The sequence below is a fragment of the Thermogemmatispora carboxidivorans genome (assembly GCF_000702505.1).
In the GTDB taxonomy this organism is placed as follows: domain Bacteria; phylum Chloroflexota; class Ktedonobacteria; order Ktedonobacterales; family Ktedonobacteraceae; genus Thermogemmatispora; species Thermogemmatispora carboxidivorans.
Map to the genome: position 1 here is coordinate 4782784 of NZ_JNIM01000001.1, position 115343 is coordinate 4898126.

General features: G+C 60.2%; 84 protein-coding genes (1 of these 84 running past the window's edge). 45 read left to right on the top strand and 39 right to left on the bottom strand.

The window, feature by feature from the left end:
- Window positions 1-77 precede the first annotated feature (77 nt).
- Entirely contained in the window at window positions 78-1349 is a 1272-nt protein-coding gene (locus tag N688_RS18925; RefSeq protein ID WP_052890736.1) for a zinc ribbon domain-containing protein, read from the bottom strand.
- A 543-nt stretch (window positions 1350-1892) separates the two neighbouring features.
- Here N688_RS18925 and N688_RS18930 point away from each other — a divergent pair.
- Both N688_RS18930 and ftsH (N688_RS18935) read left to right on the top strand, forming a co-directional pair.
- The gene (locus tag N688_RS18930; protein WP_052890737.1) at window positions 1893-2882 is read left to right on the top strand and encodes an N-acetylmuramoyl-L-alanine amidase; all 990 of its coding nucleotides are present in this window, start codon (window positions 1893-1895) and stop codon (window positions 2880-2882) included.
- 387 nt (window positions 2883-3269) lie between these two features.
- Window positions 3270-5270 carry an ATP-dependent zinc metalloprotease FtsH gene (ftsH, locus tag N688_RS18935; RefSeq protein WP_052890738.1) on the top strand — a complete coding sequence of 667 codons (2001 nt, stop codon included), beginning with the start codon at window positions 3270-3272 and terminating at the stop codon, window positions 5268-5270.
- 132 nt (window positions 5271-5402) lie between these two features.
- On the opposite strand, the gene N688_RS18940 is transcribed toward ftsH (N688_RS18935), so the two are convergent.
- The 3 genes from N688_RS18940 to N688_RS18950 form a co-directional block, all read right to left on the bottom strand.
- The gene (locus N688_RS18940) at window positions 5403-8033 is read right to left on the bottom strand and encodes an ATP-binding response regulator (RefSeq protein ID WP_052890739.1); all 2631 of its coding nucleotides are present in this window, start codon (window positions 8031-8033) and stop codon (window positions 5403-5405) included.
- Window positions 8026-8583 carry a chemotaxis protein CheW gene (locus N688_RS18945; protein WP_156025519.1) on the bottom strand — a complete coding sequence of 186 codons (558 nt, stop codon included), beginning with the start codon at window positions 8581-8583 and terminating at the stop codon, window positions 8026-8028. Before N688_RS18945 ends, N688_RS18940 begins: the two co-directional genes overlap by 8 nt.
- A gap of 174 nt (window positions 8584-8757) precedes the next feature.
- Window positions 8758-9153 carry a response regulator gene (locus N688_RS18950; protein WP_052890741.1) on the bottom strand — a complete coding sequence of 132 codons (396 nt, stop codon included), beginning with the start codon at window positions 9151-9153 and terminating at the stop codon, window positions 8758-8760.
- Window positions 9154-9629: 476 nt separating this feature from the next.
- Here N688_RS18950 and N688_RS18955 point away from each other — a divergent pair, with 476 nt between their 5' ends.
- The 4 genes from N688_RS18955 (at window position 9630) to N688_RS18970 (ending at window position 12450) form a co-directional block, all read left to right on the top strand.
- Window positions 9630-10421 carry an SDR family oxidoreductase gene (locus N688_RS18955; RefSeq protein ID WP_052890742.1) on the top strand — a complete coding sequence of 264 codons (792 nt, stop codon included), beginning with the start codon at window positions 9630-9632 and terminating at the stop codon, window positions 10419-10421.
- Window positions 10422-10571: 150 nt separating this feature from the next.
- Window positions 10572-11129: an EXPERA domain-containing protein gene (locus tag N688_RS18960; protein WP_052890743.1), complete on the top strand. Its 558-nt coding sequence runs from the start codon at window positions 10572-10574 to the stop codon at window positions 11127-11129.
- A complete protein-coding gene (locus tag N688_RS18965) occupies window positions 11126-12025 on the top strand; it encodes a DUF1295 domain-containing protein (RefSeq protein WP_081839016.1) in 900 nt (299 codons plus the stop codon). The genes N688_RS18960 and N688_RS18965 overlap by 4 nt, the downstream gene beginning before the upstream one ends.
- Window positions 12026-12147: 122 nt before the next feature.
- Window positions 12148-12450 carry a DUF1330 domain-containing protein gene (locus N688_RS18970; protein ID WP_052890744.1) on the top strand — a complete coding sequence of 101 codons (303 nt, stop codon included), beginning with the start codon at window positions 12148-12150 and terminating at the stop codon, window positions 12448-12450.
- 109 nt (window positions 12451-12559) lie between these two features.
- Here N688_RS18970 and N688_RS18975 read toward each other — a convergent pair whose 3' ends face one another.
- The 6 genes from N688_RS18975 to N688_RS22485 form a co-directional block, all read right to left on the bottom strand.
- Window positions 12560-13750: a permease gene (locus N688_RS18975; protein WP_052890745.1), complete on the bottom strand. Its 1191-nt coding sequence runs from the start codon at window positions 13748-13750 to the stop codon at window positions 12560-12562.
- 185 nt (window positions 13751-13935) lie between these two features.
- Window positions 13936-14787 carry an energy-coupling factor ABC transporter ATP-binding protein gene (locus N688_RS18980; RefSeq protein WP_052890746.1) on the bottom strand — a complete coding sequence of 284 codons (852 nt, stop codon included), beginning with the start codon at window positions 14785-14787 and terminating at the stop codon, window positions 13936-13938.
- A complete protein-coding gene (gene cbiQ / locus N688_RS18985; RefSeq protein ID WP_052890747.1) occupies window positions 14784-15725 on the bottom strand; it encodes a cobalt ECF transporter T component CbiQ in 942 nt (313 codons plus the stop codon). The genes N688_RS18980 and cbiQ overlap by 4 nt, the downstream gene beginning before the upstream one ends.
- A complete protein-coding gene (gene cbiM / locus N688_RS22480; protein WP_081839017.1) occupies window positions 15722-17035 on the bottom strand; it encodes a cobalt transporter CbiM in 1314 nt (437 codons plus the stop codon). Before cbiM ends, cbiQ begins: the two co-directional genes overlap by 4 nt.
- Window positions 17036-17543: 508 nt before the next feature.
- The gene (locus tag N688_RS18995) at window positions 17544-19709 is read right to left on the bottom strand and encodes a cellulose binding domain-containing protein (RefSeq protein WP_052890748.1); all 2166 of its coding nucleotides are present in this window, start codon (window positions 19707-19709) and stop codon (window positions 17544-17546) included.
- Between the two features lie 323 nt (window positions 19710-20032).
- On the bottom strand, window positions 20033-21631 hold the full coding sequence (locus tag N688_RS22485; protein ID WP_081839018.1) for a cellulase family glycosylhydrolase: 1599 nt from the start codon (window positions 21629-21631) through the stop codon (window positions 20033-20035).
- A 748-nt stretch (window positions 21632-22379) separates the two neighbouring features.
- Here N688_RS22485 and N688_RS19010 point away from each other — a divergent pair.
- The 8 genes from N688_RS19010 (at window position 22380) to N688_RS19045 (ending at window position 34628) form a co-directional block, all read left to right on the top strand.
- Window positions 22380-24107 (top strand): ABC transporter substrate-binding protein, encoded by a 1728-nt coding sequence (locus tag N688_RS19010; RefSeq protein WP_081839019.1) that lies wholly within the window; start codon window positions 22380-22382, stop codon window positions 24105-24107.
- A 523-nt stretch (window positions 24108-24630) separates the two neighbouring features.
- The gene (locus N688_RS19015; RefSeq protein WP_052890751.1) at window positions 24631-25770 is read left to right on the top strand and encodes a LacI family DNA-binding transcriptional regulator; all 1140 of its coding nucleotides are present in this window, start codon (window positions 24631-24633) and stop codon (window positions 25768-25770) included.
- Window positions 25771-26090: 320 nt separating this feature from the next.
- Window positions 26091-27818, top strand: a complete 1728-nt coding sequence (locus N688_RS19020) for an ABC transporter substrate-binding protein (protein WP_052890752.1) — start codon at window positions 26091-26093, stop codon at window positions 27816-27818.
- A 221-nt stretch (window positions 27819-28039) separates the two neighbouring features.
- Window positions 28040-29038, top strand: coding sequence for an ABC transporter permease (locus N688_RS19025; protein WP_052890753.1), 999 nt, complete (start codon window positions 28040-28042; stop codon window positions 29036-29038).
- A 2-nt stretch (window positions 29039-29040) separates the two neighbouring features.
- Window positions 29041-30030, top strand: coding sequence for an ABC transporter permease (locus tag N688_RS19030; RefSeq protein WP_052890754.1), 990 nt, complete (start codon window positions 29041-29043; stop codon window positions 30028-30030).
- 195 nt (window positions 30031-30225) lie between these two features.
- A complete protein-coding gene (locus tag N688_RS19035; protein ID WP_081839020.1) occupies window positions 30226-31650 on the top strand; it encodes a GH1 family beta-glucosidase in 1425 nt (474 codons plus the stop codon).
- A gap of 412 nt (window positions 31651-32062) precedes the next feature.
- Window positions 32063-33505: an APC family permease gene (locus N688_RS19040; protein WP_052890755.1), complete on the top strand. Its 1443-nt coding sequence runs from the start codon at window positions 32063-32065 to the stop codon at window positions 33503-33505.
- Window positions 33506-33665: 160 nt separating this feature from the next.
- Window positions 33666-34628 (top strand): acetamidase/formamidase family protein, encoded by a 963-nt coding sequence (locus N688_RS19045; RefSeq protein WP_052890756.1) that lies wholly within the window; start codon window positions 33666-33668, stop codon window positions 34626-34628.
- A 183-nt stretch (window positions 34629-34811) separates the two neighbouring features.
- Here the strand turns inward: N688_RS19045 and N688_RS19050 are convergent, their stop codons facing one another.
- Both N688_RS19050 and N688_RS19055 read right to left on the bottom strand, forming a co-directional pair.
- Window positions 34812-38300, bottom strand: coding sequence for a DUF4012 domain-containing protein (locus tag N688_RS19050; RefSeq protein ID WP_052890757.1), 3489 nt, complete (start codon window positions 38298-38300; stop codon window positions 34812-34814).
- Window positions 38301-38734: 434 nt separating this feature from the next.
- Complete coding sequence (locus tag N688_RS19055; protein ID WP_052890758.1) at window positions 38735-41440, bottom strand: M1 family metallopeptidase; 2706 nt, start codon at window positions 41438-41440, stop codon at window positions 38735-38737.
- Window positions 41441-41868: 428 nt separating this feature from the next.
- On the opposite strand from N688_RS19055, the gene N688_RS19060 reads away from it, so the two are divergent.
- Window positions 41869-43569 (top strand): ABC1 kinase family protein, encoded by a 1701-nt coding sequence (locus N688_RS19060; protein WP_052890759.1) that lies wholly within the window; start codon window positions 41869-41871, stop codon window positions 43567-43569.
- A 104-nt stretch (window positions 43570-43673) separates the two neighbouring features.
- Here the strand turns inward: N688_RS19060 and N688_RS19065 are convergent, their stop codons facing one another.
- The gene (locus N688_RS19065) at window positions 43674-44501 is read right to left on the bottom strand and encodes an MBL fold metallo-hydrolase (protein WP_052890760.1); all 828 of its coding nucleotides are present in this window, start codon (window positions 44499-44501) and stop codon (window positions 43674-43676) included.
- Between the two features lie 58 nt (window positions 44502-44559).
- Complete coding sequence (locus tag N688_RS19070) at window positions 44560-45381, bottom strand: NUDIX hydrolase (protein WP_052890761.1); 822 nt, start codon at window positions 45379-45381, stop codon at window positions 44560-44562.
- A gap of 232 nt (window positions 45382-45613) precedes the next feature.
- Here N688_RS19070 and aroE point away from each other — a divergent pair, with 232 nt between their 5' ends.
- Window positions 45614-46537 (top strand): shikimate dehydrogenase, encoded by a 924-nt coding sequence (aroE, locus tag N688_RS19075; protein WP_052890762.1) that lies wholly within the window; start codon window positions 45614-45616, stop codon window positions 46535-46537.
- A 225-nt stretch (window positions 46538-46762) separates the two neighbouring features.
- Window positions 46763-47719, top strand: coding sequence for a fumarylacetoacetate hydrolase family protein (locus tag N688_RS19080; protein WP_052890763.1), 957 nt, complete (start codon window positions 46763-46765; stop codon window positions 47717-47719).
- A gap of 332 nt (window positions 47720-48051) precedes the next feature.
- Here N688_RS19080 and N688_RS19085 read toward each other — a convergent pair whose 3' ends face one another.
- From N688_RS19085 to minC, 5 genes are all read right to left on the bottom strand, one after another.
- A complete protein-coding gene (locus tag N688_RS19085; RefSeq protein WP_052890764.1) occupies window positions 48052-49200 on the bottom strand; it encodes a VOC family protein in 1149 nt (382 codons plus the stop codon).
- Window positions 49197-50168, bottom strand: coding sequence for a hypothetical protein (locus N688_RS19090; RefSeq protein WP_052890765.1), 972 nt, complete (start codon window positions 50166-50168; stop codon window positions 49197-49199). The genes N688_RS19085 and N688_RS19090 overlap by 4 nt, the downstream gene beginning before the upstream one ends.
- 1373 nt (window positions 50169-51541) lie before the next feature.
- Window positions 51542-51892 carry a cell division topological specificity factor MinE gene (gene minE, locus N688_RS19095; RefSeq protein ID WP_052890766.1) on the bottom strand — a complete coding sequence of 117 codons (351 nt, stop codon included), beginning with the start codon at window positions 51890-51892 and terminating at the stop codon, window positions 51542-51544.
- 18 nt (window positions 51893-51910) lie between these two features.
- The gene (gene minD, locus N688_RS19100) at window positions 51911-52747 is read right to left on the bottom strand and encodes a septum site-determining protein MinD (protein ID WP_052890767.1); all 837 of its coding nucleotides are present in this window, start codon (window positions 52745-52747) and stop codon (window positions 51911-51913) included.
- A 388-nt stretch (window positions 52748-53135) separates the two neighbouring features.
- Entirely contained in the window at window positions 53136-54026 is an 891-nt protein-coding gene (gene minC / locus N688_RS22490; protein ID WP_162179590.1) for a septum site-determining protein MinC, read from the bottom strand.
- 672 nt (window positions 54027-54698) lie between these two features.
- On the opposite strand from minC, the gene N688_RS19110 reads away from it, so the two are divergent.
- The 3 genes from N688_RS19110 (at window position 54699) to N688_RS19120 (ending at window position 58919) form a co-directional block, all read left to right on the top strand.
- Entirely contained in the window at window positions 54699-56180 is a 1482-nt protein-coding gene (locus N688_RS19110; protein WP_052890768.1) for an APC family permease, read from the top strand.
- Window positions 56181-56447: 267 nt separating this feature from the next.
- The gene (locus N688_RS19115; protein WP_052890769.1) at window positions 56448-57872 is read left to right on the top strand and encodes an APC family permease; all 1425 of its coding nucleotides are present in this window, start codon (window positions 56448-56450) and stop codon (window positions 57870-57872) included.
- Between the two features lie 204 nt (window positions 57873-58076).
- Window positions 58077-58919, top strand: coding sequence for an aldose epimerase family protein (locus N688_RS19120; protein ID WP_052890770.1), 843 nt, complete (start codon window positions 58077-58079; stop codon window positions 58917-58919).
- Between the two features lie 91 nt (window positions 58920-59010).
- Here N688_RS19120 and N688_RS19125 read toward each other — a convergent pair whose 3' ends face one another.
- Together N688_RS19125 and sigZ are read right to left on the bottom strand one after the other, a co-directional pair.
- On the bottom strand, window positions 59011-59811 hold the full coding sequence (locus N688_RS19125) for a methyltransferase domain-containing protein (protein WP_052890771.1): 801 nt from the start codon (window positions 59809-59811) through the stop codon (window positions 59011-59013).
- A 143-nt stretch (window positions 59812-59954) separates the two neighbouring features.
- Complete coding sequence (gene sigZ / locus N688_RS19130; protein ID WP_052890772.1) at window positions 59955-60605, bottom strand: RNA polymerase sigma factor SigZ; 651 nt, start codon at window positions 60603-60605, stop codon at window positions 59955-59957.
- Window positions 60606-61000: 395 nt separating this feature from the next.
- On the opposite strand from sigZ, the gene ftsH (N688_RS19135) reads away from it, so the two are divergent.
- A complete protein-coding gene (gene ftsH, locus N688_RS19135; protein WP_081839025.1) occupies window positions 61001-63151 on the top strand; it encodes an ATP-dependent zinc metalloprotease FtsH in 2151 nt (716 codons plus the stop codon).
- Window positions 63152-63373: 222 nt separating this feature from the next.
- Here the strand turns inward: ftsH (N688_RS19135) and N688_RS19140 are convergent, their stop codons facing one another.
- Together N688_RS19140 and N688_RS19145 are read right to left on the bottom strand one after the other, a co-directional pair.
- Window positions 63374-63859, bottom strand: coding sequence for a PaaI family thioesterase (locus N688_RS19140; RefSeq protein WP_052890773.1), 486 nt, complete (start codon window positions 63857-63859; stop codon window positions 63374-63376).
- Window positions 63860-64537: 678 nt separating this feature from the next.
- Window positions 64538-65323 (bottom strand): MBL fold metallo-hydrolase, encoded by a 786-nt coding sequence (locus tag N688_RS19145; protein ID WP_052890774.1) that lies wholly within the window; start codon window positions 65321-65323, stop codon window positions 64538-64540.
- Window positions 65324-65532: 209 nt separating this feature from the next.
- Here N688_RS19145 and N688_RS19150 point away from each other — a divergent pair, with 209 nt between their 5' ends.
- Window positions 65533-66168, top strand: coding sequence for a CGNR zinc finger domain-containing protein (locus N688_RS19150; protein ID WP_052890775.1), 636 nt, complete (start codon window positions 65533-65535; stop codon window positions 66166-66168).
- Window positions 66169-66379: 211 nt separating this feature from the next.
- On the opposite strand, the gene N688_RS19155 is transcribed toward N688_RS19150, so the two are convergent.
- On the bottom strand, window positions 66380-67180 hold the full coding sequence (locus tag N688_RS19155) for a phosphatase PAP2 family protein (protein ID WP_052890776.1): 801 nt from the start codon (window positions 67178-67180) through the stop codon (window positions 66380-66382).
- Window positions 67181-67330: 150 nt separating this feature from the next.
- Between N688_RS19155 and N688_RS19160 the strand changes: the two genes are divergently transcribed.
- Complete coding sequence (locus N688_RS19160; protein ID WP_052890777.1) at window positions 67331-68218, top strand: GNAT family N-acetyltransferase; 888 nt, start codon at window positions 67331-67333, stop codon at window positions 68216-68218.
- Between the two features lie 335 nt (window positions 68219-68553).
- Here N688_RS19160 and N688_RS19170 read toward each other — a convergent pair whose 3' ends face one another.
- Window positions 68554-69819 carry a 3-oxoacyl-ACP synthase III family protein gene (locus tag N688_RS19170; protein WP_052890779.1) on the bottom strand — a complete coding sequence of 422 codons (1266 nt, stop codon included), beginning with the start codon at window positions 69817-69819 and terminating at the stop codon, window positions 68554-68556.
- A gap of 186 nt (window positions 69820-70005) precedes the next feature.
- Between N688_RS19170 and N688_RS19175 the strand changes: the two genes are divergently transcribed.
- Window positions 70006-70758, top strand: a complete 753-nt coding sequence (locus tag N688_RS19175) for an MBL fold metallo-hydrolase (RefSeq protein ID WP_052890780.1) — start codon at window positions 70006-70008, stop codon at window positions 70756-70758.
- Window positions 70759-70781: 23 nt separating this feature from the next.
- On the opposite strand, the gene N688_RS19180 is transcribed toward N688_RS19175, so the two are convergent.
- The 4 genes from N688_RS19180 to N688_RS19195 form a co-directional block, all read right to left on the bottom strand.
- Window positions 70782-72143 carry an FHA domain-containing protein gene (locus tag N688_RS19180; RefSeq protein ID WP_052890781.1) on the bottom strand — a complete coding sequence of 454 codons (1362 nt, stop codon included), beginning with the start codon at window positions 72141-72143 and terminating at the stop codon, window positions 70782-70784.
- Between the two features lie 104 nt (window positions 72144-72247).
- Window positions 72248-73339 (bottom strand): hypothetical protein, encoded by a 1092-nt coding sequence (locus N688_RS19185; RefSeq protein ID WP_052890782.1) that lies wholly within the window; start codon window positions 73337-73339, stop codon window positions 72248-72250.
- A 176-nt stretch (window positions 73340-73515) separates the two neighbouring features.
- The gene (locus N688_RS19190; RefSeq protein ID WP_081839026.1) at window positions 73516-74064 is read right to left on the bottom strand and encodes an HdeD family acid-resistance protein; all 549 of its coding nucleotides are present in this window, start codon (window positions 74062-74064) and stop codon (window positions 73516-73518) included.
- Window positions 74065-74366: 302 nt separating this feature from the next.
- Window positions 74367-74963, bottom strand: a complete 597-nt coding sequence (locus N688_RS19195) for an RNA 2'-phosphotransferase (RefSeq protein WP_052890783.1) — start codon at window positions 74961-74963, stop codon at window positions 74367-74369.
- A 324-nt stretch (window positions 74964-75287) separates the two neighbouring features.
- On the opposite strand from N688_RS19195, the gene N688_RS19200 reads away from it, so the two are divergent.
- The 3 genes from N688_RS19200 to N688_RS19210 all read left to right on the top strand — a co-directional run bounded on the left by N688_RS19200 (window position 75288) and on the right by N688_RS19210 (window position 79356).
- Window positions 75288-77465 carry a polysaccharide lyase family protein gene (locus N688_RS19200; RefSeq protein WP_081839027.1) on the top strand — a complete coding sequence of 726 codons (2178 nt, stop codon included), beginning with the start codon at window positions 75288-75290 and terminating at the stop codon, window positions 77463-77465.
- A 296-nt stretch (window positions 77466-77761) separates the two neighbouring features.
- Window positions 77762-77956, top strand: a complete 195-nt coding sequence (locus N688_RS19205) for a hypothetical protein (RefSeq protein ID WP_052890785.1) — start codon at window positions 77762-77764, stop codon at window positions 77954-77956.
- A 335-nt stretch (window positions 77957-78291) separates the two neighbouring features.
- Window positions 78292-79356, top strand: a complete 1065-nt coding sequence (locus tag N688_RS19210; protein ID WP_052890786.1) for an LLM class flavin-dependent oxidoreductase — start codon at window positions 78292-78294, stop codon at window positions 79354-79356.
- 169 nt (window positions 79357-79525) lie between these two features.
- On the opposite strand, the gene N688_RS19215 is transcribed toward N688_RS19210, so the two are convergent.
- The 3 genes from N688_RS19215 to N688_RS19225 form a co-directional block, all read right to left on the bottom strand.
- On the bottom strand, window positions 79526-80755 hold the full coding sequence (locus tag N688_RS19215) for a M48 family metallopeptidase (protein ID WP_052890787.1): 1230 nt from the start codon (window positions 80753-80755) through the stop codon (window positions 79526-79528).
- Window positions 80756-81047: 292 nt separating this feature from the next.
- Window positions 81048-82514 (bottom strand): FHA domain-containing protein, encoded by a 1467-nt coding sequence (locus tag N688_RS19220; RefSeq protein WP_052890788.1) that lies wholly within the window; start codon window positions 82512-82514, stop codon window positions 81048-81050.
- Between the two features lie 265 nt (window positions 82515-82779).
- Entirely contained in the window at window positions 82780-83289 is a 510-nt protein-coding gene (locus N688_RS19225; protein ID WP_052890789.1) for a hypothetical protein, read from the bottom strand.
- A 382-nt stretch (window positions 83290-83671) separates the two neighbouring features.
- Here N688_RS19225 and N688_RS19230 point away from each other — a divergent pair, with 382 nt between their 5' ends.
- Complete coding sequence (locus N688_RS19230; RefSeq protein WP_052890790.1) at window positions 83672-84304, top strand: PadR family transcriptional regulator; 633 nt, start codon at window positions 83672-83674, stop codon at window positions 84302-84304.
- Window positions 84305-84766: 462 nt separating this feature from the next.
- A complete protein-coding gene (locus tag N688_RS19235) occupies window positions 84767-86257 on the top strand; it encodes an APC family permease (protein WP_052890791.1) in 1491 nt (496 codons plus the stop codon).
- A gap of 198 nt (window positions 86258-86455) precedes the next feature.
- Here N688_RS19235 and N688_RS19240 read toward each other — a convergent pair whose 3' ends face one another.
- From N688_RS19240 to N688_RS24075, 3 genes are all read right to left on the bottom strand, one after another.
- A complete protein-coding gene (locus tag N688_RS19240; RefSeq protein ID WP_052890792.1) occupies window positions 86456-87244 on the bottom strand; it encodes an enoyl-CoA hydratase-related protein in 789 nt (262 codons plus the stop codon).
- Window positions 87245-87374: 130 nt separating this feature from the next.
- Entirely contained in the window at window positions 87375-88196 is an 822-nt protein-coding gene (locus tag N688_RS19245; RefSeq protein WP_052890793.1) for an MBL fold metallo-hydrolase, read from the bottom strand.
- Window positions 88197-88720: 524 nt separating this feature from the next.
- Window positions 88721-89047 (bottom strand): helix-turn-helix domain-containing protein, encoded by a 327-nt coding sequence (locus N688_RS24075; RefSeq protein WP_420341024.1) that lies wholly within the window; start codon window positions 89045-89047, stop codon window positions 88721-88723.
- Window positions 89048-89205: 158 nt separating this feature from the next.
- On the opposite strand from N688_RS24075, the gene N688_RS19255 reads away from it, so the two are divergent.
- Together N688_RS19255 and N688_RS19260 are read left to right on the top strand one after the other, a co-directional pair.
- Window positions 89206-90213 (top strand): GAF domain-containing protein, encoded by a 1008-nt coding sequence (locus N688_RS19255; RefSeq protein WP_052890795.1) that lies wholly within the window; start codon window positions 89206-89208, stop codon window positions 90211-90213.
- 59 nt (window positions 90214-90272) lie between these two features.
- Entirely contained in the window at window positions 90273-91154 is an 882-nt protein-coding gene (locus tag N688_RS19260; RefSeq protein WP_052890796.1) for a class I SAM-dependent methyltransferase, read from the top strand.
- Here N688_RS19260 and N688_RS19265 read toward each other — a convergent pair.
- The gene (locus N688_RS19265; protein ID WP_052890797.1) at window positions 91151-91795 is read right to left on the bottom strand and encodes an RNA polymerase sigma factor; all 645 of its coding nucleotides are present in this window, start codon (window positions 91793-91795) and stop codon (window positions 91151-91153) included. The genes N688_RS19260 and N688_RS19265 overlap by 4 nt on opposite strands.
- Window positions 91796-92233: 438 nt before the next feature.
- Between N688_RS19265 and N688_RS19270 the strand changes: the two genes are divergently transcribed.
- Window positions 92234-95725, top strand: coding sequence for a WD40 domain-containing protein (locus N688_RS19270; RefSeq protein ID WP_052890798.1), 3492 nt, complete (start codon window positions 92234-92236; stop codon window positions 95723-95725).
- Between the two features lie 24 nt (window positions 95726-95749).
- Here N688_RS19270 and N688_RS19275 read toward each other — a convergent pair whose 3' ends face one another.
- Window positions 95750-97378 (bottom strand): class I adenylate-forming enzyme family protein, encoded by a 1629-nt coding sequence (locus N688_RS19275; protein ID WP_052890799.1) that lies wholly within the window; start codon window positions 97376-97378, stop codon window positions 95750-95752.
- A gap of 461 nt (window positions 97379-97839) precedes the next feature.
- Between N688_RS19275 and N688_RS19280 the strand changes: the two genes are divergently transcribed.
- The 12 genes from N688_RS19280 to N688_RS19340 all read left to right on the top strand — a co-directional run bounded on the left by N688_RS19280 (window position 97840) and on the right by N688_RS19340 (window position 111541).
- On the top strand, window positions 97840-98508 hold the full coding sequence (locus tag N688_RS19280) for an Rv0361 family membrane protein (RefSeq protein ID WP_052890800.1): 669 nt from the start codon (window positions 97840-97842) through the stop codon (window positions 98506-98508).
- Between the two features lie 96 nt (window positions 98509-98604).
- Window positions 98605-100650 carry a TIR domain-containing protein gene (locus tag N688_RS19285; protein ID WP_052890801.1) on the top strand — a complete coding sequence of 682 codons (2046 nt, stop codon included), beginning with the start codon at window positions 98605-98607 and terminating at the stop codon, window positions 100648-100650.
- Between the two features lie 624 nt (window positions 100651-101274).
- Window positions 101275-102222 carry a class I SAM-dependent methyltransferase gene (locus N688_RS19295; protein WP_052890803.1) on the top strand — a complete coding sequence of 316 codons (948 nt, stop codon included), beginning with the start codon at window positions 101275-101277 and terminating at the stop codon, window positions 102220-102222.
- A gap of 68 nt (window positions 102223-102290) precedes the next feature.
- On the top strand, window positions 102291-103220 hold the full coding sequence (locus N688_RS19300) for a class I SAM-dependent methyltransferase (RefSeq protein WP_052890804.1): 930 nt from the start codon (window positions 102291-102293) through the stop codon (window positions 103218-103220).
- Window positions 103221-103297: 77 nt separating this feature from the next.
- Complete coding sequence (locus tag N688_RS19305) at window positions 103298-104230, top strand: class I SAM-dependent methyltransferase (protein ID WP_052890805.1); 933 nt, start codon at window positions 103298-103300, stop codon at window positions 104228-104230.
- A gap of 63 nt (window positions 104231-104293) precedes the next feature.
- Window positions 104294-105223 carry a class I SAM-dependent methyltransferase gene (locus N688_RS19310; RefSeq protein ID WP_052890806.1) on the top strand — a complete coding sequence of 310 codons (930 nt, stop codon included), beginning with the start codon at window positions 104294-104296 and terminating at the stop codon, window positions 105221-105223.
- Between the two features lie 47 nt (window positions 105224-105270).
- A complete protein-coding gene (locus N688_RS19315) occupies window positions 105271-106197 on the top strand; it encodes a class I SAM-dependent methyltransferase (RefSeq protein WP_052890807.1) in 927 nt (308 codons plus the stop codon).
- 77 nt (window positions 106198-106274) lie between these two features.
- On the top strand, window positions 106275-107207 hold the full coding sequence (locus N688_RS19320; protein ID WP_052890808.1) for a class I SAM-dependent methyltransferase: 933 nt from the start codon (window positions 106275-106277) through the stop codon (window positions 107205-107207).
- Between the two features lie 64 nt (window positions 107208-107271).
- Window positions 107272-108207: a class I SAM-dependent methyltransferase gene (locus tag N688_RS19325; RefSeq protein WP_052890809.1), complete on the top strand. Its 936-nt coding sequence runs from the start codon at window positions 107272-107274 to the stop codon at window positions 108205-108207.
- A gap of 73 nt (window positions 108208-108280) precedes the next feature.
- Window positions 108281-109219, top strand: coding sequence for a class I SAM-dependent methyltransferase (locus tag N688_RS19330; protein ID WP_052890810.1), 939 nt, complete (start codon window positions 108281-108283; stop codon window positions 109217-109219).
- Between the two features lie 350 nt (window positions 109220-109569).
- Window positions 109570-110517, top strand: coding sequence for a class I SAM-dependent methyltransferase (locus N688_RS19335; RefSeq protein WP_052890811.1), 948 nt, complete (start codon window positions 109570-109572; stop codon window positions 110515-110517).
- Between the two features lie 121 nt (window positions 110518-110638).
- Window positions 110639-111541: a class I SAM-dependent methyltransferase gene (locus tag N688_RS19340; protein WP_052890812.1), complete on the top strand. Its 903-nt coding sequence runs from the start codon at window positions 110639-110641 to the stop codon at window positions 111539-111541.
- A 310-nt stretch (window positions 111542-111851) separates the two neighbouring features.
- Here the strand turns inward: N688_RS19340 and N688_RS23845 are convergent, their stop codons facing one another.
- Complete coding sequence (locus N688_RS23845) at window positions 111852-111986, bottom strand: hypothetical protein (protein WP_272945047.1); 135 nt, start codon at window positions 111984-111986, stop codon at window positions 111852-111854.
- Between the two features lie 1499 nt (window positions 111987-113485).
- Here N688_RS23845 and N688_RS23850 point away from each other — a divergent pair.
- Window positions 113486-113614, top strand: a complete 129-nt coding sequence (locus tag N688_RS23850; RefSeq protein ID WP_272945048.1) for a hypothetical protein — start codon at window positions 113486-113488, stop codon at window positions 113612-113614.
- 52 nt (window positions 113615-113666) lie between these two features.
- On the opposite strand, the gene N688_RS19345 is transcribed toward N688_RS23850, so the two are convergent.
- Window positions 113667-115343 carry the 3' portion of a tetratricopeptide repeat protein gene (locus tag N688_RS19345; RefSeq protein ID WP_052890813.1) on the bottom strand. The gene runs 1044 nt beyond the window's last position, so the window shows 1677 of its 2721 coding nt (coding positions 1045-2721); its start codon lies off the right edge, out of view; its stop codon occupies window positions 113667-113669.

Here is a 115343-nt window from a genome sequence, read left to right on the forward strand (position 1 = left end):
ACGCAGACTCCCCCATCTTTTGAATGGGGGAGTAGCAAGAAGCAGGGCAGGGTTCACCAGAGACCAGGGCCATAGCGCTACGCGAGGAGCTGGCCCTCCCAGGTCCCCGTTGATGCCTGCACTTGCGAGGAATTCCCATTATCACAGCTATAGGAGTAGGCGGGCCCGCTCAAAGTCCCCTTCACATGCGTGGCATCGACAAAGCTCCCCTCGGCCTGGACCGTATGCGGAGCAGTGGTACAGGTCACATTGCCCTGGGATGTCTGAAAGACCACTTGATCCTGGTTATAGATCTCCTTGTAGATGATTTTGCCACCGCGATACGTTCCCTGGCAGGTCGCCACGAGCGTCTCCTGGTAGCGGATACCACTGGAGGTCACCCCATTCAGCGTATGCGGCTGCCCATCGTCCTTCATTCCATTGGCATAGGTCGCGCAGACCGTGCCTCCGGCAGGGTCGGGATGACCCGTGACTGTGAACGTACCGCTCTGAGTCGCCGAGCCGTTGGAAGCCGTAAAGGCGATCTTGAAGCTGGCATCGTCGGGCGGGGCCCCATTGGGACCAGGCGTATGGGCCTGCCCCTGCGGCACAATCACCACCGTCACCCCCTCCTGCACGCGGTTGCTGCTGGCATCCGCCGCCGTGAGCGTATGCTGACCAAGCTTCCAGCCGCTCGTCACACTCAGCTTCACATTCAAAGCCCCGTTGCTATCGGTTTTAGCGTTCACTCCTGGAAGGGGCTGACCATCCAGATAAAAGGTCACCTGCGAATCAGAGGCAAACTGCTGACCACTCACCTGCAAGCTCGTCCCCGTAGCCCCCGCTGGCAGACTGCCCACGTGATAGGCACTGCTGACCCTGAGCTGCGGTTGCCCCTGCCCCACATGCAGGAGGTTGAGAGCAACCAGGACACCACCTACCACCAGTACCACCACCAACACCACTCCAATGAGCATCAGTGACGGTCGGCGCAGCGGACGCTGGTTCCGGCCTGCAGGAGGGATAGGATAGAGAGGCGGATATTCGAACGAAGAAGGTGGCGGAGGTGGTGGCGTGAAAAGGTCCTTCCCCGCAGGCTCCGTCTCCGGTCCTACCCCATAGGGGGGAGTTCCATACTTGGTCATCGCATAAGGATCAGACCCCACCGCTGGCACTGTTCCCTGGTATGGCCCAACGGGTTCCGGCCCGGCCTGGCGCGTCGGGTCGAGGGCTGGCCCAGGTGCATGAGCACCAGCGTCAGCCCGCTCTGTCGGCTCATGAGGCGTGGCTCCATAGACTGGTAAGCCACAGCGCCCGCAGTAATAAGCATCGGCAGGCAGAGTGGCGCCACAATGAGGACACCGTTGCATGCTGACACAGCCTCCTGGTCGGTTCACTAGTCATCGCTCAGTCTGCAAGAAAACGCGACACACAACAAGGTAATACTTCACACCGGGCCCCTATCCCGAAAGCCAGTTGCGTTGTTGGTCACTCACCTGACTGACAAGGCAAGCTGCTCATCTGTTAAACGTAGCCAGGAAGCGATTCTCTCACCCTACAAGACGAGCCTCTGAACGCACGCAGCTCCGCCTGCGTCGCCACCGCCCGCCTTCTTTGACAGTAAGCCACTTTTGACCTGATCAAAAACATTTGTTATGCCGAGTATACTTACTAGATAGAAGCGATAGCAGATTATAATGGCCATGTTGCGCAGTGAAACAGGACGCTTTCCTCAGCAGAAGCTTCTTTATCAAGAGAGGTAAAGCAGGGAAGAGATTACGGATGCTCACAGATCTATTCAGTGGCGACAAGACCTGTGCTATCGCTCTGAACTGGAAAGGAGCAGGTATGACCTCAGTGAACTCGCCTGCGAGAGCGCACCAGCAGCGGTCGAAGGAGGAGGTACCACAGCGATGACCGACTACGCGGAAGCCATCCCGATGTACGTGGATCGCTCGCGGGTCTTCATCGACGCCAACAACCCGAAATGGATCGTGGTCCATAAGACCGCGGGCTTTCACACGGCGCAGGAGGTAGCCAACTACTTTGCTACCAATGCGGAAATGACCAGCACCCATTACGTGGTAGGACAGGATGGGACGGTGGTGCAGTGCGTGCGTGAGCAGGATGGAGCCGGGGGAAACTGCTGTCTGGAAGCAGGCCACGCCGCCTTTTTGCCCGAGGGCATCAATCTGAACCTGGTGACCATCAGCATCGAGCATGTCGACCCGGCCCTCGATAACTCAACGCCGCTCACCGATGCCCAGAAACGTGCCTCGTTCCGCCTGATCGCGGACATCTGTGAGCGTCACGGCATTCCTCGCCGGCATGGCGATGCCAACGGTGGCATCGTCGGTCATTTTGAGCTGGACCCCATTTCGCGCGCGCGCTGCCCCGGCAACTATCCCTGGACTGAGTTGTGGGCGTTTCTTGAGCAAGGAGGGTTTATGCTGGATATCACGGCCACTCGCGGCTACTTCACGGATCTCGGTAACAACGTCTGGCGCTGCACGAAAACGGGATATGTCGTCGGTCATGGCATCCTGGACTTCTACCGCCGCTACGGCGGGGATGCCCTCTTTGGCCTGACCTACCTCGGTCTCCCCCTCTCCAATGAAACGGCGGTCGCTGGCTATAAGGGTGTGGTCTTGCAGCGCTTCGAGCGCGGCGTGGTCTGCTGGGACCCCGGCCACCAGGTCGATAACCCTCCCGGCTCTGGCCCCGCCTACCTGATGCACCTCGATCGCGGTCCCGGCCAGGACCCGCGCATCTCCGCGCTCCAACAGCAAGTAGCCACCCTTCAGCAGCAGGTCAATACCCTGAAACAGGAGGTCGATACGCTCAAGCAGGAACTGGATGCGCAGGAGCTAGGCACCGGTTCGCCCGCTCAACCAGCGAGCTAGCGCATCAGCCGGCGATTCGCTAACAAGCTCATCCTGACACTATCGGCGCGGACCTTGCTCGCTCCCTCGCTCGGGACAGGGCCCGCGCCTCCGCTGATCACCCGCTCCCCAGCCTACCCTACCTTCCCCCGGCCTGTCCTGCACCTATCCTCCGGCCCTGGCCCGGCCAGGCGGCTATCAAACTAGAAGGGTCAGGCTGGCACTCCTTCCCCCCAATGAGATATCATAGTATAGTAATTACTCCAACCCAATCGCTTCGCTCATCCGTATTACCGTATAAAATACAGAGGCAGCGACCGCGCCTGATCGCCCGGCTGCTTCTGGCCAACGAGCCAGCCAGTCAGCCGATGCGGCGATCCTGTCGAGCAGAAAGCAGGTCTGAACAAGATGGAAGCTCAGGCTTTACATACCTACGAGCGCGGCCCCGATGGTCCTTCTCAGAGTGGGCCCCCGCGCTTGAATACTCCTCCCAGTCCCAACGGCAACAGCAACAACAATAATAATAACCGCAACAATGAAAGCCTTTCTTCGTTGCTGCTGCGTTCTCTGGTGATTGTGGGGATCTTGCTGCTGGGCTGGTGGGCCCTTCAATCCTTCCTACAGGGCGGCACGAGCAGCAGCAATCAAAACGCTATTGAGATCCCATACAGCTCTTTCTACGCAGAAGTAGAGAAAGGTAACGTCAAGACGGCGGTCTTTCAGGGGCAGGATGTGACCGGCGAGTTCGTTGACCCGGTCGCTGACCCCAACAACCCCGGCAAGACGTCAAAATACTATCACTTCACGCAGCTCGCCAGCGGAGACCCCAAGCTGATTCAGCTGCTGCTGCAGCATAACGTCTCGGTCTCCGCCAAGCCGACCAGCGATGGCAGCCTATGGCTAAACATCCTCTTTAATGCCCTGCCCTGGGTCTTCCTGGGAGTGCTCTTCCTGTTCATCATCAGGCGCGCTACGCAGGGTCAGCAGAATATCTTTAGCTTCGGCAAGAGCCGCGCGCGCCTGATCATGGAGGATCGGCCCAGCACGACCTTCGCCGATGTGGCCGGGGTTGATGAGGCCAAAAATGACCTGGTCGAGATCGTCGAGTTTCTGAAGACGCCCCAGAAGTTCCAGCGTCTAGGCGGCAAGATCCCCCGCGGCGTCTTGCTGGTTGGTCCCCCAGGCACAGGGAAGACCCTATTGGCGCGGGCCGTGGCCGGCGAGGCCGGCGTCCCCTTCTTCTCGATGTCCGGCTCCGAGTTCGTTGAGGTCCTGGTGGGTGTGGGCGCCAGCCGCGTGCGCGACCTCTTCGACCAGGCCAAGAAGGCCGCCCCCAGCATCATCTTTATCGATGAGATTGATGCCGTCGGACGCCAGCGCGGCGCCAGCATCAATAGCAACGATGAGCGCGAGCAGACGCTGAATCAGCTGCTGGTGGAGATGGATGGCTTCGACGTGCGCCAGGCCGTGGTAGTGCTGGCGGCGACTAACCGTCCCGAGGGCCTCGACAAGGCCCTGTTGCGCCCCGGTCGCTTCGATCGCCGCGTGACCGTGGACCGTCCCGACTGGAAGGGGCGCCTGGCAATCCTGCAGATCCACACGCGCAAGGTCCCTCTGGCCCCAGATGTGGACCTGGAGGCGATCGCCCGAGCCACGCCGGGCATGGTCGGCGCTGACCTGGCTAACCTGGTCAATGAGGCAGCCCTCCTGGCCGCACGCCGCAATCTGGATGTCGTCAATCAGAACTGCTTCCTGGAGGCCCTGGATAAGATTGTCCTGGGCGCCGAGCGCCCGCTCGTGCTCAGCGAGGAAGATCTGAAGGTGGTGGCCTACCACGAAGGCGGCCACGCCCTGACCGCGCTTCTGACCGAGCACGTTGACCCTGTCGGGAAGGTCACCATCGTGCCACGTGGCCAGGCGCTGGGCGTGACGCGCTATCTGCCGCTCGATGACCGCCACAACTACAGTCGCGAGTACCTGGAGGCCCGCCTGGTGACCGCCCTCGGTGGACGCGCCGCTGAAGAGGTGGCCATTGGCCGCATTACAACCGGCGCGGAGAACGATCTCCAGCAAGTGACGCAGATCGCCCGCCGCATGGTCACTAACTGGGGCATGAGCGAGCGAATCGGCCCGCTTTTCTTCCAGGAGCGCGAAGACCCGCTGGAGCGCGCTGCCTTTGGACGCCGCGACTACAGCGAGAAGACGGCTTCTATGATCGATAAAGAGGTCGATCGCATTGTCAAGGCAGCCTACAACCGCGCCCTGAGTCTGCTGCGCGAGCATCGCGTAACGCTTGATCGCATCGCCCAGGCTCTGCGCCTCTACGAGACGCTCGATACTCAGCAGCTGCAGCAGATCATGATCGAGACTGGCGCCATCAGGGCTGCTGCCTCCTACTATCGCAACTAGGGGAGAACAGATCAGCAGCCATCGGCCAAAGAGGCTCTCCTTCCCTGTTTCGGGCGGGGAAGGAGAGCCTCCTCGTTTCGGCTAGCGACCGTACCGTACGCACAGCTCCGCTCGTGGTCGCTGGCCCGCCACCTATTGAGCTGGTGCCTTCTCGCTCAGCACAGTCCCAATGGTGTCCAACAGCTGTTCGGGAGGCGAAGGCTTGGTCAAATAGGCCTGAGCCCCCAGATCCTGGGCCGAGCGACGATGCTTCTCCGAAGAACGCGCCGTGAGCATGATGATCTTGAGCGAGGCAAAACGTGAACTGGCCCGGATCATGCTGAGCAGCTCATAGCCATTCAAATGGGGCATCTCTATGTCGAGCAGCAAGACGTCCGGCGGCTGTTCCAGCAATAGCTCCCAGGCCTCCATGCCGTCGCGCGCCTGCACCACGCGATAGCCAGCTCGCTGTAGTGTCTGCTGCAACGACTGGCGAATGTACACCGAATCGTCAGCGATCATGACCGTCCGCCCGGCGCTGGCGACTGTCTGCTCGGAGCTGCCGGCCAGCGGTCCGCGCTGGGGGCTGGTCCTCTTCATCTCCGGGGCTACCGCAAGAGGCGCGAGGCGCATCAGGTCCACGACGAGCAAGACATTGCCCTGGCCGTCAATGGCCGCCCCCATGATCCCAGGACGTCGCAGATAAGGGGCCAAAGGCCGGACTACCAGCTCAACGCCCCCCAGAACTTCGTCCACCGCGACTACCTCACAGGGCAGGCCCTCTTGCAACAAGAGCAGCGGACGCGCCTCCTCTGGCGAAGCAGACTCACTCGTACCATCGTCCACCTCTGGCAACCCCAGCAACCGAGAGAGCGGCACGGCAGAGAGCGGGGACTGGGCAGAAGCAGCCTGGCCCTCTCCCTCCAGGGCAGAGCGCTCTACGATAATGCGGCGCACCTGGGAGAAGGGTACGACCAGGCGTTGGCCAGCGGTGCGCACCAGCAGGCCATGCATGGCCCCATGCAAGCGTGGCAGCGTCAGATAGAAAGTCACCCCGCCCAGGGCATTGCGCTGAGCGGTCACCGTCCCCTGCAGCTGCTGAATGGGTCCCTGGACCAACTCCAGCGCTCCCGCCCGCACCGGTGTCGAGAAGCCCAGTTCCAGCGAGACCTCATTGCCAACCGCATGGGCATAGAACCAGACTCGCCTCTCCTGCTCTTCCTCCCCACCATCTTCAGCATAGGTGCTGCTCCAATTGATGATCATGGCATAGCGCACGAGCTGCAGCAAGGGACGGGCCAGGGCCTCCAGAATGTCCTGATCCACCTCGGTCGTCTCGCCGCGAGCTTCAAAGCGGACACGTTGACGCTGAGCGTCGGCACTCATCCGAATGGCCCGCCGGATGCGCGGTAGCAGCACGGCCAGGGGCGCCGAGCGCAACAAGAGCGTCTCGCCACGCACCCGATTGGCAAGGTCCATGTGACGACGCAGGACGCGATCAAGACGAGCAAAGGCAGCGCGAACCTGGGCCGAGGCCGTGCTGACATCGGCGATCGCTTCAGCAAAGGCGCGCAAGAGGACGTCGCTCTCGGTATAGCGATCAACTTCCATCTCGTCCCAAGAGGTCGTCTCGCGCGCTTTGAGCGCCAGAACGCTCAAACGTTGGCGCTGCTGAGCATGCATCGGGGTATGGCGTCCAGACTGCTCCGCCTCCTCCAGGATGCGCGCCACCAGCGATGACATCGGTTGCTGCGGAAGCGAACGGAGCGGCAAGGGAGGAATGCGGCCAGTCTCGCTGAGCGAGAGAGGATTAAGGGAGAGCAGCGTCTCCAGATACTGCAGGCGTCCCTGAGCGGCGTAAAGTTCCTGTAAGGCTGCCTCTAGCTCACGCCGGGCGCTCTCCAGAGGTTCTCGTTGTTCGGCCAGATGCTCGCTATTGAGCACGAGCCGCTTGAGACGCTCAGCATCCACCAGCACCGAGGGAAGCGGCGAGCTGGATTCGCGCGGAGGGCGGGTACGGAGATGGAAACGAGCAATCTCCTCACGCAACGGAGAGCGGGGCGCCAGCTCTTCTTCTTCGAGCAAGGCCGCCTCATCGGCTGCTGTGAGGGCAATCAGGCTTTCCGAGGGCGCGCGGCGCACATTGCCGAACTCATTGAGGGCCTCATAATCGGCCTCCAGCTCGGTGAGAGGGGTGCTACTCTCCTGTCCTGTCTCGACGATGCTTTGCAGCGTGGCCTCCAGCGCCCGCATGGCCTGCACCAGGGCCATCAGGCCAATCATCATCGGGACCGAGCCATCGCGCAACGAGCCGACAAGCATCTCGATATAGTAGGCGATCGTCGACATCGACGGGCAGCCGACGGCGCCCGCGGTCCCTTTCAGCTTATGAGCGCTACGGCGCAGGGCCTCCAGGTAGCCATCGTCAAGCTGGTCCTCTTGCTCCAGCTGGGTCAGAGCCTGGCGCATCGAGGCAATATCCTCGTCGGCCTCCCCAACAAAAAGGACCAGCATATCGTCGAGGCCCTCATCAGCCGCGGACGAGCCAGCCCCTGCCTCTCCTCCTCCCAGACCCGCGGTCGCTGCTTCGTCAGAGAGGTCTCTCCCCTCGCCAGCCACAGCAGCCGCAGCCGGCGACTCGGCGAGACCTTCGGGCGGCTCCAGATCTTCCATCTGGCGAAAAGCCTCGATGATCGCCAGATCTTCAGGCGTCAGTTGAGAGGCCTCCTCCGGCTCAGGCGCTTCCGCCAGCTCCTCCGGCAGCGCGTCCTCTGGCTCAGCCATAGGTCACCGCCCTCTCTATCTCGTGTAGCACCTCAGCCAGCAAAGCCGGCACATCCAGCACCGGATCAGTACCGCGCAGGCCACGCAGCAGTTCGCGACGCACAGGAAGGGCCTCACACTCCTCCAGAGGCGTATATTCCAGGGAGAGGATCGAGCCAATGGCGGGAACCAGCAGGCCGACTGGCTGGTCAGGATGATCAGCAACCAGCAACATGCTGTCGCCCGCGGAGACCGTGGGAGAATCGCAGAGGAAGCCAGGCAGATCAACGGCGGCAATCACCTCGCCACGCCAGGCCACCAGGCCAGGCAGCCAGGCAGGGGAAGCGGGCAAAACAGCAAAACGATGGGGAGGAGGCACCACTTCACAGAGTGCCTTGAGCGAAACAAAACAGCAGCCCTGTCCCAGCGACAGGCTGCATTCCAGATACTCCTCGGGATGAGCTGCAGCTGGAACCATGCGAGCCAGCTCACGCGCATAGTTCCAGAACTCCTCATCGCTCAAAGCCTCCAGCGACCTGGAGAGAAACCCTCCCGCACGTGGTACAACCATCTTCTCTTCCGCTCGCGCCGCCGCAGGCAGCACTGCCCTCGTTCGTTTTCCTCGTTCGTGAGTGATGAGCGAGTCGCTTCTTGCGTCACTGGCCAAGGCGGTTGATTGATCACGTGAGGTCCAACGAACCAAACAAGGAATCAATCAAACGCCCGGCAGATGAAGCCAGGCCAGCTAACTGTAGGTCGGGGTCGGGCTACCCAGATGGGCCTGCACGACCGAAATGACATCCTGTGTTCGGAATGGCTTGGTGAGGTAATCCTTGGCTCCCGCCAGACGCCCCTTAAGACGATCAATCACCCCATCGCGACCCGAGAGCATTACAATGACTGTATGACCAAATTGGGGCTTCGTTCGCAAAATGCGAGCAATCTCGTAGCCATCCATCTTGGGCAGACCGATGTCGAGGATCACCAGGTCAGGAACACGGTGTTTATGCTTCGTGAGAGCCTCCAGCGCCTGAATCCCATCAGGATAGCTGACGTAATCGAAGCCCTCACGTCTCAGGCTGGTCTCGATGATCTTGCGCACGGTCAGCGAATCATCTATCACCATGACGAGTTTGCTCATAGTGTCTCCCTCTCTCTGCTTCCACACTACTACCATCCTTCAATCCGCCAACATACAACTGTCTGTATGTATCGGATGACCCCCTGCGCTCCCTTCATCCTGAAGGCCGCGCTGGTAGAGCTGTCGCTTCGACTCACCCGTGCTGCTCTCAGGACCGTTTCCTGATAAAATGTCGAAACACCCAGCCTACTCAGGTGACATAGTGGGGCTGTAGCAATAGTACCATAGGCGCCCGCAAAGTGCAATACAAGGGCATAAAAAACTGATTAAGATTTTTATCACGGTCAAATATGACCCACCGCCCGCGCTCTGGAGCCTCACCAGCGCCCTATGTGGTAATCTAGTAGCAGCAGGCAAGCCGCTTGCGCTGCGCACGGAAGAAGAGGCAGGAGGCCCTTTCCTTCTCGTGCAGCGCAAGAGCAAACCGGCAGACGATCAATCACGCTCAGCCGAGAGCGAAGCAGAGGAGGCTTTTAATGGCTGATGCCCCTTTTCGCGAGCAGGCGGTACTGATCACGGGTGCTTCGCGCGGCATCGGTGAGCAGCTGGCTTATCAGCTGGCAGAGCAGGGCGCCTGGCTGGCTCTGGCCGCCCGCAGCAGCGAGGCACTGGAGACCGTGGCCGCCACCTGTCGGACCCGCGGCGTCCGTGCGCTGGCCGTCCCTACCGACTTGCGCGATGAGGCCCAGTGTCGACACCTGGTCGAACGCACGATCAGAGAATATGGTCGCCTCGATATGCTGATCAATAACGCCGGCATGGGCTTCCCCCACCGCTTCGAGACCCTCAGCGATCTCTCAACCCTACGCTCCGAGATTGAGCTGAACTATTTGGGTACGGTCTACTGCACCTACTACGCCTTGCCATATTTGAAGCGCAGTCGCGGGCGCATCGTGGGCGTCAACAGCTTCGGCGGCCTGCTCGGCCTACCGGGTACTGCTGGCTACAATGCTTCGAAGCACGCCATGCGCGGCTTCTTGAATACCTTGCGCACGGAGCTGCATGGCAGCGGGGTCAGCGTCTCGATTACCTACCTGAGCGCCGTGCGAACAGCACGCTTGCAGGAGGTGATGGGCGAGCAGGCCAGGAAGGTGCCTGCCCTCGACCCAGACCGCTGCGCCCGCCTGATCTTGCGTCAGGCCGCTCGCCGGCGCCGCGAGCAGGTGCTGACGCTCTCGGGCAAGACCCTGGTTTGGCTGAATCGCTGGGCGCCGGCCCTGGTCGAACGCTTGCTGGCATCGACTGCGCTGATTTCTTACCGCGAGTGAGCTGAGTGGGCTGCCGCGGCTGCAGCTGGTTACGGCCTGCGTCTGTCCAGGCCAGGCCCGCCTTGACCAGCAGCACCCCAGCGCTCGCTGGCCCTGGTCTGGCTCACCGGGCCGGGCCGGGCCGGGATCTCCTCGAAGGAGGATGATGCAGTGACGATACTGGAGCCTGTTCCTCTCTCTCAGCGTCGCCTTGATTGGCTGCTGATCGCTTTCTTTGTGATCAACCTGCTCTTCGTATCTTATTTGATCGATATTGAACAGATCATTATCCCCAATCCCTGGCACTTCAGCTATCCGCTCTGGCCGCCGCGCCCAGTGGTCGACCTGATCCACTGGTGGGGTCAGCACTTTGATCCGCTGTTGATGGCCCGCCCGGTCTTCTTTAAAGTGACCATCTGGCTCGACGACCTGCTCTACGGTCCTTTCTACCTGGTGGCCACCTATGCCTATGCCAGGGGTCGCGAGTGGATTCGCCTGCCGAGCATTATCTACGCCGTGGCCATGATCGAGGGCGTGGTAATCATCCTGAGCGAGGAGGCTTTCGGCGTCTATCGCTCACCTCATCTGGGCCTGGTGATCGCCGCCAATGCCTCGTGGATCATCTTTCCGCTCGTGATTCTCTTCCGCATGGGATTGCGCGAGCATCCCTTCAGCCGTCCGGCGAGGCTGAGCAGACCGGCCCTGGCGGGGGAAGGAGCCAGAGGATGAAGCGCGCCTTTGCGATAGCGATCCTGGCCTATGTGCTGGCACTGGGAGGGGCCTGGGCCACGCTCCGCCTCCTTCAGAGCTGGCCACCGCTGGCCGCGCTGGCGGTCGCCGATGGCGTGGCGACCGTCGTGATCTTCGCCTTCAGTGTGCTGACAAACAATTCGAGCCTCTATGATCCCTATTGGAGCGTGGCCCCGGTCCCGATCGCCCTTTTCTGGCTATTCCGGCCCGGCTCGGATGGTCTGGCCAACCCACGGCATGGCCTGATCTTCGGCTTGCTCTGCCTCTGGGCGCTGCGCCTGACGGTGAACTGGGCCAGGCGCTGGCGCGGGTTGGAACATGAAGACTGGCGCTACCAGGATATCCGTAAGAGTACAGGGCCCTGGTACTGGCCGGTCAGTCTGCTCGGTATTCACCTGATGCCGACAGTGCTGGTCTTTTTGGGCTGTCTGAGCCTGTGGCCTAACCTGAGCGATCGCGGGACCCCTCTCGCTCTGGCCGATGGGCTGGCAGCCCTGGTGACGCTGGCCGCCGTGGCTATCGAGGCTGTGGCCGATCAGCAAATGGAGCACTTCCGTGCCCGGCCCGCCAGCGAGCGTGGCCCTTTTCCGTCGGGCCTCTGGTCCTGGTCGCGCCATCCCAACTATCTCGGCGAAGTGTTGTTCTGGTGGGGCCTCTATCTTTTTGTGCCAGCGGCCCACCCGGCTTTTTGGTGGACAATCGTCGGACCAGTGGCGATACTGGCACTCTTCCTGGGGATCAGTATCCCCATGATGGAGCGCCACCTGCTGGCAAAGTATCCTGCCAGCTATGCCCAGTACCAGCAGCACGTCGCGCCGTTCTTTCCCTGGCCTTCTCGCTCTCGCTCAGCGCGACGCGTAGAACTGGATCACTGAGCCGGGCGATGTGCTATAGTGTTGTTGTCCTGTTACAGCAGCTCTGGTGCAGAGGAAGCAAAAGCCAGCAGGCCAGGCGATAATGACAGGATGGACACAACCGCAAGAACAGGAGGAGAACGATGGCAGTCTATATCATCGCCAGCATCGATATCACCGATCCCGAAGACTATCAGGAGTACGCCCGCCAGGCCGGCGCTACTGTGGCTCAATATGGGGGCAGATATCTGGCTCGTGGCAGTCAGATCGAGGCGATCGAGGGCGATTGGAAGCCTGGCCGCCTGGCTCTGCTGGAATTCCCAACGGCTGAACAGGCCTGGGCCTGGTACAATTCACCCGAGTACAGCGCAATCCGCGGCATCCGGCAGCGCGCTTCTCACTCGCGTGTGATCCTCGTCCACGGCCTCCCCGAGCAGCCAGCCTGAGCATAACAGGCTCTCCACCTCCACGAGAGCGGTTCAGGACCGCTCTCGTGTTAGCGTCAGCCTCATGAGCTGGAGGCGCGCTGACATACCAGTCAGCCACCCTGCCCGCTCATGAGGCGTCCCGCTGCACATGAGATCCGTGCCCATGTCCGTGAGAGGCTTCGGCTGACTCAGAAGGAGGCCGATTCATCATGGCTAGCATGGCCGGGCCACCGGTGCGCAGAAAGCGGATAACGAGCACAGCGGCAAGCAAGAGGGCCAGCAAATTGAGCACCGTAGTGTAGTTCCACTGCAGTCCCTCACTGACAGCGGTCACCGTACGCTGCGTTGGAATGAGACCCAGGAGGCTAAAGAGCAGCTCCACCAGGTAGCCAGCGAGGGCCATTGTGACATAGAAGGTCAGCAGCAGATAGCTGGCCACGTGCCAGCCGTAATACTTGCGGTAGATGTCGAGAATAGGCAGGACGATCAGATCAGCAAAGATGAAGCTGACCAGGCCACCGAAGCTGATGCCACCGCGCCAGAGCACCGCCGCAAGGGGCACATTGCCTACAGAGCAGACAAAGCTGATAATGGCCACCAGTGGGCCAATCAGCGGCCCCTCGATGGCTGCCAGCGTCGGGTTACCGCTCAGGAAGAAGGTGCGCCAGAAGCTGTCAGGTACCCAGGCCGCTAAAGCCCCGGCAATGAGCAGTCCCAGCAGCACATCGGTCCAGATCGCCGCCCAGTCCATCACGAAATAATGGCTGATGGCCGTGAAGGCTCGCCCGCTCCAGAGACGGCGCCAGAATGGGCCGCTGGCCTCGACACTCATGTCCATCGCCGCATGGCCCTCCATGCGCCCGCTGAGGCCGCGCTCCGCCTGCTCTCTGGCTCGGGCTACCAGCCGGCGACTGAGCGTGAGGCGGAAGATGAGCGCCAGCAGCATGACCATGATGAGGCCACCGAGATACTGCGCCAGCATGAAGGGCCAGCCCAGCAAGACCAGCAAGATCAGGCCCAGCTCAATGACCAGATTGGTCGAGGCCAGCTCAAAGACCATCGCCGCGGTAAAACTGGCCCCCTTGCGAAAGAGCGAGCGCGCCAGGGCAACCGCTGCATAGGAGCAGGAGCTGGAGGCGATGCCGAAAAGAGTGGCTAGCGCCAGATGTCGGGGAGACTCGCCTCCCAGGAGACGAGCCAGCGTTTTTCGGGCAACCACCGCCTGCACCAGTGCTGAGAGGGCAAAGCCTAAGACGAGCGGCCAGAGAATTTCCCAGAACATGCTGAAGGCGCTCAGCAGCGCCTGCACGATAAACATGGGCCTTTCCTTCCCTCCTTATCGCCCCCTGGTCACCTCAGAGCAAGCTGGCAAGCCTAGGCTTCCCAGAGAAAGATAGGCCACCCAGATCATCCCTGTCAAGCTCATGAGCGGGTCAGGCGTAGTCAGGAGCGGGGACCGGCCCTCGCCTCCTGACCAGGGCTGCTGCCACGCCTGGCAGCAGGCTAGAGGGAAGAGGCCGCGGTATCGCTCGGCCTCTGCGGCTCCGCTTCGGCTTCCAGGGTCAGAGACCAGCTGCGATGCAGTTGGGGATGGATCAGATTGGCGCGCACCAGCAGCGCCCGATCGCGCAAGATCTCCCCCGGCTGACCATCGGCCAGAATGCGCCGCTCCTCGCCCAGCACAATCACTCGCTGCGCAATCAAGGGCACAATCTCTAGCTCGTGCGTCGCTGTAACGATAGTTCTCCCCTGCTCGCCCAGGCGACGGATCAAATTGACCAGCACCCACTTGGTACGCGGATCAAGCGAGGCCGTCGGCTCGTCCAGGAGGATGACCTCCGGCTGCAGCGAGAGAACCGAGGCAATGGCCGCTCGCTTCTTCTCGCCGCCCGATAGCTCAAAGGGGGCCCGGTCGGCCAGCTGACCGATCTCCATCAGCTCCAGCGCCTCCTGACAGCGCCGCTTGACCTCTTCGCGTGGCAGGCCAAGCTGCAGCGGCCCGAAGGCCACGTCATCAAAGACCGTGGCGCTGAAGAGCTGCACATCGGGATCTTGAAAGACTAGCCCAACCTGGCGATGAAAGGTAAAGGTCTCCTGCCCCGCCGCCACTGCCTTGATGTCGCGGCCCAAGGCTCGCATGCTTCCCTCCTCTGGCGCCAGCAGGCCATCGAGAAGCTTCAGCAGGGTCGATTTGCCACTCCCATTGGCTCCCAAGAGCGCAATCTGCTCACCGTGGCTAATCTCCAAATCGATGCCGTCAAGGGCCAGATGTCGACCGTGATAGCGATAGCGCACCCCACGCAGCCGATAGATGACGGTGCCCGGTTGGAGTGTCGAAGCCTGGGTCTCACTCATAGCAGCACCCTCCCTAAGAAAAAGAGACCAATCGCCAGCAGCGCCGCGCCCAGCAGCGCCAAGACATCCCCACTCCGCAGGCGATAATCGCTATAGGTGCGAATCGTCCCCGTGAAGCCGCGCGCACACATGGCAGCATAGACCTCATTGCTCATCTGGAAGGAGCGATTCATCAAGGTCACCAGGGCGGTCACAATCCAGGCCCGCTGCTCCCCGCCGCTGGTGAAGCCCACCGTACGGCTCTTGCGGGCCTCGAAGAAGCCGTTGACCGTATGCAAAAAGAGGAAAATATAGCGGTAGGTCATCGAGAGCAGTAGAATAAAGATCTGGGGTACATGTAAGATCTGCAGGCTTTTGAGCAGATCAGCCCAGCGCGTCGTCAGAATCAAGAGAACGGCCAGCGAGACGGCGTCACCCACGCGCATGACGAAGACGGCAGCCCCCAGCAGACTGGCCGGGGTTGGACCCAGGTGCAACGGTCCCAGGTCCAGCTCAAAGAGGCGCGGCCCACCGCTGGTGAAGAAGATCGAAGGCAAGATGACAACGCCTGCGAAAAAGGGTATGCCCAGCCAGACCCGACGCACAAAGAAATCAAAGGGCAAGAGACTGGCTCGCGCCACCAGCAAGAGCAGACCATACAGTAGCAGCAGTACCAGGAGCGAATGAGAGAGACTGGCGGCCAGCACCGTCACCATGAACATCCCTATCTTGATGCGCGGATCAAGGCCCTGCAGCCAGCCTGGACGGCGCGCGTGCTCCTCTGTAAAGACCGCACGCTCAATGGCCTCCGTCACCCCAGCCAGCGTCTGCTCCACCCAGCCAAGCTGGCGCCGCAGCTGACGCCGCTCCCGACGAGAGAAAGTCAAAGGCTCGACCTCTTGCCCGCGGGAGACCTGACCCCCAACCTGACCACCGTCAGCCTCTGCTTCCAGGCTCATAGCGCCCCCTCACGCGGCTGCGCCGGCTTCCCACTGACTTCAGCCTCCCCCCCACCACGACCAGTCAGGCGGCGTATCAGTAGCATCAAGCCCGAGACCACCAGTACCAGCAGGAGAATCCCGATGATACCGCTGATCTCGTAGCCTAACGCCGCATGCCATAGAGGGGCATTCGGCGCCGTAAAGAAGTCAGCGTTGATAGTGTAGCCACTCAAGGGCGCGTTCCAGAGACCATTGAGATCGCGTAGTCCCTGGGGAATGTAGCCGAAAGCCTGCTGCACATCCTCGGGGCTGCCCTCCCCAAAGGCGAAACCGGGCGCAATCAGACCCAACGGCGCGAAAATGGCCAAGGCCATAAAGAAGGTTCCCACTCGTTTCAGACGGGCTGGCAACAGCAACCAGGTCAAAGGCAAGAGCACCACCGCGATGCCCAGCACAATCAGCAGCATGATGCCCACATCGGGCCAGCTCACCTGCGACCAATCTGCCCCAAAGAGATGGTCAAGACGTCCCCCACCGGTAATCAGGCCCGCAATAAAGAGCAGGACGAGTGCCAGGGGAACCGCCAGCGCGAAGATGCGCCAGAGTGGCAGCGCCTGCGCCTCGCCGGTGGGAACATCGCCGCCGCTCACTACCTCGCGCAGCGCTGTGAGCAAGGCAGGATGCTGCTTCTGAATGTAGGCAAAGCCAAGGGCCGTAATCAGCGCCTCGACCAGCGAGGCCCCAAAGGCGTGCGAGAGCAGCATTGCGGGAATGGCCACACCCAGCGGATAGGGACTATAGAGCGGGTGCCCATTCTGCTGAAAGAGCACAGGCTGCAATCCCAGCTCGATGCCAACAGCCAGAGCCGCCGCCGTAATCCCGACGTAGGAGCCGATGGCCGCCGCCCAAATACGCCGCGTTGACAGCACCGGCGAGCGACCCGCAATCACGCGATAGGTATAGTAACCAACAAAGGGCAGGATGACGCCCATATTCAAACAATTGGCGAAAATAGCGAGAATGCCCCCATCGCCGAAGAAAAGCGCCTGGATAATCAGGGCCACACTCACACAGAGCATGGCCGCCCAGGGGCCGAGCACAATAGCGATCAAGGTGCCCCCAACCCCGTGGGCCGTCGTCCCCCCGGGCACCGGCACATTAAACATCATGATGGTGAAGGAGAGGGCCGAAAAGATGGCCATCAGCGGCACGGTCCGCCGATTGAGCACATCACGCACCTTATGGGTGGCTACCGCCCAGGCAGGGATCGTCACCACACCAGAGCCGAGGGAAAAGACAGGCGAGAGATAACCGTCGGGTATGTGCATGGCAGGAACCTCCGTAACCCGCTCAGAAAAGAGACCACCGCCCAACTGCAGAGGAAGAGCGCAAAACGCACAGAATGCCGCCCGCCAGGCTGGCTACTTGTCAACTGCCCCTCCTCACCTGGTGTCGGCCATAGCTGCTTGTCAGATGCAATTGCAAATCATTCTCAATAACTACAGGTAAGTATAGGGAACAGGTTGCTTGCCTGTCAAGGGCAGCCTGGCCCAGGCGCGCCTGGCCTGGCCTTTGTCAGCCGGCTTCAAGCAGTAGCGAGAAGGGGAGTAGAGCCAGCTCAGATGAAGATCCAGATCAGCGAACAAAGGAGAAGGCGGGGGAAGCGGAGCAGTTGCTCCTTCCCCCGCCCCGCTTCCAGGGTAGGTGCTCGTGCTCGTTCGTATCCAGCAGGGGCGCTTAGATAAGCTCCTTCATACCATAGCCCTCCTCCCGCTGAGGAGCGAACAGACACAGCCGTGTCCATAAGCCAGACCAGCCGGTCCAGCCCGGTCCGCCTCACTGGGGAGCTGGCAAAGAACCAGTCGAACCACACTGGCCGCTCCCGCTACCAGAGGGAACCGCCAGCGGGCCGGCCTCGACAAAGCAGAGAAAGCTATATTCTTTGCTTGCATTGCCCAGGCCATTGTACTGGCCATTGAGCAAGCCATAGCTATCCTCGCCATTCAGGGCCCAGTAGGTCCAGTTCAGATTACTCACAGCCACACCCGAGCCCCCAGAGCCATAGCTGCTCTTGATGAAGTTGATCAGGTCCGTAAACCACTGACCTTGCGAACCTGCGCCGCTAGAGACCAGATCGCTGGCGCTGTTGCCGGTGCCAAATTCGCCAATCCAGACCGGAGCGGAGCTATAGGGCTGGGCGCCTGTATTGCTCCAGGGATAGCCGCTATGGCCAGGCCAGCTCGGATTGATCCCGTTCGGCGTCGCAATATAGGCCCAATTACTCGTCCAGACATCCACCAGGCTGGAGCCAGAGCAGCCGCTCTTATAGCAGGTGTTACTGTTGAACCAGCTCTGTGGATAGAGCGTCGGACCATACTCGTGCGCTGAGTAGACCACCTGATTATTGACCGCCGGCCCCAGGCTGTTGGCGCTGCCGCCAGCATTGAGGACGATGGGAGCGCCCGCATTATTGCTATTGCCATTGACCCCCTGCAGGCTGCCCCCCCACCAGGTGCTGGAGTAGGGACCGTTCGCCTGCGTTCCCGAGGACGTCGGATAGGCTGAGACCCCCTCGACAAAGATCAAAGGATAGCTCCAGCTGTGGCTCTGGGCATCGCCGAGCAAGGTATCGGCAGCGCGCTCCGCAGCCAGGCGCCAATCGTGGCAGGATGAGGTCACCACACAGGCCGGGGCAAACGGATTCGGATTTGGGTTGCTGGCTGGATCAATGCCATCGCCCGAACCCCATTGAGCGCCGCTGGCGTACTGATTGGGATAGGTCCCCTCCACATGCGGCTCATTGCGCAGGTCATAGCCCAAGACGATCGGCCACCCATCGGAGGCCAGATAATTCACCGTCACCGTATCCGTTGCTCCCAGCGTCTGGGGGACACCATGTACCCAGCGTTGGACACTCACCCAGTCGTTGATCCACCTGCTCTCGGGATAGGCCGAGGTATACCACAGCCCGCTCTGCTCGGCGGACTCTCCTGCCTCCGAGCGGTGATTGTCGAGAATCACATGCAGGCCAATAGAGCCGGCATAGTTGATGATCTTGGCCAGGATATCACGCGCATGCAGCCCCACACACGACGGACAGCCGACATCGTTCTGCGGTATCGGATCAGACTCCCACATCTGATTAGAGAAGGGAATGCGCAGGGTATTGTAGCCATAGCTCTTGACCAGGTTGAGAATCGTCGAAATATCATACGACCACAACCCGTGCGCCACAGAGTCGGGAGTCTCGAAGCCATACCAGTTGATGCCACTGATGATGAACTGGCTGCCATTGGGCGCCAGGATCTTCGTGCCGCTGGTCCTCCAGCCTCCGCTGGCGCTCCCCCCACCAGAGCCCGGCGTGGGCGTCAGCGTCGGCGTCGGCGTGGGACTGGCCCCACCGGGCTCCGTACCCCAGACCAGTTGCCCGTTGAGATAGAGCGTTACCTGGCTCCACGGGGCATAGCTCGTCTGCGTGGCGCTCCACGAATAGTCGTTGGCCTGGTTGTAGTTGCTCCAGTCGCTCTTGTTGAAGCGCACCTGGATCTCACCACTGTTACCGCCAGGTACAATGCTCCCCGCCGCACTGCTGAAACCGACCTGAAGATAGGTGTCAGCACTCGCTGTGGGAGCGCTCATCAGCACAAAGGTGCCGGCGAGATTGCTGCAACCAACCGCCGCATAGTCACACCAGAATTGCTGCGACTGGCTGCCGTCCTTCGTATACCAATAGCGGATGGTCAGGCTGCTGAGGGCGACACTGGAGCTGGTATTGTTGACGATCTCAAAGTGAGGGCGAGGCGTATTGGTGGTGGCACTGGTATTGGCATCGGCATACTCGAGAACCAGCCCGGAGGGAGCAGGCTGCGCATGGCTAATGCGCGCCGCGCCGAGCGCCACACCCAGCGAACTGAGTAGCAGCACCCCGAGCAGGAGCGTCCCGACCCACCAGCGTCCTTGCAGAGGCCGCAGACGCGAGCGCGAAAAGAAGGATGGCTTCATGCCCAATGTCTCCTTAAGATGCGTCCAGAGCCAGTGAATTCCTCCAGCTCATCCAGTGGAGAGGCGGAACGGAAGGCGGTCACCCGGACCGGGCCGGCCAGGCCAGCGCCAGGAACTGGGCCGACGAGGATCAGGCTCACTCAGACGAGCGCCTTTCTCCCCACCTGCATCGACCTGGAGCCTGCAACCAACCTGCCCAACCTCCGCCCGCCTCATCCACACTTGCGGTAGCCGCTCACACGGCCAATCTATGGACATACCAGCAGGCGCGTCCTTGCGGTAATAGCCATCCCTGACCTGCTGCTGGTATCAAGGCTGCCAGGTCAGACGACGCTGCAGCTGACGCCATTGAGCGAGAAACTTGTCGGCGCAGGATTGCTGCCGGTCCAGCTGGCCAGAAAACCCGGTGGTGAGCTAAGTGTGCCGCCCGCCGGGATCTGGGCGTTGTAGGAGGCATTGGTAATCGTTACCTGCGCCCCTTGTTGCGTGTAGCTCCCGTTCCAGAGCTGGGTAATCTGCTGACCAGCCGCGAAGCTGAAACGTAAGGTCCAGCCGTTAATAGAACTGCTGCCCGTATTAGTAATGCTGATACTGGCCTGGAAGCCGCCCGGCCATTGACCGACCACACTATAGTGCACTTGACACGAAGCGCCAGCACCTGGCGTGGGAGACGGCGTCGGCGATGGGGTAGCCGTCGGGGTCACTGTCGGACGCGGCGTCGGGGTTGGGGTCGGCGACGGCGCCGTGGTCGCCGTGGGCGACGGCGTCGGAGACGGCGTCGGTGTGCTGCCACCACCACCACTGGCCAGAGCAATCAGATGATCGTGTAGACCCTGCCCATAGGCCGTGGGCGTGCCATTGTAATTGCTGATCAGCGCAGGGAAGGAGCTGCAATCGTAGGTGTCCCAGGCCCAGCCAAGATAGCTAATGCCATGCTGGTCAAACCAGGCCATCGCCGTGTCAATAAAGCCATGCGCACAGTCGTTCTCGCCGATCTCACCAGCAACGACCGGCACCTGGGCAGCAACCGGAGCAACCTGGGAGTCCCAGCAGCTCGTGCTGCTGCAAGCGTTGAAATTATACAGGTGGAAAGAGGCTACCAGATTGTTGAGCGGGTCAGTGGGCTTGTACTGCAGCCACTGCGAGAGGTTGTTAGAGTAGGCCAGACCTCCTAGCATGATCACATTGGTAGCCCCCGTGGCCCGCACCGTGTTGATCAGGGTCTGCATGCCAGCTACGGCAAAACCAACGTCGCTACAAGGGCTGGCGTTGGCCGCCGTGCTGCCGTCACGCCAACAGGCCCAACTGCTGGTGTATGGCTCATTGTAAAGGTCGAAGACGACGGAACTGTTGTTCTTGAAAGCGTTGGCTACCGACGTCCAGAAAGCCGGAGCATGGTCTAGATCGGGCATCGGCTGCTGCCCGTTGGCCTGCTGGCTGCCCGGAGCGTTCCAATGCAAGTCGAGAATGACAATAAGATTGTCAGATGTCAATGTATTAACAAAGTTGATGACCTGCTGCTGATAGGTGGCAGCCGAGTACTGGGCGGCAGGATAGCCGTTGATGCCAAGCCAGCAGTCCTCGTTCAAGGGGATGCGCACCGCGTTGATATCCCAGCTCAGCATGGCATTGATGGCGTTGGTGTCCACCGGCCCATCGAACACGGTGGTGGCAGTGCTGCTGCGACACATGTACTCTGCGCCAGAACGATTCACGCCAAGCGCTCGCACAACCTGGTTCTGCCCATTGAGCAAGCGATTACCAGAGACGTGCAGCCCCGTCACCGACGGCGCCGCATGAGCACGTAAAGCCTGCGATCTGACTCCTAGATAGGTGGCAAGGGAGAAGGACGCCAGAACGAGCAGGAGAGAGAGCGCCGCGTACCTCAGCCGAGGCCAGCGACACACGGATGGTGTGGCCATAGGTCCCCCCTTTTGATAGATCAAAGAGGTAGCTTCCTTGCTTACCGGGGTCGCGCCTCCCTGCGACAGAGATGGCACCAGGCCCGGCTCGCTCGCCGTGGTCCTCTTTATCCCGTGGCTCCAGTTCTACCACAGCGTCGTAAACGGTATCGTAAACGATACCGTAAACGTTTACGAAGTAACTATACCGCCAGCTCTGGCTTTTGTCAAGCGCTGATCTTCCCTTCCCCTGGAGCCAACTGCAGGCTGGCAGGCTCTTCTCTGTCCAGTGCGCCATCTCTCCAGACTTAGGACAAAATGGGGAGAAGACCAGCGCCGGCCCTCCTCCCATCTATCCGCCAGCCAGCAACGGATCGGCCTCGAGCGCTCACTCACAGCTGGTCGTCACACCCGAGCTCTTGAAGAGGAAAAGAGGTTTTTTCTTTCTCTTCGCTTGTGGCCAGCTCCATAGTAGTAATGTGTATCCAATGCTATTGCAGAGCTTTCCTACTTCAATGGCAATTGACAGAGAAGATGCTTGCAATTACAATTTATGTAATCGATTTCGGTATCGCTAACGCAAACGATTACAAAAGCTTTCGCTCAACTGTAGAGCCAGGAAGCATGTGATTCTGATCAGCCGATGAATTTGTTGAGGGAAGGGAGTGGAAGAGAGCAGCAGCGTGGGGCTATACCGCGTGCAGATTGAGCGCCAGCCAGGCTCGCCCGCTCAGTCTGAAGCGAGGACGAGACAAGACCAGGAGGCACCATGAAAACGAGATCTCAACCGCTATGCTTGGTGAGTGCTTGCCAGCGCCTTGCTGGAGCACTCTGCATCCTTCTCTCCCTGGGCGCTCTGCTCCTCAGCGCCTGTGGTGGTTCGGCCCAGCCGACCGGGACCAGAACCGATACACTCAGGGTATTGCCGGCGCCAAACGGTCCCAATGCCGACCTCTTCAATCCATTCTTCAACTACAACACCCCTGCCGCCTGGGGAGCGCAGGGCCTGCTTTACGAGGTTCTCTATTCGACCGACTTCTCCACAGGTGAATATCATTCCTGGTTGGCGACCAGCTACAATTTCTCCAGCGACAACACGCAGCTCACCTTCCACTTGCGTCCCAATGTCAAGTGGAACGACGGCCAGCCCTTCACCAGCGCTGACGTCAAGTTCACCTTCGACCTGATGAAGGACCATCCAGCTCTCGACCAGGGTGGAGTCAGCGCCCTCATTAAAAACATCACCACTCCCGATGATGAGACGGTGACCTTCACCCTGACCGGTCCCAACAGCACCGCGCTCTTCTACGTCGGCCAGACCTACATCGTGCCGCAGCACGCCTGGTCCTCGATCAGCGGCGACCCCGCCAAGTTCACCAACGATAAGAACCCCGTCGGCACCGGTCCCTACAAGCTCCGCAGCTTCTCCGCCGACCTGATCATCTACGACGTCAACCCCTCCTACTGGGGTGGCCAGCCCGCCGTCAAGCACATCTACGTCTACTCCGCCAAGGACAACACCACTGCTATCACCAATATGATCCAGGGCAAGTACGACTGGATGGGAAGCGCCTGGACACCGGACTTTGATAAGCAATTCAAGTCCAAGGACCCCCAGCACAACAAGACCTGGTCCTTCCCCAGCAACACCGTCATGCTCTACCTGAACCTCTACAAGGCCCCCTTCAATAGCGTCCTCGTCCGCAAGGCCATCAGCGCCGCAATCAACCGCGACAACCTGCCACAGGGCGTGGCCTACTACGCGAAGCCGGCTCATCCGACCGCTATCATTCCTCCGCGCAAAGATTGGATCGCGCCGGAGTATCAGAATGCCACCTTCCAGTACAGCGTCTCGCAAGCTCAGTCCTATCTCAAGCAGGCTGGCTACACCCAGCACAGCGATGGCTACTTCTACGACTCCAGCGGCAAGGTCCTCGGCTTCTCCATCATCGTCCCCAGCAGCTGGTCTGACTGGGCTCAGGATGTCCAGTTCATCGTCAACGACCTCAACAAGGCGGGCATCAAGGCCACGATGAACGGTCTGGCCGACGCCAATACCTACTTCAGCGCCATCTACGGCGGCAACTATGAGGCGGCGATCGGCTGGACGGACAAGGGTCCCACCCCCTACTATCCGTATCGCGACATGCTCAGCAGCAGCAACTCCGCCCCGCCCGGCAAGCCGGTCTCGGGCACAAACTTTGGCCGCTGGGATACGCATTCGGCTGGGACGCTGGCCAATCAGGTCGATCAGCTGCTCAAGCAGTACATGACCTCGACCGATGTCAATGTCCAGAAACAGGCCATTCAGGGCATCGAGAAGATCATCGTCGAGCAGCTGCCGGCCATCCCGCTGACGGTCAATGTGGACTGGGACGAGCATACCACCAGGCACTGGACCGGCTGGCCCGATGATAGCAACCCCAATATCGTCGTGCCTACCTACCAGGTGCCCGACGTGGTCAGCGTGATCCTGCACCTCAAGCCCACTTCCTGACACCACTCCTCAAGAGGAGACATCTCGCTCTCTAAACGGGCCGCGCTTCTCCGGTCTGCCCCGTCAAGTCGGATAAGCCCGGCCCGTTCTTGATTGGGCATCCCATAGGACAGGGGCCTGCCGGCTCACCGGTGGGCCGGCAGGCAGCGGAGCTAGGAGAAAAGGGGGATAGATTTATCAGGCAAGTAAGGCGTATCATACTATTCGGTTGAGTGTGGTTGAGGAGGTAGAGAGGTTCAATAAAGTCTCCAAAGCAAAGCAGGCATGGAGGGCCTGAAGAGAGTCCTCAAAAAAGAAAAGCAGAGAGCAGGATCTCTCTCGATTTAGGCTCCATAGGGACAGAGCGAACCCAAGCCTCGTTGGCGTTTCATATCGTGTGCCATCACCTATTGACAAGCTGGGGTTCTTCGGTTACAATTTTCGTAATCGTTTACGGGATCGCTCTCGTGAACGGTTACAACCTATTTCGGGGAGGCCCTCGGAGGGCGTGGAGGGCCTGCGCGTAAGCGTGAGAAGGATTGTTATGGCCGAGAAGCTGACGATTCGGGACATTGCCCGCCTGGCGGGAGTTTCCAAAGCGACAGTCTCGCGAGTACTCAATCAGAAGCCGGATGTGGACCCTGCGACCCGTGAGCGTATTCTACGTGTCATGGAAGAGCAAGGCTTTGTACCCAACATCGCCGCTTCCGGTCTGGCAGGTGGGCGCAGTCGGCTACTGGGCGCCCTTATTCCTTCTCTCACCTGGCCACTCATCCCAGAGCTGATGAGAGGCGTTGGAGAGGTTGTCGGGGCGACCCCTTACGAGTTGATTCTCTACAGCATCAACGATGTTAACCACGAGAAGGACCGCAGCGACATCATCAGCCGTATTGTCCGCACGCGGCTAGTGAGCGGGCTACTAGCTGTTTTCCCTGGTCCATCGGCCAAGTATCTGGCGGCGCTCCATTCCCGTTCTTTCCCCGTGCTGCTCATTGATGACCAGGGCATTCCGCCAGAGAACACGCCCTGGATCAGCGTGGACAACCGTGTAGGGGCCTACGAAGCCACCCGTCATCTGATTCGTCTTGGGCACCGGCGTATTGCCCATATCCAGGGGCCACTCAAGTACCAGGTGTCGCACGATCGCTATCGGGGCTACTGCGACGCGCTGGAGGAGGCAGGTATTCCCCTTGATCCGGAGCTGGTGCTTGAGGGCGACTTCATGCCGCAGACGGGGCGCGCCTGCGCCAACGCTTTTTTCGATCTGCCCCCCGAGAGACGGCCAACCGCGATTTTCGCCGGTAGCGATTACATGGCCTATGGGGCCATTGCTGCCGCGGAGCAGCGTGGCCTGCGAGTGCCCGATGACGTGGCCGTCGTTGGTTTCGACGACAACCCGTCTTCGGCTCACATGGAGCCACCGCTGACAACGGTACGCCAGCCCTTCTACGAGATGGGGCGCCGCGCGGCGGAGATGCTCCTGGCCTTTGTCGAGGCTCCCCGCATGATGCACCACCCGAGCCAGAATGGCCAGTTCGCTGGGGTTGTCACTCCCTCGCCGGCGGTCTTCGAGCCGCCCGTGCGGGTGAAGATGCCGACCAGCCTGATCATTCGCGCTTCCTGCGGGGCCTCACGTCAACTTCATCCTTCATCTGAGCAAGGAGGTGGTGATCGCTCTCGCTGAGCAGAGCTGAGCCTGGCGGTTCGGCAGTGTAGGGTGTTCTCTGTCCCTGCCTTTCCTCCTGCTGGAGCCGGAGCAGAGCCTGCCAGCGAGTCAGCAGGGAAGCGTACCTGCCAACAGGTCCCAGCAGTGCAGCTGGCCTGGACAGTATTTACCGACTCGATGTCTGGGAGCAGCAGCGATCGCCGGCTTGCTGTCCTGTAAACCGGTCGATCTGTTGTCTGGTTGGCATTTTGTCCCTTTCTGGCACCCGAGCTTTGTAGCCTGTAGGGAAAATGGTCCAAATGATCGCCTGATTTCTACTCTTGGTTTCAGGAGGTTCTATGCGTTCGTATCTGGCATCGTCACCACGTCGGCATCGCTTTGCCTTCGGGCTGGTGTCGCTGCTGCTCCTGCTCGGTCTCGTGCTGACCGCCTGCGGAGGCGGCGGCTCCAGCTCTTCATCGGGGCCTAAGACAGACACCCTCAATGTGTTGCCGGCTCCTAATGGTCCCAATGTCGATAACTTTAATCCGTTCTTTAACTACAACACCCCCGCCGCCTGGGGCTCTCAGGGCCTGCTTTACGAGGGGTTGTATCGCACTAACCTTTACTCGGGCAACTATGAGGCCTGGCTGGCGACCAGCTATGAGTTCTCTAGCGATGGTAGTCAGCTCACCTTCCACTTGCGTCCCAATGTCAAGTGGAACGACGGCCAGCCCTTCACCAGCGCTGACGTCAAGTTCACCTTCGATTTCTTGAAGGCCCACCCGGCTCTCGACCAGGGTGGGGTGCTGCCGTTGGTCAAGGACGTCTCGACGCCTGATCCTCAGACGGTGACCTTCACCCTGACCGGTCCCAACAGCACCGCGCTCTTCTATATCGGCCAGATGACCTACATCGTGCCGCAGCACGTCTGGTCCTCGATCAGCGGCGACCCCGCCAAGTTCACCAACGATAAGAACCCCGTCGGCACCGGTCCCTACAAGCTCCGCAGCTTCTCCGCCGACCTGATCATCTACGACGTCAACCCCTCCTACTGGGGCAGTCAGCCCGCCGTCAAGCACATCTATGTCTACTCCGCCAAGGACAACACCACCGCCGTCACCAATATGATCCAGGGCAAGTATGACTGGATGGGCACGGGCTGGACACCGGACTTTGATAAGCAATTCAAGTCCAAGGACCCCCAGCACAACAAGACCTGGTTCTTCCCCAGCAACACCGTCATGCTCTACCTGAACCTCTACAAGGCCCCCTTCAATAGCGTCCTCGTCCGCAAGGCCATCAGCGCCGCAATCAACCGCGACAACCTGCCACAGGGCGTGGCACTCTATGCCAAGCCGGCTCATCCTACGGGAATTATCCCGGCCCGTAAGGATTGGATCGCGCCGGAGTATCAGAATGCCACCTTCCAGTACAGCGTCTCGCAAGCTCAGTCCTATCTCAAGCAGGCTGGCTACACCCAGCACAGCGATGGCTACTTCTACGACTCCAGCGGCAAGGTCCTCGGCTTCTCCATCATCGTCCCCAGCAGCTGGTCTGACTGGGCTCAGGATGTCCAGTTCATCGTCAACGACCTCAACAAGGCGGGCATCAAGGCCACGATGAACGGCGTGGCCGACGCCAATACCTACTTCAGCGCCATCTACGGCGGCAACTATGAGGCGGCGATCAGCTGGACGGACAAGGGTCCCACCCCCTACTATCCGTATCGCGACATGCTCAGCAGCAGCAACTCTGGCCCGATCGGGAAGTCGGTCTCGGGGTCGAACTTCGAGCGCTGGGATACGCATTCGGCTGGGACGCTGGCTAATCAGGTCGATCAGCTGCTCAAGCAGTACATGACCTCGACCGATGCCAATGCCCAGAAACAGGCCATTCAGGGCATCGAGAAGATCATCGTCGAGCAGCTGCCGGCCATCCCGCTGACGGTCAATGTGGACTGGGACGAGTACACGACCAAGCATTGGACCGGCTGGCCCGATGATAGCAATCCGTACGATGTTGGCCCGCCATACCAGTTGCCCGATGCAGCAAACGTCATCCTGCATCTGAAGCCAGCCTCCTGATCGTAGCGTTGCTTCTGGCCTGTCCTTTCGTAGTGCGTTCTTCCAGGACGTCCTTCCACCCCCTCTATGGGGGGTGGAAGGACGGTGCTCTCTGCGCTCTCTGGCCACTGGCCGGGTATGCTCCTTTCCTGCTCAGCTGGTCAGTCCACTCGCTCTTCGCTCGAGAGGGATGCCTCGTTTCTTTTCTAGCCTATCCTGACTTTCGGTCAAAGGAGTGATGTATGCGCTACCTGTTGAGGCGCGCAGGCTTCTATCTGATTGCTCTTTGGGCAGCTATCACGTTTAACTTTATTATTCCGCGCCTGATGCCTGGCGATCCTCTGCAGAACTATATCGCGAAGCTGCGGAACCAGGGGATGAGTCAGGCCACGATTATAGCCCTGCGTAAAGAGTTTGGCGCCGACCCCTCGGTGCCGCTCTGGCAGCAGTACCTGGATTACCTGAATGCGCTCTTGCATGGGCAGTTTGGAACTTCGACCTCGGAATACCCCACGCCTGTCGCTCAGATCCTCTCTCAAAGCCTGCCCTGGACGATCGGTCTGGTCGGAACAGCGGTAGTGCTCAGCTTCCTTATCGGCACGCTGCTCGGGATTCTCTTCGCCTGGCGCCGCGGCTCCTGGTACGATACGACGCTGCCGCCGGCTCTGACCTTCCTCTCCGCTGTCCCTTACTTCTGGATGGCCCTGGCTCTCCTTTACGTTTTCGGCATGATGCTGAACTGGTTCCCAACCAGCGATGCCTATGATCTGAGCAACTTTCCCAATGGGCCGGAGTGGAGCCTCGATTTCATCGGCAGCCTGGTGCAACACGCCGCCTTGCCGGTGATCACTCTGATTATTGGGACGCTGGCCCAGTGGGTGCTGACGATGCGCAACGCGATGGTGACCACGCTCTCGGAGGATTACCTGTTGATGGCTCAGGCCAAGGGACTCCCGGGCCCGCGCGTGGTCTTTGCCTACGCGGCCCGCAACGCGGTCTTACCTAGCATCACGAGCTTCTCGATTTCGCTAGGCCTGGTGGTCAGTGGCTCTCTGCTGACGGAAATCGTCTTCAATTATCCTGGCATCGGCTACCACCTGTTCCGCGGTGCCTCAGAAAGCGATTACGCCCTGATCGAAGGCGGTTTCCTGATCCTGGCTCTGACGGTGCTGGCGGCGAATTTCCTGGCCGAGTTGGTTTATAGCACGCTTGATCCGCGCATTCGACACGGGAGGGCATAGCGATGCAAGTGACCAATCTGGGGGAGTCTCCAGTCGAGACGGTGGCTTTGGTTGAGCAGGCCGAGCAACGTCATCGCGGGCCATTGCTGAATGCTCTGCGCCTGCTTTCTCGCAATTCTAAAATTGCGACGGGCCTGGTGATCTTGCTGCTCTTTGTGCTGATGGCTCTGGCGGCCCCTCTGCTCACACCTTATCCACCGGATGGCCCCAAGAGCCAGGTGGCTCACGGCGCTCAGCCGCCTAGCCCCGAGCATATTCTGGGGACCACGAGCCTGGGACAGGATATGTTTGCGCAGATCGCCTATGGGGCCAGGGTCTCGCTGCTGATTGGCTTTGTGGCCGCTACCGGTTCCACCCTACTGCAGGTGCTCTTTGGCCTCAGCTCCGCCTACTTCGGCGGCCTGATCGATGAGGTGCTCTCGCTGCTGATCAATATCTTCCTGGTGCTGCCTGGCCTGCCACTGGCTATTGTGCTGGCCTCGCTTGCCAGCGCCAGCGGCACCGGTAAGAATGAGTTTGTGATTGCGATGGTGCTGCTCTTCACGTCCTGGGCCTATGGGGCCCGCGTGCTGCGTTCGCAGACGCTCTCGCTGAAGGAGCGCGAGTTTGTGACGGCGGCCCGTTCGATGGGTGAGTTTACCTGGCGCATGATCTTCTCGGAGATTCTCCCCAATGAGATCGCGCTGGTCGCTTCAACGTACGTCGGCACCTTCGTCTACGCTCTCGGCGCGGAAGTGGCTCTAGAGTTTCTCGGCCTGGGCGATGTCTCACGCGCGAGCTGGGGGTCGATTCTCTTCTGGGCTCAGTTGAATGGCGCCTTGATTACAGGCCAGTGGTGGTTGTTTGTGCCTGCCGGCCTCTGTGTGGCTCTGGTCTGTGGCGCGCTGACCCTGGTCAACTTCGGCATCGATGAGCTGGCCAATCCCAGCCTGCGTCAGGCTATACCGCGTAAGCTGCGCAAGCTGCTGAAGGCCAGAGCGGTGGTGGCCTGATCCAGCTTTCGGGGATGTTCTCTTCACTGTGACTTGCCATCTTTTGCTCGTTTCTTCTTTCTGTGCGCTGTCCTACAGGTATGCAGGGATGCACCTACTCATCCAGGGATGGAAGCATATAGATTCAGGTGGCAGGTAGGGCGAGAGGTAGTATGCTTGGCTACCTCCGGCTGCCGCCTCTACTAAGGAGGATCAATGAGCATTACTGGTCGTCCACAGGACCATCGTAGTTTCCCCGCCTCTCTGGCAGGGGATAGCGACCTGGCTGGCGGCTTCCCGCCCGGTTTTCTCTGGGGAGCCGCCACGTCGGCTTATCAGATCGAGGGCGCGGTGCGCGAGGATGGTCGCGCTCCTTCTATCTGGGACCGCTTTGTGGCCCGCCCCGGGGCGATCTTGCAGGGCCAGACGGGCGAGGTGGCCGCCGACCACTACCACCGTATGGAGGAGGATGTGGCCCTCATGGCTCTCCTGAATCTGCGCGCTTACCGCTTTTCGATCTCCTGGCCGCGGGTCCTGCCCCAGGGAACCGGCCCTGTGAACGAGCGGGGCCTGGCTTTCTACGAGCGTCTGGTGGATACCTTGCTCGCTCGAGGTATCGAGCCGCTGGCTACACTCTATCACTGGGATTTGCCCGCCGCTCTTGAGGACCGCGGCGGCTGGCTTGTCCGCGATACTGCTCAGGCCTTCGCCGATTATGCTGGGGTGGTAGCTCGCCGCCTGGGCGATCGCGTTCGCTGGTGGATCACGCATAATGAGCCGTGGTGCAGCACTTATTTAGGCTACGCCCTGGGTATCCATGCCCCCGGCCTGCACGATAAGCAGCTCGCTATTCATGCCGGTCATCATATCCTGCTCTCTCACGGCCTGGCTACGCAGTGCTTGCGCTCGCTGCTTCCGCGCGAGACCCAGGTCGGTATCGCCCTCGATTTCTATCCGGTCTATGCAGCCGACGAACGACCTGAGACGCTGGCTGCGGTGCAGGAGGCAGATGTCTTCCGCAATCGCTGGTTCCTCGATCCGCTCTTTCGGGCCGAGTATCCCGAGGCTCTTTTCCGTGCACTGGATGTGACGCCTCCCACGCTTCAGGCCAATGATCTGGCAGTGATCGCTACCCCGCTGGATTTCTTGGGGGTCAATTATTACAGCCGTATGCTGGTGCGCGGAGCTTCGCCCGAGTCTGCAGCTGCTTCGTCGAGAAAACCCAGCTATGAGGTCATCGAGCGCGTTCCCGAGGCGTCATATACCGATATGGGCTGGGAGATCTTTCCAGAAGGGCTGGAAGCGATTCTGACACGCCTCCATCGCGAGTATGCCCCCAAGGCCCTGCTGGTGACGGAAAATGGGGCGGCCTTCGAGGACCATTGGCACGGCGGAACAAGTGTGCATGATTGGCAGCGCCTCCATTATCTTCAGTTGCATATCGAGGCGCTGAGCCGTGCCCTCTCTCAGCAGGTGCCTCTCAAGGGCTATATGGTCTGGTCCTTGTTGGACAACTTCGAGTGGGCCTTGAGTTATAGCAAGCGCTTCGGTCTGGTCTATGTCGACTATTCTACTCAGCGTCGCATTATTAAGGATAGCGGTCTCTGGTACGCCTCGTTCATTGCTGCACAGCGCCGCTAGCGCCTCGTCTGCGCCGGCCCCGGCCCGGCGCGAGACCAGGCGAGCCCAACGCTGCCCGCTGCCTATTCGCCAGGCTCTGTCGATTGACCAGGAGACACCCGGCCTTGATTGAGCAGACCTCTGGTTCAGGCCAGGATTAATGGCTGCGTTGGCTCCTTTCGCTTTCCCCTCACCTGCCTTGAGAGGCGCTGCTTGTGCCTTCTCTCTCGCTCCGGCCCGTCTGCCCTCCGCCCTCACATCGCTGCCCGCCTGAAGGTTGCCTTCTGAGCTGAAATGGATTATCCTTTCAAGCGGGCAGCTTTACTGTCGCAAGGGGCTGCCCCCAGTGCTGGCGCGGACAGGCAGCCGATGGAGCTGTCTCTCAGCCTGTCGCGTCGGGTGCCTTCTGCGCTCGGATCTCAGGAGGTTGTACTTGGAGCCAGAGAAAAGCGGTCTTCGCCGTGAATTATCGTTTTTGGAGAGCATCGCGCTCTCTATTGGTATTATGGCGCCCACTGCGGCGATGGCACTCAATGGCTCGTTGGCCGCCGGGATAACCGGTAGCGCTGTACCGCTGGCCTTCTTGATTGCCACTATTGCCGTTGGTCTGGCTAGCTTCTCGTTTATTCAGTTCAGCCGTTATCTGGCGCACAGCGGCTCGGTCTATGCCTTCAATGGTATCGCCCTGGGGCCGCGCGTTGGCTTCTTTTCGGGCTGGGCCTTGCTCGGCACCTACCTTGCTTTTACTGGCGCTTCAACGGCTGAGGTGGGCAATTTCGCCCAGGCTTTTTTTGCTGGTCTGGGCTGGAGCGTAGGCTGGCTCCCGCTCGCCCTGATAGCGGGCGTGCTGATCTGGTTCTTCGCCTATAGCCGCATTACAATCTCGACGCGCCTGACGCTGGCGATGGAGGGTGTTTCGGTGCTGCTGATCGTGGTGCTGGCGGTGGTGATTCTGGTCCGCCTGGGCAGTCTTGGGCAGCTCTCGCTGGCTCCCTTTACGCCCTCTGCCGAGCCATTCAATAGTGTGGCTCTGGCGGCGGTCTTTGGCTTCCTCTCTTTCGCAGGCTTCGAGGGGGCGGCTACGCTCGGTGAGGAGACGCGCAATCCGCGCCGCAATATTCCCGTGGCGATCCTGGCGGCGGTTTTTGGGACTGGCTTTTTTTACATCGTCGTGACCTATGCCCAGACGGTGGGCTTCGGCCTGAGCCAGGCAGGGATCAGCAGCTTCGCTCACTCGGCGGCACCGTTCGATGATCTGGCGCGTCGCTATGTCGGGCGGTTGATGGCCGTCTTGCTCGACTTCGGGGCGACGATCAGCGCTTTTGCCAGCGCTCTGGGAACGGCCAACGCGGGGGCGCGCATTCTCTATGCGATGGGGCGTGACGGCTTCATTACGGAGCGGCTGGGAACGGCCAGCCGACGCAGCGGTTCGCCAGCGCTGGCGGTGGCGGTCATCATGCTTTTTGATTTTGCGGTGGTGAGCATCTGGGGCCTGGCCCCAGGCATGACGGGGGCGACGCTCTTCGGCTATCTGGGCACGATCGGGGTCTTTCTGATTCTGGTGGCCTATGGGTTGACGAATGTGGGGGCCATCTGGTTCTTCTTTCTGCGCCGGCGCTTGTGGAGCTGGCAGTGGGTGATCCCGCTGCTGGCAATCATCTTCTTAGGCTACACGCTCTACAGCAATATTTACCCGGTCCCGGCTCCTCCTTACAATATCTTTCCGTACGTGGCGCTGGCCTGGCTCCTGCTCGGACTGCTCTGCATTGTCGCCAGCCCCGGCCTGGCTCAGCGCATCGGCCTGCACCTGGAGGAGAATGAGGGCCTGCGTATTGAGACGGCGGCGGAGGCGCCCGCGCCCAGGCTGTCCAAGTAGGGAAGCAGTACGGCGCTAGTTTGGGCTGCTGCCAGGCCAGCTCAGGCGCCTCATACAGAGCATGGTTCCGCTTCCTTCAGGGAAGGCCTGGCTGAACCGAACCGAACCGAACTGAATTGAATGCACGACTACGACCAAAGAAAGGAGCTTGCTACCGGCCATGACGACAGACATTCCAAAGGCAGGGCGCACGATTCATATTCGGCGCGATCAGTGGCATCTGGCCTGGGATCACAGTATCCCGCCTATTGCTCGCATTAGCTCGGGCGAGGTGGTGGAATTCGATATGCTGGAAGCTTCTTGCGGCCAGATCCAGGCCAATAGCACGGTTGACGCTATTGGCTCGCTCGACTTCTCGCGCGTGGACCAGGTGCACGGTCCGATCTATGTGGAGGGGGCTGAGCCTGGGGATACGCTGGAGGTGGAGTTTCTAGATTTGCAGCCAGCCGAGTGGGGCTGGACGGGGGTGATTCCTGGCTTCGGCCTGCTGGCCGATGAGTTCCCTGAGCCTGCCCTTAAGATCTGGCATCTGGAGGGCGGCGCCGATGGCTGGGCCGAGTTCGCGCCCGGTATTCGTATCCCTCTGGCTCCCTTCTGTGGCGAGATCGGTCTGGCGCCAGGCCAGCCGGGGGCGCTGTCGACGATTCCTCCCTATCGCCACGGCGGCAATATGGATACGCGCCATCTGACGAAGGGCACGCGCCTCTACCTCCCAGTGGAGGTGCCCGGAGCGCTCTTCTCGATGGGCGATGGCCACGCCGCCCAGGGCGATGGCGAGGTCTGCGGAACGGCGATCGAGACGCCGATGCACGCGGTAGTTCGCCTGACGGTGCATAAGGATCGTCCGGTGCCGGAGCCGCAGTATTTGACGGGCGGCCCACTGATCCAGCGCACTAATACGGCCCCGTATTATGTGACCGATGGGATCGGCCCCGATCTGATGGAGGCCACGCGCAACGCGATCCGCCACATGATTGATCACTTGCAGCGCAACTATGGTCTGTCGCGCAGCGATGCTTATATGCTCTGTAGCGTGGCGGTGGATCTGAAGATCTGCGAGGTGGTGGATGCGCCTCACTGGGTGGTCGGGGCTTTCTTGCCAACGAGCATCTTTACGAAGTGAGGCCACGCCTCTGCGCTAAGCTATCAGACCAGAGATAGGTAGGATCAAGGCCAGGCCCGGCCAGAGCTGCCGACCCTCCCCTTCTGTATCAGGGAAGGGGAGGGTCGGTTTCTTTGATCGGCTGGCTCCGGTCAGCTCATCTGGCAGGCCGCTTACCAGTCGGGCTTTGCCTGGAGCGATGAGCTAGCGACGTCGCCAGTTGGTGGCGGTAACGGAGGCCGAGATGGCCAGAGCCTGCGGCAGGCTGGTCGCCGCCGAAGGCGTCGCCGTCACTGTGGGGCTGCTCTTGGCACCGGCACCCGGCGTGGCTTTAGGGGTCGCTTTGGTGGCTGGCTGCGGCCCTTTCAGGGTGATTACCTGGTCCTTATGGATGTCGCTGTGATAGTGCAAGGTGCTGACGCCCTTCAGATGCAGGGCTGTGGCATCGATTGTAATGTCAACGGTCGGCACCATGCCGCCCTGCTTCCCAACCAGAATGCTGTAGATGTTGGCCGGGTTTTTCGGGTTGATGTGAGCATGCGGCACGTACCACGAGAGTCGAATATAGGAGATGCAGTTTTTCGGGGTGACCGTCAGCCCTCCCCACATGGCTCGCCCGGGCAGGTCGCTCTGCAGGGCTGTCGGCGGCCCCACGCTGTCAACTGGAGGATTCTGGTAACGCGGCCCCAGGGCATAGTTGCCGCTCGGACAATAGCGTGAGCCGTCAGGTGGAATGTAGTTGTAGCTGTCGCATTTACTGCCCGTGGCTGGCGGCTTTGAGGAGGTGGAAGTCGTGCCCGTGGTGGATTTAGAAAGGCCGGTGCTGGCGCTGCAGACAGGCTGACCAGAGTCGAAGCCGCCTCCGTCGATGAGCTGGGCACCCGGCGGGGCATAGACGCGGATGTAGTCGGTATAGGCGTCGAAGCCGTAGACGGGGCCTCGCTGATTATATTCCAGGATGATGGTCAGGTTGTGCGTGGCACCTCCCTGAGCATCGAGCGTGATGTTGTCCTGGAAGGTGCTGTGGACATATTGGCTGGCTTTGTTGACGCTGATGTTGGCCTGCACTACATGAAAACCGTCGACGCTCTTGAAGCTGTTGATCCCTCCAGAGTAGCCCTGCTGAACCAGCCAGGCTTCAACAGCGGGGTTGGTAAAGTACAGCTCCAGGTCGCGCGCCTGGATGTCCTTGACCGCTCCCTTGACAATGTCCAGCAGCTTGCTGACCGGTAGATGGCGTACCTTGTCTAGCAGGAGCTTGGCAACCAGAGAGGTAAAGGCTTTGCGAGCGTCGTGCAGGCCCTGGCCAGTGACCTGCTCCTGACGGGCGATGCCGGCGGGGTCCTGCTGATAGTAGTGCAGGCGGTCGGCCAGGTTCTGCGAGGTAATGGTCTCACCGTAGTCCTTGACGACAATCGGTCCAGTGACATCAAGAATGTGGGCGATGAAGGCGGGGGTGAAGGCAATGTCTCCGTCAACAGGACCACCTCCTTCATCCTGGAACACCTGGATGTTGATGCGCGCTGTAGTGGGATAGTCGCCAGAGACGTTGGAGTCGCGCAGGCCGAAGTTGCCCATGTGCATCCAGCTATAGCCCGCTGGGGCCTGCCTTCCCATTTGGAAGCCATTGCCGGCATAGTCCAGCTTGGCAACGTCGCGCAGGGCCAGGGCCCCAACGACACCGTTCTGCACATCTACGACGCCGTACTGACCGGTGAAGCCGCCTCCAGGACGCAGCTCGGCGTTGTCCATCGTCTGGAGCAGATAGCGGCGATGGCCGTCGACTCCCAGGAGCCAGGAGGCCAGGGGTATGAGCTGCTGCACCTGGTTGATCTGTTTCTGGGCCTCGGGGAGCAGTTTGACAATGCTGGCGATCTGCTCGCGCTGGTGGGCGTTGAGCATGGGAAGCTGCTTGAGATCAACAGAGCGCATTTGCTGCTGGATGTCGTCGATATAGTAGAGCGCATGCACCAGCGAGCCCTGAACGGTGGCAACATCCTGGGCGGTGAGCAGGGGTTTGGCTTTGCTGCTGGTGGTGAGCGGCGAGCCGTGGATGATGCTGGCGGCGAGCAGTCCCACGCCGCTCATCTCGTCTCCCATGCGCGAGACATCAAGGGCGACCTGCACGAGGTGTCGCGCCATGTCAAGGCTGGAATCGTACTCGGGGGCGAAGCGCTGAATCGCCTCACGGACGTCGTCGCGCTCGACAAGCTGCTGGAGCTGAAGAAAGTCGCTGCCCGCCAGGCGAAATTCCTGCCGGGCACGCTCGAGCTTGTCGGCCTCTAAGGCCGCCAGCGGATTGCTTTTGTCCAGCGTGAGGAGATCCTTGACGTTCATGAGATGCTTGACGCCATCCTCGGCCAGACCTTTGACGTTGTTGTAAGCGCTGTAAGCGGCCAAAGCGGCGCCAACTGGCGGGAGCAGACCAATGATGAGAGCCACGAGAATGGCCAGACTGATATAGGTCCGTAAGCGATGACGCTTGCTCCGCACCTGGCTGCGCTCCCGGCGACGCCCACGAATGCGACGCAGCTGCTGAGCGAGACGGCGATCCAGTCCCCCAGCTTGCAACCGCCTCTGCGCCTGGGCTGGACCCGTGGCCAGCGGCAGAACTGTGGTCGGGAGAGCAGCCAGATCGACCAGCTCGCGCTCACGGCCCGGGAGCAGGGCAATTTCCGCCTCTTCATGCAGCGGAGCCGGTAGCATGCGCTCATCGAGAAGCGTGGTGGGTAGCTCGTCGCTCTCTGGGGAGAGTTTTTCTTCGCTGACTCCTCCTTCGGCTCCCGGCTGCTGGGCCTCTTCTTCTTCCGAGGCTGCTTCCTGAGCCGCCTCTGTAGTCAGACTCCTCGTTGGTACTTCGGCCAGGCTCTGCTCGCTGGCCTCGCTCTGCGTCGAGGCTGGTTCCTCTTCAGATGGCGCTCCTTCCTCGGCCCGGTCGCTTTCCAGAGGCATAGTCGTGCTCTCTTCTTCTTCCTCTGGACCTTCCAGGGGAACGGTTGGGCTTTGTTCCTCCTCTTCCCGCCTTTCAGCCTCGCTCTTTTGAGCACCCGCTCGCTCTTGCTCTCCCCTTTCTGAGGTAGCTCGCTCGCCACCGGCTTGCTCAGCAGCGTGATGATGGCCGTTGTGTTCGTGAGCATGTGGCTGGCCTTGGTCGGAGGCCGCTACCTCAAGAGAACCAGACTGCTTACGGGCGGGCACCCCCCGAACGGCTTCTAATCTGATCGTCGGCTCTTCGTCTCCCGCCAGTTCCCCCGCGCTCGTTTCCTCTCCCTCAGCCAGCTCCGCCCGCGCTCGACCCGCACCGTTGATCTGCTGTTCCGTATCGCTCCGCTTTTCCGACGTTGTTGCCTGGCCACCGTGCTCTGGGCCTGGCATGGTTGTCAGGGGAATCTCTACGCTCTCTTCAACTATGCTGCCAGGGACGAGCGCACGGAAGCCCCAGAGACGCCCGTCAGGATGACGCTTGAGACACTTTTCAAGTAGCCGCTCTAAGGTTTGCCAGGAGAGGCGATAGTGCAGTGTGATCTCTTCAATAGATTTATCAGTGGTATAATAGTCGATGACGGCATTTCTGCGTTGCTCGTAACGTTGCCTTTCCCGCTCTCCAAGAGAGGAGAGATCGGCCTCGGCCCAGGTCGCGAGATCGTCACGATGGGGCCGTGGTGGAGAAGATGCAGCGCGTACCCCAGGCAAGGTTTTACCTCCATGTTTTACAGATCCACTAGACCTCTGCAGGATCAACGACAGTCTTTATAAAGATCCGAGATAAGATGAGCCTCGAAGGCCGCCCTTTCCTTTGCTTTTGGAAAAGATCAGAGGAAAACACCTATGGTGCATGCTCACCAGAGGTGAGTTGCAGAAGTGATCTTTTGAACTCGCCAGCAACTTTTAGCAATTACGGACCCCTGCGGCAATCGGCAGGTCTCCCCCTCTACTATACAGGACGCTTGAACCCCCTCTGACGTTGCACATGCCGCCTATTATATCGAATCTTGTGCATATAACGAGGAGAAGATAGCATTTTTGGATAGGAGGCCAGCAGCGACAGAGCCGCCCGGGTATTCCCTTGTCTCGGGTCCTGGGCAGCTCGTCTGCGTCGCTGCTACAGGTGGGACACGCGTCGCGCCTTAGCTTGTTCGCTCCTGAGCGAGGCGGGTCTCCACTGAGGCCAGCTGCTCCTTGAGGCGGCGGTTCTCCTCGCGCAGGATCTCCAGATCCTGGCGCAGCTGAGCAAGCTGTTCCTCGGCCTGCCCTGGGCTGCGTAGCACATAGAGCGCCGCGCGCATGCTGCGCAGGACACGGGTCTCCAGCTCTCGCGCGGCGGCTCGTTCCAGAGCGGGCACGGCTCGGCGCTCGCCGAAGAGCAGGAGGGCAAGCGCTGCCCCCTGGCGCACGGCCTCCCAGGGATCATGCTCGACCGCCTCACAGAGCCGGGTCACTGCCTGCTGCCAGGCAGTCTCGCGATAGAGATGGCGCTCGCGGGCCAACGCCTGCAAACCACCTGTCGCGGCCAGTCGCCACAGCGGCGGTTGACGGCTGGCATCCAGATAGTCTAAGAGGAGGGGGATGGCCCGCTCGTCTCCGCAGCAGGCCAGGCCCTTAAAGATACCTTCCTGCACATAGGAGAGCCACGACGGGCGCGTCATGGCCTGCTGCAGTACATCGAGGGCCCCGGCGACCCGCGTTCTGCCCAGAGCTTCCGCTGCCGCTCTTTCAACGAGATAGCTGACGTCGCCTTCGCTGACCAGTGGTCGCAGGGCCTCTGCCGCTCGCTGGGCCAGCCTGCTCTGCTGCGGCTCCTGATAGCGACCCAAGGCCCGGGCGACAGCGGCGCGCACGCGCGACCACTGCTGCGCCTCTAACTCGCGCAAGGCCCGCAGGAGGGCGGCCTGTGCTGCCTCTGTTCCCAATTCACCCAGGGCCTTGGCCGCGGCACAGCGCACGCCCCAGAAGGGATCACTGAAGAGTGCTTCCTCAAGAGCACGCCGGCTGGCCTCATCCCCTTGCTTCGCCAGAGCCTCTGCCGCCTCAATGCGTCCCAGTACGTCGGGATCGTGGGCCAGCTGGTAGCGCAGCATAGAGGCAGGCCGCTCGAATTCGAGGGTCTTCAGTAGCCAGCCATCGGGATCAAAGCGCACCATCACCGGCTCGCGCTCCAGTGGCACAAAGAAGGTCTGCGCGGTTTCGCCATCTTCGCCAACCACTACCTGCAGCTTGACAGTTCGGATCTCGTCACTGCCGTCGGCCACAGGGATACTAAAGGCCAGATCAACCGGTGTCACAAAACAGGGGGTGAGGTCATCGATGGCCTGGGTCTGCTTGATTGTCACTTTGGCCAGATGACGCTCGCCATCCCAGGCATAGCTGACGGAGAAGGCGGGATAGCCAGCCTGGTAGAGCCATTGCTGGAAAAACTGCGCCAGGCTGCGCCCGGTGACTTCTTCAAGGGTGCGCTCCAGATCGGCTGTGATGACCTCGCGTCCGCGGTGGCGCTCCAAATAGGCATGTAGGCCGCGCCGCAAGGCCGCTTCGCCAAGCTGGTGACGGAGCATATGCAGCACCCAGGCCCCTTTGTAGTAGAGGTGACCGTCAAATAGCTCGAAGCCATCGCGGTAGTAACCGCGATAGACAATGGGCCGCCGGTAGTGCTTGTCTTCCTCAAAATAGAGGTGAGCCACCTCCCGCATCATGAGCTTGAACACATCACTGCCACGATCATGCTCGACCCAGAGATGTTCTAAGTAGGTGGCAAAGCCCTCATTGAGCCACCCTTCGGACCAGTCACGGCAGGTCAGCAGGTCGCCGAACCATTGATGAGCCAGCTCATGAGCAACGGTAGTCACGGGGCCGTCTTCGCCAATATCCAGGGCCGCTTTCTGATCGAAGAGCAGCATGAAGCTGTGGGTGGTGGCCGTCGTATGCTCCATTGCCCCCCGGTAGACCTCGACCACGCTCTGGGCATATTTGCGATAAGGGTAGGGATAGTTGAGGTAGCGGCTAAAGAAGTCGATCATGGCCGGCGTTTTGCCCATCAACAGCCGCGCCTCCTCGCGGCGGTCGGGCCGCACGTAGTAGGTGACGGGCAGCTCGCCGTAGCGATCTTCGATAACGGCGAAATCGCCAACGACCAGCGAGATCAGGTAAGCGGGATGGGGCACATCATGGCGCCAGTGATGGGTTTTGGTACCATCGCCATTGTCTCGCACGCTGAGCAACTCGCCGTTGGACAGAGTCACAAATTGGGCTGGTACGGTCACGATGATCTCGCTGGTGGCACGGTCGTTTGGCACCCAGTGACAGGGGAACCAGTGGCGATGATACCAGGTCTGACTGAAGGTCCATATCTGGACAGGCCGCGTCGGATCGTCAGGCGTGGGCTTGTTGAAATTCAGACCGATGCGCGGCTGCGCCCAGTAGCGCACGCCAACAGTGAACGACTCGCCGTAGTGATAGGCCCGATCGAGGGTAACACTGAGGCGTTCCGGCTCAATGCTATAGCGCAGCCCGGTACCATTGTCGAGCATGACATGCTCAATGTGGAGATCAACGGCGTCGAAAGCAATGCTGCGCACTTCGTCATAGAGGGCGGTAAAAGAGGTCCAGGCCGTGCCGCTAACCGTCTCTCGCTCAAAGTCAAGACTGATCTCGAGTTTGACATGGGTGATATCGGCGGGGCGATCGGGCGCATAGTGGACACGGTCACCCGGTAGCTCGAAGGCTCGCGCCCGAGGAGGCGGCCCAGCCAGTGCCTGCAGAACATTGCCCGTTGCCCCCAGCACGCGCCACTCTTCAAAGTTATCTGCCGCCAAAGCGGCGTCACAAGAGCTGCTCACAAAGAACCTCCTCTTCGGTTTTTGCCTCCCTTACTAGGGAGAATATCTTTTCCCCGCTCATTATTGGCTGAGATAGTACTATTCCATGCCCGCTGGTCAGCGTCAGGGAAGCGAACTAAGCCGTGAAGCCGGGCACAGCAGAGGGGCAAAGAGGAGAGACCAGGACGGAAACCTGCCATCCAGCCGCTTCGTTGTGATCCTGACAAGCCAGCCAGTCAACTGGTGACGGGCAACAAGTGAGGAAGAGAGCTGGCACCCGCTGCTCTGGCTCACCCTCGCCCAGAGCCTGAGAAGGAAGCCCGCCAGAAGGATGCGGTGGGACGGAACGAATGGGGCGACCTGGCCCACCCCTCTTTCTTCAACCGCTTCCCTGGGCACAGCGTAGATATCTGTGTTATTGTACCTGGAGAGAGGTTTTCACTGGTAGTATGCATCACAAACCTACGCGGATCAATAGATTGGCCCAGGTGGCGCGTTTCCTGCGTGTCGCCCGGTTGCTGTTATGGACCATCTGGGTGATTTATCGCGAGCGTCGGCGAGTGATTCGCGCCCATCAACGCGGCCACTACGAGGTTCAGCCCAACATCGAAGTTTTGATCAAGGTCTTAACGGCTTTCCGCGAGACGGCCATCAAGCTCGGCGTCCTGATGATCAAGCTGGGCCAGTTCCTGAGCGCACGCGCCGACCTGTTGCCAGAGCAGGCCCTGCAGGTGCTTGACAGCCTACAAGACGAGGTGCCCCCAGCCCCTTTCAGCCACGTTATCTCGGTAATCGAAGCTGACCTTGGCAAGCCCGTTGAGCAGGTCTTTAGCCTGCTAGAGCGCAAGGCGACCGCTGCCGCCTCCCTTGGTCAGGTGCACCGCGCCACGCTCGCCGGTAGCGGAGAAATGGTGGCGGTCAAGGTGCAGCGCCCCCACATCGAGGAGCTGGTCAATACCGACCTGAGCACGATCCGCTTCGTCATTTGGGTCATCACGCGCTTCGTCGATACCAGCGAGTTCATCGATCTCATGGCCGTCTATCGCGAGTTTCGGCGCACGGTCTACGAGGAGATCGACTATCTGACCGAGGCCGCCAATGCCCGTCGTTTTCGCGAGCTTTTCCGCGATCAGCCCCAGATCTATATTCCGCGCGTCTACGAGGAATACAGCTCGAAGCGGGTCCTGGTCTTGGAGTGGATCGACGGTCTCAAGATTAACGATTATGCCGCCCTGGAGGCCGCTGGCTACAATCGGCTGGAGATCGCACGGCGCACGGTTGAGGCCTATTTTTTCCAGTTCTTCGAAGCAGGCTTCTTTCACGCTGATCCCCATCCAGGCAATATCTTTGTTAAGCATGGTTCCCCCCCAGAGGACCCTGTAATCGCCTTTGTTGACTTCGGCATGGTCGGCACTCTTACAAAAAGCACGAAGAAGGCCTTGCGCGATCTCTTCCTGGCCTTTGTGGCCCGCGACTCGCAGGCGCTGGTCCATGCTCTGGGCCGCCTCGGCTTTCTGGGAGAAAATGCCAATCTGCCAGCTATTGAACAGGGCCTGGAACTAATGCTTACCCAATACTATGGTCTGACCCTGGGAGAGGCGCGCGAGCTGGATCTGTCGGATGTCGCCCAGGACATCGAGCAGCTGCTGTACGGGCAACCGTTCCAGATTCCAGCTCAGTTCGCTTTTACAGGGCGGGCGATCAGCGTCCTGGCTGGCGTAGCAACTGGCCTGGCGCCGGAGTTTAACCTGATCGACGTGGCCACGCCCTACGCGCGCAAGTTTCTCGGCCTCAGCGCCGATCGACTGGGGGAGAATCTGCAGGAGCTGCTGCGCCAGATGCTGGAGAATGGCCGCGCGCTGCTGACCTTACCTCGGGCCCTGGAGCGCATCATTACCCGCTTCGAGAGCGGCCAGATCGAGATTCGGCTGGCCGATTCCTCGACGAACGGACGGAGCCGACGCGCTCGGAACGGACGCAGCCCCAATGGCGGCGAGGGACGTGGCGGCACGTTCTCGCTGACCTTTGTGAGCCTGGCCGCGCTAGCCGCCGGTGTCTACCTGCTCACGAGCGTCCACCTCTTCACTGCTGGCTGGTTCTGCCTCGGTCTGGCTGCTGTGGCCATCCTGGGCCTGCTGCTGCGCCGCTAACGCAACTCCGCAGGAAGCCCCCCCAGAGCACGCTAGCAGCCATATATAGATGGTAGGGCAGAGCAGGCCCAATCAGTAGCGCCGGCCCTGGATGTTCCCGACACTTAGCTCAGGAGCTGCCAGCGCTCGTCGCCTCGACGGCACACGCGCCCTTCCTGCTCTAGCTTGAGCAGATGAGCTGTCAGCGACTGGGCAGCCAGGGCGTGCAGAGCCGGCGAGACGTCGGCATAGACATGCGGCACCAGTTCGCCAACGGTCGCCCCTGGTGGAAACTGGCCAAGAGCCGTGATCACCTGCTGCTCACGTAAGAGGCGATGATCGATATACTCGGCTACTTTGCTGGCCGGATCAAGGATCACCGGACCGTGGGAGGGAACAATGCGGCGCAGCCCCAGGCGCTGCAGGCGCCGCAGCGAGGCCAGATAGGCCCCCATATCCCCTTCCGGCGGAGCAATCACTACTGTACCCACCCCAGCCAGCAAGTCACCGGCAAAGAGCACACCAGCTCGCTCTAAGAGAAAGCAGAGGTGGTCGAAGCGATGCCCCGGCGTGTGGATAGCTCGCAGGGTATCGTCGCCAGCCGCCAGGCGCGCACCATCCTCTAACTCCTCATCGGCCAGCGCCACCCCCTGGCGGCTAAAGGCCAGCACCGGTACACCCAGACGGGCCCGCAGGGCCGCCGCACCGCTACAGTGGTCAGGATGGCCGTGGGTAATCAAAATACGCCGGATACCACCACGGGCCTCCCCAGCGGCTATAATCTGCTCCAGATAGGCCGGGTCATCGACCGCCGGATCAATCACGAGCGCTCCCGTGGTCGCGTCACCGAGTACGATCGTATTGGTTCCTGGCCCCGTCATGACCGAGGGATTGGGGGCCAGCACCAGCGTATAAAGCTGCTCCTCCGCTTGTGACTGCTGCTCCTGTTCCATAGCGCTCCTCACTCTCACTGCACCAGCCGTTCAAACGGCATCACGGCTGGCTGACAGCTCAGCTCTGGGTCATATGTGGCGGGACCTCCCAGCCCCGTTCATCGCCAGGGAGATAGATGCGATAGCCTTCTCCCTCTTGCACCAGGCGCGGCTGCTTGAGGGACACATAATGCGAGGCGGCAAAGGTCAGGGCCTCCTCGGCACTGGCAAAGGTCGCTAACTCCTCAAGCTGGCGCAAGGTGGCAAAGACCAGGGGAAAACTGCCCTCCTGGTAACGGGCCAGGGCCTCGGCGGGCCTGATCCAGAGGCCATCGCTGGTCTCTAGCTGATCGTAGACGGCTTGCTGCTCGGCAGGAGCCAGGGCGAGAAAGAAGTGGGTGTCGAAGCGGCGCGGCATGCCTTCGGGGGTCAGCCAGTGAGCAAAGTAGTGAAGCTGGTCGGTGGCTAACTGCAATCCCTCGCGCCGGGCCAGCTCGACAAGCGAGCCTCGACGCTCATGAAAGGCAAGGCGATAGTCGGCGAAGCGCGCCCTCCCGGCCTCATCCTCCGTCAGGGCCAGCAGCGAGCCATTGCAATAAGCCAGCAAGACGCCCGCTTCCTCAAATAGCTCGCGAATGGCCGCCGCCCGTGCTCCCGTGCCCAGAGCGGTCCGTCCCTCGGGGTCTGCTACTGACTCACGGGCGGGAACAGGGGCGCAAAGTTGCGGGCTCTCCTCGGCGGCCTGGTCATCGGCCTTGATGGAGCCGCCAGGAAAGACATAAACGTCGGGCATAAACTCGCTTTGGACAACACGCCGGACCATAAAGACCTCCATTCCGCTTCCAGCGTGTCCATTCCTCAGCAGCATCACCGCTGAGGCCAGGCGGGGCACAACTGCCATAGGTTCTCTCCATCTCCCTTGAGGAAAGTTTCTGTTGACCTGGACGTGATACTGTTATAGTACCATATGCGCAGCACCCCCGCAGGCACCGCCCGTCCTCTTTACGGCGGCCGCGGCCTGTGGTACGCTGAAGATGTTCATGCTCTTTGTAACAGCGATACATAGGATACACCCGGCAGAGTAGGATCTATCAGCTCTCGACCGAAAGCAAAGCAGGGCTGAACAAGTAGTTATGGATGCAGAAGCACCAGTGATTGAGCAGTTGCAGAGTCGGCACAGTCGTTTCCGCCTGGGCCTGATCGGTGATCCCGTGGCGCATTCGCTCTCGCCGCGCCTGCAGCAGGCGGCTCTCGATGCCCTGGGCATCGATGCAGTCTACGAGCTCTGGCCAACACCTGCCGATGAACTGGCCTCGCGCGTCGCGCGCTTGCTCGATCCGCTCTACTTAGGGGCCAATGTGACTATCCCGCACAAGCAAGCGGTCCTCCCTCTACTCGACATCGTTGATCCGCTGGCGGCACGCATCGGGGCGGTCAATACGATCGTTCCGCGCGATGGCTACCTGCACGGCCATAATACTGATGCTCCCGGGCTGCTGCACGCTCTACGCGAACTGGGGATAGGCAAGCCGGACGAGAGCACGACGCTCTCTCTCACGGGCTATACGGCCATCATTCTGGGGGCAGGCGGAGCAGCGCGCGCTGCGGCCTTTGCCCTGGCCAGCACCGGCATCGAACGACTGATCATCGTCAACCGCCATCTGGAGCGCGCCCAACACCTGGCGGCAGAGGTTGGCGACTTTCTGGCTGCCCGGCGCCAGGAGCTGAGCGTTCCCCAGGTCTTCAGCCTCAGCGATCCCGAGTTCCTGATCCCTCATCCGCTCTCGCTCATTATCAACGCCACCCCGGTCGGCATGCACGAGGACCTGAGTCCGCTGCCCGGTGAGGTATTGGCTCGCTTCGGCAACGAAACCTTTGTCTTCGACATGATCTACAACCCGGCGGAAACGAAGCTGCTCTGCCAGGCGCGCACCCTGGGTATGCAGGCCTCCAACGGCCTGCCGATGTTGCTCCATCAAGGGGCCCTGGCCTTCACGCTCTGGACTGGCCAGCCAGCGCCGCTGGAGGTCATGCGTGCCGCCCTCGCCGCCGAGTAGAGGCCAGATTTCACCTCGGTCTGGTCTGGTTACCTTCCTTCTGCCTCTTTTCCCTGGTTAGCCGGTCTCTGCTCCCTGGACGGCAGCAAACGGCAGAAACCTGCCCTGCTCTTCCTTCGCAGGCAGTTAGCAGGAATGAGCCGCAGAGCAGCTTGCCTTTTTGCCTTGCGGGACATACTATTATGCAAGAGGGATCCACCAGCCAGCATAAGGGAGGAACCAGCATTGAAACTGGCAAGCTTTTCAACACCTGATAACCCGCGTGTGCGCGTGGGTCTGGTGCTCAACGACGAGATTGTCGATGCCGCCCTGGGAGCGCGCGCCTTGGGCTTCAACGTTCCCGATCACATGCAGACCCTCATTGAGCAGTATGGGCAGGCGGAGCGGGGTCTGCGCGCTCTGTTAGAGCAGGCGCAGCAAGCCAACGGGCGTTTGAGTGCGATTCCCGCCTTGCAGGAAAGTGGCCTCGTGCAGCCACTGGCAGCCGTCCAGCTTGCGGCCCCGATCCCTCGTCCGCGCAAAAACATCATCTGCCTGGGACTGAACTACGCCGAACACGCCCGCGAATCCGCCGCGGCCCGCGGACGCGAGGCCCAGCTCCCCCAGCATCCCGTTATTTTCACCAAGGCCCCCACCACGGTCAACGGCCCTTACGGCGACGTGGTGATCGACCCCGCCGTCTCGACACAGATCGACTGGGAAGTTGAGCTAGCCGTCATCCTCGGCAAGGGGGGCAAGCACATCCGCGAAGACGAGGCCCTTGGCTATGTCTTCGGCTACACAGTGCTCAACGATATCTCGGCTCGCGACTTGCAGGCCCAGCACCAGCAGTACTTTCGCGGCAAAAGCATTGACGGCTACTGCCCGATGGGTCCCTGGATCGTTACCGCCGATGAGATCCCCGATCCCCAGCGGCTGACCCTGCGCCTGCGCGTCAACGGCCTCACCAAGCAAGAGGCCAGCACCGACCAGATGATCTTCTCTATCCCCCGCATCATCGCTGTGCTCTCCAACGGTATGACGCTGGAGCCGGGCGATATCATCGCCACTGGCACGCCGAGCGGGGTGGGGTTTGCGCGAACGCCGCCCGAGTTTCTGCGCCCCGGCGACATCATGGAGACCGAGATTGCCGAGATCGGCGTCATGAGGAATCGCATCGTCGGCGTCGAAGAGGTGCGCTGACACGCCTTGCATGCACCTTACCTCTGCCACCCAGGCAGCCAGGCAGGCCAGTGCCCGTACTGGCCATATAGGCCCTAAAAAATACGACGAGGCGACGGATCGCGAGAATCCGTCACCTCGTCCGGCCAGGGAGAGGGTTGTCTCTTCTGCTGGCCCGACTCAACCTGGCCGACTGAGCAACCAGCACTGCCGCTCTCACCGCCCTGCCGGACGCTCGCGTCCGTGAGTCCCTGCTCGCTCCACCCTCCTTCACATCCCATCCTCTCCTCTGCCTCACATGGGGAAGCAGACCAGGAGACCACAGGCGGGCAGCGGGTGCGAGAGAGGAAGGATCAGACCGAGACCTCTTCTTTGATCCAGGGCGGCAACGTTCCCCAGAGATTGAGAGCGCGGGGGCGAGCATGCCAGAGACGCGGCGGTGTCGTCACATCTTGATCGTAGTACTGCTCCAGCTCAGCGGACAGCTCGATGTGACAGCCCTCTGGGTCGGCAAAGCGCAGGAAGAGATCATGGCCAGCGCCGTGGCGCCCAGGACCCCAGAGGACGGGCGCCTCCTGCCGACTGAGGTAATCGGCCCAGGCCAGCAGATCGAGGCCGCTGTCAATCCGGAAGCCGATGTGATCGACATCGGGACGCCCCTGGATCAGCACCAGAGTATGATGATCGGTGTTGCAGCGCAACCAGGCCCACTCGCGCAGCAGCCAGTCTGAGATATCAAAGCCCAGGGCCTCGGTATAAAACTCGACCATTGTCTCCAGATGCGGCGTCTGGAGGGCCAGATGCTGGAGAGCAAGGGGGCGCAGGCGCGCCTGCCGTCGCCCGCTAGCGGCGGCGTACTGCGTGAAAGCCTCATCGGACGTCACCGAGATCTCAATACGGTTGCCATCGGGATCACGGAACCAGAGCGTATCGCCGCGCTCGCTTTCGCCATCGCGTGGCTCAAAGGCCAGCTCCACCCCAAGCATATTCAGGCGAGCGGCCAGAGCCGCCAGCTCTGCCTCTGTATCCACCTCGAAGGTCATATGATGCAGTCGGCTCTGAGGCAGCACAAAGCGACTATCGGCCTTGCCGGGGCGAGAATCACGAGTATCGGCAAAGAGGGCCAGGCAGTGATGTTCATCGCCCAAAGCAAGGAAAGCGCTGGCCGCCTCCACCTCCATCTCCTGCCCCACGGTCCGAACCTCGCTTGAGCGCAGATCGAGGCCCACCACCTGGCGATAGAAGCGGGCCTGTGTCGCCACGTCGCTGGACCAGAGGCCCACATGCGCTAAGCGCCTGACTTTTACCTTCTGAATCTGCTGCTCGCTCACTACTGCCTCCAGGGAAGGGAACTGCTGCCGACTGCGGTCACTGGATCGGATGGGCCGACCGGCTGGCTGCTCTAGCTCTTGCGTACTAGCCAGGCGGTCAAAGCTCTCTTTTTCTGGGGAATCATACCTAGAGTAAGCGAGCCAGGTCAACAGATCTCCCCCAAAGGTCATAGCTTTTCGTCCTCACTCTTCTCATTTGTCGGCTCCCCAGCGGCAGAGGGAGCACGCTCCGCCTCGCCCTGCCCGTTGACTTCCGCGCTACCGCAAGGCCGCGTCACGGGAATCTCTGGCACCTGGCCACCGGTGGACCTGGGAGACTGCGGCTCAACAGGCAAGTCGCGCTCTGGCAACTCAGGCGCCGGGTCAGCCCCGGAGTGAACGGGGGAGAGACCGAACGCCGACAGTGAGGTAAGGGGAGCGATCCAGGAAGAGGAGCCAGGTTCATCCGGCGCCCCAATCGAGGAGGAAGGCAGCTCATCCGGCAAAGAGGCCACAGAAGAAGCCGCTCCCCCGGAGGAAGTGCGCTCACCCCACTCAGAGCGTGCCCCAGCAGCAGACGAGGGCGGCCAGGGAACCTCGGTAAGAGCCGGCTCCAGCTCGCCACGCGAGAGGTCGAACGTCTCTAGAACCCGCACCAGCGAGGGCGGATCTGGCATCGGGGTCTCCGGCGCCCCCAGCTGGCCAGGCAGGCTCTTCCAGGGCAGGCCAGCCACAGAGGAGGCCGGAAGGGCGGAATCCATAACCGCCTGCTGCGAGAGGGGTACCGAGGGCAGGTTAGCAGGCCAGCGCGGTCTGAGGGCAAGCAGAGAGACGGCGAGAGCAAGGGCGGCACCCACCGGCAGAAACCAGAGATGCCAGAGGACAGCCAGCACCAGTGTCCCCCCGCTCAGCATGGAGGATGCCACGAGCGCAGCCAAAAAGAGGCGCGGCAGCCATTGCGGCAGAGCCACAGGCGGCCTTGGCGGCTGAGATGACCGACGCCGCATCAAGCGAGCACGGCGGCGCTGAGCGGCCCTGTTGGTCTCCACCAGCCGCCGCGCCGCGGCAGGCCAGAGCGCGCGACTCACCCCATGTGAGAGGTTGCTCGCGCGCTCAACCAGAATATAGACTTTTCTGTCGCTCTTGCTGTCTTCACTCATCACACATCCACCCCTGTGGCAAGAACAGGGCCACCACCCAGTCCCCCCAGAGAGATGACAGCCAGATGATCGATCCTTCCTGTCGCGATACTGAAGTGCCGGCAGGAAGCCGGTGACACCTCAGTGCCTCCGCGAGGGACACGTATGGAGACAGAGGCACGCACCACACCACACATCATCCCTTGCTATATACGATGATACGCCGGGTACCAAAAAGGAGATACTGGCCGGACGGCAGTCTATCGTACGAGTCCTCCAGGAGAACCGTACACCACCACCAACGAACAAACAACCCCACCGCAGCGGGAACCCCCCTGACGGGCGGCCTTGAGCTGGCCCTTCCCGAGGCGGGCGGCATCGTCACCCCACCACCACATAGCTACCTCCTGCCGGCCTGCCTGCCTTCGGACGCATGCATCCGGCAGGCGGAGGCAACCCGCCCCGAGTCGGACCATGCTTTCCCGCACCGTCCGCGCCATAGCTACAGCCCGGCGGCACCGTACATAGCAGCGCCGTGGCGGCACGCTTTGGTCCGCGCGTCTCGCACTTCGCCCGCCCGTCCCTCCACGCACCGCCAACGACGCGCCACCACCGAGAGGCCCGAACATGCCACGCCCCCAGGCACTGGCCGCAGCGAAAGCCAGCCCCGACACGCGCACGCTCTACTTCCAGACCTCTCCGCGTCTGCTCGTGCCCGCGCATTGGCACTTCACTACCGCGACAGGAACACGCTCACGTGTGCACCTGCACCGTAGCAAGTCAGAAGGAGCACGCTCCTTCTCGAATACCACCCCCGCTTCTTCAGCTTCAAACAAGCTCCGATCTGAGATCACGCTTTTATTGTACCTCTCTCTCCTTCTTCATCGGTTACGATAGGATGAAATTTGAGTTGAGAAACAAAAGCATGTATTGCAGATTTCTTAACTCTTTGATAGATTTATTGCACTCTACAAAGATATTATCCTGAAAGGTATCAGAGCAATACAAAAACTAAGTACAGAGATAACAATGTTATTTTGCATCTATGCAGGAAGAAGGGGGAGGAACAGGGAAACAGTTAGCAGACTAGAAGAAGAAGAAGTGGAGCAAGAGCAGAGACGGACCATCTCAGCGAGAGCGCAGCGCTAGTCAGCCCTCAACGGGTCCAGAAAACCAGAGGCAGGAGAGAAAGGCGGTGAAGAAGAGCGAGCCACAGGCTCCTTGTCCCGTCCACCAGCAAGCAGAGCGGCAGCAGTCAGGGGCACCAGCCCTGAACAGCTCCGAGAGAGGAACGCCCCAACGCTGGCAACCGCAAGCGAGAAAGGAGAGCCGCCGCGGTTCTCCTCCTCCGTCGGGCCAGGTCAGGACACGCCCCCACCCTCTTGTCCCAGCTGCTAGGACGACGGCTCCTCGCGCTCAATCTCCACCTGGAGCGGTCCCTCCAGCCCCTCGGCAGACGGCCCATAGTAGGGTGGGTCCCACTCAAACGTAATCTTCTGACGCTTGATTGGGACAGCGGCCTGCAGCTTATCCCAGCGATCTTCACGGGTCATCGTAATTTCCACATGCTGCTCATCGACCTCCAGGCGTTCGGAGATCACCCGCAGCAGATCGGCTTTGATCTGCTCCAGCAGCTCCGGGTTGACCTTCACCCGGTCCTGGACCAGGACCACCTTCAGGCGTTCCTTCGCCAGCTCGCCGGGCCTGGGCCGCTTGCGACTGGCCATAAAATCAAGCATACTCATGCACCATCGCCTCCTTGATCAGGACGGCCAGGACCGTGTGCGCTTCCCAATCGCAGCGGGGCCGAAACCCACCAGGCGGCGCAAGCGCTCCATCAGCGTTGGCGCCTCCATTAGCTCCTCAAGAGGGATCTCCTCACCCAGAATGCGCAGCGCAGCATTCATAAATGCCTGACCGGCACGCGAGCGCTTATCATAGACCACCGGCTCGCCCTTATTGGTGGCCACGATAATCAACTCATCTTCGGGGACAATACCTAGCAGATCGATTCCAAGCACTTCCAGCACATCCGCCACATCCATCATATCACCGCGTTTCACCATGTCGGGACGCAGGCGGTTGAGAATCAGGCGCGGCTCCGGCTTGCCCGCCGCCTCGACCAGCCCGATGATGCGATCGGCATCGCGCACCGAGGCCATCTCGGGATTGGTGACAATGATGATCTCATCGGCGCCCACGATGGCATTGCGAAAGCCCTGCTCGATGCCTGCGGGCGAATCGATGAGCACAAACTCGAACTCCTGGCGCAGCTGCTGGCAGAGCTGCACCATCTGGACACTATTGATGGCATTCTTATCGCGCGTCTGAGCAGCGGGCAACAGGTAGAGTTCGGGCAAACGCTTATCTTTAATCAGCGCCTGACGCAGACGACACTGCCCCTCAACCACATCGACCAGATCGTAGACGATGCGGTTCTCCAGTCCCAGCACAGCATCGAGATTGCGGAGCCCGATATCTGCATCAACTACCACCACCTTCTTACCCTGCATAGCCAGGGCTGTTCCCAGGTTCGCCGTTGTCGTAGTCTTGCCAACGCCGCCCTTGCCCGAAGTAATCGTGATCACCCGGCTATCCATGCGCATGCTCCCTGTCGATTCGGAAAACACCGTTCTTTTCGCACACCTAGCAAAATATCACAGCGGCGACCAGTCGCCAGGTGGTCCCTCCAGCCACTCACCAGCCGGCCAGAGGTTTCATCAACAAACCAGCTGGTCAAATTGGAGCAGCAAGCAGGGCAGGGGTCGCGACACTTCTCGCTCAGCCCCTCCTGCTGGCCACTGCTGTGCTTCCTCTAATCTCACCACGGATGCCAGCCGGCTCAGGGAGACGCCCCAGCTCCAGGCCGCCCCAGCTACCACCCGGTCTCACTCTCCAGAGCAGCCAGCCTCATCGCCAGCAACCAGCAGCAGCCCATTAGAGCGCCTGGCCGGACCGGAGCCAGCCCACCCCACGTGCTGGCTCTCCTTACTTACGCGGCGGGCGACCATTGAGCCAGGTTTCGACCACAATCTGGCCCTGGCGAATCGAGGCCACTTCTGGACGCGGCTGCACCTCTAGCCCCTCGGGCGGACGAGAGAGCAAATGGGCAATCCGCAGCTGGACAGGCGCCAGCAGAAGCGCACAGACCAGCGCCTGCTCGTTATCGGGATAGCCGGCATGGACCATACCGCGCAAGACTCCCCAGACGATCACGTCCCCCCCCGCTACGACCTCTGCACCTGGATTGACATCGCCCAGGACTACAATATTGCTGTGGTGGTGAATCGCCTGGCCAGAACGCACCGTCCGACGCAAAAAGAGCGTATCATCTGACTCACGCGGATCACGTTGACCCGCCGTTAGCCCCAGGTCCACTGTCACAGCCCCTGCTCCTGTCTTCTCATAGGGCGAGTATGGCGCATATGGCCCAGCAGCAGCATAGGCAGGCCCTCCGTTCAGACCCAGCCCCAGCCTGGCCCCCTCGCTCAGGCTCCCCCTGCGCATGCCGGCAACCTGCTCCAGGGAGACAATCGACATCCGATAATGTGCCAGCAAATTTTCGAGCTGAACCCGCTCGCTGGCCTGGAGCACTCGCTGGCGGGTGTCAACCGTCAGCGTGGCCCCGCGAAAAAAATCCGGAGCTTCAGCCAGCCGCTCGGCCAGCGCTTGCAGCAGCTCACTAAATGGCGTATCCGGCTCCAGCGTCAAGAGCAGACCGTGGCGCGTCCCCTTGATGGCGATCTGCCCCTGCACAGGCAGCTTCTCCTCTCGCCTCTCCCCCTCACTGGTCACCAACCAGGAAGGGGCTTCGCCCGCCTTCTTCAGCCGGTCACGCGCAGTCGACATCGCCTGCTCGGCAGAACCCTGCGCACTCATTTCGTTCGCTGCTTTTCTTGTATCAGCTTCTTCTCTTTTCATTCAAGCAGGAGTTTCGATTTCTTACCAGCGCCACTCTTTTACCCGTTCTGCTTCAATATCCTTTTGAGGGTGGCCGCCTGCAGTCGAACGGGCCATCTGCTACAAAGAACCACCTTCTGACGCTACCAGGTTACAGTATAAACGCCAGAGCAACAAAACGCAATAGGAGCAGCTTCTTTGCCTCTCTTTGCTAGCCGGCGTTTCTCCCTAGTTCAGGTGATAGCGCGCACCCCCTCACCCGGCTTGCTGTTTGGGAGGCACCTTTGATTGAGGCAAATATTACTACATTCCTATTGGTAGATGAGGGACTGGACACCGGCCCCTCGACTCATCTATTATAGTGATACATTCTCCCCGCTCTCTTATCCGTGCGTCCAAGATAGGGGAAGCGATTCACGACTTCTATCACAGGCCAGGAGTTTTTCACTGCAGAGATCACTCTTGCTCTTCCATATGGCCATTACTCGTATTTCCTCGGCCAAGGTTAAGGAGGCGATTGGTCACCCAGTGCTGGGTTGACGGTCGCGATCTCTTCAGTTGGCCGGTACCCGGATGGCCTGGCCATCCAGCGCCGCTGCTCCGGCTTCCGGCCTGGCTCTGGACGATTTGAACCTTCAGGAGTTCATTACAATGGCTTTAGAAGCTTTGCAGCGTCTGGACCAGCAAAAGGGCGATCTCCCCTCTCAAAACTATGTTCCACGGACGATGCCCCAGGCTCTCGGCATGTTCGACATGATGATGATCTTCATGATGATCATGCTCTTCATTAATAATCCAGTAAGCACGATAAGCGCGGGACCTGCCGCTTTTACTTACTGGTTGCTGGGAGCTGCGGTCTTCTTTATCCCCTGCGTACTTGGTGTTGCTCAGCTGGGTGCTCTCTACCCTCATGAAGGCTCAACTTATATCTGGACCCATCGCGCACTGGGGAATTTCTGGGGCTTCTTCGCTAGCCTGATTTTCTGGATGCCAGGCCTGCTGGCGATGGTTGCGAGCCTAAGCATTGGCATCGCCTTTATTCAGGGCTTAAATCCTTCCTGGCTGACTCAGCCCTGGCAGCAGGGCCTGCTCTGTATCGCCTTGTTGATCGCTTCCACCGTGCTGGCGCTGCAGCCGATGAGCACGCTGCGCTTGGTGATCAATGCGGTTACGCTCATGACCTACGCGGTGGTGGTCTTGCTCGGCGGTGCGGCTCTGATCTGGCTGGCCACTGGTCATCATACAGCGACGCCTTTCAACGATCTCCATTCCTGGGGAATCGATCCTTCTAACTTCGTGCTCTATGGAAGTGTGGTGCTGGCCTATCTCGGTGCCGATGTCTCGATGATCCTTGGTGGCGAAATGGCTAGTGAGCGCATTGCCGCGCGCCACGTCTCCTGGGGCGGCCTCTTTGTGATTCTCAGCTATCTGGTGATCACCTTCGCCCTCCTGGTCGTTCTTGGTCCCGACGCCGCCAGCCAGGGGCCTTTTGCGGTGATCAGCGTCATCGATCACGTCTTCGGCAAGTTCCTGGGAAATGTGGCCGCAGTCTGTGTGATTGCTTATTTTCCGATCTTCACCACCCTTTTGAATGTGGCCTTCTCCCGCTTGCTGATGGTCGCCAGCATTGACCGCTTCCTGCCGCTGGGGCTGAGCCGCTTGAATCGCAATCGCCAGCCCGCGAATGCCATCGTCTTCCAGACGGTGGTGGCCTCTCTGTGTGCCGCCTTGATCTTCCTGTTGCCCTATCTATTGCCTCTGGGACAGCCCACCGATTTGGCCACAGTGGTCTTTACGGTGACGCTCTCGGTGCTGACTCTGGTCTGGGCTTTTTCTTCAATCTTTATCTTTGTCGATCTGGCGATCTTCTATTTCCGCCAGCGCGAGCGCTTCCTGCGCCTGCTGGTGGTGCCACTTCCAGTGCTGTGGCTCTGTATTATCATCGCGCCCCTTGCCTGCTTAATGGCAATGATTGTAACATTATTGTACTCGCCGATCCCACAACAGATCAGCAATGGCCAATGGTGGTACATTGTAGGCGGCTTGACGGTGATTTGCCTGGTGCTCTGCGGCATCGCCAGTATGTTCGCTATTAGCCAAGCCGCCTGGCAGGATCAGAGCTTCGAAGCGTGAACAGACCTTGCTCGCTGCCGCTCCAGGGTGCCGGAGCGGCAGCCTCTTCCACTTGCGCTGATGGCCGAGCGCCGTTCGAGATCCGACCCGGTCTGGAGTGGCTCGCTCTGTCACGCGCCGGGCTGAGGTCTGTTGACTGCTCTCTGCTCTCTTCGCCACGCTGCTGCCCCGTCCCGGTGGGGCCACAGCCGCTTTCGGGTCACGAGCGGCCTTGGTGTCGGCTGCTCGCCTATAGTTATTTCGTTGTTTGTAAAGGAGTGGATCGCCATGACGCTTAAGTCTAGCGCACCAACCGAAGAGCAGGGCAACCTGCGATCCGGGACGATCGGCTTGCCCGGTGTGCTCTTCCAGTCAATTACGACCATGGCGCCGGCTTCCGCAGTTTCTTTTAGCTTGAGCGCCGCGGTGCCTTTCGCCGGAACCGCTCTTCCTCTGGCGGTGACGATTACGCTGGTGGTCAGCGTGTTGATCGCCCTGAATATCGGAGAGCTGGCCCGCCATTTGCCTTCCGCTGGCGGCTTCTTTACTTATATCGGTCGCTCGCTCGGTTCCATTCCCGGGTGGGTGACCGGCTGGATCTTCGATCTGGCCTATCTGTTGATTGTTCCTCTGCAGCTGCTGGTTCTGGGTCCGGTGGCCGATTCGATTCTGCCTCTGGGTCCCTACGGCTGGGCTATCTGGGCTTGCATTTTTGCGGTGGTGATTTTCGCGCTGACGTACTTCGGCATTAAGGTCTCCGCCGATGTGGGTGTGGTGCTCGGTTGCATCGAGATCGGGGTCTTTTTGCTGCTGGCTCTCTGGCTGATTGTGACTGCCGGGAACAATAATACGCTGGATGCTTTTAATCCGGCTTCCAGCGCGCAGTCCGGCTTTGGCGGCTGGCAAGGCGTACTCCTGGGGATGATCTTTACCGTGCTGGCTTTCGCTGGCTATGAGTCATCGGCTCCCCTGGCTGAGGAAACGCGCGATCCGCGCCGTACTGTGCCTCTGGCGATTGTGCTGGCCGCCCTCTTGATTGGTCTTTTCTATGTCTTCTGTTCTTATGCCGCGGTGGTCGGCTGGGGGCCGGCGAAGATTGCTTCTTACGTCAGCGATTCAAACCCCTGGGGGACAATGGCGCAGCGCGTTTGGGGTGGCTTCAGCATCATTGTGAATCTGGCGATTCTGAATAGCGCGCTGGCCAATTCGAACGCTGGGGTGAACGCTGTGTCGCGCGTGCTCTATGCGATGGGCCGCGTGCGTGCGCTGCCAGGAGCCCTGGCTCACTTGAATCGCTTTGCTTCGCCCGATGTGGCCATTGTTTTTACGATGGTGGTGGGCATTGTGCTGACGGTGGCGCTCGGTCTGGCCTTTGGGACAGGGACGGCGTTCGCTCTGATCGGTACGATTATTGTGCTGCCCATTATTCTGGTCTACCTGGCAACTTGCGTGGCAGTGCCAGTCTTCTATCTGCGCGAGCACTCCGCTGAGTTCAATGTCTTCCGCCATATCGTGCTGCCGCTGATCCCAACGGTGGTGCTGCTGATCGTGCTCTGGTTCCAGGCAACTCAGCAGTATGAGGCTCCGCTGACCTGGGCCTTCCCGCTGGCGGTGGCCTGGCTGGTTCTCGGGATTATCATCGCTCTGGTGCTGCGCTTCCGCGCTCCCGAGGTGCTGGAGGCCAGTAGCAAAGTTTATGTGGAGGCAGAGTAAGCCCCTCGGAGAGAGGTTGCTCTTCTTCTTCTGGATAGGAGACAGTGCCAAGGAGAGGCGGACCGCTCGCCGGTTCCGCCTCTCTTTTTTGCGGAGCATGGATCTCTTCTTTTCTTTCTTCCGCTGGTGCGCTTGAGCTTGCTTCGGCTGCCGCTGTTTTTTACAATAGCGGCTAGAGATCTTTTTTCTGGAGAGAGCTGGCTGATGAGTTCTGCTCTGCTTCCCGGCGATTTTCTGCGTTTTCCGACAGAGCGTGAGCTGGTGCTGCGCGATCAGGAGACCGTGGTAGGGGTGATCCCTGAGATCTGCCTGGTCTCTCATTTCCAGGTTGGCACCTGGGAGGTGCTCTATCGCCCTCTGACGACTGGCAATGTGCGCCGCTGGGGCTTGCCTCTGATGATTCCGAATTTTTCACGCTTGCGTAACGGGCTGTTTGTGGAGAAAGGGACGTCTTTGCCTATCCACGGCTTCGGTCGCCTGCTCCCTTGGACCCTCCTGGCGGCGGACGAGCAGCGGGTGGTTCTGGAGCTGGACAGTAATGAGACGACGCGCGCCTGCTACCCCTATGAGTTTACTTTTACGGTGACGGTGGCAGTGACGCCCGGCAGGTTGACCTATACGCTGGCAATGGAGAACCACAGCGCTGAGGCGATGCCGATCGCACCCGGTTTTCATCCGTATTTCGCAGTGGCCCAGCTCGATAAGCCACGTTTGCTGGTGCAGGGCCTGCCCGGCTTCGAGGCGGCTGCGATCGACTGGGAGCACCAGCCGCCAGATACGCCCTACCCTTTCGCCGGCGAGGTGACAATCACTTTTCCTGAGCAGGGAACCTTGACGATCGCTGAGCTGCCCCAGGGCGGTCGCTCTGCTTTGCATACTATGCAGGTGTGGACGGAGTTGCCGACGCGCCCTGATCATGCCTTTGTCTGCTTTGAGCCAACGGTCGGCAGCGAGGATGCGCTGAATCGGCCCGGCGACCGCCTGGAGATCGCTCCGGACAGCACAGTCTCGATTGTGCTGCAACTACGCGCGCAGGAACAGGCTTGATCAGCGCATTCCGCCCCGCCGCTCTGATCAAGCCTGCTCTTGCTGTATGGCTGACCTTCCGCTTGCTTGCTACCGCTAGCCGGAGCGGAAGCTAAACTGATAGCTTGCGTGCACGAATGCTGGCGCTGAGCCAGCGGCCTTCAAGACGCTGGCGCTCTTCCTGGTTGAGAAATGGTGGCCAGTCCCAGTCACCGGGCACCAGCTCGATGACAATGTCACGGAAGCCAATGGCTGTTAGCAGCTCACGGTAGGTCTCCGCCCTGATAGCACCGGCCAGGCAGACGGCCCAGGCCTTCGGCTCACGACGGAGACTGAGCGGTAGCTCTCCTTCAAGAACTGGATCGGCCAGGATCAGTCTGCCACCCGGCTTGAGGAGCCGGTAGGCTTCGCGCAAGACGCGCTCTTTGTCCGGTACGAGGTTGATGACACAGTTGGAGATGATGACGTCGATGCTTTCCGAGGGTAGGGGAACGGCTTCGATGATCCCTCGGAGGAAGCGAACGTTTTCGAGGCCGAGCTGGCTCCTATACTGTTCGGCCCGCTCCAGCGCAACTTCGTTCATGTCAAGACCGTAGGCGACCCCACCAGGCTGTAGCTGCGGAGCGGCCAGCAGCAGATCAAGGCCCGTGCCACAGCCCAGGTCGAGCAGGCTTTCCCCAGGTTTCAGCCCGGCCTGCTTGAGAGGATTGCCGCAACAGCAGGCACTGGCCAGCAGCTCCGCGGGCAGGTCCTTGAGTTGCTCAGGAGCATAGCAGGTACACCGGCTGGGCGCCTGCCCCTGCTGTCGATCCTCGCAACAGCAGGCCGTCGCAGCATTCAATATGTTTTCTTGATAGTAGTGTTGGATGAATGATCGTAGATCTTCTTCCGATGTAAAAGGCATATCTACCATGACGGGCTTTCCTCCTTCCGACTGGTGAGCCGGCTGGGGCTGGTCCAGCGCAGCTTTTTCTTTGTCTGGAAGAGAAGACGCCCTTTCTGCCAAAGGGACGCAACCGGCCAGACGGTAAGGCTCCGGTGAGGGATGGGGAGAAGTTAGCGACCGGAGGTTGCAGCACAGACACTCTCGTCGAGGCAAGCGCCGCTACATTGTTCGCTCTCCTCGGGTCCCAGACAACAGGGGGTCAGTGGTTGGTAGCCGATGACTCGCCCCAGGCGATCAAATTCAAACTGGCAGCAGGCCTGTAGAAGCTGGCGGAGCCGCTCACGCGCCCGTTGGACGCGCGATTTGGCCCCAGAGAAGGAGAGTCCCAGGCGGCGGGCCAATTCGCGCTGCGAGAGCCCCTCATACTCGGTAAGGATCAATGCTTCGCGATAGGGTGCAGGCAGACAGCGGATGAGCTCCTGCAGGGATCGCTTGATGGCTGCCCGCGCGACCTCGCTGGCCTGCTCTTGCTCAGAACGCAGCAGAACCTCGTTCGTGGCCGCCTGGCTCTGCGGCTGATCTTCCAGCGGTAGAAGGGTGCGACGCCGACGGTAGTAATCGCAGACCAGGTGACGGGCAATGCGATAGGCCCAGTGCTCTAGTTTCTCATCGGAACGCAGCTCTTGAGCGTGTTGGTGAATACGGAGAAAAATCTCTTGTAAGAGGTCGTCTACGCTCTCTTCGTCAGGCAGTCGACGACGGAGAAAGAGACGCAGTGGCTCATGTAAGGCAGCCCAGGCTCGTTCGGTCACGCTGGACATCGGTGCGGCCTCCTCATGCACAGACGTTTCTTTTAGAAGACGCGGCTTCGCCTGAAAGGACGCAGAGCCTCTTTTCCTCTCGCTCGGGGGACAGAAGGTCACCTTCTCTTGCACCTCTCCCGAGATTCGTTCGTAAATATCTCTTGAAACGATGGCAAGGAAGACAGCTCTTTGGCGAGCTGGTCAGCCTGGCCCTGGTCGATCTGCCCGGCAGACTGGGCTGACCACTCTCCAGCGTTGTGCGCCCTCTCCTGCCAGTATGCAATTTCACCTTGTGTGGGATATAATAGGGTAGTCATAGGGAGCATCTGAAAGCGTCACGCCAGTGCCAGGGAGCGGGGTAGCTGCCGCTCTCAGCCAAAGACGGCGCAACCAGAAAACAGGAACGTCTCGCAATGGAAAAAGAGCCATTATCTGGTCTGTACCACGTGCAACAGCAAAGCAACCAGCAAAATAATAATACGCCGCCACCCCCGCTGCTACCGGTGCCGCCACGCCAATCGCAGCGACAGCAGTCATCGCCTAACCAGTCGCGCGGCCCTTCAGGCCAACCGCCGCGTTCCTCAAACCTGAATTTCTGGCTGCTGCTGGTAGTACTGCTGGTACTGGGGTTGTACTTATATAGTTATATCAGTAACGCTAATAGCAGTTCCTCTCCTCAACGGCAGGAGTTAACATATACTGAGTTCTATCAGGAGATCAACGCCGGCAACATCAAGACGGCGACCTTTATCGGGGAGACGGACATCGTTGGCGACTTCCGCCAGCCGGTCCAGGGTCATCAACAGTACCATGTCTACCAACTGCCCCAGCCGCAGACCGATCCGCAGCTGATCCCGCTGCTGTTGTCCAAAGGGGTAACTGTTGTGAATCAGGCACCACCGGACAATAGCTTCTGGATCAATCTGCTGATTACGATCTTGCCCTGGGCTTTCCTGCTGGGACTCTTCTTTTTCGTGACTCGTCGAGCTACCCAGGGGCAGCAGGGCATTTTTAACTTTGGCCGTAGCCGCGCGCGCCTGATCCTGGAAGATCGGCCCAGCACAACCTTCGCCGATGTGGCCGGGGTCGATGAGGCCAAATACGAGCTGCAAGAGGTCGTCGAGTTTCTGAAGACGCCCCAGAAGTTCCAGCGTCTAGGCGGCAAGATCCCCCGTGGTATCCTCCTGGTTGGTCCCCCAGGCACGGGCAAGACTCTGCTGGCGCGGGCCGTGGCCGGCGAGGCCGGCGTCCCCTTCTTCTCGATGTCCGGCTCCGAGTTCGTCGAGGTCCTGGTGGGTGTGGGCGCCAGCCGCGTGCGCGATCTCTTCGATCAGGCCAAGAAGGCCGCCCCCAGCATTATCTTTATCGATGAGATCGATGCCGTCGGACGCCAGCGCGGCGCCAGCATTAACACGAATGAGGAGCGCGAGCAGACGCTGAATCAGCTGCTGGTGGAAATGGATGGCTTCGAGTCGCATCAGGCGGTGGTGGTGCTGGCGGCAACCAACCGCCCCGACGGTCTGGACCAGGCCCTGCTGCGCCCCGGTCGCTTCGACCGCCGCGTGACGGTAGACCGTCCCGACTGGAGCGGGCGCCTGGCGATCTTGCGCATCCATACCCGCAATCTGCCCCTGGCTCCAGACGTGAATCTGGAGGCGATCGCCCGGGCTACGCCGGGCATGGTCGGCGCCGATCTGGCTAATCTGGCGAATGAGGCGGCTCTGCTGGCGGCTCGCCGCAATCTCGACTACATCGACCGCCGCTGCTTCGAAGACGCTCTTGACAAGATCCTGCTGGGCGCCGAGCGCCCGCTGGTGCTCAATGAGGAAGACCTGCGCGTGACGGCTTATCACGAGGGCGGCCACGCTCTGGTGGGCCTGCTCACACCTCACTCCGATCCGGTGACGAAGGTGACGATCGTGCCGCGCGGCCAGGCGCTGGGCGTGACGATGTCGACCCCGCTGGATGACCGCTATAACTATCCAAAGGAGTATCTGCTGGCGCAGATCACCTACGCCCTCGGCGGCCAGGCCGCTGAGCAGGTGGTTTTCGGTACGATCACTACTGGCGCTCAAAGCGATCTGATGAAGGCGACTTCGCTCGCCCGTCAGATGGTAACCCGCTGGGGCATGAGTGAGCGTCTGGGAACGATTTCCTACAGTGAGCGCCCCAGTCCCTTCTCGGGTGGCGCTGAGACGGAGATCGGCCAGCCTTACGACTATAGTGAGGAGACAGCGGAGTTGATCGATGAGGAGGTGGAGCACATTGTGCGCTCCTGCTACCAGCAAGCCATCGATCTGTTGACGAAGCATCGCCGCACGCTTGATCGCATCGCGGAGGAGCTGCGCCGCCATGAGACGCTCGACGGCGAACAGCTGCACGCCATTCTGGCCGAGACTGGAGCCACGCCAGCCCCCGATGAGCCGGCCCCTCTGGGCATCCCACAGGTGATCGCCCCACCGGAGCCGACTTCCGCTCCAGCACCTCCCGAGGTCGGTACAAGTCGTAACGAGCCGGAACCGCCCGCCCCCGCTGCATCTGGCAACGATAGCCACTTTTCGTAGGGAAGGCCCGGGCCAGCTACTCTCTCCTTCACTTTAGCCAGAGAAGATCGAGCGCTTTGCTTCTCTGCAAAACGGGGGACCGCAGCCCAGCGGGCCTGCTTCTGCCAGATCAACTGTCAGGCTCGCTGGCTGCTCTTGATGGCTCTGCCCGACTGGGTTCTCTGACCCGCGTCAAGCTGACAGCCCTTGGGCTGAGGGCGAAACAGTCGCCTTGCTCAGCGCTCACTCTTCTAGCTCTCCGGTGAAAAACTGCCGTAGCCCGGGATAGTCGTGCATAAGTGTGTCAACAAAGGCTTCTGGCAGTGGTAAAAAGATGCCCTGTGCCTCTGCCAGCGGCTTGCTTTCATCACTGGCCAACGTCAGCACCCCCTGAGCCTGAAGCATCGTGCGGCGCTCTTGAAGAAGCCAGGCACGCACCCGCAATAATGGCCCATAGGGAACGTAGCGTCGATAGCGCACCTCCAGCTTGCCCGTCATGGTCCACTGAGGCTGCTGAGCCAAGAGTGAGGCTCGCCCCAGCGTCTCGTCCAGGACCGCAGCCACAATACCACCATGAATGACGCCGGGAAAACCCTGGTGCTCCTCGCGCGGCTGAAAATCGGCGACAATGCTCCGGTCTTCGCGACGAAAGACCAGCTGCAACCCATAGGGGTTGCGCTGGCCACAGACAAAACAGCGCTGATAGTCAGTATCGTCGTTGAGCTTCATAGAACGAGCTGAGGGCGTCCTTCCGTGGAGAATTTTCGTCGGTGGAGCGAGAACGGGAATCCTTTGGCCCGCCTGCTTTGACAGGGACAGGCAGAGCAGAAGGGAGGCTCTACCTCTCGCTCGCTCCCCACACCACCGGCCTGGGCTGAGTGTATCACAGCTCAACGATGCGAGGCAAGCAGGCCACCAGCCATCCCGAGTTCTCTTCTATCCTTCCCGGCTCCTTTCCCTTAGATTGGTCCCGCCGCTTCTTTCTTTGACGGGGAACTCTTTGGCAGGTTGACCCTGGTCAGTAGGCCGCGCGCCCGCAGCGAACATGTACGTGCCTTGACACGCAATGCCGTGCGAGTGGTCATCGAAGAAGTCATGCGTGAGGAGCTTAAAGCGTTTCTCACTCAAGACGGGAAGACGCCTGGATGCCGCTGCTCAAAAGCGGGCGACGATCCTTCAACGATCTTCCGAAGGATACCTCAGAAATCACTATGTGACTATAGTGATCGAGAAGCGTCTGCTTGCTCTGCAAGTCGCCAACGCTGCCCGCAAAGGGGGCGCCTGTCTCTCTTGCCTGTATCGAGGGCAAGGACTCCTGCAGTACCCCCGCTCTGATGAGGAATGGCTCCCGCTGCGCTCCTACTACGACGGGGAAGGCTCCTCTCCTTTTGCTCGTCGTCGAGTGCCTTATGCATCCAGAGCTACCGGCTGCCCCGGTGGCAAAAAGCGAAGCCGTTTTTCCAGTCCAGCTGCTCGAAAGGCTTGCTCGATCTGAGTACGCCCCTCGGTATAGTGCGCCCATCCCTCGAAATGAATGGGAATGATGATCGCCTCTCCCAGCGCTTGTGCCATCTGCACGCCATCGGTCGCCGTGAGCGTGAGATGGACTGGACCATACACGCTGGTCTGAGCCGCCCCGAAGTGCAGCACTGCTACTGCGACCGGGTAACGCCGGGGGATCTCCCTGAGACCATCGAAAAACACAGTGTCTCCCGATACATAAAGCGCACCGTGACGTGCTCCCTCCCACTCCACTATCCAGCCATTCACGTCGCCGAGCATGCCCAGAACTTCCTCCGGCCCGTGATGAGCTGGGACTGCTGTGATATGAACACGCCGACCATCTGTTCCTACTAGTTCAATGCTCTCCCACTTCTCCATGCCACGCGCGCCATTCCCCAGCCGTGACGCTCCTGCTGGCGTGGTCAGAACATGCCGCGCCTGTGACAAAGAGGCGCGACCGGCTTCATCGAGATTATCGGGGTGTTGATCGTGGCTGACCAGAGCTACATCGACTGGTCCAACTTCAGAGACGCTGAGTGCCGGGTCAATGTATTTCATCGTTCTTTCGTATTGGCTTCCTGCTGGATCAAAGGTCGGATCGGTCAAGATGCGGAACTGGCCGATTTCAACAAGAATGGTTGGACCTCCAATATGCGTGATGCGCACACGATCACTGGCTTGCTGACTCATGCTCTTCCTCCTCTGCTGCTCTCCCCCCGGAGACCGGGAGAGACAGGGACTTTCCTGATCTCCATATATACATACCTAAAATGGTTTTGATATGTATACCCCTAGTATAGTCAGCGAAAATATACTTGTCAAGATGGAAATAGCTGCGTATAATAAAGAGAGGGAACAGGGTTCAACCACAGGTCAGAGCGAGACCGGGAGACACAGAGATGGGCAAGAAGAGAAAGTTTCAGCAGCCTGGAAATGCAGAACAGGTTTCAGGTGAACAACGATCATTTGTCTTTCTTGGGGGGAACCTCGGCCTTGACCTTGTCAATACAGAAGTCATGGTACGCGGGAAAAGAACCGACTTGCTCCAGACCCCTCAGGATGCCAGCCAATGGTGGGAGATGGCCCGGCAAGCTCATCCTGACCTCTCACAAGAAGGAGAGCAGGTGAGATGGGATGAGCACCAGCTCCGAGCGCTGCACGCCTTGCGTACCATCCTGCGCAATCTCTTTGAAGACATTGCAGTCCGCTGTCGAGTGGACAACATGGCTGTACGAGAACTGAATGCCTTCTTGCGTGAAGGGTATTACGAGCTCGAAGTCTCCCCGGAAGGGGCGCTGTCTGCCATCTACCGGACACGCCAGGACAGGAGGGCTTCAGCCGTCGTGACCATCGCCTTTGCCGCCTTCCGTTTGTTGACAGAGCACGATCTCCGCCGCTTGCGTATCTGCCGCAATGACCGTTGCATCCTGCTCTTCTACGATACTACCAGAAGCGCCACACGGCACTGGTGCAGCGTGGCATGCGCCAATCGAGCACGGTCCATCCAAAACTACCGGCGAGCAAAGGGAAAGTAAGTGTGGAGACGCTCGAGAAAGATCAGACCGTTGGCAAGAAAGGTGGTGACATGCCCGTGTTTACAGCATACCCTGAACAGGCGACGCGCCTCCGCCTCCTGTGGCAGCATGGATGCTGAGGAGGTGATGACCTGTTGCGGGGACGTGCGAAAGAAAAATCGTGGTCATGCTCTCCCCTCTTGCTATGGCCCGCTCGCCCGGCATGCCTGCATCAGCGTCTCCGCATTATCAGTCCCAGCAGGCCGCGCGCCCGCAGGCGGAGGTAGAGGAGCAGCCAAAGACTCAGCCAGATGCCGCCAAGGAGATAGCCGCCAAGGACATCGCTGGCCCAATGATCCCCCAGATAGACGCGCGATGGGCCTACCATGACGATGAAAAAGCCTGAGAGGAGCAAAAGAAGGATACGCCACCAGCTCCGACCCTGGAAGAGAATGAGGCCATAGGAGAACAGCAAACCCCAGTAGGCCACATAGGCCATGACGTGCCCACTCGGAAAGCTGGCTCCTCTGGCCGCTTGCAAAACCTCAACCAGCGTGGGCGAGGGACGCGGACGCGCGACCAGTAGCTTGACTGTATGATTGAGTAGCTCGCTGCTCAGACAGTTACCAAGCAGAATCAAAGCTTCCAGGCGCAGGCGTCCGAGCCAGAGCAGCATGGCCGTGGCCAGCACCAGCCCCGCCGCCAGCAATGGCACACTGCCGATGAAGCTGATTGCCAGCATGAGCGCGCGTAGCCAGGGACTCTGCTCCTCCTGAAATTCGCGCGTGATGGCAACGTCAATGGTCAACACCGGATGGGTGTGAACCCACCAGGCCAGCAGCGCAAACAGGCTCAGCAGCAAGGTGTAGAGGGCCAGCAAGAGCCTGCCCCGGTGTAATGTCCGGTACCAGGGGAGCCGCGCTTTCTGAATCTCTCGCTGCGCTTCTGCTAAGGGTGTTTCTTCTTCACTATCTCCGTTTAATTGATACTTTTCTTGATTTTTTCGTCTAATTGGTGTAATCCGCTCTCCCATCCTGATCTGCTTCCTCCTCTTGAGCGAGCAGGGTTGCTTGTAAGCAAAGCGAATGAGCTGTATTTTTGTTGTATTATATCTGATGGGAGCCGCAGCTAGTGAGCAGGCAGAGATCGCTCTGGCTTGAAGAGGGGAAGGAAAACAAGCACGATGGCAGCGTTCGAGGTACGTTCTGCACGTTCAGAGGACCGCGAGACGGTGCTCGCTTTTTGTGCCCATACCTGGGAATGGGGCGACTACATCCCCGAGGCCTGGGACACCTGGCTGGGGGACCAGCAGGGGAGGTTACTGGTGGCGACGAGCGACGGGCGGGCCGTGGGTCTGCTCCATTTGCGCATGCTCAATGAGCACGAGGCTTGGCTGGAGGGCTTGCGCGTCGACCCGGCCTATCGCCGTCAGGGAGTCGCGACCGCTTTGCATCAGGCTGCGCTGGCTGAGGCTATGCGCCGGGGAGCCAAAACGGTGCGCCTGCTCACCGAGGCCAGGAACAGTGCCGCCATCGCTCTGGCCAGGAAAAGTCGCATGCACGAGGTTGGTAGCTTTTTCCCTTATCAGGCCCCGCCGCTGCCAGAGCTGCCACGGCGCCTGGCTTCGCTGCCCAGGCCAGAGCTGGCGCGAGTTGAGGATCTGGAGGAGATCATCGCCTATCTCAATGTCTCAAACATCTTCCCTTTGACTGGTGGCCTCTACTACTCGGGTTTCATCGCCTATAGTATCAGCGACCGCTTGTTGAAGACGAAGATCAACGCTGGCGAGATCTATCTCTTGCGCCGCTGGGAGCGCCTTGATGGGCTGATGATGATTGAGGAACGCGAGGGGCGCCACGGTAAATATCTGTTCATTGGCTACATCGACGGTACGACTGCCGACACCATCGGCCAGCTCGCCTATCTCCTGCGCCATCTGACGGCGCAGCGCAACCTGGAGGCCGTGCGCGCTCACGTTCCCGACCTGCTGATGGTACGCGATACCTTCGCCGGGGCCGAATACCAGGTCGCCGACAGCCCCTACGTCACCTACGAGCGCATGCTGACCTGACTCGCATCCACCGCCGCCTTTATCTCTCAGCGCCAACCAAGCTAACTGCTGCTTTCCCTGGCTCTGTCTCTGCCAGATTCTTGTCTACCCAGGTTGCCGTAGCAGCAGGCAGAAGCCAGCATCCTGCCAGGCAGCTAAGTCAGGACAGAGGCTCACGCAGAGGAGCCAGGAACAGAAGCAGCAGCAAGAAGCGGGACGGAAGACGTAGCCGCTGGCCACCACCAGGCACCACTGTGGATCTGACAGACCAGCCTTGAGCAACACACGCCCGGCGAACCGTCCCGCCTCCCTGTCAAGAAGAGAAGCGCTTTCCTTCTCAGGTCGACATCGAGCAACTAGGCATGCCGCAGGGGCTTCATAACCGCGCGTGGATTCTTGAGCGCGCGATAGCGCAGCAACCAGCAACCATAGTGCATACCACCGCCAACCGCAGGTAACGCCAACCACTGGCCATCTTTCAGCTGATCATGATAGATCAGCTCGGCCATCGCTGTAGCAATGCTTGCATTCGAGAGGTTACCATAATAGCGGAAATTATCAACCAGCTTCTCCATCGTCGAAGCTGGCCAGCCGTAATCGTGGATCAGCAGCTCGCCAAGGCGGCGAGTGATACGTGAGTTGGCCTGATGGGGAATAATGTAGGCAACCTCGTCATGACCGAGGCCGGCATGACGCAGGCAGGCATCGACCGCTTCCGCCATAGCGCGGGGAGCCTCACGGAAGACCTCCTTGCCATTCATTTTAGTATAGCCCACCAGGTTCTGTGAGAGCAGCTGCGCCAGCTCCTTGCCTTTCCCCTCGCGATAGAGCTGGAGAATCTTCATATCGACCTCGGCCATCTCGATCGAGTCCTTGCGCAACGGCGTCTGATAGAACAGAGCCGGCGCCTGGCTGGCCTCATAGCCACTGATGGCATAGGTCTCATCGCCCTCCTCGCCACGCTCTAGCAAGAAGGCCGCCGCCCCCTCACCGAAGAGCGAGCTGGTCTTCCAATCCAGGATGTGCATAATATTAGGCAGCAGGCCCTCCGCTGTCACCAATAACACCAGGCGCGCCGTGCTACAAGAAAGCGCCTCCGCACAGACCTGAAAAGCCTCGGTCTGGGAGGCGCAGGCACCGCGCAGCATGGTGGCGCGAATGGGCTTGAGGCCGAGGCGATGCTGGACCTGCCCGGCAATGGTGGGGAACGCATCGTTATCTGAGGAGGAGGCGCCGATAATCATATCGATCTCGGAAGCCGAGCGACCGGCGCTTTCGAGGGCCCGCTGCGCGGCCACGACCGCCATATCGGCCAGCGACTCATCGCGCGGGGCATCAGGACTGTCGATCAGGCCGGGAGCCTCCTCGCCGGCCATCCGACGGCACAGGTCCAGGGTACTTGCGCGCACGTGGCGGGTGATGAGGCCTGTCACCCGTTCCAGATCCTCGGCTTTGCGCGGATCGCCCAGGCGTGTCGAAATATAAGCAAAAAAATCATTGGTGATGATTCCAGCGGGTGCATAGGTACCCAGGCCAATCAAGCGCACTCTGGCGCGGGTGTAGATCTCAGGCACAATGTAGGTGTACTGCGGCCATGATCCGTCGGTAGGGAAGGATGTCATTGCTTGATGAACTCCCTCAATGAGGTTCGATGATCAGGCATAAGACCGATTATTCCAAGTATACCACATCGCCGCCGCCCCCGTCCTTAGCTCCGACCTTTCAGGCGCGCTGATCTCGCCTTCGCCTGGCTTGACCTGGGTGATAGGATAGAAAGGGCAGCTATCGCGCTACCAGAGGAGAGACGCATGACTGCTATTTCGCCCGGGCAGGAGGTCCCGTCCCGGACCGCCCAGAAGCTTCGCCAGGTGCACACGATCACCGACCGCTTTGGCATGCTCAACACCTACCTGATCGACGATGGCGGCCTGGTGGTCGTCGATCCTCGCTCCTCTTTAAATGGGCAGTTGATCCTTTACTACATCGAGCGTTTTTTGCAGCGCTCCCCCACTGATATCGATCTGATCGTGCTGACTAGCCTGGAGACAAACCAAAGCGGAGGCATCGAGACGCTGCGTCAGCGCTGTAGGGCGCCAGTCGCCGCGCTCTCTAAGACAAGGAGCCGTGCTTCCTCTACCGGCGAGCCAGGCCGGGGGGGCGCAGGCCCTCATTCGAGGATGCCTTCCTCCTTTCGCACCAGCGAGCTATTCTCGCTCGACGCCTTGTTTGTTCTCACTACCCCTCATCTACGCCAGGTCAGCATCTGGTTGCAAGATGTAGGCGGTCTGCCACGCCACGAGGACTGGCGCGTGATCGCCACCAGCGGGGCGGCACACGGCTATTTTTGCCTCTATAATCCCTTTTCCTGGGAATTAATTGGCGGGGCCGCCATCAGCACAACCGAGGGAGGCCAGCCCATTCTCCACGCCAGCAGCGATCTGCGGGGTCAACAGGAGACGCTGCGCGTGCTGCGTGATCTCCAGATTTACTACCTGTACCCCGGCCAGGGCAAGCCATTGCTCGCTCGCAACGCCGCCGCCCAGATCCGCCTGGATTGGTAGGTAGGAAGGGAGGCCGGCGAGGCTCACTGTGCGGGGGGCCAGAACGGCTGGGCCTGTGGTGGTCCCTGCGGCTGGGGCGCAGAGAAGAGCGCTTCACTGGAAGAGGCGGACAACTCCGAATGCGTGCCCGCCGTCGGCGAGGTCACCAGGGGTCTGTACTGGAGCAGCACGGCCCCTAACTGGACCAGGTCGCCGCTCTCCAGTAGGCGTGGTCCGTTCAGCGGCTCCCCGTTCACCAGCGTCGCCCCTACCGTCAGATCCTGGAGATAGAGGCTCTCAGAGCGCACCAGCAAGAGGGCATGACGCGGGGCCAAAGAAGGATCTGGGAGAGAGACCTCGCAGCCCGGATCAGCGCCGATCACCAGGGCTGGCCCGTTGCATACGAAGCTGCGGCCTACCAAAGCCCCATTGCAAATGAGCAGGAGATGCGTCACTGGGCGCAGCGCCGGTAGAGCCTCCGAGGGCGCGGTGACCGTCTGGGGCGTCGGTGAGAATGAGGGCAACGGGGTCTGCCCGGGCGAGGCCTCCGGCTCGCCTATGGGCCCGGCCTCGATTGGCGGCTCCCAGGCCCTGATCGGCGTCGGGGGCGTCACCGGGGAGGGCGTCACCGGCGTAGCCGTCTCGCTCTTTCGCAGGCGCACCGGACGCAGGGGGTTAGGATGGCGCAGCAAAGGATCATCGTCAGTGGGAGCCGCCGGGCGCGGTGGCGTAGCCAGCTCAAAGAGGAAGCGTAGCGCCCCAATCTCTAGCACATCGCCTGAGCGCACAGGGGCGGAACCCGAGACGCGCTGTCCGTTTACGAAGACCCCGTTCAGACTCTGGCAGTCAATCACGTAAATCTGGCCATTGTCCCAGATCAGTTCGGCATGATAGCGTGAGGCCAGATCATCGTCGAGCCAGATATCGTTTTCCTCCCCACGCCCCAGGCGCACAAAGGCTCGGGTGAGAGCCAACCGTTGACCCTGCAAGCGACCATTGCGATGCTCTAACCACCCCCACGGCGTATCAGCATTGAAGACAAAGGGAGCCGTCACGCCTGGCGGATGCGGCGCATACCTGGCAGGCGCGAGAGCGATCTGAGGGGCGCTCAGGCTGCGCGTCAGGGCGCGCGTTCCCTTCTGAGCAGCAGAGGCGGGCGTCGCGAAGAGGGCGTATCCCAGGGCCGTCGCTAGCGGTACCCCCCAGCCACAGGCAGCCACATAGGCCAACATGGCCGCTACCTCGGACGGCGGAAGAATCGGCTGGAGCGGGATAAAGCGCAAATAAAACCAGATAAGGGCCGGAGCAATCAACAGAGCAGACAAACCCTCCACCAGCAGCGCCCCAGCAAGCTGGCGTCTCGTTCCGCGGCGGCCCAGCGCTTTATAGACGACCTCTCCGGCCATTGTAAGCAAGCAACAGAGGAGGCCACCGTAGCAACCGAAGCTAAACCATTCAGGGAAAGCAACGCTACTCGTAGCACTCCCTCCTTAACGCGCGCCCCATCGCCCTAAAGCATCGGCACCACGCCGGCACGGTGGGCCTCAGAGATCAGAATCCTGTCGACGACAGCACCCTGTTTCTCTTCCTTGGCGTAGAGCGCATCGCTGGCAATATTGACGGCATCGCCTGTCATAGCAGCACTTATCTCACTGGCATCCCAATAACCAAAGCCCTGCGCATCGGGGGAGAGCGCTACCCCGAGCAAAGTGCGATCGGGTAGCACCACAATGACAGCATGGAGGCCAATGCTCTCTACCGCCGACGCCAGCAGCAGCGTCACCTCGGCATCTGAGCCACCGCCCTGCTGGAGCACCTCGGAAGGAAGGCGAATCAGCTGGGTAGCCGAGGCCGCGCTCTCCGGGCCAGCATAGGGGGCTCCCTGACGCTGGCAGCGCAGGCCATAGTCGAGTCGTAGGGCGTCGAAGATGGCATCGACCTGGTCAAGCACCTGGCGCAGAATCGTTCCTGAGTAACCCGTCATCGCCGCGGGAGCCGGCGGCGGTTGCTGAGGAAGATAGGCCATCGCCCGAGAGACCAGCTCTTCAACCGCCGGCGCTGTCGGCGTGACCCAGGCCGCGAGGCGTAAGCGATTGGCCGCCGACCAGGCCATCAGGCGCCGCGAATGGAGCTGCAAGGGGATGGCATTGCTGTAATAGCGCGTACCCTGTCCATCGGCAACCGTCACCTGTACCTGGGTCTGACGATCACTGGTCAACGTTCGCAAGACGCCATTCAACAAGGGCGGCACAAAGCCCACACTCTGCACCCGCCCCTCGGCGCTGACCGTGCGCGTCTCCGTCTGTGAAAAACCAGCAATGGCCACACTGACGCGCAGCGGCTGCGGACCAGCCACGCTACTGAAGAGAACCTCCACGACGGCGCTTCCCGTGTGCAGGTAAGAGGGATAGAAGGCCGAGAATAATTCCTGGGGGGCTTTCACACAGACACGTACTGGGAGCTGGCCGCCACAGTGCTGGCCACCCACCAGGCTCGCCTGCTGATAGCGGGCATAGCTCTGCAGGCCACCCCAGACATAGCCCAACCCCAGGCCCGTCAACCCGCTGACTGCCAGCAACAGCACGATAATTTTTCTGGCCATTGCCTCTTTTCTCGCCCCTTGCCTGCTTTGCACCAGGAGAATGTGGTGTGAGATGGAGGCATTATATCAAAGCGTGTCAGAGCCGACAAAGGGCATAGGACTTGTTGGGGAGATGCCTCCAGGCCGGGCTGGGCCTCTCTGGCTGTCATCCCTCAGACTGGCCGCAGACTCTCTCATTATGAGGAGAGCACAGAGCGGAACTGGAAGGCACGGACGAGCAGGAGCACGCCAAAGACAATGGCGTAGAGACCAATCAGCCAGACCAGAGCCAGCAGTCCAGCCGCTGGACTCAAGGCCAGGGCAATCCCTAAGAGAATGGAGACTGCCCCAGCCAGTATCAGCGTCCATTCTAAGCCGAACGCGCGTCGGAAGCTCAGGGCTGCTGCCACCTCGATCACCCCCGTGAGGATGGCCCAGCTGGCTACCAGGGCGAGCAAGACCAGGGCCGTAATGCCTGGCCAGAAGAAAGCCAGGAGACCTGCCAGAATGCCGGCCAGCCCTTCAATGAGCAGAATCCACCAATGACCGACAACGTTGCGCTCCTGGAGCGCCTGCGCCACGGCTACCAGGCCGTCAACAAGGGCATAGGCTCCAAAAAGATAAATCAGCACCAGCAGGGTGAGATGAGGCCAGAGTAGGGCCGCAATGCCAAAGAGAATGGCAGCTGCTCCGCGTATGGCCAGTATCCACCAGGAGTGCTGCGAGATCTGATAACCGGTCATCATGCTGATCACGCTCCTTTTCCTCTGCCAAACCGGTCACTCTGCTTCCCGATCCTATGTTATGTAGGGAAGAGACTTCGCCACTTCTTCTTCCCCATTAGGAATAACCAGAGCAGAGCCTATCTTGCATCCATCTATCCATAGGGAAGACACGCAATCCAGCGGCGTGTGGAGACAGGCGCCTGGCGCAAGGCGTTAGCCAGCCCAGCACAGGCCAGCGTCGTCCTCCCCGCTCGACTGGACTGGCCGGCGCTAGATAGGAGAGGTTGCTATCTGCCTGAGCCGGCCAGCAACCAGCTAGAAGCTTAGGAGACGGGATCAGGGTCCACCTTTGTTGAGGGGAAGTCGATAAAGGCCGGGGGAACGGCGTCGGCCAGCCAGGTCTGGTCGTTACCGCGATAGAAGCGGACCCCCTGTTCGCTGGCTGCTCGCGCGCGTACCATGAGGACGACAGGTCGGCGCGTTCGGCGCCCACCCACCTGTCGAGCGGTCGTGGTATCGGTAGACAGGTGAACGTACTGCCGACGCATGGGCTTGAGTCCCTCACGCTGGATGGCTGGAAGAGCCTCCGGCACGGTTCCATGATAGAGGATTTCTGGCGGAATGGCCTCCGGCTTTGGCAGACGACGCGGCAGCGAGTGCCCGTAGAGAGCCCGGATCTTGCCAGCGCGCAGCTCGTAGCGCTGTTTCCCTGCGCTGGCCATCATGGTCTCCAGGTCTTCCTCTCGTAAGTCACGCCAGCTCGCGCGCTGCTGGCGTAGGGCCCGCAGCAGGTCGGCTACGGGAACCCAGCCCTCTTCATCTAGTTCTAATCCATAACGGCCCGGCTGATGCCGTAGGGCGTGCGCTATTGTCCGACTCAGACTGCGATAATCAACTGGCTTCTCTCCTCTCTGCTCCATGAGATTATCACAATTCTCCTTCTTGCTCTCTCAGCATGCTTAAAGATTCCTTGAGAGGATTTGCTTCTTCATCAAGCAAGAATAAGTCTCTTCATCCATCTCTCTCAAGCTTGTGCCTCCATCCGCCTTTCTACCCTTTACCTGACCTGACATTCTTCTCACCTCCTGCTAGCAGCAATCCTTTTGATGTATACTTCTCTATATATAGGGAGATTGATCTCGCCAGGGCTGTGCAGGACCCGGCGAGATCAGGGAGCCTTGGTCAACCGCGTTAGGCTGCTTTTCAGGATGAAAGCAGAATGAGCCTCAGAAAGGAATCGTATCATGTCAGGCAAGAGACTCCGCTCTCTTCCCCTCCCGGGAGCACTTTCCCGTGTGTTGATCCTCCTGCTCGTCTTGGCCAGTCTGGCAGTGGTGAGAGCACTGCCTGGGCTGCGCGGCGAGCCGGTGCAAGCCGCTTCGCCCGTGACCTTGAGCGTCTCTGGCATGAGTGCCACCATCAGCAACGGCCTCTTCACGATCAAGTTCAATAGCTCCGGTACCGGCTACTCGCTGGTCTGGCAGGGCAAGGAGCTGATTGGGCCAGCCAAGGGCTTTTACAGCTCGATCAATGGTGGCACGGGCTTCAGTCCAACACAGCTCACTGTCGTGACCAATACCTCCAGCCTGGTCGATATCGCCTATATCAGTAGCTGGGGCGAGCTGCACTACGTCGTTCGCAGTGGCGTGAGCGGTCTTTACTCTTACTTTCTGGCCACCGGCATCGGGACGGTCGGTGAGTTTCGCACGCTCTACCGCGTCGACGGCTCGATCTTCCGCACTGGCTACAATGGCGTTGAGACGGCCATCGCTTTCCCAACGCTGAGCCAGATTCAGTCGGCTACTGTGCTTCAGGACTCAACCTATCAGCTGAGCGATGGCACTATCTATACAAAATACGATGCCGCCACCTACCTGATGAGTCAGGATCTGCTGCACGGGGTCTACGGCAACGGCTACGGCGTCTGGCTGATTTCGCCCAGCCACGAGTACAACAATGGCGGCCCGTTGAAGCAGGACCTGACGGTCCACGTCGACAGTAGCAACGGCGATGCTGTTGTCCTCAATATGCTCATCAGTGCTCATTTTGGGACGCCAGAGGTAGCAATTCCCAACGGCAAGCTCTTCGGTCCCTGGTTTGTCTACTTTAACAACGGGAGTATCAGCGATGCCCAGGCACAGGCCGCACTTCAACAGCAACAATGGCCCTATAGCTGGCTCTCCAACCCGGCCTATCCACTCAGTCGGGCTACGGTAACAGGTACTCTGCGCCTGGCCGATGGACGTCCCGCCGCTGGCGCTCAGATTACCCTGGCCCAGCCCGGCGGCGATGTCTACGCCCAGGGCGCTGGCTATATCTTTACAACGGTGGCCGATAGCGCTGGGAACTTCACGCTCCGCCAGGTGCGCCCTGGCAGCTATAGTCTCTATGCCTGGGCCAACGGTGGCAGTATCGGGGATATCACGGATCAGTACGAGCTGGACAATGTGAACGTGACAGGGACAAGTACCAGTCTGGGGACCTTGACCTGGACGCCGGTGCGCTATAGTACCCTCCTCTGGCAGATCGGCACCGCGGACCGCAAGGCGGCGGAGTTCCGGTTAGGCAATCTGCCGCGTCAGTACGGTCTTTGGAACCAGGTTCCGGCGAACCTGACCTATACCATCGGCTCCAGCACTCCCGCGAACAACTGGTACTATGCCCAGACGGCAGTCGGGACCTGGAATGTCAACTTCTCTGTCAGCCAAAGCTATAGCGGCGATGCTCATCTCACAGTGGCGCTGGCCGGTATGACGCGTACTGCCGCTGTGACGCTCCGCGTGAATGGAACGGCTATCGGCTCCTACCCGGCCTATACGAACGACGCGGCGATCTACCGCAGTGCCAATCAGAGCGGCTCCTACCATCTGATGGTCTTTACCTTCCCGGCCTCGCTGCTGAAGATCGGGACTAACACGCTAGCCTTCGCCATGACTTCGGTCAGCGGCGGCGGCGGAGCGATGTACGATACTGTCAAGCTGGAAGTAGGGCCACAGGTGACCGGCGGTGGCACGACCTCAACGCCAACGCCGACCCCAACTCCTACGCCAACGGCGCGGCCTACGGCAACAGCGACTCCAACGCCGACCGCCACCGCAGGCAGCGCCTGCCACGTGAGCTATAGCGTCAGCAGCCAGTGGCCTGGCGGCTTCACCGCCAGTATCACGCTGACGAACAGCGGGACAACGACGGTCAATGGCTGGACGCTGACATTTGTCTTCAGCGCCGGCCAAACGGTCACTCAGGGCTGGAACGCTACTTTCAGTCAGCAGGGGAGCCAGGTAAGCGCAAGCAGCTTGAGTTATAACGCCGTGTTGGCCCCAGGCACATCGACCACCCTGGGCTTCAATGGCACCTGGACAACTACTAATCCTGCTCCAGCCTCCTTCGCCCTGAATGGGCAGAGCTGCGCGCTCTCCTGAAGCTGAAGCCATACAACCTTCTCCCCTCCTCCTTTGGTTTGGACAAGGCGCCTGTGGTCAGAGACTGACCACAGGCGCCTCTTTTGATCGTTCCTTTTTCCCCTCCCCCTCGGCTGCCCAGACAGAGCTTACCCGCCCTGACGGCCCTTGCATTCCCAGTCTCTCGGTCCGAAGGCACCCGAAGGCACCGACCTGGTGCTAGCCCTTTCGTTTATCAATGCAATGATTAACCAGTCTTCTCCGTTACTGCGGGTAAAACGATCACAGGCTGGCTCTGATGAGCCAGGGTTTCGTCTATGCTCACATATCAAGAGGCACAGCAGCTAGAGACACTCATTCAACAGGAAGCGCCAACGGTGGAGGTACACATCTTGCCCGAGGTGGGGCAACCTGACCACTACTGTCTGGCCATTTACCTGCGTGGCCAGCCACGCTTCGTGGTCCGCTCTCTGGATCAATGGAACCAGCGCAAAAAGACGCTGAAGTCCTGATAGGGCCTTGTCTGGCAAACCAGTACCTTACGTGATGAAAAGAGAGTGCGGCTAGAAAGAACTGGCCTGCCGCCACGGTCAGGTGAGGACCAGCGAGGATGCTTGTCCCGGGCCAGGGCAGGCCAGTGCTCAACAGGAAAAAGGTCCTTTCTTCTCTCGGCTCACGAAGGCAACTCGCTGACGAAGCGCCTTCCAGACAGGCAGACAAACAGACAGGCAGGCAGGGTAGACAGAGAAAGCGACCAGTCAGTCATTCGGGAACCCGGCCAGCCGTCAATCTGCATGCGCTATAATTTCAGCATAGGAGCAAATTCCACCAATGGAGGTATGCAGGGATGAGCGCAGATTCCGCGCCTGCAGCGACGAAGGCTTATCGGAGCCGCGTGGGGCTGGTGGCTGATTCGCCGCAATTTCCCGGAGCCTGGCAGGAGATTGTCGAGAAGGTCAAGATTGCCGATGAGCTGGGCTTTGACTCGGTCTGGCTGGGCGAGTCCTGGGGCTACGAGCTGTTCACCTCGCTGGCCGACCTGGCTCGCGCGACCAGGCGCATCAAGCTCGGCGCCGGCATTGCTAATATCTACTCACGCACCCCGGCCCTGATCGCCAGCACCGTTGCCACCCTGGATGAGCGTTCTGGGGGGCGCATGATCCTTGGTCTCGGCCCTTCAGGCGCCAATGTCATCGAGCACTGGCACGGCGTGCCCTTCGAAAAGCCCTTGCAGCGCACACGCGAGTACGTTGAGATCATCAGGATGATCCTGCGCCACGAGAAGCTCATCTATCATGGGCAGTTCTTCAAGCTGGAGCGTGGCTTTAAGCTGCGTTTTACGCCGCTACGCGCGGATGTGCCGATTTACGTCGCGGCAATGGGGCCGAAAAACGTGATTCAGACCGGGGAGATCGCCGACGGCGTCTTGCCAGTCTACTGGCCTGGCCATAAGTGGCAGGAGCTGCGTCAGCACCTGGATGAGGGCGCGCAACGAGCCGGACGTCCCCCTCACAGCGCGCTGATCGCTCCCTATATCACCAGCGCAATCTTGCCTGAGAATGCCGACGAGCAGATGCGTCAGGCCGCTCGCTATCAGGCCGCCGCTCCTCTGGCCTACTATATCGGGAAAATGGGCGTCTACTACGCTGAGATGCTGACCCGCCACGGCTATGGGGACCAGGTGCAGGCTGTCATCGAGGGCTGGAAACAAGGCATGAAGAGCGCTATCGAGGCCGTTGATCCAGACATGCTCGACGCCGTGACCATTGTAGGAACACCGCGCGAGATCGTGGCCAAACTGGATGCATGGGCCGAGCAGGGCCTGGATCAGCCACTGCTGAGCATGCCAGGCGGCTCGGTGGACGAGGCCGGCCAGCTCCTGAGCGCTCTGATGGAGGCCCTGCACTCCTGACCGGGCCTGCTGCCGCTGTCGAGATAAGGGGAGACAGGCCAGGCCACGGACGTGCCGCTCGCTCTCGTCTGGTGCAACGTCCCTGGCCTGGCCTGAACTGAACTGAACTGAAGGTCGCTCTGCTCTTCGCTCAGCCCAATCCACTATTTGCCGGCCACTTGCAAGAGGCTCAGGGCCTGGCCAGGCTCAGATCATCATGGCGCTGGCGACGCGCAAACGCTTTGGCGTGCTCCAGCCGCTTTTTGATCGAAGGATGGTCGTGAAAGAGGATCTCGACCAGCGGGGCCGGCTCGGCCTCGGCAAGGTTCTGATTGGCCAGGCGCGTCATCATGCTCTGAAACGCCTCGCTCTTGCCTGTGGTGAGCAGGGCATACTCGTCGGCCTGATATTCGAGATAGCGGCTCATGGCATTACCTACAGGCATGAAGATCAGGCCGACCACAGCACTGACCAGGGCAATCAGGGGCAGGGTTGCCGGATCAGCCAGGCCGTGATAGCCGAACTGCGGCGTGGCCAGCCAGTGCAGGGTGACATTGATCAGATAGAGGGCTACCAGGGTCAAGAGCGACTGGCTGGCGATGAGCTTCCAGATATCGCCGTGAACATGATGGCCCAGCTCATGCGCCAGAACGACTTCGATCTCGTCAGGCGTGTATTGATCGAGCAGGGTATCGCCAACGACGATGCGACGTGTGTTCCCCAGACCCATCAGGGCCGCATTGGCCGCGGTGGTCTTGCTGCTCATCTGCATGGTGAAGACACCGCGCACGCGCGTGTGAGCACGCTCAGCGAGCGCCAGCAGGCGTGCTTTCAGCTCTCCATCCGGCAGGGGGGTGAAGCGATAGAAGAGAGGCAGAATCAGGACAGGGGCCAGATTGGCCAGTACCACCGAGAAGAAGAGCATCACCAGCGCCACCCAGAGCCACCAGGTCAGCGGCTGCCTGGCCAGAAGAAGATAGATGAGTTCCAGGGCTGCCAGCTCTAAGACAATGCTCAACAGCAAGCCCTTGAGCAGGTCGCCTAGCCAGGCCCCCAGCGTCTGCACCGAGAGGCCATAGCGCCGCGGCAGGACGTAGCCGCGATAGACAGTCAGGGGAGCGCTGATCAGCTCGTAAACCAGGAGCAGGACCAGGAAGTAGCCGGCTACCTGCAGCGGGTACCAGCCCGCGAGCGGCTGCCAGGCCAGCGGCTGTAAGAGATCGCGCAGCCAGAGGTCGAGCCGGAAGAGATAGAGGACCACCAGGCCAGCAGCGGCAACGGCCAGCCCTACAAGCCAGAGCTGCCGCCGGAGACGCGCGTACTCACGCGCCTCCCGCTGACGCTGGGGATCAAGCTGGGTAGTCCTGGCTGGCGGCTCTTCTCTCTGCTGCGCTGGTTGTGTAGACTGCTCTCGTTCCATAAAAGCTACCTTCCTCCACACGATGATAAGCGGCAGAGACCGGGCTAGCCCGTGTCAACCTGTTTCGCTTTATCTTAACGCATAGGCTCTGCTCTGGGCAAGCCGATCTTGCCCGCCTGCCCTTGCTGCTGGAACTGGCAAGCAATCACCCCAGCAGCAGAGACCGCCCTCGACACCGATCTCTTCGCTGGGCGCAAGGCATGAGTGAGGTTGGTTCACTGGAGTTTGCGGCTCTCCCCGGCAGGTCTGCCAGTCAGGCAGATCAGGCCGGGGAGAAGCGGCCCGCATCCTCTCAGAGCGTGTGAAAAGTGCAGCTGACCTTCCCAAAGTGGAGCGAGTCGCCATCGCTGAGAGGGGTCGCCTTATCCGGCTCCAGGCGTCGCCCATTGATGCGCGTTGCATTCGTGCTATTCAAATCGGTCAGGGTAAAGGTGCTGCCGATATGTTCCAGAAGTGCATGCACGCGCGAAACCGTGTCTGCATGCTCCATCGGACCCAGATCAATATCGGGCTTCAAGCCGCCCAGGTCATGATCGTAGCGCCCTACCACCAGGCGCTCACCCGTCAGGATAAGCTCACGGCCATCGCTAAAGATCAGTCGTCCCCACGGCGCATTGGGATCAGAACGCGGCTCACTGGCCGGACGAGCTTTGATCGGCTGGGGTGGGCCAGGCGGTGGCGGCGAGACAGGAGCCGCAGGGACAGCGGGCGCAGGCGGCTGAAGGCCAGGGACCTGCACAGTGGGCACAGAAGAGGCCGCAATCGTCGGCTCAGCACTAGAGCTGGAGCCCGTCCCCGCTCCCTTATCGTGCGCCCCAGGCCCAGGAATAAAGGTCACCGTTGGCTTGGGAATCACTGGCGGCTTCGCCGGTACCTGGGAAGCATAGGGCTGGATCGGGGGCTTAGCCGGCGGCGCAGGAGGAGGGGCTACCGGCGGCTTCGCCGGTGCCGGAGACGGAGCCGGCTGAGCAGGAGACTGTACGCTCCGCACTCCTGAACCCTGGGACTGGAAAGTTGAAGCCCCACACTTCGGGCAGAAGGCCGCATTAGGCTTCAGCTCTGTTTTGCAATTAGGACAGAGCTGCTTGAGGGCCCGCCCGCAGCCCGAGCAGAAGGTATCGCCCGGCTCATACGGTGTATTGCACTGGGGACAGCGCAGGCCAGCAGCGGGCTGCCTGGGCATCGCCGCGGGAGCTGCTGGCGCCGGCGTGGACGGCACGTAGGGCGGCACATAGGACGGCGAACCGGGCGGCGGCGTCGGCACCGCCCCATAGGGACCCGCCGACATCGTTGGCCCCCCCCACTGTTGCTGAACCTGCGGCAGAAGCGAAGGAGGAATCGGGCCAATCTGCACCTCGGGACGCTGCTGGCGCACCAGGCCATCAACAATATTGAGCACCTCATTGGCCAGGCTCGCCTGACGTACTGCGCCTACACCGGCAGTAATCGCCAGCGGCAGCAGTACCGGGATGACCATCGCCCCCACAGCCCCTATCGTCCCAACTGCCGCTTTATCCATCCAGCGCTGCTGGCCAATCATCGCCAGCACTCCCCCCGAGACACGCTGCAGCGTCACCGAGAGGGCAGCCTGCATTCCGAGCACGGCCTCAAAGTCGCCGCCCTTCTTCAACTGCACCAGGGCCTGATCGGAATTACTAAACTGCTGCGTCTGATACCCCTTGGCACGATAGACATTCTCCAGATCGGTAGCCAGACGCGGTATATCAATATCTTGAGATGTATAAAATCGGGCATCCATTGGTCTTTTCCCTTCTGCGGTAGCGAGGCGCTTCTCAACTCGCTCTGTTAGCTCAGCAGCAGCCGCTCACTGCCCTCCTCGCTCCCCTCCGACAGAGAGTGTCTGCACAGGGCACAGACCCAACCAGAGCAAGGGAGGGCCGCGCCGTACTCCACCGGCTGCAGCAACGGCGCGGCCTCATCTCAACAGCAGGTGCACCTGAGTCGATGTCACCGTAGGATACCAGCCCTAGCAGCCCTGGCAGCTGAGCAGAGTCTCCTCCTCTCTACTGGGCAGGCTCAGCGGGCGAAGAAGGCGACTGCGGTCCAGACGGTGCGGGAGGAGGCTGTGGCGGCTGCCAGCCAGGGAAGCCGAAGCCCGGCGCAGGTGGCCAGCTCTGGACTCCCGGCTGCTGCTGGCGAATCAGGCCGTCGACAATCCAGAGCACCTCGTTGCCCAGGGTTGCCTGGCGCACAGCCCCAATGCCCGCTGTAAAGAGCAAGGGCCACAGCGGCGGAATGGCCATGCCGGCCACTCCCACCACTGCCTTCTCGGCCCACTGCTGCTGACCAGTGGTGACCGAGATCCCCCCAGCCGTGCGTTGGATCACCACGGCCAGCGCCGCCTGTAAGCCAAGAAGCCGCTCGAAGTCGCCTCCCTTTCTCAACTGTACCACTTTCTGATCGCCGCTGCCAAATTGCTGCGTCTGGTAGCCCTTCGCTTGCAAGATGCTCTCCAGATCATGGGCCAGACGCTCCAGATCGATCTCTTGGGTATTGTAAAAACGAGTACTCATATCCTCTCCTATTCTGCTTTATCTCAACCTGGCTACTTCCCGGACGAGGCCCCCAACGGAATCAGCCAGCCCTCACCGGCGCTTCCCTTGTACCAAGCGGAAGTCTTACTTGCTTCGTAAAGATATACGACTCGCAGAGAGAGAGGTTAAAAATTTGACCACGATCTGGGTTCCCATTCGAGAGCTGCCTCTCTTGCCCGCCCCACTGCCACAGATAGTGCTATAATAGTAAAATGCAATGGCTCCCAAGACGGCCCCTGGCCGCTGCCAGCGAGCGCATCACCCTATTTGTCAGCTTGCCTGTGCAGGCAGACAGGCAGACAGACAATAGCATCCAAGCCTTACCACCTGGTCAGTCGGAGAAGAGGAAAGAAGAGGTCCTATGGTTGAAAGACTATCCCACTCGGCTTATGAAGAAGAGGAAGGGGAAGAGGAGGCCCCCCCTGGTTCCCTGGCTTCGCGCAATACCCTTCGCTACATTATCCTGGGATTGCTCGGTACGCGGCCCATGACAGGCTACGACATCAAACAGGCCTTCGATCGAGCCATCGCCAGCTATTGGAACGCGGGCAGCAGCCAGATTTATACAACGCTCAAAAGTCTCAGGCACGAAGGGCTGGTAGAGGTCGAGGTCATCGAGCAGAAGAGTCGCCCCAACCGCAAGCTCTACCGTTTGACGCCGCGAGGGGAGGCCGAGCTAGACCACTGGCTCAACGAGCCGACTCCCGAGCGCTTCACCAAGGATGAATTTCTGACTAAGCTCTTTTTCTGCGGCGAGACCTCCGACGCCACGGCGCTGCAGCACCTCCTCCAACATCGCGAGAGCCTCCTCCGGCAACTGCAGCATATGGAATGGGCTCGGCAACAATACGCCAACCGGCCAACACGCCGCCCTCGCCTGCTAGAGTATCAGATGCTCGTGCGCGAGTACAAAGAGGCAGTTCTGCGCGCTGGCCTGGAGGTCACTGAGCACGCTATTGCACGCCTGAAGCAACGCTTGTCAGATAAGAGCTAGTCTGACGACGATCTCCCAACAGTTGCCTCTTACGCTCGAGCTTGCCCCCCAATAAGGCTACTTTCCTCCTCTCTCCCCTGGTAGCCAGCAATGAACCTGTGTTATTCTTGAAGAGGAATCTCGCATCCTGTACATCTCGGGTCCTCCTAACACACGAGCAGGATTGAGCCAGGCGAGAGGTGCCAAGAGGGATATACGTCCTGGTCACGTTTTCTCTTGTAGAGCTTGCCAGATCTCTATGCCACGTGAACCACGACGGGCATGATGTGCTCAGGCAGTTGCGAGCGCGTGCGAGACACGCGCCCCAGACAGGACGCAGGGAAGCAGGGGAAGCCAGGGCAAGCTGCCACAGGACCAGAATCAGCCACGCACGCGCACCCTGTTTGATCCCAGTAACGGCCTTCTTTCGAGTGGTCTGAGCCTTCCCTCACTATCAGGTCTTCAAGGCCCAAAGGAGAACCAATGAGACAATCAACCGTCACCCCCGAGCTAACAGGAGAAGCAGAACAGGAGCTTCCTTCCGAAAGCTACGTGCCCAAGGCCATGCCACCCGTTTTGGGGACCTTCGACCTCACAGCCGTCTGCGTCTTGGGCATGCTCTATCTAACGAACTCGACCACCGCCGCGAGCAGTGGTGCGGCGGCGTTGCTTCTCTGGTTCCTCGGAGGCGTCTTTTACTTCCTGCCATCCGTGATCGTCTCAGCTCAGCTCGGTGTGCTGTTTCCTCACGATGGTAGCCTTTACAGCTGGACCCACCACGCTCTTGGTCGCTATTGGAGCTTCCTCATCGGTTTCTGCTGGTGGTTGCCAGGTCCTCTGCTCATCGTGACGTCTGCTGCTACAATGATTAGCTACCTCCAGGGGCTGAACCATAGCTGGTTGACTGAACCCTGGCAACAAGGACTGGCGATTCTGGCCCTGATCGCTCTCTCGGGCCTCCTCGCCAGCCGCCGCCTGCGTACCGCCCAAAACCTCGTCAATGTCGGCTTCTGTGCCAGCTTGCTCAGCATTCTCCTCATCAGCAGCGCTGGAGCTATCTGGTTGGTGCGTGGCCACCAGCCAGCTACCAGCTTCCGTACACTCTCCGACTGGATACCTACCCTGGCGCACCTGAGTCTCTTCGGCCTGATCTGCGGGGCCTATGGAGGGGCCGCAATGCCGCTGAATATGGGAGCAGAAATTTACGAGCGCGAGGCCATTCCGGGCTACCTGCGCTGGAGCACCCTGGTCGTGCTCTTCGGCTACCTGGCCAGTACGCTCACCCTCTTGCTTGTGCAGGGGCCTGCCACCACCTCCAACCCCTTCGCCCTGATCACGGTGGTAGATAGCGTTCTGGGAAAGGTGGCGGGCAACATCACAGTGGTGGCGCTCCTCTTCGCTTACTTAATGGCCGCTACGGCGTATAATTACTCGTTCGCTCGCCTGCTCTTCGTGGGAAGCATCGATCAGCGCCTGCCCGGACGCCTTGGCCGGCTTAACCGCGAGCGCGTGCCGACCAGCGCCATCGCTCTCCAGACGACGATCGCTGCGCTCTTGGCCCTGCTGATCTTTCTTGCCATCCCCTATATTCTCTTCTTCGCCGACGCCCGCAATTTCTCGCTGATCTTCTATAACGTCAGCATTGCCTCAGTAGGGACTGTCTGGCAGACGATCCTGGTCTTCGTCTACGTCGACCTTGCGCTCCTCCTGCTCAAGCGAGGGGAGCAGGTGCTGCCCAGACTGATCATGCCGCGCTGGCTGCTCTGGCCAGCCATTGTCATCGGCCCGCTGGCCTCCCTGATCTCGGTCGTCTCCTCGCTGCTGGTCTCCTGGATTCCCCAGCAGCTCGACAACGCCCACTGGCAATACAGTGTCATCGCCCTGACGAGCATCATGCTCGTCGCCGCCCTCATCGGCAGCCTCTACGCGAGTAGCCAGACCAGCTGGCAGCGCATGAGAATAACGGGATCGTAGATCAGCCAGCCTCGTTCGTCCCCCTGCAGGCGCCTGATCACCTGGCCTTGTCGCTGGGCTGAGCGGTCAGGCGCCCATCTTTGCCGTGTTTCTTCTGCGCCTCCGCTCGCTTCGTCCGATCACGAGCAGGGCGGCAGACTGTGCTTGTCATCAAGGGCCATCTCTCTGGGAAGAGAAGACCAGGCAGGCTTCTGGAGCTTATTCGGAGCGCTCGCCAGGACGGAGGAAGCGCGGAGGTCGCTTTTCTAGAAAGGCCTGCATTCCCTCCTGGGCATCGGGCAGCTGGGAGCTGGCCGCCATCACCTCCAGCGCGTAGGCATAAGCCTGGGGCTGCGGCAAATCGATCTGCGCATAGAACGCCTGCTTGCCGAGACCCTTCGAGATAAAGCTGCCGCGAGTCGCGGCCTCTAACAAGCGCTGGGCCTCCTCCACCAGGCACTCGGGCGGCACAACACGATTCACTAGCCCCCATTCATAGGCTGTCTGCGCATCGATCGGCTCACCAGTCAGCAGCATCTCCAGGGCCCGCTTGCGCCCGATATTGCGGCTGACTGCCACCATCGGCGTGGTGCAGAACCAGCCCCCTTTCCCGCCAGGCGTCGCAAACTTCGCCTCAGTCGAGGCCACCGCCAGATCACAGGTAGCCACGAGCTGGCAGCCGGCGGCGGTCGCAATGGCATGCACGCGCGCCAGTACGGGCTGAGGGATGGCCTGAATAGTGTTCATCAAGTGTGTACAGACTTGCAGGAGGCGGCGCATTGCTACCAGGTCTTGCCCCACCATGTCGGCAAAGTCATGGCCTGCGCTGAAGGCCGGACCATTGGCCGCCAGAATGATCCCCAGCGCGGTGCTCCCCCCCACCTCGTTAAAAGCCGCGGTCAGCTCCTCCATCATCTTGAGCGAGAGGGCATTGCGCCGCTGAGGATGATTGAGTGTAATGGTGGCGTAGTCGCCCTCATAGCGTACCTCGACCAGTTCATACTGCATGGCACAGACTCCTTTCGTCGCACTGGCTACCATTGACAGAAGCGACAATTGTCAACGACACTGCAACCCTCGTCTTGGCGGCACCTGAGCGAGCTAACCAGGAAGGCACAGAGCGAACTGCCCGCACGACTCAGGCCGGCAACTGGCCTGCCAGCGCCTGCACATAACGCTCAGCCGAGCGCATGACTGCCGCGTGGGCCCCGGACAAGACCACACGCTCAAACCAGGCCCCATAGAGGCGCTCGAAGCGATACGGGGCAATGGCGGCGCGGATACGCTCCACTTCGAAAGCAGGCAGCGGAATCAGATTGGGGTAGCTATACATAAAGCTGACCCAGCGCCGGTCGGCCACCACCTGGATGATATCGCCACTGAGCAGCGCCCCCCGACCCTCGGCCCCATCAGGCCAGTAGAGGACCGTGCCCCCAGGGAAATGGCCTCCCAGGCGTATGAGCGTCACCCCACCGAACAGATCAAGCCGCTCCCCCGACCAGAAGACCAGAAGCTCAGAGGAGCGCATCACCCAGCGCTGGTCGGCGGCATGCAGGTAGACAGGAACCGAGAAGCGCTCAGCCCACTCCACCATACTGCTATAGTAGTGTGGATGCGAGATAGCAATGGCCCGTAAACCGCCAAGAGCCTGAACCTGCTCAACCGTCTCCTCATCAAGGAAGGAAATGCAGTCCCAGAGAAGATTGCCTTCGGTGCTTTGCACCAGCAAGGCACGCTGCCCAATGGCAAAAGCCGGCTCGCTGCCAATGCCGATCAGGCGCGGCTCATGCTCCTTAAAGACGTTGCGCAGGCCGCTGGCCCGCAGCTCAGCCAGGGTCGTCCAACGCTGGCCCTCATAGCCCACGTATTGTCGCTGATCAAGACAGATGGGGCACTCACGAGGTGGCTCCGCACTGGGAGCGAACTGGGTACCACAGGCGACACAGATCCAAAGCTCCATTACTCTCGTGACTCCTCGAACTAGCTGGGCCAGTGGTCAACAAGATGGGCCAGTAACACTAACAACTTCCCCGAGGCAAACAGACAGGCTCTGCTTCCCCACCGGCGCAGGCCAGGCATGGATACAGGCCAAACCGCAGGGCGTCTGCCCGGCCCGGTCACCTGGCCAGCAACATCATATCACCCGTGGAGCAGGACTTCCAACCAGGGACCCGGGGAGAGGCGACGAGCGATGACTGCAAGGAAGAGGGGTTTTGCAGTGGGATTGTGCTTCAGTGAGATAGTATATTATTCCACTATAAAAATCAGCCAGGGCGATGACCAGCGATCAGCTGCAGGTAATGCAGATACGAGGATCGCTGGCCTCGCCCTGATTACACGCCCGCATGAGATGAGCGAGCGATAATCTCGTATCAAAGGTGCGCGCTGTAAGTCTTGCGCTCGCTTCTCTCCCGGTCAGGGCCAGGCAGAAACGAGCCGGCGGCGTGCCGGTCATGCCACACCGGCAGGACGCCAGAGCGTGCCTTACACGTTAGTTGAGTTCATAACCTTATTGAGCGTGGTTCTCTTGATGCGATAGCAATGGCGACGACCCTTATGGGGTAGCAACACAGCATCAAGGACACCGTGTTTTACCCAACGGCGCACGGTAGTCGCATCAACGCGCAAGACTCTGGCAACCTCGCTAATGGTCAGTAGTTCCTCCATGATCTGTCCTTTCTTTGTAGAATGTCGTGCCGGGTGCCCGAGAGCTTCTCTCCCCCTTACCCCCTCGGGCACAGCGTACCCCTCTTCTGGTATCGGCAGGGGTGCTACTCTTGCAGGCACTTCCTGCTTTGCTGAATATACCATTCCCCATTTACAATTGTCAATACCAATTGCATAGTCTGTAGGAAGAAATTTCTGTACAGAAGTCACATAATTCACCCGCGGAGAGTGGACAGGATCGACAAGGTAGGGGAGAGTAGGCTATAATTGGATGGCAGTCTCACAGAAATGGGGCAGAAGCCATGCAAGAACCCAGAACCTGGCGCGAATTCCTCGCTGCTGTTATTCGGGATACCAAAGAGAAACAGCGCATCGCCAACGAAATGGGCGTCGACCCGGTCACGCTCACTCGCTGGGCGACGCATGAATCGTCGCCCCGGCCACGCTCGCTGCTCAATCGCCTGGTTGAGGCGCTGCCGCCCCATCGCGAGCAGCTGATCCAGCTGATCCGCCAGGAGTTTCCGGACGCGCTAGAGGATGACCCCGGCTCGGTCTTCATCGACCCGGTGGTGAAGGAGGTACCGCCGGTGCTCTATGCGCGCATCCTGGAAGCCCACGCCACCGTCGTGGAGAGCCTGCGCTCCTGGACGATTATGAACCTGGTGATGCAGCAGCTGATTCGTCAGCTCGATCCACAGCATATCGGGATTGCCGCCAGCATTGCCCAGTGTCAACGTCCGCTTCCTCCTCAGCAGAAGATCACCTGTCTCCGCGAGGTCTTCCTGGAGAAGAGCCAGGCCCTGACCAGTATCGCTCGCCGCGGCTACTTTCTGGGGGCCGAGTCGCTGGTGGGCTACGCTGTGACCCAGTGCCGCCCGGCAGTGGTGCAGAATCTGCAAGAGGCTTCCGACCTGGTTATTCCCCAGGCGCTGGAGAGCGAGGCCCGCAGCGCCGCCGCTTACCCCCTGCAGCGGGCGGGACAGGTGGCCGGCGCCTTGCTGATTATCAGTACGCAGCGCGACTACTTCCTGCACGGGCGGCTGGCCCTCATTCAGAACTACGCCTATCTGCTCAGTCTGGCGTTTCGCGATGATGAGTTCTATGATGTTAAAGATATTGAGCTTCGCCTGATGCCCTCTGAATCTGTCCAGAACGCTTATATGGCCACCTTCAATCAGCGTGTGAATGAATTGCTGAGCCAGGCCGAGCGACGAGGGCAGCCGCTGACACGCCGCGAGGCAGAGGAGCAGGTGATGGCTGCCTTTTTAGCTACTCCTGTGCAGCCTCCAACGGAGCAGGCCACTGAATGAGCGTCGTTCGCTCAGCGCGTGCCACGTCTCAGGGAAGAAAAGAAAGGATCGCATGGGCTATGTTGACCGGTCTCCAGCAGGTTGAGGCGCTCTTGAACAGCAGTGGCACCTACATTATCGATGCGGAAAATACGGCTGAGCTGGCTCGCCTGCTGCATCACGGCCAGCTGGTCACCCAGGCGATGGGCGGCCCACTGCCAGAGCTGACGGATGTCTCGGGCCTGCAGGACGTTCTCGATGTGGCTTGCGGCCCCGGCGGCTGGGCCTTGGAGTTGGCTGAATCCTATCACCATCTGCGCGTAGTCGGCATCGATATCAGTCAGCGAATGATCGAGTTTGCCCGAACACTGGCCGCAACTCAGCAGCTGACGAACGTCTCTTTTCAGGTCATGGATGCCTTAAAACCTTTGGCCTTTAAGGACGAAAGCTTCGATTTGATCAATGCTCGCTTCATCTCAACCTTTATGCCTGCCCGCTCCTGGCCTGCTTTTCTTCAGGAGTGCCTGCGCATCTGCCGCCCCGGCGGCATTATCCGCCTGACGGAGGCCGATCTGCCAATCTGCAATAAACCGGCTTGTGAGGAGCTGTCTCTCTTGCTGGCCCTCGGACTGACACGTGCTGGCTATACTTTCTCGGAGACACGGCACCACCTCGATGTGTTGCCTATGCTGGAGCGCTTACTGCGCGATGCCGGCTGTGTTTCGATCCAGATGCGCGCCTACGCCGAGACTATTTCCTCCGGCACCCCTCGCTATGAGGATTGGTATCAGAATGGTCTTGTCTCCCTGAAACTGCTTGAGCCGTTTTATCTGAAGGTGGTCGGCTTGAGCCGGGAGACGTTCAATCGCCTCTATGAGCAGGCACGCGCTGAGGCCGCGGATGAGAGCTTCTGCGGCCTGCAGTTCTTTCTAACGGTCTGGGGTTATAAGCCGCGGAGCTAGTGCTCATGGCCCGCTACATAGGCACGGATGCTGGACAACCGCGCCAAACGCCGATAGGCATGGTTGCGCAGTGCAACGCGCTGTTCATGTTGCCGCCGGTCTTCCGGCCAGTCACGATAGCGGCTGAGATCGATGCCTTGCTTCAAAAAGGCATGCTGGAGTGTTGTTGGCTCCTCATCAAAGCTCATCAATTCAGCCAGGTCGATGAGAAGGGCGCGCCGCTGCCCCTGGGGAAAGTGCTCTACTTCGCGAGCAACGATGGTAAACAGCTCTTGTTGATAGATCCCTTCCAGGGCCTGGTCCGCTGGTTCTCTTTCTTCTGTCTCTTTGAGCACCGGCAAGTATTCCCCACCAGTGTGGATCAGACGTCGCTCGCGCCGGTAGAGGTCCAGACAACAGTTGTAGGCAATGGTGAACAGCATGTGCTCTGGCGAACGCGCCGGCTCGATCTCACCACGCTCGACGCGCGGTTGACGCTCGATGAAGCGCCTGATACTCTCTTGGACGATGTCTTCAGCCAGGTCCTCTTCTTGACCGCGCCAGGCAGCAACGCTGTAGTGCGCAATCAGCCGCCGTACCAGGCGACGCAGCCTGACATAGATCTCTTCCCAGTTCAGCGCCAACAGGTGTGGACTGCCCATCTGTTCTTCTCCTCCCGGCAAGCAAGTTTGAGCGCCACTCGCTTGCCTGGATCTCTGAAATGACCATACAGGCAAAAAGATTTTTATGATACTGATATGTATTGGATTTGTTTTTATGCTTGTGTAAAAGATAGCAGGAAAAAGATTGCAGAAAAACCCAAAACCGACGACATTTCGGCCTCTCTTAGCGGCTATTGGCTGGACATTCTGAGGCCAGTGAGGCGACAGAGTCCGAGGGAGAGAGGGCTAACCGGGGCGGGGTGATTATGGGACGCGAGCACAGTCCAAGCCCGTTCAAGAGAGGATGGCATGTGTAGCGAGCCAGGAAGCAGAGAAAGAGAAGAGGAGGAGCGCGTGCACGCGGCCTCGGCTCAAACTGCGGGCTGGCGACGGGATAAGCGAGAAGCCGCCAGGCTTGAGACGAGAGGGGAACTTGCCATGCTTCGGATCACATTTCATCAGCAGCTCAGGCGCGAGCGACAGCGCCGTGGCTGGTCGCAGGAGGATCTTGCCGAGCGCCTTGGTTCGGATAAGAAGACGGTGCAGCGCTGGGAGGCTGGCGAGGGCCTGCCTCGTCCCTCTCTGTTGCGTAAGCTGTGCGAGGTGTTGGAGAAGAGTCCCGAGGAGCTGGGGCTGGTCGAGCAGTTGCGGACGAATTGGGGAGCGAAACCAGCTACTTCCCACTTTTTCGGTCGCACTCAGGAGTTGCGTACGCTGCGGCAATGGTTTACAGAGGGCCGTTTGATTGCGGTTTGCGGTCTTGGGGGCATTGGGAAGACGACCCTTGTCGCGCGTCTGGCCGAAGAGGTTGAAAGCGAGATCGAGTATGGTTACTGGTGTTCATTGCGCAGCGCGCCACCGCTGAGCCAGGTGCTGAAGGAGTGGTTACTCTTCTTTTCTAATCAGCAGCTGAGTGCCCCGCCGTCTTCAGGGGAGGAGCAGGTGTCGCTCTTGATGGAGCTGTTCCGCCAGCATCGCTGTTTGCTGGTGCTCGATAATTTCGATGCCCTCTTGCAGAGTGGTCAGCGGGCTGGGGCCTATCGTTCCGAGTACGAGGGCTACGGGCGCCTCTTAGAGCGCCTGGGCACTGAGGAACACCAAAGCGTGGTTGTGGTGACGAGCCGCGAGAAGCTGCGCGAGGTTGAGCGTTTGAAGGGCAAGAGCAGTCCGGTGCGCTCGCTGACCTTGCAGGGCCTCAACACTGAGGCCGGGCGAGCTATTCTTGAGGAAAAGGGTCTCTTTGGCAGTGTGGACGAGGTGACCACGTTGCTGCGTCGCTATGGGGGCAATCCTTTGGCGCTGCGCCTGGTGGCGGAGACGATTCGTGAGTTGTTTGCCGGCCAGATTGCGGCTTTTCTCGCTGAGAATCAGGCAGCCTTCGGCGATATTCGCGAGGTGTTGGAGGAGCAGCTTCGACGTTTGGCTCCGCGCGAACATGAGGTCCTCTCGTGGTTAGCCATCGAGCAGGAGGCGGTCGCTCTGGAAGAGCTGCGAGCCGATCTGCTGCGCCCGGAGGCTCAGCGGGAGCTGATCGAGACACTGGACTCGCTGCGCCGCCGCTCGCTGATCGAGGTCCAGGAGCAGGGCCAGTTTACTCTACAGCCGGTGATTATGGAATATGTTCAGGATGAGATGGTGCGCCGTGCCTGTCAGGATTGCCTGCAGGAGTCTTTCCAGAGCTGGGAGCAATTCGCTTTTGTGAAGGCTCAGGTGCGCGCCTATGTACGCGAGAGCCAGATACGCATGCTCCTGGCGCCCCTGGCCGAGATGTTGTGCAGCGAGGTGGGCCAGTCAGCACTCAAGGAGCGGCTCAAGCGAGCATTGGAGCGCCAACGACAGGCGCATTTCTCCCAGCGTGGCTATTTGGCCGGTAATGTGCTTCAGTTGCTGATTTATTTGCAGTGGGATCTGCGCGAGTTTGATTTCTCAGGGCTGACGATTCGCCAGGCTTATCTGCAACGGACGCGCTTGCAGGAGGTGAATTTCGCCTTTGCCCACTTTGTGGCCACGGTTTTTCAGAGTACGCTGACCAATGTTTTGGTCAGTGCCTTCAGCCCCGATGGGCAGCGACTGGCTGTGGGAACGGCGAGCGGCGAGATTCGTTTGTACAATGGCGATTGCGAGCATTTGCTCCAACAGTTGGAGGGCCATACTGATGGGGTCTGGGCCCTGGCCTTTACCCATGATGGGCGGCGGCTGGTCAGCGGGAGCGATGACCGAACGCTGCGCCTCTGGGACCTGGAGACCGGTCGTTGTCTGAGGGTGTTGGAGGGACACGCCAATCGGGTGCGGGCCTTAACGCTCAGTCCCGATGATGGCCTGTTGGTGAGCGGGAGCGATGACCAGACCTTGCGTCTCTGGGATCTAGAGGCCGGGCAGTGTCTGCGCGTTTTGGGAGGACATCAGGGGCGGGTCTGGGCAGTCGCGCTGAGTCCCGATGGTCAGTGGTTGGCCAGCGGCGATGGCGCGGGTACGCTGCGGCTCTGGCGCTTGCCAGGCTGGGAGGAGCCTTTGTATGTGCTGCAGGGACATCGCGATCAGGTGCGCTCGCTCGCCTTTGGGGCTGGCGGAACGTTGCTGGCTAGCGGCAGCGACGATGGCACGCTGCGTCTATGGGAAGTGGCGAGCGGGACGGAACGCGTCGTCTTGCGCGGCCATAGCAATCGCGTCTGGACGGTGGCCTTTAGCCCCGATGGTCAGTGGCTGGCCAGCGGCAGCGAGGATACGACTGTCCGCCTCTGGCGGACGCAGACGGGGGAGCAGGTCGCTACGCTGATGGGCCATACTCATGGCGTGCGCACGGTCAGCTTTCACCCTGCGAACAGGCGGTCCTGGCTGGTGAGCGGAGGCGATGATCAGACGATCTGCCTGTGGGACTGGGCCAGGAAACATGTGTTAACGCGCCTGCACGGCTATACACGCCGTATTCGGTCGCTGGCATTCAGCCCGGCGGGCCGCTGGCTGGCGGCGGCTTATGAGGGAGAAGGTATCGCGATCTGGGACTGGACCAGCGGGCGCCTGTCGCGGCTACTTCATAAGTCACGGCATGAACCACTGAGCCTGGCCTTCAGTCCCGATGGTCAGTGGCTGGCCAGCGGCGGACAAGATGAAGTGATCTGGCTCTGGTCGATGCCCGAGGGCCGGATACAACGACGCTTCGCCGGCCATCGCGATTGGGTGCACAGTCTGGCGTTCAGTCCTGACGGCCACTGGCTGGCCAGCGGCAGCGAAGACGAGCTTGTGCGCCTGTGGGATCTGGTCAGCGGCCAGATGGTGCATGAGCTGCGGGCCGGCTGCTGGATTCGGGCTTTGGCTTTCAGGCCCGGGGGAGAGGCGAGCCGGAGCCTGCTGGTGAGCGGAGGCGACGATACGCTCTTGCGCCTCTGGGATGTCACCAGCGGCACCTGTGTGCGCACGTTGACAGGCCATAGCCGCCCGGTGCGCGCGCTGGCCTTCAGTCCCGATGGTCGTTTGCTCGCCAGCGGGGCCGAGGATAGCCAGGTGCTGCTCTGGGACCTCGAGAGCGAGCGACCAGCGCAGCGACTCCAGGGGCATGGCGGACGAGTGCGCTGCGTGGCTTTTAGCGGCGATGGTCAGTGGCTGGCCAGCAGTGGCGATGATCTGAGGCTCTGCCTCTGGCAGCACGATGGCAGGTTGCGCCACACGCTCAAGAGCGGTCACGAGTATATGGTGCGCGCGCTTGGCTTCGCCCCCGCTGAGGCCGGCCTCCTGCTCGCCAGCGGCGGCAACGAGGGAGAGATCCGACTCTGGCAGGCCGAAACCGGACAGCTGGAGGGCATTCTTAGCCTGCCTCGCCCTTATGAGGGGATGAATATCCAGGGAGTGCAGGGCCTGAGCGCCCTGGAAAGGCAGGCCCTGCTGGCTCTGGGCGCCGTTGAAGACAGGCACCCAGAAAGAACTGCCTCTTGAGGGAGCTTCTCGCTCGCTCACTCTCTAGATCTGCGGCCCCTCACTATTGGCAAGGCGACGCGCACGCTCACGCTCTTTGAGCTGACGGCGCAGGATCTTGCCCGAGGGCACGCGCGGTATAGCCTCGATGTATTCCACTTGATGCAGTTTTTTGTAGCCCGCTACCTTGCTGTTGACAAAGGCCATCAGCTCTTCGGGCGTGATCATCTGGCCGGGACGGAGGACAACAAAGGCTTTGGGAATCTCTCCGGCTTCAGGATCACCAACCCCAATGACGGCAGCATCCAGTACGGCAGGATGCTCTAGCAGGACGGCCTCAATCTCGGCAGGGGCAATGCTGAAGGCTTTGTATTTGATCATTTCCTTCTTGCGATCTACAATATAGAGGTAGCCGTCAGCATCGATGTGGCCGATATCGCCGGTGTAGAGCCAGCCATTGCGCAGCACCCGCGCCGTTTCAGCCGGGTCTTTCCAGTACCCGAGCATGACCTGGGGACCACGCACTATGATCTCGCCATCCTCTCCAACTGGCAGCTCGCGCTCGCCGGTCTCGATGTCGACAATTTTCTGCTCGGTATCGTAGACGGGCAGGCCGCCGCTGGCCGGGCGAATGCGCGCGGGATCAAGCGGGGAGAAGTGCGTATCGGGCGAGGTCTCCGTCAGGCCATAAGCCTGGATGACGTTGATGCCAGTACGCTCGTGAAGCCGGGTGGCCAGCTCGGGCGCTAAGGGAGCGGCGGCAGACATCAGGTATTTGACAGTCCTTAGTCTGGCAAGCTGCTCGTCGCTGGCATTCAGGAGTGTCTGGACAATCGGCGGAACGGCAAAGAACCAGGTGACGGCCTGCTGCTCGCAGAGGGCCAGGGCCGCCTCTAGGTCGAAGCGCTCCATGAGGATCTGCCTGGCACCCGCGATGAGGAAGGTGCCGGTCAGCAGGACGCCATAGATATGATAGAGGGGAAGAAAGATCAGGGTGGCATCGGCAGGCGAGAGGTTGGCCGCGGTCACGACCTGGAGATGGTTGCAAACCAGGTTGCGATGTGAGAGCATGACGCCTCGCGGCAGGCCGGTGGTACCCGACGAGTAGGGTAGGGCCAGCAGATCATCGGGCGCGATGTCAACAGGCACGGGCCGGCGCGGCGAGGATTCGCGCAGGAGACGGGCGAAGGGAATGGCCTGGGGCAGCGCTTCAGGGACCTGGGCCCCAGTGACGATGATATGGCGCAGCGTCGGGAAGGTCTGCCCTTCGAGGGCGCTTTTGAGGATGGGCACCAGCTCACGCTGGACAAGGATGGCACACGCTTCGCTGTTCCCTAGCTGGTAGGCGATTTCTCGCTCTTTGTAGGAGGGGTTCATCGGGCTGATAACAGCACCGATGGAGGAGGCCGCCAGGAAGGTGATGGTGTATTCGGGACGGTTGAAGGTGAAGAGGCCAATGATGTCCCCTTTGCCCAGACCAAGCGCGCGTAGACCGTTGGCCAGGCTGTTGGTCATGGCAATGACTTCGCAGTAAGTCAGGCTGAGGTTGTGGTAGATGATGGCGGGCCGCTCGGGTTGCCGCTCCGCTACAGCGCGGACGAGGGTGTCATAGGGAACTTCGGGATAGCCCAACGGCGGGCGAAAGAGTTCGGGAGCAATCTGTTTGTCGACCATGCCTGAAGTCCTTTCTTCAAAGGCCCAAAGAACGTCGCTCCATTGCTTATGAGCATAACTTGCCCGCCAGCACCGGTCAAGAGAGGTCTGGCTCTCCTTTGGCAGGCGCTCCTTTGGCAGGCGCTCATTTTGAATAGCAGCAGGGCTTTCCCTCTCTCGACAAGGCGAAGAGAGAAGCAGTCAATCGACGTTTCCGACGACACGACTGAGGTGGCGTTGCCAAGCGTAGCAGAGAGGAGGACCTGGAGAGGGAATAGATCTGCCTGGCCGGGTTGATCTGGCGAGAGATTCAGCGGCCCAATTTTTGTCTATCACTCCGTTCTGTCCTAGTGACAGGGGAGTAGAGCAGTCTCATTAGCCGAAAGAATCCGAAGGGTCTCAACTGATGTCCGCTGGCAGGGAAGAGTAAGAGAACTGGCTTTAGCAATTCTCGCTATTTGTTTCCGAGGGACTGGGTAACGATGAGCAACGATCCGAATCAGCCCTATAGTAGCTATGGACCAGAGCATGGAGAAGAGGCTACTCCTCCTCCGCCACCTCTGCGGGGAGATTACGAGCCGACTCAATACGCCGGACCTTCCCAGTACGGTTTACCCTATGATACGCCTCCGCCACCTCCACCTGTCGGCTCAGTGATGGTGACTCCCACTATCAGTCAGTACGGGGTGTCCTATGGATTGCCACCTCAACCACCACGCCGCTCTTTACGCTGGCTCTGGATCACGCTGGCCATCGTGGCGGGCGTGGTGATACTGGCCTGCGGTAGCTGCGTTCTGGTGGGCGTTATTGCCGCTCTCACGGCCAGCCCCGATTCGACAGTGAATGACTACTATTCGGCAATCCAACAGCAAGACTACAGCGAGGCCTACTCTTATCTGGAAGCCGATACGCTGACGATTCAGGGGAAGCAGATCTCTCCAACAGAGAGCAGCTTCGCGCTGGCCGCCCAGACGATCGACCAGGGGGCTGGTACGGTGACTAACTACTCGATCACAAGTAGCAGTACTAACGGCGATACGGCAACTATTGTTGTCCATGTCACTCGTTCCAGCGGCGTGGCTTACGATGTGCATCTGCAGCTAACGAAGATCAATAGTGAGTGGAAAATTACTCAGCTAGATAATATCTAATCCTGGTCAGCCGCACGCTTAAGGCAGGCCAGCATAGCCACGAGCGCACACCTCAACATCGGCTATGGAGAGACGCGAGGAGGGAGCCGGTTATCTATGGATAGAGTGGAGCAGCCTGACCGTGAAGCCAATATCTTTATTTTTGTAGTCTGTGCTCGCGAGGATTATCGCCTCCTCTCTCGGCTCCTCCTACATATGAAATACTGGCCAGGAATCCTTCTCCGCACACCCATAGATCTGCGGCCTGGTGCTCACATGGCAAAGGAGTTACGTCAGCATATCGAGTCCGCCGATGTGCTCCTGCTGCTGATCAGCCCCGACCTGCTGGCATCGCCGACCTACGAAAGAGCCATTTCGCTAGGATTAGTGCGCGCGCAACGGGGTGAGTTACAGCTGTTCCCCATTCTTGTCCGGCCTACCTCGCTTGAGGGAACACCGCTCGCTTCTTTGCAGCTGCTCCCACGCAATGGGCGCGCGCTGAGCGAAGAAATTGCCAGAGCGCAGGCGCTACAGCAAATCGTTCATGAGGTCCTCCTGATCTGCAGAGAGCTTCGGAATCGGCGACGCATTTCGCCCTCCTCACCGGCTGCTTCTTCGGAGAGCAGGACACGCGGACTGACAGCACCAGGGCTGCCTCCCACGAGCTACCGCCTGGATGAGGTCTTCAAGCGTACGGGGCTGCCCACAGTGACCTTTGTGCCGCCTTCCATCTTCGAGCCCCTGAAGCTGGCACTTGTTGAGCCGGGGCGCGGCGTAGTCATCGAGGGGCCTTCGGGCATCGGCAAGACCACGGCGGTGCAAAAAGCTGTCCAGCAACTTGGAGAGGAGGAGATAGCTAGAGCAGAGCGACCGACGATCACTCTCCTGAGTGCCCGTGCGCCCGCTGACCGCGAACGGCTCCGTACTCTCTCGCAGTGGCATCGCGGTGTGGTGATTATCGACGATTTCCATCGCCTGGAGCCTGGCTTGCGTCAGGAGCTGGTGGACTATCTGAAGCTACTGGCGGATATCCAGCCCGAAGATCGCAAGCTTGTCATTATCGGCATTCCCGGCACGGGCCAGAGCTTCATCAGCTCCGTCTCTTTCGATATGGCTATGCGCTTCGATCGCTTCAAGATGGGCCACGCCAGCGATGAGGAGATTTTGCAACTGATCAGGCAGGGAGAGCAGGCTCTCAATGTGATTTTTGAGTGTAAGGAGGATATTCTCCGTCTGGTTGACGGTAGCTTTATTCTGGCTCAATTTCTCTGCTACTATCTTTGTATGCAACATAATATTATTAAGACGCAGCCATCACCAGTTACTATTCGGCATCGCCTTGCTAAGGCTGTTCAGAATGTGATGGAAACGCTGGAGAGAAAATTTGACCTTGCTATCAAGCAATTCGCCGTTGCAGGCGGGCCTTACGATCAAACCAGTCTTTCTCTACTGGAAGAGCTAAGCCAGAGCCGCGAGGGAGTGCTCTGGCTTTCACTTCTACAACAGCAGGAGCCAGGCCGCGCCCACGACCTGGAGCGCTTTTTCAAAGAAAGCTGGCCTCAAGCCATCGCCTCTTATCCCGATCTGGCGTATCACTTCTTCTGTGATCCCACAGTTGGCGTGCTGCTGGCGGAAGATCCGACCCTTATTTTCTACCTACGCCACTGCAATTTGGAGCAGCTGGCTTGTAAGGTCGGCAAACGCCCTGTACCAAGCAGACAGCAAATCTTTATCTGCTATGCTCGTGAAGATAAGCGGTGGCTGGAGCTTTTGCGTAGCCATCTGGCTCCTCTTGAACAGAAGGGAGTGTTCGATGTCTGGGACGATAGGCTGATCAGCGCTGGCAGCCGCTGGGAGCAGACGCTGGAGGATGCCATCTTGCGCGCGGGCGTGGCTATCGTTCTGGTCAGCGCTAAGCTTTTGGGGTCCGACTTTATCATGACTAAGCAGTTGCCAAGGCTTCTGGAGAGGGCCCGCCTGGCCGGCACCCTGATTATCCCTATCATTGTCAGCCCCTGCCTCCTCGAAGAAAGTGGGCTGCAGAGCTTCGAGCCTGCTAACGATCCCCAGGAGCCGCTTTCTACCCTGCGTCCTGCGGCCCAAGAGCAAACGCTTGTGAGCATTGCTCGCCGCATTAGGACTGCTGTGACCGAACAGTCATAGCGGCCCCAGTGGCTCTGTTAGGCTGGCTATAAAGCAGACGCTTGCTCATCCTCCTGTTATTGTTTTCCGCTGTACTGCTCACGACCACTCGCTCCTCAGTTGAGGCCGTCCTGTCCCCGCTTCCATGCCTCTGGCAACGGTGCATTAAAAATCTGTTAAAATTGATCGCATCCCTCATTTTCATTATATTCAAATTGACAGATGACGTTCATCTTTTCTAAACTCTAAGCGAAGGAGACGCACCGGTCAAGGCCGTCCGTTTTCGGCAAGAGCAAGCGATGTTTATGGCCACACCGGCTTTATTGGAAGCGTGGGCGTTTCTGTGGAGAGGCAACTCTCTCTAGTGCCAGACTGTCGAATTCTCAGATATGACTCAGGCCAGGCAGCAAGCTATAGGCGGGACCAGGCGAATCACCCATGATTCTCCCCCGAGCAGCAGAGCCTGGCTTCTCTTTTTTCAGCCGTGGTACACGAGCTGTGATTGATCGAATATAAAGCAGATATTTAGAGGCATCTTCTCATCAATTGCCCGTTCTATGCCATAGGAAGCTATCACTGTTACTCTCACGCCAGCGATTAAGGGCAGATCCAGAAGTGATTTGAAGAAGAAAGGAGATCTCGCCTATGCCCTGGTGGTTCTTCCGCCGCCGCTCTGACAACAGCTCTGGTGCTGCTGCCTCCCAGGCCGCTCCGGCTACCGCTTCTGACTGGCTGCCCGGCGAGGTCGCTCTCCCTCGCCTGCACGGCTCCCGCCGCTATCTGCAGGAACAGCCCTACCTGCTCCCCAAGGACCTGGGCGAGGCCAACCGCCTCGACTTCCAACATTATGTCTTGCGCGCCGCCCTGCGCGGCAACTATTTGGCCCCCATCGAGCAGCCGCGCCGCATCCTCGACGTCGGCTGCGGTACCGGCCAGTGGGCTTTCGAACTCGCTCAGCAGTTCCCCCAGGCCCAGGTCATCGGCTTCGACCTCGAACAGGTCAAAGCCGCTACTTCTCCACCTCCCAACTACCGTTTCGTCCAGGGGGATACGCTCAAGGGCCTCCCCTTTGATAACGACTCCTTCGACTTCGTCCATCAGCGCTTACTGGTAGGGGCTATTCCTCAACCTGCTTGGCCGGGCGCCGTCCAGGAACTCGCCCGCGTCACCGCCCCCGGCGGCTGGGTCGAACTCGTCGAGGTTGGTAGCGCCCTAGAGGATTACTCACCTTCTGGACCGGCTACTCAAGCATTCTACAGTCTCTTTGCTCAGCTTGCCGCTCTGCGCGGCCTCGATACCGAGGGTACTGTTATGCGTTCCTTAGCCCGCTACCTGGAGGAAGCTGGCCTTGTCAACATTTGCTATCAGTCCTTCATCTTCCCTTTGGGCGACTGGGGTGGACGCATCGGCTCTCTGCTAGCTTTGGACCTACGTGAACTCTGGAAAGGAGTCAGCGCTCCCATTGCCGCCCGTTTCGGTAAGTCCGAGCAGGAGGTCCTTGCCCTCATCGAGCAAGCCAGCCGCGAATGGAACGAGTTCCAGACCTCCTGCCACTTCGCTGTCGCCTACGGTCAGAAGCCCTTGCCTCGCTGAGGCTGCTTGATCCCAGCACTCAGCCGACCGGCAGCACCCTACTGATGATGACAAAGGAGGTCTTGTCTATGCCCTGGTGGCTCTTCCGTCGACGCTCTCGCAGCACCTCTGGCGCTCCGGCTCCCGCCCAGCCCTCTTCTGGCTGGCAGCTCGGTGAGGTCGCTCTCCCTCTCCTGCACGGCTCCCGCCGCTATCTGCAGGAACAGCCCTATCTGCTCCCCAAGGACCTGGGCGAGGTCAACCGCCTCGACTTCCAACACTATATCTTGCGTGCCGTGCTGCGCGGCAATTATTTAGCTCCCATCCAGCAGCCGCGCCGTATCCTCGACGTCGGCTGCGGTACCGGCCAGTGGGCTTTCGAACTCGCTCAGCAGTTCCCCCAGGCCCAGGTCATCGGCCTCGACCTCGAACAGGTCAAAGCCGCTACTTCTCCACCTCCCAACTACCGCTTCGTCCAGGGGGACATTCTGCAGGGCCTCCCCTTCGACAATGACTCCTTCGACTTCGTTCATCAGCGCCTCCTTGTTCTGGCCATTCCTCAAGCGGCCTGGCCGGACGCCGTCCAGGAACTGGTCAGGGTCACCGCCCCCGGCGGCTGGGTCGAACTCGTCGAAGCTGGCACCGCCCTGCAGGACTATCTGCCCTCTGGCCCCGCTACCCAAGAATTCTATCAGCTCGGGTCCCAGCTCGCCGCCTTGCGGAGCCTTGATGGTGAAGGCCTCGTGATGCGCTCGTTAACCCGCTACCTGGAGGAGGCCGGCCTGGTCAACATCCACTACCAGGTTCTCGACGTCCCCCTGGGCGAATGGGGTGGACGCATCGGCTCCCTCACTGCCCTGAATGTACGCGAGGGCTGGAAGGCCATCAGTGCCCCTATCGCTGCTCGTTTCGGGCGCTCGGAGCAAGATCTATTGCAGCTGATCGAACGGGCCAGCCAGGAGTGGAATGAGTTTCGCACATCTTCCCGCATGGCCGTCGCCTATGGTCAGAAGCCTTGAGCCGCTGACGCTGTCTACCCGCAGTGCTCAGCTCCTCGGCTACCCCTCATCGATAACAGAGAAAGGAGATCTCGCTTATGCCCTGGTGGTTCTTCCGCCGCCACTCTCACAACAGCTCTCACGCTGCCGATCCCGCCCAGCCCTCTTCTGGCAGGCAGCTCGGTGAGGTCGCTCTCCCTCGCCTGCACGGCTCCCGTCGCTATCTGCAGGAGCAGCCCTATCTGCTCCCCAAGGACCTGGGCGAGGTTAACCGTCTGGACTTCCAGCACTACGCCCTCCGCGCTGCTCTGCGCGGCAACTACCTGGCCCCCATCGAGCAGCCGCGCCGTATCCTCGATGTCGGCTGCGGCACTGGCCAATGGGCCTTCGAACTCGCTCAGCAGTTCCCCCAGGCCCAGGTCGTCGGCCTCGACCTCGAACAGGTCAAGGCTACCACACCTCCTCCCAACTACCGTTTCGTCCAGGGGGATACGCTCAAGGGCCTCCCCTTCGAGAACAACTCTTTCGACTTCGTCCATCAGCGGCTGCTGTTCCTGGCCATTCCTCTGAACGCCTGGCCGGGCGTCGTTCAGGAGCTCGCCCGCGTCACCGCCCCCGGCGGCTGGGTCGAACTCGTCGAGACTGGCACTGCTCTACAGGACTGGCTCCCCTGTGGCCCAGCCACTCAAGAATTCTGGCGACTTGCGGCCCAACTCGCTGCTTTACGAGGAATAGATACCGACGCTGTCCCGCGCTCCCTAGGGCGCTACCTGGAAGAGGCCGGCCTTGTCAATATTCACTATCAGCCTTTCAATATTCCCCTGGGCGAATGGGGAGGGCGTATCGGCTCCCTGATGGCTCTGGACCTGCGCGAAGCCTGCAAGGCCATAGGTGCCCCTATCGCGGCCCACTTCGGGCGCTCTGAGCAAGATCTATTGCAGCTGATCGAACGGGCCAGCCAGGAGTGGAATGAGTTTCGAACAAAATGGCCCTTTGTCGTCGCCTATGGCCAGAAGCCCTTGACACACTAAGGCCACCTGCGCTCAGGCTCCCTGCCTCTCGACTGCTCATCGACTAGCAAGGAGGATCATGTCATGCCCTGGTGGTTCTTCCGCCGCCGCTCTCGTCCTGCTGCCTCCCAGACCGCCCCGGCTGCCGCTTCTGGCTGGCAGCTCGGCGAGGTCGCTCTCCCTCGCCTGCACGGCTCTCGCCGCTATCTGCAGGAGCAGCCCTATCTGCTCCCCAAGGACCTGGGCGAGGTCAACCGCCTCGACTTCCAACACTATATCTTGCGTGCCGTGCTGCGCGGCAACTACCTGGCTCCCATCCAGCAGCCGCGCCGCATCCTCGACGTCGGCTGCGGTACCGGCCAGTGGGCCTTCGAACTCGCCCACCAGTTCCCCCAGGCCCAGGTCGTCGGCCTCGACCTCGAACAGGTCAAAGCCGCTACTTCTCCACCTCCCAACTACCGCTTCGTCCAGGGGGACATTCTGCAAGGTCTCCCCTTCGACGACAACTCCTTCGACTTCGTCCATCAACGCCTCCTTGTTCTGGCCATTCCTCAAGCAGCCTGGCCGGACGCCGTCCAGGAACTGGTCAGGGTCACCTCCCCCGGCGGCTGGGTCGAACTCGTCGAAGCCAGTATTGCGCCAAAAGATCTCACTCCCTCGGGTCCTGTTACTCAGCGACTCTTTGGGTTGGGGGGGGAATTAGCCGCGCTGCGAGGCATCGATAGCGAAGGAGTAGTAGCCCGTTCCCTGGACTACTATCTCTCAGAAACTGGTCTCGTCAACATCGAGCGCTGTCAGATCGAAGTTCCAGTTGGTGAATGGGGTGGACGCCTTGGCTCTTTAATGGCACTGAACTTCCGAGAAGGGGCGAAAGCACTCAGCGCTCCAATAGCTCATCGATTCGCTATAACGGAGCAGGAGGTTGCCACAGCCATTGAAGAAATGCTGCAGGAATTTAACAGGTATCATACGCAATACAGCTACATCGTTGCTTATGGTCAGAAGGCGTGCTAACCAGTCCAACTAGAGTGATTCGACAAGACTAGAAGGAGCCATGTTCTATGCCCTGGTGGTTCTTCCGCCGCCGCTCTCGTCCTGCTGCCTCCCAGACCGCCCCGGCTGCCGCTTCTGGCTGGCAGCTCGGCGAGGTCGCTCTCCCTCGCCTGCACGGCTCCCGTCGCTATCTGCAGGAGCAGCCCTATCTGCTCCCCAAGGACCTGGGCGAGGTCAACCGCCTCGACTTCCAACACTATATCTTGCGTGCCGTGCTGCGCGGCAACTACCTGGCCCCCATCCAGCAGCCGCGCCGCATCCTCGACGTCGGCTGCGGTACCGGCCAGTGGGCCTTCGAACTCGCTCAGCAGTTCCCCCAGGCCCAGGTCGTCGGCCTCGACCTCGAACAGGTCAAAGCCGCTACTTCTCCACCTCCCAACTACCGCTTCGTCCAGGGGGACATCCTGCAGGGCCTTCCTTTCGATGACAACTCCTTCGACTTCGTTCATCAACGCCTGCTCATAGCTGCTATCCCGCAGCCCGCCTGGCCGGGCGCCGTCCAGGAACTCGCCCGCGTCACCTCCCCCGGTGGCTGGGTCGAACTCGTCGAGCTGAGCACCCATATCAGCAACCTTACTCCCTCTGGGCCAGCCAATGAGTACCTTGCCTCTCTTACGGGCCAGCTCGCTGCTCTCCGTGGTCTAGACAGCGAAGGCATCGTCACCCGCTCCCTCGATCGCTATCTGGAACAGGCCGGCCTGGTTAAGGTCCAACGCCATCCCATTAGAGTTCCCCTGGGTGAATGGGGGGGCCGCATCGGCTCTCTACTCGCTCTGGACTTCCGCACGATGTGGACAGCAATCAGCACTCCGCTGGCTGCTCGCTTCCAGATCCCTGAGCAGGACGTGCTTCAACTCATAGATCAAGCCTGCCGGGAATGGGATGAGCTGCATTCCAGCTGCTCTTTCACAGTGGCTTACGGTCAGAAGCCTTGACCCGCTGACGCTGCCTACCCACAGTGCTCAGCTCCTCAGCTACCTCTCATCGATAACAGAGAAAGGAGGTCTGTACTATGCCCTGGTGGTTCTTCCGCCGCCGCTCTCGTCCTGCTGCCTCCCAGACCGCCCCGGCTATCGCTTCTGGCTGGCTGCCCGGTGAGGTCGCTCTCCCTCGCCTACAGGGTCCGCGTCGCTACTTGCAGGAGCAGCCCTATCTGCTCCCCAAGGACCTGGGCGAGGTCAACCGCCTCGACTTCCAGCATTATGCCCTCCGCGCTGCTCTGCGCGGCAACTACCTGGCCCCCATCGTCCAGCCGCATCGCATCCTCGACGTCGGCTGTGGCACCGGCCAATGGGCCTTCGAACTCGCTCAGCAGTTCCCCCAGGCCCAGGTCGTCGGCCTCGACCTCGAACAGGTCAAAGCCGCTACTTCTCCACCTCCCAACTACCGCTTCGTCCAGGGGGACATTCTGCAAGGTCTCCCCTTTGATAACGACTCCTTCGACTTCGTCCATCAACGCCTGCTCTTCCTGGCCATTCCCCTGCCAGCCTGGCCGGGTGTCGTCCAAGACCTCGCTCGCGTCACCGCCCCCGGCGGCTGGGTCGAACTCGCCGAGACTGGCACTGCCCTGGAGGATTGGCACCCTTGTGGTCAGGCCACCCAAGAATTCTGCAGGCTTGCAGCTCAACTCGCCTCACTGCGGGGAATAGATACCGACGCTGTCCCGCGCTCCCTAGAGTGCTACCTGGAAGAGGCCGGCCTTGTCAATATTCACGGCCAGCGCTTCGCTGTCCCCCTGGGTGAATGGGGCGGACGCATCGGCTCTCTGATGGCACTGAACGTATGTGAAGGTTGGAAGGCTATTAGTGCGCCCCTCGCTGCCCGCTTCGGCAAGCCCGAGCAAGAGGTGCTTGCTCTTATCGAGCAAGCCCATCGTGAATGGAACGAGTTCCATACTTCCTGCCATTTCGCCGTCGCCTATGGCCAGAAACCCTTGACGCACTGAGACGGCCTGCGCCCAGGCTTTCTGACTCCCGACTGCTCATCGACTAACAAGGAGGATCGTGCTTATGCCCTGGTGGTTCTTCCGCCGCCGCTCTCGTCCTGCTGCCTCCCAGACCGCCCCGGCTATCGCTTCTGGCTGGCTGCCCGGTGAGGTCGCTCTCCCTCTCCTGCACGGCTCCCGTCGCTATCTGCAGGAGCAGCCCTATCTGCTCCCCAAGGACCTGGGCGAGGTCAACCGCCTCGACTTCCAACACTATATCTTGCGTGCCGTGCTGCGCGGCAATTATCTGGCCCCCATCCAGCAGCCGCGCCGCATCCTCGACGTCGGCTGCGGCACTGGCCAATGGGCCTTCGAACTCGCTCAGCAGTTCCCCCAGGCCCAGGTCGTCGGCCTCGACCTCGAACAGGTCAAAGCCGCTACTTCTCCACCTCCCAACTACCACTTCGTCCAGGGGGACATTCTGCAAGGTCTCCCCTTCGACGACAACTCCTTCGACTTTGTTCATCAGCGCTTGCTCTTTCTAGCCATTCCTCAAGCGGCCTGGCCGGACGCCGTCCAGGAACTCGCCCGCGTCACTGCCCCCGGCGGCTGGGTCGAACTGGTTGAATCGAGCCCGGCACCGCAGGACCTCACGCCTTCTGGCCCCGCTACACAGGAATTTTGCAGGCTTGGAGGAGCACTGGCAGCTCTGCGCGGGTTAGATACGGAGGGTACAGTACTACGCTCCCTGGCTCACTACCTGGAAAAGGCCGGCCTCGCTAACGTCCACTACCATCCGTTCGACGTTCCTCTCGGCAAGTGGGGCGGACGTCTCGGCTCCTTGATGGCCATGAACCTACATGAAGCATGGAAGGCAATTAGTGCTCCCACTGCTGCTCGTTTCAGCAGATCCGAGCAGGAGATCCTGCAGCTGATCGAGCAAGCCAGCCAGGAATGGAACAAGTACCGAACACAGCTACACTTTGCGGTAGCCTACGGCCAGCAGCCTTTTACTCGATGACCAGATCCAACCAAGCGTCTCGCCTTATCGTTGGCCCATCTAAGGCCCACTGACAGCAAGGAGGATCGTGCTTATGCCCTGGTGGTTCTTCCGCCGCCGCTCTCGTCCTGCTGCCTCCCAGACCGCCCCGGCTGCCGCTTCTGGCTGGCAGCTCGGCGAGGTCGCTCTCCCTCGCCTGCACGGCTCCCGTCGCTATCTGCAGGAGCAGCCCTATCTGCTCCCCAAGGACCTGGGCGAGGTCAACCGCCTCGACTTCCAACACTATATCTTGCGTGCCGTGCTGCGCGGCAACTACCTGGCTCCCATCCAGCAGCCGCGCCGCATCCTCGACGTCGGCTGCGGTACCGGCCAGTGGGCCTTCGAACTCGCTCAGCAGTTCCCCCAGGCCCAGGTCGTCGGCCTCGACCTCGAACAGGTCAAAGCCGCTACTTCTCCACCTCCCAACTACCGCTTTGTTCAAGGCGATGTGCTCAAGGGTCTCCCCTTCGATAGCGACCATTTCGACTTCGTTCATCAGCGCTTGCTCTGGCTGGCCATTCCATTGCAGGCTTGGCCGGACCTCGTCCGGGAGCTAGCCCGCGTTACCGCTCCCAGCGGTTGGGTTGAACTTGTCGAGTTCGGCACAGGAACAACTGACTTCGCCCCGACTGGCCCCGCCACAGAGCGCTATCTGCATCTGGCCGGGCAACTGGCAGCCCTGCGCGGCCTCGACACCGAAGGAGTAATCATGCGTTCTCTCGACCGCTATCTGCGCGATGCCGGACTGACCAGGGTAGAATACCAATTCTTCGAGGTGCCTCTGGGCCAGTGGGGTGGGCGCCTCGGCTCCTTACTAGCACTCGACTTTCGCGAGAGTTCAAAGGGCCTCAGCGGCGCCATAGCTGCCCATCTCCAGATCCCAGAACAGGAAGTTCTTGATTTGATTGAATCAGCAGCAAGCGAGTTCGATGAATTCCATACGCGCTACCGGCTCGCCGTTGCTTATGGGAGCAAACCACCAACCACCCACTAGACCCCTATCCGTCAGACGGCAGTGGAGACTGATCAACTTCTCTGTCCTGATCAGGTCCTTGCTCTCTCTTGGAGCGAGTCGGGGATACCTCAGTCCCTTGATGGCTTCCGCCAGGTATCGTGAAGCCCGAGAGGTCATCAGGACTTCCGTGTGGCTCGTTTCAGCGGGTCTGAGCCGGAAGTGCTAGCCCTCATTGACCATGCCCGTCAGATCTGAAAGCCCTGCTGGACACCTTGTGATTGCGCTGTGACCTATGGTCCAGAACCACTCACGCGATGAACAAGTCATTGCTCAATGCTGTACTATTTAGGTCGTATGAGCATTAACTTGCCCGCAAGGAGGAATCTCTCATGCCCTGGTGGTTCTTTCGCCAGCGCCGCGAGACAAACGCTTCCGCCACTCCTGTTGACCCTGTTCGGCCTGCGTCTCGTCCAGAGGTCAGTGAGACACTTCAGCAAGGTTCATCAGCCTCGCGCCGCTATCTGGACGAGCAGCCCTATCTGCTCCCCAAAGACCTGGGCGAGGTCAACCGTCTGGACTTTCAGCATTACGTCCTGCGCTCCGCGCTGCGCGGCAACTATTTAGCGCCCATCGTCCAGCCGCGCCGCATCCTCGACGTTGGCTGCGGCACCGGCCAGTGGGCCTTCGAACTCGCTCAGCAATTTCCCCAGGCCGAGGTCATCGGCCTCGACCTGGAGCCAGCCAAAGCTAAAGCTACCACCCCACCAGCTAACTACCGTTTCGTTCAGGGCGATGCCCTGAAGGGCCTCCCCTTTGAGAATGAGACCTTCGATTTCGTCCATCAACGACTGCTGGTGCTGGCTATTCCTCTCGCGGCCTGGCCAAATGTGGTGCAAGAACTGGCCCGCGTCACTGTTCCCGGCGGTTGGGTTGAACTGGTCGAGGCAGGCACACACGTCAGTCATTTCAATCCAGCTGGACCAGCCACCCAGCAGTTTCTCTATCTCATGGGTCAATTAGGGGCCTTGCGCGGCCTCGACAACGAGGGTGGGGTCCTCCGCTTCCTGGACGCTTACCTGCGTCAGGCCGGGCTGCTGCAGGTCAATCGCCAGGATATCGATATCCCACTTGGCGATTGGGGCGGGCGCGTTGGCTCTCTGCTCTCCCTGGACCTACGTGAGGCCGGTAAAGCGATCAGCTCTCTCATCGCCGCCCGCTTCCAAATGCCGGAACAGGAGGTCCTGGCCCTCATCGAACAGGCCGGACAGGAGTGGAACACGATGCGGACGCGCTACCACGTCGTCGCCGCTTACGGCCAAAAACCTTATAGCAGCTGAGGAAGGCCCGCCACTGACTCTGCCCCCCCCGCTTCGGCAGCCATACCAGAGTCTGACCTGGCGAGCACTGGCCTTCTTCATGTCCGAGAGAAGATACAACAGAAAGGAGTGAGTAGCCCTTATGCCCTGGTGGTTCTCGCGACGCCGCTCCCGTGCGGCTTCTACCCACCGAACAGGCTTCGAGGAGAGCGTACTCGCGTCTCGGCCCAGTTCGCGTCGCTATCTGGGCCAACAGCCTTACATGCTTCCCAAGGACCTGGGCGAGGTCAATCGCCTCGACTTCCAGCACTATGTGCTGCGCGCTGTCCTGCGCGGCAACTATCTGGCTCCCATCGGACAGCCTCGACACATCCTTGATGTCGGCTGCGGCACCGGCCAATGGGCCTTCGAGCTTGCTCACCAGTTCCCCCAGGCTGAGGTCGTTGGCCTTGATCTCGAACAGGTCAAGGCCACCACACCTCCCCCTAACTACCGTTTCGTCCAGGGGGATACGCTCAAGGGCCTCCCCTTCGAGAACAACTCTTTCGACTTCGTCCATCAGCGCCTGCTCTTCCTGGCCATTCCTCTGAACGCCTGGCCTGGGGCTGTCCAGGAGCTCGCCCGCGTCACCGCACCCAGCGGATGGATCGAACTTATTGAATTGAGCACCGACCCCGACGATTTCGCGCCTGTTGGTCCGGCTACACGCGAGTTCTTCCGCCTGGCTGGTCAGGTGGCTACGCTGCGCGGCTTCGATACCCAGGGGGTTCTTACGCGCTCACTTGACCTCTATCTGCGAGACGCGGGCCTCACCAACGTCGAGCGCCGCATGATCGATGCCCCTATCGGGGCCTGGGCCGGTCGCCTCGGCTCTCTCTTCTCGCTGGACATCCGCGAGGCCTGGAAGGCTATGACGCCTCCCATCGCTGCCTATTTCAAAATGCAGGAGCAAGAGATCTACGACATCATAGAACAGTGCGGTAGAGAATGGGATACTCTAAATACTTGTTACCGCTTTGTGGCAGCCTACGGACAGAAACCGTGAGATCAGGCCACAAGCGAACGGGACTGGCGAGTCGCTCGCTGCTGCCCGTGCTGGGATTCTCTCCGGCAAGCCTATGAGGCCGCACGATGCAGGAGAAGGGAGCAGAGAGCGGCGGGTTTCTTGGCGGGAAGCTCGCCGCTCTCTGCGGTCGCCCCTCCACGAGAGGAGATGAAGAACAGGGGTTCATTTCCCTTTTCTGTTGACGTTCAGATGAGCGTCTACCCGACAACACCAACGGCGGGCGCTATTGCTGGTCGTCGCCACAGCCACAGGTACCCCACCACTTAAGCTGCCATAAAAGATCGTCGTCTCATCGATTCGACTCGCTATGGATGTAGACAAGGTTCTGATGGCTCCCCAGAGCCAGAGGGCGCATGATCGCTGCCCGTGTGCCGAGGGGATTGCTGGGCGAGACGCTGGGGCAGGAGGTTTGGGTCTCCAGCATGGGTACGCTCCGCCGCGGTACGGGCGTCGAAGGGTGCGCCCACGAGGGAGGCGTTACCGTCGCTTCGCCTGGCGAATGCCAGAGCTGCCTTCGCTCTAGATGCTTAAGGATGCACTGCAGGCAGTCAGTATAAGACAGAGAAAGATAAGTAACCAGCCAGGCTGTCTGGCTACGCTCCGCTTCGTGCGACAAGGCTCACTGTTTCACCTCTGCAGTACAGCTCGGGCCTTCTTTGAGACATTGGGAGCCGATCTAAAGGTGAGGTAGGCTCTCGCTTTTTCCTTTAGCCACGGCAGAGGTAAAAGGCGATGAGGTGGCTCACAGCGATACCGTTGCTCACTTCGTAACAGCTATCGGTGCCTCTGCAAGTGAAGTGAAGGTCATCTCCTCCGGGACCACGCTGGATCGACTCCCTTCCTCGCAGCTCTGATGCAGCCTGGCAGGCTAAAGGAGCGGACCGTGATGATCAGGCTGTCTTCTTCAAGACTCTTCGTGAAGGCGATAGTACTTTCGATGGATTCCTTGGGAAAGACCCTGAAGGTTGGCGAATCATCGGGTAATCTTCCCGAATGTGAGAGATGTGCGTATCGGGAAAACGATACGCCAGGTTGCCAGGAAGGATTGAGCGGCCCGGATCTACCGGTGGGGAGGAGATGGACCGCTCGTGCTGGTCGCTCAGGGCAAGCCATCCAGGGTGCAGCGCTTGTAGCTCTGCCCCACCCGCTCGGGATGGCCGGCCTGCTCAGACCAGGGTACCTTGAACAAGATCAGACGATTGCATCGCTGTGGCTCAGTTTGCAGGTCGGTCGTCGGTGGCGCGGCGGCTAGCTTTCCTCGCAGGGGCGGTCGTCAGCAGCTCGCGCCGCGGTGGTACAAGATCCCATGCCATCCCAGTAGCTCCAGACCAGGCTCACTGTAAAAGGTCTGGTCAGTCAGCTGAATGGGGTGAGCAGGTCAGTTCGGTTCTCATTCGCAACTGGAGTCGCCTCTGTCAGGCCATCACGTAACCAGGGCTTGCCGTAAGTAAGTTCGTTGGTCGGTCGGTCGAGTCGCCTGAACCAGTCAGTCGTAAGCCAGTGCATCATCACCACAGAATAGCCCGAAGGTTACGGAAAGCAGTAGCATGGCATCTTGACAGCATGAGAGGGCAGTTCGGATGGTCGCCGTCGATGGGCCGCTACCTCCTCCTCTGCCCGACTCAGCTTGGCTTAGCTCAACTGATCTGCTCAGCCAGCACCGTCCGCCAAAGGAGTCGCGCGCCTGGGACGTGGGACGAACCAGGCCGGGCTGGACACCATCCACCGCTGCGAGGAGGGCTATCTGCGCGCGCCACCGCCGCCGGCCCGGGCCAGGGCCTGGATCAGGCCGGCCCGTCGTAGCTCGCTTACTCACTAGGTACGCCTGTTTGCCATACTCCTTACCTCGCCTTTCGGCGAGGGCTCGCAGTTCACTTTGTCGAGGTTCACTTATTTGATGATTTCGATTGGGGAGGTTTCACAATGCTGAAGAAGAATCTGCGCTGGATCGTTCCGCTGGTTGTCCTGCTGGCCGTCGTCGCTCTGGCTCTGACCCTCACACCGCTGGCGACCCACGCGGCTAGCCCGAATATTTACTGGTGGCCTCTCTAAAGCAAGCTTGGAAGATCTGTAAGGGGCTTGAGAAACTGGTGACAGAAGCAGCTTATTGTTCACCTGTCTCGATAGCCCCTTCGCCATTATCCTCGAGATGCATAAGCCAATCTTCTATTTCCGCTATAGACCGATGTCCTATAGATCGCAAGATCCCAAAACTTTTCCGAGCCATTTCCTTAGCCTCATCTTTCCTTCCCTCTAATGCAGCTATTCTAGCTAGCCCATACTGAGCAAGAGCCAACAAATCTTGTGCCCCTCCTGGTATGGTATTCATCATATCCTGAAAAGTTTTTCTAGCATCTTCAATCTGATTTCTTTGTATATATATATTACCATATTCATTTAAGGCATGACAAATAAAATAAGGAACCCCTAGTTCTTGTGCTAGTATCAAACCCTCTTTCAGAAGCACTTCTGCCTTTTGTATTTGAAACCTTCTTCTATTAATTATAGCCTCATTAATAAATATAGCACACATTAATTCCTTGTGATCTATATTCCTTGCAAGCATCAATGCTTCATCAAAATACGCATCAGCCAATTCATAGTTTCCTAACTCAGTCTCAGCTTCCCCTAGATTGATAAGCAATAGACTCATCCATTCAAAGCGGTTCATGAGCCGGGCCAATGACAAGGCTTCCTGAGCATACTCTTTGGCTAGAAGATGCTTCCCCTGCTCTCCAGCAGAAGCGCCCAAACTAGCGAGCATCAAGCAGATACGCTCACGATCTCCAATCTCTCTAGCCAGGGCCAGCCCCTCCTGGAGATAGGCATCGGCCTGGCGATAGTCTCCAAGGCGAGCAGCGATCTCCCCAAGCTTGCCCAATAGTTCACAAATCTGCTCCTTATGACCGATCAGCCGCGCTATCTGCAGTCCTTCTTGCAGATAGACTCCAGCCTGCACATAAATTCCACGCCTTGAAAAGACCGTTCCCAAATCCGTCAGCAGGGCACAGATGCGCTCGGGATCGCCCAGGGAGCGGGCCAGTTGCAGCCCCTCCTGAGAGTAGCTCTCGGCAGCCGTATAATCGCCCTGGCGCAGCGCGATCTGCCCGCGGTAGAGCAGCACCCCCGTCATCCCGTGCTGATCGCCCAGGGCCTGGGCCGCCGCCTGCGCGCGCTGCAGCCACAGCTCGGCCACCCCATACGAGGCCCGCACCAGCAAGAACGGCGCAAACGTCACCGCCCCGCGCACCAGCTCCGCCTGCCGTCCCAGCATATAGGCCGCCTCCAGGCCGGCCACAATCACCGCACTCTCCCGCTCCAACAGCTCATAATCCGTCCGATGCTCCTCAGCATAATCGATTGCATACTCCATCAGACGGGCAAAAGGGGCCTGCACCGCCTCCTCACCCTGGGCCTCCAGGCGTGTCCGCGCATAATCCGCAATCACCTGATGCAACAAATAGCGATCGCCGCCATTGCTCTCCAGCAAACCCGCATCCACCAGCGCATCCAACTCATCCGTCGAACAGGCCGCCACCGCCAGGGCCGCCTCCTCCGAAAAGCTCGCCGGCTTCGGCGGAAAAACCGAGAGCGCATACAACGCCGACCGCGCCGCCTGGCTCAGCTGCTCATCCGAGACCGCAATCACCGACTGCAACGACAGCACCGGCTCGCCCGGCAGGCTCGAATGCACCTCCACCGGTCCACGTGACTCTGTCAAACCCAGCCTCACCCGCGCATCGCTCAGCCGCTGCAGCGCCGCCCGAATACGGCGCACCTG

Excerpts from the sequence above, each read along its gene's own strand:
- N688_RS18925 (WP_052890736.1), bottom strand. The coding sequence starts at position 1,349 with ATGCAACGGTGTCCTCATTGTGGCGCCACTCTGCCTGCCGATGCTTAT.
- N688_RS18930 (WP_052890737.1), top strand. The coding sequence starts at position 1,893 with ATGACCGACTACGCGGAAGCCATCCCGATGTACGTGGATCGCTCGCGG.
- ftsH (WP_052890738.1), top strand. The coding sequence starts at position 3,270 with ATGGAAGCTCAGGCTTTACATACCTACGAGCGCGGCCCCGATGGTCCT.
- N688_RS18940 (WP_052890739.1), bottom strand. The coding sequence starts at position 8,033 with ATGGCTGAGCCAGAGGACGCGCTGCCGGAGGAGCTGGCGGAAGCGCCT.
- N688_RS18945 (WP_156025519.1), bottom strand. The coding sequence starts at position 8,583 with ATGGTTGTACCACGTGCGGGAGGGTTTCTCTCCAGGTCGCTGGAGGCT.
- N688_RS18950 (WP_052890741.1), bottom strand. The coding sequence starts at position 9,153 with ATGAGCAAACTCGTCATGGTGATAGATGATTCGCTGACCGTGCGCAAG.
- N688_RS18955 (WP_052890742.1), top strand. The coding sequence starts at position 9,630 with ATGGCTGATGCCCCTTTTCGCGAGCAGGCGGTACTGATCACGGGTGCT.
- N688_RS18965 (WP_081839016.1), top strand. The coding sequence starts at position 11,126 with ATGAAGCGCGCCTTTGCGATAGCGATCCTGGCCTATGTGCTGGCACTG.
- N688_RS18970 (WP_052890744.1), top strand. The coding sequence starts at position 12,148 with ATGGCAGTCTATATCATCGCCAGCATCGATATCACCGATCCCGAAGAC.
- N688_RS18975 (WP_052890745.1), bottom strand. The coding sequence starts at position 13,750 with ATGTTTATCGTGCAGGCGCTGCTGAGCGCCTTCAGCATGTTCTGGGAA.
- N688_RS18980 (WP_052890746.1), bottom strand. The coding sequence starts at position 14,787 with ATGAGTGAGACCCAGGCTTCGACACTCCAACCGGGCACCGTCATCTAT.
- cbiQ (WP_052890747.1), bottom strand. The coding sequence starts at position 15,725 with ATGAGCCTGGAAGCAGAGGCTGACGGTGGTCAGGTTGGGGGTCAGGTC.
- cbiM (WP_081839017.1), bottom strand. The coding sequence starts at position 17,035 with ATGCACATACCCGACGGTTATCTCTCGCCTGTCTTTTCCCTCGGCTCT.
- N688_RS18995 (WP_052890748.1), bottom strand. The coding sequence starts at position 19,709 with ATGAAGCCATCCTTCTTTTCGCGCTCGCGTCTGCGGCCTCTGCAAGGA.
- N688_RS22485 (WP_081839018.1), bottom strand. The coding sequence starts at position 21,631 with ATGGCCACACCATCCGTGTGTCGCTGGCCTCGGCTGAGGTACGCGGCG.
- N688_RS19010 (WP_081839019.1), top strand. The coding sequence starts at position 22,380 with ATGAAAACGAGATCTCAACCGCTATGCTTGGTGAGTGCTTGCCAGCGC.
- N688_RS19015 (WP_052890751.1), top strand. The coding sequence starts at position 24,631 with ATGGCCGAGAAGCTGACGATTCGGGACATTGCCCGCCTGGCGGGAGTT.
- N688_RS19020 (WP_052890752.1), top strand. The coding sequence starts at position 26,091 with ATGCGTTCGTATCTGGCATCGTCACCACGTCGGCATCGCTTTGCCTTC.
- N688_RS19025 (WP_052890753.1), top strand. The coding sequence starts at position 28,040 with ATGCGCTACCTGTTGAGGCGCGCAGGCTTCTATCTGATTGCTCTTTGG.
- N688_RS19030 (WP_052890754.1), top strand. The coding sequence starts at position 29,041 with ATGCAAGTGACCAATCTGGGGGAGTCTCCAGTCGAGACGGTGGCTTTG.
- N688_RS19035 (WP_081839020.1), top strand. The coding sequence starts at position 30,226 with ATGAGCATTACTGGTCGTCCACAGGACCATCGTAGTTTCCCCGCCTCT.
- N688_RS19045 (WP_052890756.1), top strand. The coding sequence starts at position 33,666 with ATGACGACAGACATTCCAAAGGCAGGGCGCACGATTCATATTCGGCGC.
- N688_RS19060 (WP_052890759.1), top strand. The coding sequence starts at position 41,869 with ATGCATCACAAACCTACGCGGATCAATAGATTGGCCCAGGTGGCGCGT.
- N688_RS19065 (WP_052890760.1), bottom strand. The coding sequence starts at position 44,501 with ATGGAACAGGAGCAGCAGTCACAAGCGGAGGAGCAGCTTTATACGCTG.
- N688_RS19070 (WP_052890761.1), bottom strand. The coding sequence starts at position 45,381 with ATGGCAGTTGTGCCCCGCCTGGCCTCAGCGGTGATGCTGCTGAGGAAT.
- aroE (WP_052890762.1), top strand. The coding sequence starts at position 45,614 with ATGGATGCAGAAGCACCAGTGATTGAGCAGTTGCAGAGTCGGCACAGT.
- N688_RS19085 (WP_052890764.1), bottom strand. The coding sequence starts at position 49,200 with ATGACCTTTGGGGGAGATCTGTTGACCTGGCTCGCTTACTCTAGGTAT.
- N688_RS19090 (WP_052890765.1), bottom strand. The coding sequence starts at position 50,168 with ATGAGTGAAGACAGCAAGAGCGACAGAAAAGTCTATATTCTGGTTGAG.
- minE (WP_052890766.1), bottom strand. The coding sequence starts at position 51,892 with ATGAGTATGCTTGATTTTATGGCCAGTCGCAAGCGGCCCAGGCCCGGC.
- minD (WP_052890767.1), bottom strand. The coding sequence starts at position 52,747 with ATGGATAGCCGGGTGATCACGATTACTTCGGGCAAGGGCGGCGTTGGC.
- minC (WP_162179590.1), bottom strand. The coding sequence starts at position 54,026 with ATGAGTGCGCAGGGTTCTGCCGAGCAGGCGATGTCGACTGCGCGTGAC.
- N688_RS19110 (WP_052890768.1), top strand. The coding sequence starts at position 54,699 with ATGGCTTTAGAAGCTTTGCAGCGTCTGGACCAGCAAAAGGGCGATCTC.
- N688_RS19115 (WP_052890769.1), top strand. The coding sequence starts at position 56,448 with ATGACGCTTAAGTCTAGCGCACCAACCGAAGAGCAGGGCAACCTGCGA.
- N688_RS19120 (WP_052890770.1), top strand. The coding sequence starts at position 58,077 with ATGAGTTCTGCTCTGCTTCCCGGCGATTTTCTGCGTTTTCCGACAGAG.
- N688_RS19125 (WP_052890771.1), bottom strand. The coding sequence starts at position 59,811 with ATGGTAGATATGCCTTTTACATCGGAAGAAGATCTACGATCATTCATC.
- sigZ (WP_052890772.1), bottom strand. The coding sequence starts at position 60,605 with ATGTCCAGCGTGACCGAACGAGCCTGGGCTGCCTTACATGAGCCACTG.
- ftsH (WP_081839025.1), top strand. The coding sequence starts at position 61,001 with ATGGAAAAAGAGCCATTATCTGGTCTGTACCACGTGCAACAGCAAAGC.
- N688_RS19140 (WP_052890773.1), bottom strand. The coding sequence starts at position 63,859 with ATGAAGCTCAACGACGATACTGACTATCAGCGCTGTTTTGTCTGTGGC.
- N688_RS19145 (WP_052890774.1), bottom strand. The coding sequence starts at position 65,323 with ATGAGTCAGCAAGCCAGTGATCGTGTGCGCATCACGCATATTGGAGGT.
- N688_RS19150 (WP_052890775.1), top strand. The coding sequence starts at position 65,533 with ATGGGCAAGAAGAGAAAGTTTCAGCAGCCTGGAAATGCAGAACAGGTT.
- N688_RS19155 (WP_052890776.1), bottom strand. The coding sequence starts at position 67,180 with ATGGGAGAGCGGATTACACCAATTAGACGAAAAAATCAAGAAAAGTAT.
- N688_RS19160 (WP_052890777.1), top strand. The coding sequence starts at position 67,331 with ATGGCAGCGTTCGAGGTACGTTCTGCACGTTCAGAGGACCGCGAGACG.
- N688_RS19170 (WP_052890779.1), bottom strand. The coding sequence starts at position 69,819 with ATGACATCCTTCCCTACCGACGGATCATGGCCGCAGTACACCTACATT.
- N688_RS19175 (WP_052890780.1), top strand. The coding sequence starts at position 70,006 with ATGACTGCTATTTCGCCCGGGCAGGAGGTCCCGTCCCGGACCGCCCAG.
- N688_RS19180 (WP_052890781.1), bottom strand. The coding sequence starts at position 72,143 with ATGGCCGGAGAGGTCGTCTATAAAGCGCTGGGCCGCCGCGGAACGAGA.
- N688_RS19185 (WP_052890782.1), bottom strand. The coding sequence starts at position 73,339 with ATGGCCAGAAAAATTATCGTGCTGTTGCTGGCAGTCAGCGGGTTGACG.
- N688_RS19190 (WP_081839026.1), bottom strand. The coding sequence starts at position 74,064 with ATGATGACCGGTTATCAGATCTCGCAGCACTCCTGGTGGATACTGGCC.
- N688_RS19195 (WP_052890783.1), bottom strand. The coding sequence starts at position 74,963 with ATGGAGCAGAGAGGAGAGAAGCCAGTTGATTATCGCAGTCTGAGTCGG.
- N688_RS19200 (WP_081839027.1), top strand. The coding sequence starts at position 75,288 with ATGTCAGGCAAGAGACTCCGCTCTCTTCCCCTCCCGGGAGCACTTTCC.
- N688_RS19205 (WP_052890785.1), top strand. The coding sequence starts at position 77,762 with ATGCTCACATATCAAGAGGCACAGCAGCTAGAGACACTCATTCAACAG.
- N688_RS19210 (WP_052890786.1), top strand. The coding sequence starts at position 78,292 with ATGAGCGCAGATTCCGCGCCTGCAGCGACGAAGGCTTATCGGAGCCGC.
- N688_RS19215 (WP_052890787.1), bottom strand. The coding sequence starts at position 80,755 with ATGGAACGAGAGCAGTCTACACAACCAGCGCAGCAGAGAGAAGAGCCG.
- N688_RS19220 (WP_052890788.1), bottom strand. The coding sequence starts at position 82,514 with ATGGATGCCCGATTTTATACATCTCAAGATATTGATATACCGCGTCTG.
- N688_RS19225 (WP_052890789.1), bottom strand. The coding sequence starts at position 83,289 with ATGAGTACTCGTTTTTACAATACCCAAGAGATCGATCTGGAGCGTCTG.
- N688_RS19230 (WP_052890790.1), top strand. The coding sequence starts at position 83,672 with ATGGTTGAAAGACTATCCCACTCGGCTTATGAAGAAGAGGAAGGGGAA.
- N688_RS19235 (WP_052890791.1), top strand. The coding sequence starts at position 84,767 with ATGAGACAATCAACCGTCACCCCCGAGCTAACAGGAGAAGCAGAACAG.
- N688_RS19240 (WP_052890792.1), bottom strand. The coding sequence starts at position 87,244 with ATGCAGTATGAACTGGTCGAGGTACGCTATGAGGGCGACTACGCCACC.
- N688_RS19245 (WP_052890793.1), bottom strand. The coding sequence starts at position 88,196 with ATGGAGCTTTGGATCTGTGTCGCCTGTGGTACCCAGTTCGCTCCCAGT.
- N688_RS24075 (WP_420341024.1), bottom strand. The coding sequence starts at position 89,047 with ATGGTATATTCAGCAAAGCAGGAAGTGCCTGCAAGAGTAGCACCCCTG.
- N688_RS19255 (WP_052890795.1), top strand. The coding sequence starts at position 89,206 with ATGCAAGAACCCAGAACCTGGCGCGAATTCCTCGCTGCTGTTATTCGG.
- N688_RS19260 (WP_052890796.1), top strand. The coding sequence starts at position 90,273 with ATGTTGACCGGTCTCCAGCAGGTTGAGGCGCTCTTGAACAGCAGTGGC.
- N688_RS19265 (WP_052890797.1), bottom strand. The coding sequence starts at position 91,795 with ATGGGCAGTCCACACCTGTTGGCGCTGAACTGGGAAGAGATCTATGTC.
- N688_RS19270 (WP_052890798.1), top strand. The coding sequence starts at position 92,234 with ATGCTTCGGATCACATTTCATCAGCAGCTCAGGCGCGAGCGACAGCGC.
- N688_RS19275 (WP_052890799.1), bottom strand. The coding sequence starts at position 97,378 with ATGGTCGACAAACAGATTGCTCCCGAACTCTTTCGCCCGCCGTTGGGC.
- N688_RS19280 (WP_052890800.1), top strand. The coding sequence starts at position 97,840 with ATGAGCAACGATCCGAATCAGCCCTATAGTAGCTATGGACCAGAGCAT.
- N688_RS19285 (WP_052890801.1), top strand. The coding sequence starts at position 98,605 with ATGGATAGAGTGGAGCAGCCTGACCGTGAAGCCAATATCTTTATTTTT.
- N688_RS19295 (WP_052890803.1), top strand. The coding sequence starts at position 101,275 with ATGCCCTGGTGGTTCTTCCGCCGCCGCTCTGACAACAGCTCTGGTGCT.
- N688_RS19300 (WP_052890804.1), top strand. The coding sequence starts at position 102,291 with ATGCCCTGGTGGCTCTTCCGTCGACGCTCTCGCAGCACCTCTGGCGCT.
- N688_RS19305 (WP_052890805.1), top strand. The coding sequence starts at position 103,298 with ATGCCCTGGTGGTTCTTCCGCCGCCACTCTCACAACAGCTCTCACGCT.
- N688_RS19310 (WP_052890806.1), top strand. The coding sequence starts at position 104,294 with ATGCCCTGGTGGTTCTTCCGCCGCCGCTCTCGTCCTGCTGCCTCCCAG.
- N688_RS19315 (WP_052890807.1), top strand. The coding sequence starts at position 105,271 with ATGCCCTGGTGGTTCTTCCGCCGCCGCTCTCGTCCTGCTGCCTCCCAG.
- N688_RS19320 (WP_052890808.1), top strand. The coding sequence starts at position 106,275 with ATGCCCTGGTGGTTCTTCCGCCGCCGCTCTCGTCCTGCTGCCTCCCAG.
- N688_RS19325 (WP_052890809.1), top strand. The coding sequence starts at position 107,272 with ATGCCCTGGTGGTTCTTCCGCCGCCGCTCTCGTCCTGCTGCCTCCCAG.
- N688_RS19330 (WP_052890810.1), top strand. The coding sequence starts at position 108,281 with ATGCCCTGGTGGTTCTTCCGCCGCCGCTCTCGTCCTGCTGCCTCCCAG.
- N688_RS19335 (WP_052890811.1), top strand. The coding sequence starts at position 109,570 with ATGCCCTGGTGGTTCTTTCGCCAGCGCCGCGAGACAAACGCTTCCGCC.
- N688_RS19340 (WP_052890812.1), top strand. The coding sequence starts at position 110,639 with ATGCCCTGGTGGTTCTCGCGACGCCGCTCCCGTGCGGCTTCTACCCAC.
- N688_RS23845 (WP_272945047.1), bottom strand. The coding sequence starts at position 111,986 with ATGCTGGAGACCCAAACCTCCTGCCCCAGCGTCTCGCCCAGCAATCCC.
- N688_RS23850 (WP_272945048.1), top strand. The coding sequence starts at position 113,486 with ATGCTGAAGAAGAATCTGCGCTGGATCGTTCCGCTGGTTGTCCTGCTG.